This is a genomic window from Serratia sp. H402Y (assembly GCF_051172415.1).
GTDB lineage: Bacteria > Pseudomonadota > Gammaproteobacteria > Enterobacterales > Enterobacteriaceae > Serratia > Serratia ureilytica.
The window spans coordinates 230,687-342,626 of record NZ_JBPIYZ010000002.1 but is presented as its reverse complement, the minus strand read 5'-3'; the positions used below and the strand labels follow the sequence as shown (position 1 = coordinate 342,626).

107 protein-coding genes, 3 tRNA genes and 1 pseudogene (1 of these 111 only partly in view) are annotated in these 111,940 nt (G+C 62.5%); 70 read left to right on the top strand and 41 right to left on the bottom strand.

Annotated features, from left to right (window positions below):
- Positions 1-68: 68 nt before the first annotated feature.
- Positions 69-2,249 carry a carbon starvation CstA family protein gene (locus tag ACSBQS_RS15580; protein ID WP_046688159.1) on the bottom strand — a complete coding sequence of 727 codons (2,181 nt, stop codon included), beginning with the start codon at positions 2,247-2,249 and terminating at the stop codon, positions 69-71.
- A gap of 436 nt (positions 2,250-2,685) precedes the next feature.
- Here ACSBQS_RS15580 and sfnG point away from each other — a divergent pair, with 436 nt between their 5' ends.
- The gene (sfnG, locus tag ACSBQS_RS15575; protein ID WP_025305137.1) at positions 2,686-3,780 is read left to right on the top strand and encodes a dimethylsulfone monooxygenase SfnG; all 1,095 of its coding nucleotides are present in this window, start codon (positions 2,686-2,688) and stop codon (positions 3,778-3,780) included.
- 4 nt (positions 3,781-3,784) lie between these two features.
- Here the strand turns inward: sfnG and ACSBQS_RS15570 are convergent, their stop codons facing one another.
- The 9 genes from ACSBQS_RS15570 to ACSBQS_RS15530 all read right to left on the bottom strand — a co-directional run bounded on the left by ACSBQS_RS15570 (position 3,785) and on the right by ACSBQS_RS15530 (position 13,493).
- Entirely contained in the window at positions 3,785-4,669 is an 885-nt protein-coding gene (locus ACSBQS_RS15570; RefSeq protein WP_033641720.1) for a LysR family transcriptional regulator, read from the bottom strand.
- A gap of 27 nt (positions 4,670-4,696) precedes the next feature.
- Complete coding sequence (locus ACSBQS_RS15565; protein ID WP_019453282.1) at positions 4,697-5,389, bottom strand: MgtC/SapB family protein; 693 nt, start codon at positions 5,387-5,389, stop codon at positions 4,697-4,699.
- Between the two features lie 111 nt (positions 5,390-5,500).
- Positions 5,501-6,280: an ABC transporter ATP-binding protein gene (locus ACSBQS_RS15560; protein WP_033641721.1), complete on the bottom strand. Its 780-nt coding sequence runs from the start codon at positions 6,278-6,280 to the stop codon at positions 5,501-5,503.
- 572 nt (positions 6,281-6,852) lie between these two features.
- Positions 6,853-7,935 carry a porin gene (locus tag ACSBQS_RS15555; RefSeq protein WP_047025145.1) on the bottom strand — a complete coding sequence of 361 codons (1,083 nt, stop codon included), beginning with the start codon at positions 7,933-7,935 and terminating at the stop codon, positions 6,853-6,855.
- A gap of 30 nt (positions 7,936-7,965) precedes the next feature.
- Positions 7,966-8,757 (bottom strand): ABC transporter ATP-binding protein, encoded by a 792-nt coding sequence (locus ACSBQS_RS15550; RefSeq protein WP_033651402.1) that lies wholly within the window; start codon positions 8,755-8,757, stop codon positions 7,966-7,968.
- 15 nt (positions 8,758-8,772) lie between these two features.
- Positions 8,773-10,494, bottom strand: coding sequence for an ABC transporter permease (locus ACSBQS_RS15545; RefSeq protein WP_033641724.1), 1,722 nt, complete (start codon positions 10,492-10,494; stop codon positions 8,773-8,775).
- A gap of 482 nt (positions 10,495-10,976) precedes the next feature.
- Positions 10,977-11,666, bottom strand: coding sequence for a trehalose-6-phosphate synthase (locus ACSBQS_RS15540; RefSeq protein WP_197666619.1), 690 nt, complete (start codon positions 11,664-11,666; stop codon positions 10,977-10,979).
- A 13-nt stretch (positions 11,667-11,679) separates the two neighbouring features.
- Positions 11,680-12,090: a GNAT family N-acetyltransferase gene (locus tag ACSBQS_RS15535; RefSeq protein ID WP_033651400.1), complete on the bottom strand. Its 411-nt coding sequence runs from the start codon at positions 12,088-12,090 to the stop codon at positions 11,680-11,682.
- Positions 12,091-12,122: 32 nt separating this feature from the next.
- Positions 12,123-13,493, bottom strand: a complete 1,371-nt coding sequence (locus ACSBQS_RS15530; protein ID WP_122016555.1) for a glutamine synthetase family protein — start codon at positions 13,491-13,493, stop codon at positions 12,123-12,125.
- A 236-nt stretch (positions 13,494-13,729) separates the two neighbouring features.
- Here ACSBQS_RS15530 and ACSBQS_RS15525 point away from each other — a divergent pair, with 236 nt between their 5' ends.
- On the top strand, positions 13,730-14,029 hold the full coding sequence (locus ACSBQS_RS15525; RefSeq protein WP_033651399.1) for a hypothetical protein: 300 nt from the start codon (positions 13,730-13,732) through the stop codon (positions 14,027-14,029).
- Positions 14,030-14,044: 15 nt separating this feature from the next.
- On the opposite strand, the gene ACSBQS_RS15520 is transcribed toward ACSBQS_RS15525, so the two are convergent.
- Positions 14,045-14,446, bottom strand: a complete 402-nt coding sequence (locus ACSBQS_RS15520) for a putative T6SS immunity periplasmic lipoprotein (RefSeq protein WP_033651398.1) — start codon at positions 14,444-14,446, stop codon at positions 14,045-14,047.
- 151 nt (positions 14,447-14,597) lie between these two features.
- Positions 14,598-15,515 (bottom strand): LysR family transcriptional regulator, encoded by a 918-nt coding sequence (locus ACSBQS_RS15515; RefSeq protein ID WP_047572821.1) that lies wholly within the window; start codon positions 15,513-15,515, stop codon positions 14,598-14,600.
- A gap of 167 nt (positions 15,516-15,682) precedes the next feature.
- Here ACSBQS_RS15515 and ACSBQS_RS15510 point away from each other — a divergent pair, with 167 nt between their 5' ends.
- The 7 genes from ACSBQS_RS15510 (at position 15,683) to ACSBQS_RS15480 (ending at position 22,913) form a co-directional block, all read left to right on the top strand.
- Positions 15,683-16,381, top strand: coding sequence for a CoA transferase subunit A (locus ACSBQS_RS15510; RefSeq protein ID WP_004933280.1), 699 nt, complete (start codon positions 15,683-15,685; stop codon positions 16,379-16,381).
- 11 nt (positions 16,382-16,392) lie between these two features.
- Entirely contained in the window at positions 16,393-17,046 is a 654-nt protein-coding gene (locus ACSBQS_RS15505) for a CoA transferase subunit B (RefSeq protein WP_046688166.1), read from the top strand.
- 14 nt (positions 17,047-17,060) lie between these two features.
- Positions 17,061-18,245, top strand: coding sequence for an acetyl-CoA C-acetyltransferase (locus ACSBQS_RS15500; protein ID WP_197666618.1), 1,185 nt, complete (start codon positions 17,061-17,063; stop codon positions 18,243-18,245).
- An 18-nt stretch (positions 18,246-18,263) separates the two neighbouring features.
- Positions 18,264-19,187, top strand: coding sequence for a 3-hydroxyacyl-CoA dehydrogenase family protein (locus tag ACSBQS_RS15495; RefSeq protein ID WP_342163765.1), 924 nt, complete (start codon positions 18,264-18,266; stop codon positions 19,185-19,187).
- Between the two features lie 42 nt (positions 19,188-19,229).
- On the top strand, positions 19,230-20,624 hold the full coding sequence (locus tag ACSBQS_RS15490) for a GntP family permease (RefSeq protein WP_434991233.1): 1,395 nt from the start codon (positions 19,230-19,232) through the stop codon (positions 20,622-20,624).
- 12 nt (positions 20,625-20,636) lie between these two features.
- Entirely contained in the window at positions 20,637-21,407 is a 771-nt protein-coding gene (locus ACSBQS_RS15485; protein ID WP_047025151.1) for a 3-hydroxybutyrate dehydrogenase, read from the top strand.
- Between the two features lie 369 nt (positions 21,408-21,776).
- Entirely contained in the window at positions 21,777-22,913 is a 1,137-nt protein-coding gene (locus ACSBQS_RS15480; protein WP_046688171.1) for a porin, read from the top strand.
- 36 nt (positions 22,914-22,949) lie between these two features.
- Here ACSBQS_RS15480 and ACSBQS_RS15475 read toward each other — a convergent pair whose 3' ends face one another.
- A complete protein-coding gene (locus ACSBQS_RS15475) occupies positions 22,950-23,771 on the bottom strand; it encodes an AraC family transcriptional regulator (protein WP_046688172.1) in 822 nt (273 codons plus the stop codon).
- A 120-nt stretch (positions 23,772-23,891) separates the two neighbouring features.
- On the opposite strand from ACSBQS_RS15475, the gene ACSBQS_RS15470 reads away from it, so the two are divergent.
- The 3 genes and pseudogenes from ACSBQS_RS15470 to ACSBQS_RS15460 all read left to right on the top strand — a co-directional run.
- Entirely contained in the window at positions 23,892-24,269 is a 378-nt protein-coding gene (locus ACSBQS_RS15470; protein ID WP_103101794.1) for a hypothetical protein, read from the top strand.
- A 10-nt stretch (positions 24,270-24,279) separates the two neighbouring features.
- Positions 24,280-25,155 (top strand): helix-turn-helix domain-containing protein, encoded by an 876-nt coding sequence (locus ACSBQS_RS15465; RefSeq protein WP_033641740.1) that lies wholly within the window; start codon positions 24,280-24,282, stop codon positions 25,153-25,155.
- A 233-nt stretch (positions 25,156-25,388) separates the two neighbouring features.
- Positions 25,389-26,306: pseudogene (locus ACSBQS_RS15460) on the top strand (L,D-transpeptidase family protein); the annotation flags it as partial.
- Positions 26,307-26,481: 175 nt separating this feature from the next.
- Here the strand turns inward: ACSBQS_RS15460 and ACSBQS_RS15455 are convergent.
- Positions 26,482-26,784: a DUF5862 family protein gene (locus ACSBQS_RS15455; RefSeq protein WP_033651388.1), complete on the bottom strand. Its 303-nt coding sequence runs from the start codon at positions 26,782-26,784 to the stop codon at positions 26,482-26,484.
- A gap of 492 nt (positions 26,785-27,276) precedes the next feature.
- On the opposite strand from ACSBQS_RS15455, the gene ACSBQS_RS15450 reads away from it, so the two are divergent.
- Genes ACSBQS_RS15450 through ACSBQS_RS15430 form a run of 5 tightly spaced genes read left to right on the top strand, consistent with a single transcriptional unit; the run spans position 27,277 to position 32,655 of the window.
- Positions 27,277-27,684 (top strand): ExbD/TolR family protein, encoded by a 408-nt coding sequence (locus ACSBQS_RS15450; protein ID WP_021504179.1) that lies wholly within the window; start codon positions 27,277-27,279, stop codon positions 27,682-27,684.
- A 1-nt stretch (position 27,685) separates the two neighbouring features.
- The gene (locus ACSBQS_RS15445) at positions 27,686-28,432 is read left to right on the top strand and encodes an energy transducer TonB (protein WP_197666615.1); all 747 of its coding nucleotides are present in this window, start codon (positions 27,686-27,688) and stop codon (positions 28,430-28,432) included.
- Positions 28,433-28,471: 39 nt separating this feature from the next.
- A complete protein-coding gene (locus ACSBQS_RS15440) occupies positions 28,472-30,715 on the top strand; it encodes a TonB-dependent receptor family protein (RefSeq protein WP_033651386.1) in 2,244 nt (747 codons plus the stop codon).
- A gap of 46 nt (positions 30,716-30,761) precedes the next feature.
- On the top strand, positions 30,762-31,412 hold the full coding sequence (locus ACSBQS_RS15435) for a MotA/TolQ/ExbB proton channel family protein (protein ID WP_047025155.1): 651 nt from the start codon (positions 30,762-30,764) through the stop codon (positions 31,410-31,412).
- Positions 31,405-32,655, top strand: coding sequence for a phospholipase D-like domain-containing protein (locus tag ACSBQS_RS15430; protein WP_197666614.1), 1,251 nt, complete (start codon positions 31,405-31,407; stop codon positions 32,653-32,655). The genes ACSBQS_RS15435 and ACSBQS_RS15430 overlap by 8 nt, the downstream gene beginning before the upstream one ends.
- Before the next feature lie 34 nt (positions 32,656-32,689).
- Here ACSBQS_RS15430 and ACSBQS_RS15425 read toward each other — a convergent pair whose 3' ends face one another.
- The 4 genes from ACSBQS_RS15425 to ACSBQS_RS15410 all read right to left on the bottom strand — a co-directional run bounded on the left by ACSBQS_RS15425 (position 32,690) and on the right by ACSBQS_RS15410 (position 38,163).
- Positions 32,690-33,799: a P1 family peptidase gene (locus ACSBQS_RS15425; protein WP_047025158.1), complete on the bottom strand. Its 1,110-nt coding sequence runs from the start codon at positions 33,797-33,799 to the stop codon at positions 32,690-32,692.
- A gap of 2 nt (positions 33,800-33,801) precedes the next feature.
- Positions 33,802-35,178 carry an APC family permease gene (locus ACSBQS_RS15420; protein WP_047025159.1) on the bottom strand — a complete coding sequence of 459 codons (1,377 nt, stop codon included), beginning with the start codon at positions 35,176-35,178 and terminating at the stop codon, positions 33,802-33,804.
- A gap of 125 nt (positions 35,179-35,303) precedes the next feature.
- Positions 35,304-36,812, bottom strand: coding sequence for a CoA-acylating methylmalonate-semialdehyde dehydrogenase (locus ACSBQS_RS15415; protein ID WP_434991063.1), 1,509 nt, complete (start codon positions 36,810-36,812; stop codon positions 35,304-35,306).
- A 10-nt stretch (positions 36,813-36,822) separates the two neighbouring features.
- A complete protein-coding gene (locus ACSBQS_RS15410; RefSeq protein WP_033641748.1) occupies positions 36,823-38,163 on the bottom strand; it encodes an aspartate aminotransferase family protein in 1,341 nt (446 codons plus the stop codon).
- 135 nt (positions 38,164-38,298) lie between these two features.
- Between ACSBQS_RS15410 and ACSBQS_RS15405 the strand changes: the two genes are divergently transcribed.
- A complete protein-coding gene (locus ACSBQS_RS15405) occupies positions 38,299-39,228 on the top strand; it encodes a LysR family transcriptional regulator (protein ID WP_033651382.1) in 930 nt (309 codons plus the stop codon).
- 135 nt (positions 39,229-39,363) lie between these two features.
- Here the strand turns inward: ACSBQS_RS15405 and ACSBQS_RS15400 are convergent, their stop codons facing one another.
- A complete protein-coding gene (locus ACSBQS_RS15400) occupies positions 39,364-40,491 on the bottom strand; it encodes an iron-containing alcohol dehydrogenase (RefSeq protein ID WP_197666611.1) in 1,128 nt (375 codons plus the stop codon).
- A 229-nt stretch (positions 40,492-40,720) separates the two neighbouring features.
- Here ACSBQS_RS15400 and ACSBQS_RS15395 point away from each other — a divergent pair, with 229 nt between their 5' ends.
- From ACSBQS_RS15395 to ACSBQS_RS15385, 3 genes are all read left to right on the top strand, one after another.
- The gene (locus ACSBQS_RS15395; protein WP_147838156.1) at positions 40,721-41,479 is read left to right on the top strand and encodes a helix-turn-helix transcriptional regulator; all 759 of its coding nucleotides are present in this window, start codon (positions 40,721-40,723) and stop codon (positions 41,477-41,479) included.
- Between the two features lie 101 nt (positions 41,480-41,580).
- Positions 41,581-42,882 carry an NAD(P)/FAD-dependent oxidoreductase gene (locus ACSBQS_RS15390; RefSeq protein ID WP_033641752.1) on the top strand — a complete coding sequence of 434 codons (1,302 nt, stop codon included), beginning with the start codon at positions 41,581-41,583 and terminating at the stop codon, positions 42,880-42,882.
- Positions 42,883-42,900: 18 nt separating this feature from the next.
- On the top strand, positions 42,901-43,266 hold the full coding sequence (locus ACSBQS_RS15385; protein ID WP_015376517.1) for a cupin domain-containing protein: 366 nt from the start codon (positions 42,901-42,903) through the stop codon (positions 43,264-43,266).
- Between the two features lie 38 nt (positions 43,267-43,304).
- On the opposite strand, the gene ACSBQS_RS15380 is transcribed toward ACSBQS_RS15385, so the two are convergent.
- The 5 genes from ACSBQS_RS15380 to ACSBQS_RS15360 all read right to left on the bottom strand — a co-directional run bounded on the left by ACSBQS_RS15380 (position 43,305) and on the right by ACSBQS_RS15360 (position 47,816).
- Positions 43,305-44,111, bottom strand: a complete 807-nt coding sequence (locus ACSBQS_RS15380; protein WP_197666610.1) for an alpha/beta fold hydrolase — start codon at positions 44,109-44,111, stop codon at positions 43,305-43,307.
- Between the two features lie 95 nt (positions 44,112-44,206).
- Positions 44,207-45,319, bottom strand: coding sequence for a class II histone deacetylase (locus ACSBQS_RS15375; RefSeq protein ID WP_033641755.1), 1,113 nt, complete (start codon positions 45,317-45,319; stop codon positions 44,207-44,209).
- Entirely contained in the window at positions 45,316-46,503 is a 1,188-nt protein-coding gene (locus tag ACSBQS_RS15370; RefSeq protein ID WP_197666609.1) for an MFS transporter, read from the bottom strand. The genes ACSBQS_RS15375 and ACSBQS_RS15370 overlap by 4 nt, the downstream gene beginning before the upstream one ends.
- A gap of 139 nt (positions 46,504-46,642) precedes the next feature.
- Positions 46,643-47,290, bottom strand: coding sequence for a helix-turn-helix transcriptional regulator (locus ACSBQS_RS15365; RefSeq protein WP_033641757.1), 648 nt, complete (start codon positions 47,288-47,290; stop codon positions 46,643-46,645).
- Between the two features lie 361 nt (positions 47,291-47,651).
- Positions 47,652-47,816: a hypothetical protein gene (locus ACSBQS_RS15360; RefSeq protein ID WP_164106860.1), complete on the bottom strand. Its 165-nt coding sequence runs from the start codon at positions 47,814-47,816 to the stop codon at positions 47,652-47,654.
- Positions 47,817-47,912: 96 nt separating this feature from the next.
- Here ACSBQS_RS15360 and ACSBQS_RS15355 point away from each other — a divergent pair, with 96 nt between their 5' ends.
- The 5 genes from ACSBQS_RS15355 to ACSBQS_RS15335 are packed head-to-tail and all read left to right on the top strand — an operon-like array spanning position 47,913 to position 52,350.
- A complete protein-coding gene (locus ACSBQS_RS15355; RefSeq protein ID WP_047025164.1) occupies positions 47,913-49,406 on the top strand; it encodes an APC family permease in 1,494 nt (497 codons plus the stop codon).
- Positions 49,381-49,971: a DUF3156 family protein gene (locus tag ACSBQS_RS15350; RefSeq protein WP_033651372.1), complete on the top strand. Its 591-nt coding sequence runs from the start codon at positions 49,381-49,383 to the stop codon at positions 49,969-49,971. Before ACSBQS_RS15355 ends, ACSBQS_RS15350 begins: the two co-directional genes overlap by 26 nt.
- A complete protein-coding gene (locus tag ACSBQS_RS15345) occupies positions 49,964-50,746 on the top strand; it encodes an SDR family NAD(P)-dependent oxidoreductase (RefSeq protein ID WP_033641761.1) in 783 nt (260 codons plus the stop codon). The genes ACSBQS_RS15350 and ACSBQS_RS15345 overlap by 8 nt, the downstream gene beginning before the upstream one ends.
- A gap of 10 nt (positions 50,747-50,756) precedes the next feature.
- A complete protein-coding gene (locus ACSBQS_RS15340; protein ID WP_033651371.1) occupies positions 50,757-51,554 on the top strand; it encodes a molybdenum cofactor biosynthesis F family protein in 798 nt (265 codons plus the stop codon).
- A gap of 4 nt (positions 51,555-51,558) precedes the next feature.
- Positions 51,559-52,350 (top strand): SDR family oxidoreductase, encoded by a 792-nt coding sequence (locus tag ACSBQS_RS15335; protein WP_197666608.1) that lies wholly within the window; start codon positions 51,559-51,561, stop codon positions 52,348-52,350.
- Positions 52,351-52,454: 104 nt separating this feature from the next.
- Here the strand turns inward: ACSBQS_RS15335 and hpaR are convergent, their stop codons facing one another.
- The gene (hpaR, locus tag ACSBQS_RS15330) at positions 52,455-52,907 is read right to left on the bottom strand and encodes a homoprotocatechuate degradation operon regulator HpaR (protein WP_042783637.1); all 453 of its coding nucleotides are present in this window, start codon (positions 52,905-52,907) and stop codon (positions 52,455-52,457) included.
- Positions 52,908-53,235: 328 nt separating this feature from the next.
- On the opposite strand from hpaR, the gene ACSBQS_RS15325 reads away from it, so the two are divergent.
- The 11 genes from ACSBQS_RS15325 to hpaC all read left to right on the top strand — a co-directional run bounded on the left by ACSBQS_RS15325 (position 53,236) and on the right by hpaC (position 63,651).
- Entirely contained in the window at positions 53,236-53,868 is a 633-nt protein-coding gene (locus ACSBQS_RS15325) for a fumarylacetoacetate hydrolase family protein (RefSeq protein ID WP_033651368.1), read from the top strand.
- Entirely contained in the window at positions 53,865-54,629 is a 765-nt protein-coding gene (locus tag ACSBQS_RS15320) for a fumarylacetoacetate hydrolase family protein (RefSeq protein WP_016929192.1), read from the top strand. Before ACSBQS_RS15325 ends, ACSBQS_RS15320 begins: the two co-directional genes overlap by 4 nt.
- Entirely contained in the window at positions 54,626-56,080 is a 1,455-nt protein-coding gene (hpaE, locus tag ACSBQS_RS15315) for a 5-carboxymethyl-2-hydroxymuconate semialdehyde dehydrogenase (protein ID WP_033651367.1), read from the top strand. The genes ACSBQS_RS15320 and hpaE overlap by 4 nt, the downstream gene beginning before the upstream one ends.
- 50 nt (positions 56,081-56,130) lie before the next feature.
- Positions 56,131-56,988, top strand: coding sequence for a 3,4-dihydroxyphenylacetate 2,3-dioxygenase (gene hpaD / locus ACSBQS_RS15310; protein WP_197666607.1), 858 nt, complete (start codon positions 56,131-56,133; stop codon positions 56,986-56,988).
- Between the two features lie 9 nt (positions 56,989-56,997).
- The gene (locus tag ACSBQS_RS15305; protein ID WP_004933172.1) at positions 56,998-57,384 is read left to right on the top strand and encodes a 5-carboxymethyl-2-hydroxymuconate Delta-isomerase; all 387 of its coding nucleotides are present in this window, start codon (positions 56,998-57,000) and stop codon (positions 57,382-57,384) included.
- A gap of 14 nt (positions 57,385-57,398) precedes the next feature.
- Positions 57,399-58,202, top strand: a complete 804-nt coding sequence (gene hpaH, locus ACSBQS_RS15300; RefSeq protein WP_033641768.1) for a 2-oxo-hept-4-ene-1,7-dioate hydratase — start codon at positions 57,399-57,401, stop codon at positions 58,200-58,202.
- Between the two features lie 76 nt (positions 58,203-58,278).
- A complete protein-coding gene (hpaI, locus tag ACSBQS_RS15295; protein ID WP_033641769.1) occupies positions 58,279-59,073 on the top strand; it encodes a 4-hydroxy-2-oxoheptanedioate aldolase in 795 nt (264 codons plus the stop codon).
- A gap of 3 nt (positions 59,074-59,076) precedes the next feature.
- Positions 59,077-60,447, top strand: a complete 1,371-nt coding sequence (gene hpaX, locus ACSBQS_RS15290; protein ID WP_021505400.1) for a 4-hydroxyphenylacetate permease — start codon at positions 59,077-59,079, stop codon at positions 60,445-60,447.
- Positions 60,448-60,481: 34 nt separating this feature from the next.
- A complete protein-coding gene (gene hpaA, locus ACSBQS_RS15285) occupies positions 60,482-61,378 on the top strand; it encodes a 4-hydroxyphenylacetate catabolism regulatory protein HpaA (RefSeq protein WP_004933161.1) in 897 nt (298 codons plus the stop codon).
- Positions 61,379-61,556: 178 nt separating this feature from the next.
- Positions 61,557-63,119 (top strand): 4-hydroxyphenylacetate 3-monooxygenase, oxygenase component, encoded by a 1,563-nt coding sequence (gene hpaB, locus ACSBQS_RS15280; protein WP_004933158.1) that lies wholly within the window; start codon positions 61,557-61,559, stop codon positions 63,117-63,119.
- A gap of 16 nt (positions 63,120-63,135) precedes the next feature.
- Entirely contained in the window at positions 63,136-63,651 is a 516-nt protein-coding gene (gene hpaC, locus ACSBQS_RS15275) for a 4-hydroxyphenylacetate 3-monooxygenase, reductase component (protein WP_016929186.1), read from the top strand.
- Positions 63,652-63,684: 33 nt separating this feature from the next.
- Here hpaC and ampH read toward each other — a convergent pair whose 3' ends face one another.
- On the bottom strand, positions 63,685-64,827 hold the full coding sequence (ampH, locus tag ACSBQS_RS15270) for a D-alanyl-D-alanine-carboxypeptidase/endopeptidase AmpH (RefSeq protein WP_197758571.1): 1,143 nt from the start codon (positions 64,825-64,827) through the stop codon (positions 63,685-63,687).
- Between the two features lie 126 nt (positions 64,828-64,953).
- Complete coding sequence (locus tag ACSBQS_RS15265; protein WP_046688196.1) at positions 64,954-65,712, bottom strand: FadR/GntR family transcriptional regulator; 759 nt, start codon at positions 65,710-65,712, stop codon at positions 64,954-64,956.
- Between the two features lie 236 nt (positions 65,713-65,948).
- Between ACSBQS_RS15265 and ACSBQS_RS15260 the strand changes: the two genes are divergently transcribed.
- The 7 genes from ACSBQS_RS15260 to fucP are packed head-to-tail and all read left to right on the top strand — an operon-like array spanning position 65,949 to position 72,110.
- Entirely contained in the window at positions 65,949-66,689 is a 741-nt protein-coding gene (locus tag ACSBQS_RS15260; protein WP_033651365.1) for an SDR family oxidoreductase, read from the top strand.
- A gap of 25 nt (positions 66,690-66,714) precedes the next feature.
- Positions 66,715-67,560 (top strand): fumarylacetoacetate hydrolase family protein, encoded by an 846-nt coding sequence (locus ACSBQS_RS15255; RefSeq protein ID WP_047025170.1) that lies wholly within the window; start codon positions 66,715-66,717, stop codon positions 67,558-67,560.
- Between the two features lie 14 nt (positions 67,561-67,574).
- Entirely contained in the window at positions 67,575-68,852 is a 1,278-nt protein-coding gene (locus ACSBQS_RS15250; protein ID WP_197666605.1) for an L-fuconate dehydratase, read from the top strand.
- Positions 68,853-68,866: 14 nt separating this feature from the next.
- Positions 68,867-69,730, top strand: a complete 864-nt coding sequence (locus tag ACSBQS_RS15245; protein WP_434991043.1) for an amidohydrolase family protein — start codon at positions 68,867-68,869, stop codon at positions 69,728-69,730.
- Positions 69,708-70,484 carry an SDR family oxidoreductase gene (locus tag ACSBQS_RS15240; RefSeq protein ID WP_197666604.1) on the top strand — a complete coding sequence of 259 codons (777 nt, stop codon included), beginning with the start codon at positions 69,708-69,710 and terminating at the stop codon, positions 70,482-70,484. Before ACSBQS_RS15245 ends, ACSBQS_RS15240 begins: the two co-directional genes overlap by 23 nt.
- Complete coding sequence (locus ACSBQS_RS15235) at positions 70,481-70,840, top strand: L-rhamnose mutarotase (RefSeq protein WP_015376547.1); 360 nt, start codon at positions 70,481-70,483, stop codon at positions 70,838-70,840. Before ACSBQS_RS15240 ends, ACSBQS_RS15235 begins: the two co-directional genes overlap by 4 nt.
- 40 nt (positions 70,841-70,880) lie before the next feature.
- On the top strand, positions 70,881-72,110 hold the full coding sequence (gene fucP / locus ACSBQS_RS15230) for an L-fucose:H+ symporter permease (RefSeq protein WP_060659976.1): 1,230 nt from the start codon (positions 70,881-70,883) through the stop codon (positions 72,108-72,110).
- 1 nt (position 72,111) lies between these two features.
- Here the strand turns inward: fucP and ACSBQS_RS15225 are convergent, their stop codons facing one another.
- Entirely contained in the window at positions 72,112-73,314 is a 1,203-nt protein-coding gene (locus tag ACSBQS_RS15225) for an MFS transporter (protein ID WP_047025175.1), read from the bottom strand.
- Positions 73,315-73,422: 108 nt separating this feature from the next.
- Here ACSBQS_RS15225 and ACSBQS_RS15220 point away from each other — a divergent pair, with 108 nt between their 5' ends.
- Positions 73,423-74,334, top strand: coding sequence for a LysR family transcriptional regulator (locus ACSBQS_RS15220; RefSeq protein ID WP_047572736.1), 912 nt, complete (start codon positions 73,423-73,425; stop codon positions 74,332-74,334).
- Between the two features lie 10 nt (positions 74,335-74,344).
- On the opposite strand, the gene ACSBQS_RS15215 is transcribed toward ACSBQS_RS15220, so the two are convergent.
- Positions 74,345-75,541, bottom strand: a complete 1,197-nt coding sequence (locus tag ACSBQS_RS15215) for an MFS transporter (protein WP_060659973.1) — start codon at positions 75,539-75,541, stop codon at positions 74,345-74,347.
- A 136-nt stretch (positions 75,542-75,677) separates the two neighbouring features.
- Here ACSBQS_RS15215 and ACSBQS_RS15210 point away from each other — a divergent pair, with 136 nt between their 5' ends.
- On the top strand, positions 75,678-76,274 hold the full coding sequence (locus ACSBQS_RS15210) for a TetR/AcrR family transcriptional regulator (protein WP_033641781.1): 597 nt from the start codon (positions 75,678-75,680) through the stop codon (positions 76,272-76,274).
- 45 nt (positions 76,275-76,319) lie between these two features.
- On the opposite strand, the gene ACSBQS_RS15205 is transcribed toward ACSBQS_RS15210, so the two are convergent.
- Entirely contained in the window at positions 76,320-77,399 is a 1,080-nt protein-coding gene (locus tag ACSBQS_RS15205; RefSeq protein WP_434991231.1) for a GGDEF domain-containing protein, read from the bottom strand.
- A gap of 259 nt (positions 77,400-77,658) precedes the next feature.
- Here ACSBQS_RS15205 and ACSBQS_RS15200 point away from each other — a divergent pair, with 259 nt between their 5' ends.
- A complete protein-coding gene (locus ACSBQS_RS15200; RefSeq protein WP_197666603.1) occupies positions 77,659-77,943 on the top strand; it encodes a DUF1435 domain-containing protein in 285 nt (94 codons plus the stop codon).
- A gap of 89 nt (positions 77,944-78,032) precedes the next feature.
- Here ACSBQS_RS15200 and ACSBQS_RS15195 read toward each other — a convergent pair.
- From ACSBQS_RS15195 to ACSBQS_RS15180, 4 genes are all read right to left on the bottom strand, one after another.
- Positions 78,033-78,119 (bottom strand) — tRNA-Leu (locus ACSBQS_RS15195).
- 42 nt (positions 78,120-78,161) lie between these two features.
- Positions 78,162-78,248: transfer RNA gene (locus ACSBQS_RS15190), tRNA-Leu, on the bottom strand.
- Positions 78,249-78,284: 36 nt separating this feature from the next.
- Positions 78,285-78,371, bottom strand: a tRNA-Leu gene (locus ACSBQS_RS15185).
- Between the two features lie 72 nt (positions 78,372-78,443).
- The gene (locus ACSBQS_RS15180; protein ID WP_033651709.1) at positions 78,444-79,388 is read right to left on the bottom strand and encodes a LysR family transcriptional regulator; all 945 of its coding nucleotides are present in this window, start codon (positions 79,386-79,388) and stop codon (positions 78,444-78,446) included.
- A 118-nt stretch (positions 79,389-79,506) separates the two neighbouring features.
- Here ACSBQS_RS15180 and ACSBQS_RS15175 point away from each other — a divergent pair, with 118 nt between their 5' ends.
- A complete protein-coding gene (locus ACSBQS_RS15175) occupies positions 79,507-80,499 on the top strand; it encodes an aldo/keto reductase (protein ID WP_047025178.1) in 993 nt (330 codons plus the stop codon).
- Between the two features lie 51 nt (positions 80,500-80,550).
- Here ACSBQS_RS15175 and rsmC read toward each other — a convergent pair whose 3' ends face one another.
- Positions 80,551-81,591, bottom strand: a complete 1,041-nt coding sequence (rsmC, locus tag ACSBQS_RS15170; protein WP_033641786.1) for a 16S rRNA (guanine(1207)-N(2))-methyltransferase RsmC — start codon at positions 81,589-81,591, stop codon at positions 80,551-80,553.
- Between the two features lie 146 nt (positions 81,592-81,737).
- Here rsmC and ACSBQS_RS15165 point away from each other — a divergent pair, with 146 nt between their 5' ends.
- The 14 genes from ACSBQS_RS15165 to yjjJ all read left to right on the top strand — a co-directional run bounded on the left by ACSBQS_RS15165 (position 81,738) and on the right by yjjJ (position 95,719).
- Complete coding sequence (locus tag ACSBQS_RS15165; protein ID WP_033641787.1) at positions 81,738-82,175, top strand: DNA polymerase III subunit psi; 438 nt, start codon at positions 81,738-81,740, stop codon at positions 82,173-82,175.
- On the top strand, positions 82,120-82,563 hold the full coding sequence (gene rimI / locus ACSBQS_RS15160; RefSeq protein ID WP_197749985.1) for a ribosomal protein S18-alanine N-acetyltransferase: 444 nt from the start codon (positions 82,120-82,122) through the stop codon (positions 82,561-82,563). Before ACSBQS_RS15165 ends, rimI begins: the two co-directional genes overlap by 56 nt.
- A gap of 151 nt (positions 82,564-82,714) precedes the next feature.
- On the top strand, positions 82,715-84,304 hold the full coding sequence (gene prfC / locus ACSBQS_RS15155) for a peptide chain release factor 3 (RefSeq protein WP_033641789.1): 1,590 nt from the start codon (positions 82,715-82,717) through the stop codon (positions 84,302-84,304).
- A 516-nt stretch (positions 84,305-84,820) separates the two neighbouring features.
- A complete protein-coding gene (osmY, locus tag ACSBQS_RS15150) occupies positions 84,821-85,435 on the top strand; it encodes a molecular chaperone OsmY (protein WP_033641790.1) in 615 nt (204 codons plus the stop codon).
- Between the two features lie 161 nt (positions 85,436-85,596).
- Positions 85,597-85,758, top strand: coding sequence for a DUF1328 domain-containing protein (locus ACSBQS_RS15145; protein WP_004933089.1), 162 nt, complete (start codon positions 85,597-85,599; stop codon positions 85,756-85,758).
- A 68-nt stretch (positions 85,759-85,826) separates the two neighbouring features.
- Positions 85,827-86,012 carry a CsbD family protein gene (locus ACSBQS_RS15140; protein WP_004933086.1) on the top strand — a complete coding sequence of 62 codons (186 nt, stop codon included), beginning with the start codon at positions 85,827-85,829 and terminating at the stop codon, positions 86,010-86,012.
- A gap of 10 nt (positions 86,013-86,022) precedes the next feature.
- The gene (locus ACSBQS_RS15135) at positions 86,023-87,141 is read left to right on the top strand and encodes a patatin-like phospholipase family protein (RefSeq protein ID WP_033651706.1); all 1,119 of its coding nucleotides are present in this window, start codon (positions 86,023-86,025) and stop codon (positions 87,139-87,141) included.
- Positions 87,138-87,920 carry a TatD family hydrolase gene (locus ACSBQS_RS15130; protein ID WP_197749986.1) on the top strand — a complete coding sequence of 261 codons (783 nt, stop codon included), beginning with the start codon at positions 87,138-87,140 and terminating at the stop codon, positions 87,918-87,920. Before ACSBQS_RS15135 ends, ACSBQS_RS15130 begins: the two co-directional genes overlap by 4 nt.
- A gap of 184 nt (positions 87,921-88,104) precedes the next feature.
- A complete protein-coding gene (locus ACSBQS_RS15125) occupies positions 88,105-89,382 on the top strand; it encodes a NupC/NupG family nucleoside CNT transporter (RefSeq protein WP_004933076.1) in 1,278 nt (425 codons plus the stop codon).
- 370 nt (positions 89,383-89,752) lie between these two features.
- Entirely contained in the window at positions 89,753-90,532 is a 780-nt protein-coding gene (gene deoC / locus ACSBQS_RS15120) for a deoxyribose-phosphate aldolase (RefSeq protein ID WP_033641793.1), read from the top strand.
- Between the two features lie 66 nt (positions 90,533-90,598).
- Positions 90,599-91,924 (top strand): thymidine phosphorylase, encoded by a 1,326-nt coding sequence (deoA, locus tag ACSBQS_RS15115; protein ID WP_033641794.1) that lies wholly within the window; start codon positions 90,599-90,601, stop codon positions 91,922-91,924.
- Between the two features lie 192 nt (positions 91,925-92,116).
- Positions 92,117-93,340 carry a phosphopentomutase gene (gene deoB / locus ACSBQS_RS15110; RefSeq protein ID WP_033641795.1) on the top strand — a complete coding sequence of 408 codons (1,224 nt, stop codon included), beginning with the start codon at positions 92,117-92,119 and terminating at the stop codon, positions 93,338-93,340.
- 166 nt (positions 93,341-93,506) lie between these two features.
- Positions 93,507-94,238, top strand: a complete 732-nt coding sequence (deoD, locus tag ACSBQS_RS15105) for a purine-nucleoside phosphorylase (RefSeq protein WP_004933059.1) — start codon at positions 93,507-93,509, stop codon at positions 94,236-94,238.
- Positions 94,239-94,375: 137 nt separating this feature from the next.
- Positions 94,376-95,719 carry a type II toxin-antitoxin system HipA family toxin YjjJ gene (gene yjjJ, locus ACSBQS_RS15100; RefSeq protein ID WP_197666601.1) on the top strand — a complete coding sequence of 448 codons (1,344 nt, stop codon included), beginning with the start codon at positions 94,376-94,378 and terminating at the stop codon, positions 95,717-95,719.
- A gap of 1 nt (position 95,720) precedes the next feature.
- Here yjjJ and ACSBQS_RS15095 read toward each other — a convergent pair whose 3' ends face one another.
- Positions 95,721-96,404 (bottom strand): YtjB family periplasmic protein, encoded by a 684-nt coding sequence (locus ACSBQS_RS15095; RefSeq protein WP_122004213.1) that lies wholly within the window; start codon positions 96,402-96,404, stop codon positions 95,721-95,723.
- A 110-nt stretch (positions 96,405-96,514) separates the two neighbouring features.
- Here ACSBQS_RS15095 and serB point away from each other — a divergent pair, with 110 nt between their 5' ends.
- From serB to ACSBQS_RS15075, 4 genes are all read left to right on the top strand, one after another.
- The gene (gene serB / locus ACSBQS_RS15090; RefSeq protein WP_197666600.1) at positions 96,515-97,492 is read left to right on the top strand and encodes a phosphoserine phosphatase; all 978 of its coding nucleotides are present in this window, start codon (positions 96,515-96,517) and stop codon (positions 97,490-97,492) included.
- Between the two features lie 19 nt (positions 97,493-97,511).
- Complete coding sequence (radA, locus tag ACSBQS_RS15085; protein WP_434991030.1) at positions 97,512-98,897, top strand: DNA repair protein RadA; 1,386 nt, start codon at positions 97,512-97,514, stop codon at positions 98,895-98,897.
- A gap of 58 nt (positions 98,898-98,955) precedes the next feature.
- Entirely contained in the window at positions 98,956-100,230 is a 1,275-nt protein-coding gene (gene nadR / locus ACSBQS_RS15080; RefSeq protein WP_033641798.1) for a multifunctional transcriptional regulator/nicotinamide-nucleotide adenylyltransferase/ribosylnicotinamide kinase NadR, read from the top strand.
- A gap of 133 nt (positions 100,231-100,363) precedes the next feature.
- Complete coding sequence (locus ACSBQS_RS15075) at positions 100,364-101,797, top strand: glycosyltransferase family 39 protein (RefSeq protein WP_198774583.1); 1,434 nt, start codon at positions 100,364-100,366, stop codon at positions 101,795-101,797.
- A gap of 31 nt (positions 101,798-101,828) precedes the next feature.
- Here the strand turns inward: ACSBQS_RS15075 and ACSBQS_RS15070 are convergent, their stop codons facing one another.
- Positions 101,829-102,830: a zinc-binding alcohol dehydrogenase family protein gene (locus tag ACSBQS_RS15070; protein ID WP_072626700.1), complete on the bottom strand. Its 1,002-nt coding sequence runs from the start codon at positions 102,828-102,830 to the stop codon at positions 101,829-101,831.
- 97 nt (positions 102,831-102,927) lie between these two features.
- On the opposite strand from ACSBQS_RS15070, the gene ACSBQS_RS15065 reads away from it, so the two are divergent.
- Together ACSBQS_RS15065 and ACSBQS_RS15060 are read left to right on the top strand one after the other, a co-directional pair.
- The gene (locus ACSBQS_RS15065) at positions 102,928-103,839 is read left to right on the top strand and encodes a LysR family transcriptional regulator (RefSeq protein ID WP_033641801.1); all 912 of its coding nucleotides are present in this window, start codon (positions 102,928-102,930) and stop codon (positions 103,837-103,839) included.
- A 107-nt stretch (positions 103,840-103,946) separates the two neighbouring features.
- On the top strand, positions 103,947-104,852 hold the full coding sequence (locus ACSBQS_RS15060; RefSeq protein WP_033651700.1) for an AraC family transcriptional regulator: 906 nt from the start codon (positions 103,947-103,949) through the stop codon (positions 104,850-104,852).
- A gap of 30 nt (positions 104,853-104,882) precedes the next feature.
- On the opposite strand, the gene ettA is transcribed toward ACSBQS_RS15060, so the two are convergent.
- The 4 genes from ettA to ACSBQS_RS15040 all read right to left on the bottom strand — a co-directional run bounded on the left by ettA (position 104,883) and on the right by ACSBQS_RS15040 (position 109,084).
- Complete coding sequence (gene ettA, locus ACSBQS_RS15055) at positions 104,883-106,550, bottom strand: energy-dependent translational throttle protein EttA (protein ID WP_025159620.1); 1,668 nt, start codon at positions 106,548-106,550, stop codon at positions 104,883-104,885.
- Positions 106,551-106,692: 142 nt separating this feature from the next.
- Positions 106,693-107,190, bottom strand: coding sequence for an OmpA family protein (locus ACSBQS_RS15050; RefSeq protein WP_033641803.1), 498 nt, complete (start codon positions 107,188-107,190; stop codon positions 106,693-106,695).
- A 38-nt stretch (positions 107,191-107,228) separates the two neighbouring features.
- The gene (locus tag ACSBQS_RS15045; protein ID WP_033651699.1) at positions 107,229-108,476 is read right to left on the bottom strand and encodes a diguanylate cyclase domain-containing protein; all 1,248 of its coding nucleotides are present in this window, start codon (positions 108,474-108,476) and stop codon (positions 107,229-107,231) included.
- On the bottom strand, positions 108,473-109,084 hold the full coding sequence (locus ACSBQS_RS15040) for a YfiR family protein (protein ID WP_033641805.1): 612 nt from the start codon (positions 109,082-109,084) through the stop codon (positions 108,473-108,475). The genes ACSBQS_RS15045 and ACSBQS_RS15040 overlap by 4 nt, the downstream gene beginning before the upstream one ends.
- A 632-nt stretch (positions 109,085-109,716) precedes the next feature.
- Here ACSBQS_RS15040 and sltY point away from each other — a divergent pair.
- Together sltY and trpR are read left to right on the top strand one after the other, a co-directional pair.
- Positions 109,717-111,645: a murein transglycosylase gene (gene sltY / locus ACSBQS_RS15035; protein ID WP_434991022.1), complete on the top strand. Its 1,929-nt coding sequence runs from the start codon at positions 109,717-109,719 to the stop codon at positions 111,643-111,645.
- Between the two features lie 54 nt (positions 111,646-111,699).
- On the top strand, positions 111,700-111,940 hold the 5' portion of the coding sequence (gene trpR / locus ACSBQS_RS15030; RefSeq protein ID WP_016929152.1) for a trp operon repressor. Its footprint extends 89 nt past the window's final position; the window shows 241 of its 330 coding nt (coding positions 1-241); it begins with the start codon at positions 111,700-111,702; the stop codon falls past the right edge of the window.

Here is a 111,940-nt window from a genome sequence, read left to right as displayed (position 1 = left end):
CGATACGCAGGCCGTGCGGCTTTGGGTACTACTTAACGTTTATTATGCAGGGTATCCGTTAAATCACATCAATGCTGGGTCGAAACTTTGACCTCCCCCTCAGTTACGCCGTCGGCGGGCGCGGCCTGCGGCACCGGCACGTAAGGCGTTTCCTGGTCGGTGCGTTTCGGATTCTTGTGCGCCGCCATCGCGGTTTTCACCCCGTAGAAGATGATGCTGTACACCACCAGCAGGAACAGAATGCTCAGCCCGGCGTTGGTGTAGTTGTTCACCACGATGTGGTTCATGTTGGCGATCTGCTGGGCGCTCAGCTCGGCGCCGCCCTCGGCGATCTTGCGTTTGTATTCGCCGGCCAGGAAGAAGAAGCCTTCCAGCTGCGGGTTATCGCTGAACAGCTTCAGGCCCAGCGCATAGGTGGTGCAGATCAGCAGCCACACCGCCGGCAGCACGGTCACCCAGATGTATTGCGCGCGCTTCATCTTAATCAGCACCACGGTGCCCAGCACCAGCGCCACGGCGGCCAGCATCTGGTTGGAGATGCCAAACAGCGGCCACAGGCTCTTCACGCCGCCGAGCGGATCCACCACGCCCTGATACAGCAGGTAGCCCCACAGCCCGACGCAGCCGGCGGTGCCGATGATGCCGGCCACCAGCGAGTCGGTTTTCTTCAGGAACGGCACGAAGTTGCCGAGCAGATCCTGCAGCATAAAGCGGCCGGAGCGGGTGCCGGCGTCCAGTGCGGTCAGGATGAACAGCGCCTCGAACAGAATGCCGAAGTGATACCAGAAGCCCATGTTGGCGCCCGGAATGATCTGGTGGAACACGTGGGCGATGCCCACCGCCAGCGTTGGCGCGCCGCCGGCGCGGTTCAGCACCGAAGGTTCGCCGATGTCGGTGGCGGTCTGCAGGATCTGTTCCGGGCTGATGACGAAGCCCCAGGAGCTGACCGCCGCCGCCGCGTGCACGGTCACGTCCTTCAGCGAAGCCATGATCATCGGCGCGTCTTCGGTGCCCAGGCGGTGCAGATCCGGCATGGTGATGCCCAGCGCCGCCGGCGGGGTGTTCATGGCGAAGTACAGGCCCGGCTCGATGATGGAAGCCGCCACCAGCGCCATGATGGCGACGAAGGACTCCATCAGCATCGCGCCGTAGCCGATAAAGCGCGCGTCGGTCTCATTGGCCAGCAGCTTCGGCGTGGTGCCGGAAGCGATCAGCGCGTGGAAGCCGGAGACCGCGCCGCAGGCGATGGTGATGAACAGGAACGGGAACAAGGTGCCTTTCCACACCGGGCCGGTGCCGTCGACGAACTGGGTCACCGCCGGCATTTTCAGCTCGGGGTTGAGGATCACGATGCCGATCGCCAGCCCGACGATCACGCCGATTTTCAGGAAGGTGGCCAGGTAGTCGCGCGGCGCCAGGATCAGCCACACCGGCAGCAGAGCGGAGACGAACGCGTAGCCGATCAGCGTGAAGGTGATGGTGGTGTCTTTAAAGGTCAGCGCCGGGCCCCAGTACGGGTCGTGCGCCACCACGCCGCCGAACCAGATGGCGGCCACCAGCAGCACGATGCCGATGATTGACACTTCACCCACGCGGCCGGGGCGCAGGTAGCGCATGTAGATGCCCATAAACAGCGCGATCGGCACGGTGGAGCAGACGGTGAACACGCCCCACGGGCTTTCCGCCAGCGCTTTCACCACGATCAGCGCCAGCACCGCCAGGATGATGATCATGATCAGGAAGCAGCCGAACAGCGCGATGGTGCCCGGTATCGGCCCCATCTCTTTTTTGATGATCTCACCGAGCGAGGCGCCGTTGCGGCGCGAGGAGATGAACAGCACCATAAAGTCCTGCACCGCCCCCGCCAGCACTACGCCGCCCAGCAGCCACAGCGTGCCGGGCAGGTAGCCGACCTGCGCGGCCAGCACCGGCCCCACCAGCGGCCCGGCGCCGGCGATGGCGGCGAAGTGGTGGCCGAACAGCACGTTCTTGTTGGTCGGCACGTAGTTGAGGCCGTCGTTGTTGACCACCGCCGGGGTGGCACGGCCGGCGTCCAGCTTCATCACCCTGGTGGCGATGTACAGGCTGTAGTAGCGGTAGGCCACCAGATACACCGCCACCGAAGCGACGACGATCCACAGCGCGCTGATGTGTTCGCCGCGGCGCAGCGCCACCACGCCGAGGCAGGCTGCGCCGAGTATCCCCAGCAGCATCCACGGAATGTGCTTTAAAATCCCCTCTCGTTTCATGAGGTATCCTTAATTCCAGTCTGCAAAATATGAATGAACTCATCCGCTTGTAAGAGATGTCAGAGTGGCGCGGTGAGCCGTAGCGTCTTTCCCGAGGTAAGGCGGGTTTAGGAACAGCTCATCATCGCCGGGGGTTAGGGGGGAAGACAGGCGTATTTCGGTCAGCGGTCAGATCCGCCGGGTGAACGGTTGGATTGGCGGGGTGAGCGGTTTGTTGCATAACCAACAGCCGCCCGTCAGCCGCTGTTGCCAATGCAGCACCCGCCCGCACCCGTCGGCTTTAAACGCCCGGTTTTTCAGCCAGATGCCTTAACGTGGCGATTGGCACGCATCCTGCTATCGGTTTTATAACCAAAACAAGGTTTTCAATATTTGGAAATCAATAATGGTTATATGCGCGCCGCATAACGGCGCCGACGGTCAGAGGGAGAGAAGCATGTCAGCAGCAAACCACTCGCAGCAGCCGATTCAGTTCGCCTACTGGGTGCCGAACGTTTCCGGCGGCCTGGTGATCAGCAATATCCCGCAGCGCACCGGTTGGGACATCGGTTATAACCGCAAGCTGGCGCAGATCGCCGAGCGCGCCGGTTTCGACTACGCGCTTACCCAGATCCGCTTCACCGCCGGTTACGGCGCGGAGAACCAGCACGAGTCGGTGTCGTTCTCACAGGCCCTGCTGGACGCCACCGAAAAGCTGAAAGTGATCGCCGCACTGCTGCCGGGGCCGTGGAACCCCACGCTGGCGGCCAAACAGATCGCCACCATCAGCCATCTTTCCAACGCGCGCATCGCGGTGAACATTGTCAGCGGCTGGTTCCGCGGCGAGTTCAAGGCCATCGGCGAGCCGTGGCTGGATCATGAGGAGCGCTACCTGCGCTCGGAAGAGTTTATCCGCTGCCTGCGCGGCATCTGGACTGAGCCCAGTTTCACCTTCGCCGGCGATTTCTACCGTTTCCGCGACTACTCGCTGAAGCCGAAGCCGCTGGCGCCGTTGCCGGAAATTTTCCAGGGCGGCAGCTCACGTGCGGCGCGCGACATGGCGGCGCGGGTCTCGGACTGGTATTTCACCAACGGCAACAGCGTGGAGGGCATTCGCCGGCAGGTGGAGGACATCCAGAGCAAGGCGCAGGCCAATCACCATCGGGTGAAGGTGGGGGTGAACGGTTTTGTCATCGCCCGCGAGAGCGAACAGGCGGCGCAGGCGGTGCTGCAGGAGATCATCGATCACGCCAACCCGGAGGCGGTGCAGGGCTTCGGGCACGAGGTGAAAAACGCCGGGGCGGCCTCGCCCGAGGGCGAGGGCAACTGGGCCAAGTCCACCTTCGAAGATTTGGTGCAGTATAACGACGGCTTTAAAACCAACCTGATCGGCACGCCGCAGCAGATCGCCGAGCGCATCATCGCGTTGAAAGACGCCGGGGTGGATCTGCTGTTGCTGGCGTTTCTGCACTTCCAGGAAGAGGTGGAGTACTTCGGCCGCGAAGTGATCCCGCTGGTGCGCGAACTGGAGCGCCAGCGGGCGGCGGCCTGAGCGTTCAACCCGTTTGCAGGGTTTGCAGCAGGTGGATAAAGGCGGCGCTGAGCGGCGGCGTGGCCGGCTCATGGCGGGTAAAGACATAAAAGCGCGCGCTGATGTCGATCCCCTGCGTCGGGATTTTCTGCAGGTGCAGCTGCGGGGCGTAGTGCGCGACGACCCGATCGCTCAGCAGCGCGATATAGCCCTGCTGCCTGACCAGGCACCAGGTCGCCAGAAAGGAGTCGGTCTCGACGATCTGGCCGTGCGGCGTGTAACGCTCGGCGATCTCGCGGATGGCGGCGTGCCCCACCGAGCAGGAGCGCGGCACCACCCATTTGGCTTCGGCCGGCGGCTGCCCGGCGGCGGTCAGGTCGCCCCCTTGATAGAGCGAGAAGCGCTCGCTCTTCAGCGCCTGCATGGCCAGATCGGCGCCGCCCGCCGCGCCGTTCAGGCTGCTGACCGCCAAATCCAGCTCGCAGTTTCTCAGTCGGGCGAGCAGGCCTTCCGGGCCGTCTTCCACCACCGTCACCCGGGTATGCGGGTAGCGGCGGTTGAAGCCTTCGAGCACCTGGGGCAGGTAGCACAGCAGCGGATCGACGCTCATCCCCACCCGCAGGCGCTTCTCGCCGCCGGCGCTCATGCCGCGCAGCTCGTCAAACGCGCTGAGCAACTGATTGGTGGCGGCGTCTATCCGCCGGTAAAACAGCTCGCCGACCGCCGTCAGGCGCACGCCGCGGTTGCTGCGCTCCAGCAACCGCGCGCCGATGGACATTTCCAGCTCTTTGAGCACCCGGCTGAGCGTCGGTTGCGAGACGGCCAGTTTTTTCGCGGCATCGTGCAAACTTCCGCAGTGAACGATGTCTTTGAACATCGTCAGATGAGCCAGTTTCGGCATGGTTTTCATGGTGGATCTCCCTGGAAGTGAACGGCATTAGCCGGAGCCGGCGATGCGGCTGTAATAGGCCTGTTTCATCATGCTGTCGTTCAGCAGTTTATTGATGGTCTGGTCGAGCACCGGCGTGGTGACGGAGGCCGGCATCAGCGTGGCGGTGATCTCCACGTCGTCGTCGCCAAAGGGTTCGATATCCAGATGCGAGATAAAGCAGTTTTCTCCTTGCAGCACCTGTTTGAATTTGGCCAGCGCTTCACGCTGTTCATGCTCGAAGGCAATGACGCAAATCTGGTAGGTGGATTCGCCGTTAACGTCATTGAAGGGCTGTTTGTTGACCATATTGACCAGCGGGCGCAGCAGGGTGTTGGCGGCGAGCACGAACAGCGTGGCGGCCAGCGCATCGCCGTACAGGCCGCAGCCGGCGCAGGCGCCGACCGCCGCGGAGCCCCAGAGCGTGGCGGCGGTGTTCAGGCCGCGGATGTTCATCCCTTCTTTCATGATGGCCCCGGCGCCGAGAAAGCCGACGCCGGAGACCACGTAGGAGATGACGCGCACCGCGCCGCCGCTGCCGTCGATGGTCATGGCCAGGTGGACGAAGATCGCCGCGCTGGTGGCCACCAGCGTATTGGTACGCAGCCCGGCGGTACGCTGGCGGAATTGTCTTTCATAGCCGATGGCGGCGCCCAGGACGGACGCGGTCAGCAGCGTCAGCAGTGTATGAATGAAATGCATGATAATAACTCGATGTATTATCCGCTTATCATGAGCCACCCGTGGCGGGGTGACTCTTGATAAACGGGTAGTTAAGTTGGCGGGATCCGTCCCGCCAGGCCAGGGTGGCGCTCAGTGCGCGGCGGCGATCTGCCGGCTGAGCGTCTCGCTGATTTTGTCCGTCAGCGGCTGCATCCCCTCGCGGGTGCGCGTCTCGCGGCGCTGCGCGATGTGATAGCAGCCGTCGAGGGTGCCGGCGCCCAGCAGGAGGATGCGATCAGACATCATCACCGCTTCCTCTACGCTGTGGGTCACCAGCACGATGGAGCGGGTTTTGATCTGGCGCGTGCTCCAGATGCGCAGCAGATCGCTGCGCAGGTGTTCGCCGGTATAGACGTCCAGCGCGGAAAACGGCTCGTCCAGCAACAGCAGCATCGGTTCTACCGCCAGCGCGCGCGCAAAGCCGACTCGTTGGCGCATGCCGCCGGAAAGCTCGCGCGGGTAGGCGTCGCGGTAGGGCGCGAGCCCGACCAGATCGAGCATTTTCAGCGTCTGGGTTTCGACCACCTGCGGCGGCAGATCCTGCGCCTGCAGCCCGAAGGCGATATTTTGGTAGACGTTCAGCCACGGGAAAATGGCGAAGGTCTGGAACACCATGTTGATCTGCGGATTCGGCCCCGAGACTTTTTTATCCCCCAGCATCACGGTGCCCAGATCCGGTGCGATCAGGCCGGAAAGTATGCGCAGCAGGGTGGATTTGCCCGAGCCGGACTGCCCCAAAATGCTGACGACCTCGTTATCGTAGAGGCGCAGGTTGATTTCATTCAGCACCAGGCGTTTTTCTTTACCGGTAGGCTGAACGCTTTTGCTGACGTTATTAACCGTCAGCAGCGTGGTTTTTTTTACCATCATGATGTTTCTCCACTCAATTAAAAATATGAGCATGGAAAAATGGCCGATAGTTATCGCCGCGCAGGGGTAAAATAAATGCGAGCGCAAATAAGCCTGAGCGTTATCGGACTGTTAATAAGCGTATGCTGGAAGGATTAGCCGGAGCGGCGTGCGCGTAGGCCATGCGCTGAAGGGGTAAAGCGAAGGGATGTGGTAACTGACGCATATCCTGACACTTTCAGGATGCAATGGGATGGCTATTGCTCCTGTGACCTCAGCGATTCCAACAATAAAATAAACAACCAACTGTCGCCGTCCATATCATTTCCCCGTTATTTTTCGTGTGGCCATAATACGCGTGATATTGCCTGTGATTCAATGTGGTTAGGCGGAATTATCGCGGCAAAATGTAATTTAATATGAATGCGGGAAAGTTTTTCTTTATTTATTAAACGGGGCGTCAACGAAAATCATGAGAATGAATATAGGCGCTATTTTATGGAAATATAAACCTGAATTAAACGAGAGAATAACAGGGCGGACGCAAGACAAATAATGAACCGGCCGCAGCGCGCGCTGCGGCCGGTATCGGGTCAGAACTGATACATGATGCCGGTTTCGACAATGTCGTCGGCGCCGGCGCCGACGGCGTTCTGCCGTTGCAGCAGGTTGAGCTTGTACTCCACGTAGGTCGACATATTGGCGTTGAAGCTGTAGTTCAGCGCCAGATCCAGGTATTTGACCAGATCGGCGTCGCCGATGCCGGGCAGGTTACGGCCGCGCGTTTGCAGGTAGGCCACCGAGGGCGTGACGCCGGAATCGAAGTGATACTGCGCGACCGCCTCGACGGCGTCCGCGCGGGGGGCGAAGCCGGCGTAGCGATCGCCGTCGACATAGGTCATGTTTTCGGTGCGCGCATAGCTGGCCGCCAGGTAGAGGTTGTCCAGATCGTATTTCAGCCCCAGCGTCCAGGCCCGGGCGCGATCGCCGTCAGCCAGGCCGAAGCGCTGCTGCGCCAGGGTGCGCGCAGAGTTGGCGTAGGCGGCGCCAAAGTTTAGCCCTGCGCCGGTGTCGTAGGTGGCGGAAAAGGCGTAGCCATCGCCGTTTTGCGTCTGAATATCCTTCGCCCGCAGAGCGTCGTCCCCCCGATTCTTCCCCTGATATTGCAGGCCGAGATCCAGACCGTCCAACAGCCCGCCCAGGCTGCGGTTGTGGTAGGTCAGCAGGCCGTTGGCGCGGCCGGTCATAAAGTTGTCGGCCGCTTCGTAGCTGTCGTTGCCGAATTCGGGCAGCACGTCCGTCCAGCCGGCCACGTCATACAGCAGGCCGTAGTTGCGGCCGTAGTCCAGGCTGCCCCAGCGGCCGAACGCCAGCCCGGCGAAGCCCAGCCGGGTATAGCTATTGCCCGGCCCGGCGCTTTCCGGCTGATCGAGCCCCGCCTGATATTCCCATTGGCCATACCCTGTCAGCCCGTCGGCGATCTGCGTCTCGCCTTTGAAACCGAAACGGGTGTAGGAGCGATCGCCGTTATTGTCGGCATCGCTGCTGAAGTAATGCACCCCGTTCAGTTGACCGTACAGATCCAGTTTATTGCCGTCTTTATTGACGATTTCTGCCCCGGCGGCGGCCGCCGGCATCAGGATGACCAGCGCCATCAGTAAGCTTTTATGTTTCATTTCACTACCCTGAGTTAACGAAATGCGGCCTTATCCGGCCGGTTGCGCCCGCGCGATTTTTTTGTACAGGCAGCTGCGGATCCGATCGGTGAGGTGCCGCAGGCTGTCCCGGTTGCGCGCCGCGCGGGGAATATTGATGCTGAATTCGTCATCGATCCGTTTGCTGGTCGCGTCCAGGATCAGCACCCGATCGGACATCAGCACCGCCTCTTCGACGTCGTGCGTCACCATCACCATGGCGCGCGTGCGCAGCCGGTTGTCTCCCCACAGCGCCAGCAGATCGCTGCGCAGTTTTTGCGCGGTAAAGATATCGAGGGCGGAGAAGGGCTCGTCCAGCAGCAAGACATCGGGCTCTACCGCCAACGCCCGGGCGAAGCCCACCCGTTGGCGCATGCCGCCCGACAGCTCGCGCGGCCAGGCGTGCTCATAGCCGCTCAGCCCCACCAGGCGCAGCAGCGCCTCCAGCCGCTCGGCGATCGTCTGCGGCGGCAGCTTTTGCGCCAGCAGGCCGAAGGCGATGTTGTCGTACACCGTCAGCCAGGGGTAGAGCGCGTAGGATTGAAACACCATGCCGGCGTTGGCGCTCGGGCCGCAGACCGGTTTGCCCGCCAGGGTGAGCGTGCCGCTGTCCGGCGGGATCAGCCCGGCCAGCATGCGCAGCAGCGTGGACTTACCCGAACCGGATTGCCCCAGAATGGTGACGAACTCGCCGGCGTGCACGGTCAGCGACACGTCGCGCAGCACGGGGGTGGGGCGCTTGTTTTCGCCGATAAACGTCTTGTTCAACCGACGGGCGCTGATAATCACGTCTTGAGTCAGCATGTTGTTCCCCCTTGATCAGTCATATTTGAATTTGGTTTCCGCGATGCGATACAGCGGTTGCCAGACGAAGATGATGCACAGCGCCACCAGCGCGCACATCGCGGCGCAGCCCAGTGCGGACTCCGGGTTCTTGCCGGCGTCGGTGACGACGGAAATGAACGCGCCCAGCCCGGTGGCGCTGAGGGTGGTGCTGCCCCACTGGATCACTTCGGCGGCGATGGCGCTGTTCCAGGCGCCGCCGGCGGCGGAGATGATGCCGGTCACGATGTAGGGGAAGATCGCCGGCAGCATGTAGTAGCGCCACCAGCGGAAACGGCGCAGCCCGAAGGTTTCGCTGACCTCGGTGATCTGCGTCGGAATGGCGGAAACGCCGGCGATCACGTTGAACAACACGTACCACTGGGTGCCCAGCATGATCATCGGAATGGCCCACCAGCCGAGATCCTGATGATAAATGGCGATGAAGGCGGCGATCAGCGGGTAGAAAATGTTGGGCGGAATGGCCGCCAGGATCTGGATGATCGGCTGGAAGATCTTCACCAGGCGCGGATTCAGGCCGATCCACACCCCCAGCGGCGTGAAGATCGCCACGCTGAGCAGCATGGCCGCGGCCACGCGCGCGGTGGTGAGCAGCATCCACTCCGGCAGCATGGCGAAGTACTGTTTGGGGAAGTATTCCCACAGCCGGTAACCGAACCAGACGCAGGCCAGCACCACGCCGAGATACCACAGGCTGCGCCACAGCCAATTGCCTTTGGCGGCGAGGCGAAACAGGCGGTGCAGGCCGAGGGCGTACCACAGCCGCGGCAGCTTGAACAGCCACAGATCAGCCAGCGCGCGCAGCGTGCGGCCGAGCGCCGCGCCGACGTGCGAAAAGGCCAGACTGTTGTAGAACCACGGATTGCCGAGCGCCCGATTGGCGGTAACGTCTTCGTATTTGAAGCGGGCGGTGTAACGCACCAGCGGGCGGAAAACCAGCTGATCGAGCAGCACGATGTTGGCGGCCAGCGCGACGATCGCATACAGGATCGCCGGCACGTTCTGCTGCGCCAGCGCTTCGGCGATATAGGAGCCGACGCCGGGCAGTTCGACCGAGCGATCGCCGACCGGAATGGCTTCGGAGGCCACCAGGGCGAACCAGGCGGCGGATTGCGACACCATGGCGTTCCACAGCAGGCCCGGCACCGAATAGATGAATTCCAGCCGCCAGAAGCGTTGCCACGGGTTGTAATTGAAGCTGCGGGCGGCTTCGTCCAGCTCCTTGGGCACGATGCGCAGCGTCTGATACAGCGTCAGCATCATGTTCCAGGCCTGGCCGGTAAACACCGCGAAGATGGCGGTGCACTCCAGCCCCATCACGCTGTGTGGGTAGAGGTTGAGAAAGTACACGGTCGTGAAGGTCAGGAACCCCACCAGCGGCACCGACTCCATAAAGTTGACGAAGGGCAAGATCACCCGGCGCAGCGGCGCATAGCGCGCGGCCAGCACGGCGAACACCACAGAAAACAGCAGCGACCAGGCCATGCCGAGGAGAAAACGCATGCTGGTTCTGAGCGAATAATAAAGCAGGTTCCAGGCATCGAGACTAATGGCAGAGACGTTTTGTTCATTGAAGTCGCCGTGCATGTCGCCCCACGCGCGAATAAAAAAGGCAATGAAGAAAACGCCGATGGCGATAACGATAAAGTCATTTAAATAAGACTTTCTGAAAACAGATGTACCCCGGTTATTTTGCATAACGCAATACCTTATTTTTCCCATAAGAAATCCGTCGGCGCTCGGGTAATAGGCCCGGCGACATCAGATAAATACCGCCACAGCGGTTGAGACAAACGTTATTTTCGCAGCGAGGCGATGGGCGGGCAGGCAGAGCGGGAAAGGCCGTCAGAAGGGGAGCGGTTGCCGCATTCCGTATCTTTCAGAATGCAACGTGGATGGCATTACTGAAAGGTGCCCAATAGCATTAGCGTAAAACTAAAACTTTCATCGCCCATAGGGCCCTCCTCGGTTTAAATATGGCACGGAGAGGGTAATGTGTTTTGCTAATAAAAAGCAATTGGCGGCGCGCGGTTTTTACGGTTGATATGTAACAGGATGAATATTCATTTTTTAATCGCTATATTCAGAAAATAAAATAACCTATTTTGATGGCGGTAAATGCGGTGAAAATAAATCGCGGCGAAATAAAACGGCGCGCCTGAATACCGCGCGCCGTAACATTAATAAACCTGCCTGCCGTTGATGCCGGCGGGGAAAATGCCGGTGGCGAAGAGATGCCCGTTGGCCTGGATCTGGTCGTCGGGCAGCATCTCCAGCGGAAACTCGGCCGCCAGGCAGTTGAGAAAGGCGTTGCGATCGTCGGTGGTGGTAAAGCCGATCAGATCGTAGAACAGCAGCGAAGCGATCAGCTGGCGATATTCCGGGATGCGCCGCAGCAGCGCCGCCGACGGGAACGGCAGATGGAAAAAGAACGCGCAGTCGTTCAGCAGCCCCTGTTCCTTCAGCGCCTGGGCGCAGGGCAGCAGTTGGTAATCGTCGATGCAGACGATGTCGCCCGGGCACAGGTGTTCGCAGGCGATATCGGCGAAACGGCGATTCAGCTGCCGGTAGGCGCGGTAGTTTTCCGGCGTGAAGTGCGCCTTCTCCGGCTGGTTGTGGAACACCGGCCACAGGCCGTCGTGGTAGTAGCCCTGATAGTGGCGGCGGAACTCTTCGATCGACAGCGGGAAGGTCACCTGATCGTAACCGGCGTCTTGACGGCAGTGGATCGGGCGCTGCGCGAAATTCTGTACGTCGCCGTTCCAGCCGAGCCACAGCCCCGGTTCGGCGTCGGCCGCCAGCGTCCGGCCGGCGCAGGCCAGATCCTTGCCGTCGCACTGCTTGTTGGAAATCAGCACCAAACGAGACATGGGGGTCTCCTTATCAGTGAAGGGCGCGCGGGGCGTGCGCCGCGCAGTCGGCGCGCCAGGGCGCTTGCAGCGCGGGCAGCGTGACGCGCAGGCCGCGCAACGCGGGATGCGCCAGGCAGCAGCGCGCCAGCCAGCTTCCCAGCCCGACGCCGCGGTATTCGGCGCTGACGAACAGTTCGCTCACCGAGGCGAAGGTGGCGTAATCGGTCACCATGCGGGCGAAGCCGAGCTGGTGGCGTTTGCGATACAGGCCAAAGCACAGGCCGTGGCGCGCCAGGCGCTCCGCCGCCGCCCGATCCTGCAGGCTGAGAAAACGCTGGATCGCGTCGATATCCAACAACTGCCGGTCGGTGCTGATATGAAAAACGCCTTTGCGCCAGCAGAGCAGCGGCTGTGCGGGCGCCCGTTGCGGTTGCATATTCATGATTATCCTTAAGTTAACGAATCAGTGGGCGGTTACAGCATCCAGCCGAGTTCGGCGGCGGTGACCTGTTCCTCGAAGCGGCGCAGTTCGGCGCTTTTGCAGGTGAGCCACAGGGTGCAGAACGCCGGGCCGAGCAGTTCGCGCAGCGGATCGCTGTGGCGGAACAGCGCCAGCGCCTCCTGCTGGCCGAGCGGCAAGGGCGCGGCGTTGTCGCTCTCGCAGCCGTTGGCGGCGGGCGGCAGCGGCAGCGGGTGTTCCAGCCCGTGCAGCAGGCCGCCGAGCATTACCGCCAGCGCCAGATAGGGGTTGGCGTCGGCGCCGGCCAGGCGGTATTCGATGCGCTGGTTGGCGCTGTCGGCGCAGGGCAGGCGCAGCGCCACCGTGCGATTGTTGTGGCCCCAGGAGGCGCGCAGCGGCACGTGCATGCCGGGGCGGAAGCGGCGAAAGGCGTTGATGTTGGGCGCCAGGATCGCCATCGACGCCGGCATCAGCGCCAGCATGCCCGCCATCGCCTGCTGCATGTTGTCGCTCAGTTCGCCCGGCGCGCCGGTCAGCAGGTTCTCGCCGTGCTCGTTCTGCAGGCTGATGTGAAAATGCAGCCCGCTGCCGGCGGCATGGGCGCAGGGCTTGGCCATAAAGCAGGCGTGCTGGTGATGTTGCTCGGCAATCTGCCGCGTCAGGCGCTTCAGCGCCATGATCTGGTCGCAGGCTTCCAGCACGCGCCGGCTGTGATGCAGGTTCAGCTCGTACTGGCCGGAAGCGGCTTCGGCCACCACGCCGGTCAGCGGCAGGCTTTGCAGCCGCGCGTGCCGTTCGATGTCGCTCAGCAGCGCATGGTGGCGCTCGGGCGCATCCACCGCGAAGCTCTGCGTCGGGCAGGCTTCCGCCTCGGCGGGGCGCTGCGGATCCTGCAGGTAGAACTCCAGTTCGGCCGCCACCACCGGGAAGCAGTTGCGTTCGTGCAGGCGCTTCAGCACCCGTTGCAGCACCACACGCGGCTCCAGCTCGCAGGCGTCGCCGTCGGCGTTTTGCATCGTCAGCAGCAGCTGGGCGTGGCGTTCGGGATCGCGCGCGCAGGGGCGCAGCGTGCCGGGCACCGGCAGGCACAGCCGATCCGGCTCGCCCGCCCGTTGCCCCAGCCCGCTTTCTTCAATCACCCGGCCGTGCAGATCCAGGGCGTAGATCGACAGCGGGAAGTAGCAGCCTTTTTCCAGGCCAAAGGCTTCGGCGATCGGCAGGCGCTTGCCGCGCAGCTGGCCGTTCAGATCGTGCAGATAAATATCCAGCTGTTCGGTATCCGGATAGCGCTGCAGGTAGTGTTCCAGCTCTTTGCGGAAGGTGCGCGTCGGCGATGCGGGCAGCTCTGCCAGCAGAGGATTGAACCCGATAATATTAGAATGCATGGCGCGCTCCAGAACGAAGACCGGTCACGGCCAGAGGCAGGGATAAACGCATGAGACAACTCTCTTGTGAGGCCATAGCGGCGATGTGGAAAGGGTATCTGCGGCGGCAAAAACTGTCTGTAAAAACGCCGTAACGTTAACGGGGCGCGGAATAAAAATGCCGTAAAGAGCGCGGCGGGTTGGCCGGGGCGGCACGGTCTATACTGGCGAGACGGGCCGTAGAAGGAGAGATAACGATGAAGAGAATAGGGTTGCTTATCGCCGCGCTGGCCGCGTTCCACGCCACCGCGTCTTCCCCACAGGCGTGGGCCGAGAGCGAACGGGCGATGCGCGCCGCCTGCCTGAAAGCCAGCGGGCTAAAAAACGCCAGGGTGGAAGGGGAGATTATTCACTACGGTGATGACGTCGGCTATTCGGCGCTGTTTATCGGTGGGCGCTACCCGCAGCCGTTTATGAAAAACCAGCCGGGCAGGGAGCTGTGCTTATATCAGCGCGCCACGCAGAAGGCGGCGGTGCAGGCGGTGGAGGGGGAATAAATAATCCCAGTCTCCTTACTGTAGCTGTATTTCTCCCTTGGGATTAATTATTAAGTTGAATTCTTTCATGTATTTACGCCTTTCCGTGTCGTTATTCATCGAGACGCCGAGCAAGACCGAGTATTCTCCCGCAGCCCAGTTTACCTGCGGATAAGTGGCGCATTGTCCCGGTTTCAGGTCGGGCAACGGAGTGACTTCTGGTGAGGCCCAGACGATATGCCATTGCTGTTGTTCCTGTCGTGAGACGATCACCCCCCGGTTTTGCAGGCTGTCACCGCTGCGAACGCTGTTGATAGGCACGGCAAAGCAAGGTTGGTTGTCTTTGAGCGAGACATCCAACGGATGGTACCAGGGCTGAGTGGATTGGCAGCCGTTCAGTAGCAGTGCGCACAGTAAAGAGAGATAAAGTTTTGTCATAGCAAGGTGTTCCGGTTCTTTGGATTGTTCAGGAAAGCTCGCAATACCCATTCATAACGTTTTAATGCCGCTGTAGTTGGTGGCTACGTGGAAGCGATGGGCGGCACGCTGCGCCTGGACATTGAACTGCCGGGCGGCAAGCACGTCGGGTTTACGGTTTAAGCGCAGGCTGCCCGCCACTCCCCGCCATCTCCCGTTCGATTACCGTCGCCAGCGCCTGCGCGGCGGAAGAGAGTTGGTGCTGCGCCAGGCGGATCAGGCCCACGCGCCGTTCGATAATCGGGCCGATCAGCGGCACGCAGACCGCCCCCAGCTCATCCATCTGTTGCTCGCACAGCGCCGGCACCGCGCTGGCGCCGAGGCCGTTGGCCACCATGCGCCCGACCGTCACCAGCTGGTGGCTCTCAAACGCCACCTCCAGCGTTCGCCCGCTGCGGGCCAGTTCCTGCTCCAGCAGCAGCCGCACCGCCGATGGCCGCTGCAGGGTGATGAAATCCAGCGTCAGCAGCTCCTTCCAGCTCACCTGCGCCTTGCGCGCCAGCGCCGAATCCTTCGGCACCACCGCCAGAAAGCGATCGCGGCACAGCGGGGTGAAGTGCAGGGTGTCGCTCGGCTCCGGCTCGAAGGCGATGCCCATCTCTACCCGGCCTTCGCGGATCATTTCAAACACCTGTTCGTTGATGACGTCGTGCACCGCCACGTTGATGCCGGCATAGCGATCGCGAAACGCCTTAAGGATCGGCGGCAGCGGGTTGCCGGCGAACGACGGCATGGCGGCGATCGCCACCTTGCCCATCTGCAGGGTGAAGCGCTGACGCATCGCCTCTTCCGCGTTGTCCCAATCCGCCAGCAGCTGGCGCGCCATCGGGAAGAAGGTTTCTCCTTCCGGCGTCAGCGTCACCCGGCGGGTGGTGCGCAGCAGCAGCGGCCCGCCCAGCGCGTCTTCCAGCCCACGGATCGCCAGGCTGAGCGCCGGCTGAGAAATATTCAGCCGCTCGCTGGCCTGGGCGAAATTCAGAGTGTGAGCTACCGCTAAAAACGCGCGTAACTGTTTGATGCTCATTTTCATTTTGGTTGGTATTAACTCTTTGTTAATTGTCGGTTAACGAGTGATTAATAAAAATTCTAAATGAATGCGGCATAAAAACAAAATTAACAAATCATTTTTGTGACCTGAAGATGCCCTCACGCAAGCCAGGGCATTTCGCCCTGCGCCGAACATGCAGGGGCAACGATATGGCAGGGCTCGACAAACGCGTCGGCAGCTACCAGGAAGCGCTGGCAGGCCTGACGGACAACATGACGGTGCTGGCGGGCGGCTTTGGCCTGTGCGGCATCCCGGAGAATCTGATCGAAGAGATCCGCCGGCGCGGCGTGCGCGGGTTGACGGTGGTTTCCAACAACTGCGGCGTCGACGGGTTCGGCCTCGGGCGGCTGCTGGAAACCCATCAGATCCGCAAGGTGGTGGGATCTTACGTCGGTGAAAACGCGCTGTTCGAACAGCAGGCGCTCAGCGGCGAGCTGGAGGTGGATCTCACGCCGCAGGGCACGCTGGCGGAGAAGATCCGCGCCGGCGGCGCCGGCATCCCGGCATTCTTCACCGCCACCGGTTACGGCACGCCGATCGCCGAAGGCAAAGAGGTGCGCGAGTTCAACGGCCGCCCCTACATCATGGAAACCGCCATCACCGGCGATTTCGCCATCGTGAAAGGCTGGAAGGCCGATCACTTCGGCAACGTCATCTACCGCCACACCGCGCAGAACTTCAATCCGCTGATGGCGACCGCCGGGCGCATCACGGTGGTGGAAGTGGAAGAGATCGTCGCGCCGGGCGAGCTGGATCCGGCGGCGATCCACACCCCCGGCATCTATGTCGATCGGCTGATCCAGGGCACCTTCGAAAAGCGTATCGAACAACGCACCCTGCGGGCATAAGGAGAATTCGCATGCTTACCCGTGAACAAATGGCGCAGCGCGTGGCGCAAGAGCTGAGGGACGGTTACTACGTCAATCTGGGCATCGGCATCCCGACGTTGGTGGCCAACTACGTGCCGGCGGGCATGGACGTGATGCTGCAGTCGGAAAACGGCCTGCTGGGGATGGGCGAGTTCCCGACCGAGCAACAGCTGGACGCCGACATGATCAACGCCGGCAAGCAGACGGTCACCGCGCGCCTCGGCGCGTCGATCTTCGATTCGGCGCAGTCGTTCGCCATGATCCGCGGCGGCCATGTCGATCTGACCGTGCTGGGGGCGTTTGAAGTGGACGTCGAGGGCAACATCGCCTCGTGGATGATCCCCGGCAAGATGGTCAAGGGCATGGGCGGCGCGATGGATCTGGTGGCGGGGGCGGAGAACATCATCGTGGTGATGACCCACGCAGCGAAGGGCGGCGAGTCCAAGCTGCTGCCGCGCTGCACGCTGCCGCTGACCGGCGCCAACTGCATCCGCAAGGTATTGACCGATCTGGCCTATCTGGAAATTGAAGACGGCGCTTTCGTGCTGCGCGAACGCGCGCCGGGCGTCAGCGTGGCGGAGATTGTCGCCAAAACCGCCGGCCGGCTGATCGTGCCGGAGCATGTGCCGGAAATGCGTTTCTGAAACGGGAGGTGAATGTGCAACAACGTGAAGTGGTGATCGTGGCGGCGACGCGCACGCCGGTCGGCAGTTTTCATGGCGCGCTGGCGCCGCTGACGGCGGTGGAACTGGGCACGGCGGCGGTGCAGGGGCTGCTGGCGCAAAGCGGCGTGGCGCCGCAGCAGATCGATGAAGTGATCCTCGGCCAGGTGCTGACCGCCGGCTGCGGGCAGAATCCGGCGCGCCAGACCACGCTGAACGCCGGGCTGCCGTTTACGACGCCGGCGCTGACCATCAACAAGGTGTGCGGCTCCGGTTTGAAGGCGGTGCATCTGGCGGTGCAGGCGATCCGCAGCGGTGACGCCGACGCGGTGATCGCCGGCGGCCAGGAGAGCATGAGCCGGTCGCCTTACCTGATGGCCGGCGCGCGCGCCGGTCTGCGCCTCGGTCACGCGCAGATGGTGGACAGCGTGATCCACGATGGCCTGTGGGACGCGTTCAACGACTACCACATGGGCATCACCGCCGAGAACCTGGCGGAGAAATACGCCATCAGCAGAGAAGAACAAGACAGGTTCGCGCTGCGCTCGCAGCAGAAGGCGCAGGCGGCGCAGCAGGCCGGGCGTTTCGCGCAGGAGATCACGCCGGTGACGGTGCCGCAGCCGAAGGGCGAAGCGCTGCGGGTAGAGCGCGACGAACAGCCGCGCGACACCAGCCTGGAGGCGCTGGCGCGGCTGCGCCCGGCGTTTCGCAAAGAGGGCACGGTGACCGCCGGCAACGCCTCGTCGCTCAACGACGGCGCCGCCGTGGTGCTGCTGATGAGCGCGGAAAAAGCCGCCGCGCTGCGTTTGCCGGTGCTGGCGCGCATCGCCGGTTACGCCTCGTCGGGCGTCGATCCGGCGATCATGGGCATCGGCCCGGCGCCGGCCGCGCGCCGCTGCCTGGAAAAAGCCGGTTGGCGGCTGGAGGAGGTCGATCTGATCGAAGCCAACGAAGCCTTCGCCGCGCAGGCGCTGGCGGTGGGCAAAGAACTGGGCTGGGAGGCGGAGCGGGTGAACGTCAACGGCGGAGCAATCGCGCTGGGGCATCCGATCGGCGCGTCCGGCTGCCGCATTTTGGTGTCGCTGCTGTACGAAATGCAGCGCCGCGAGGTGAACAAGGGGCTGGCGATGCTGTGCATCGGCGGCGGGCAGGGCGTGGCGCTGGCGGTAGAGCGCCCGTAAACAACCGAGGAGGGCACGATGCAGTCATCTGACTATGCGGTACTGGGCGCCGGGTTGATGGGGGTGGGCATCGCCACCCACTTTATTCGCCACGGCCATGAGGTGCTGCTGTATGAACCGGATCCGCAGCGCCGGGCGGAAGCGCCGGCAGTGGCGAGCGGTATTCTGGCCGAGCTGAGCGACGTCGGGCAGTTTGATCGCGGCGAACGCGAAGCGGCGCTGGCGCGGCTGCGCGTGACCGGCGATCTGAACGCGGTAGCGCGCGCCCGGCTGCTTATCGAGGCGATCCCGGAACGGCTCGAGCTGAAGCACGCGCTGTATGAGCAGTTGGAAGGGCTGATCGCTGACGACGCGGTGATTGCCAGCAACACCAGCGGCTTGCCGCCGGACGAGCTGGCGGCGCGCATGACCCATCCGCAGCGGCTGCTGATCGCCCACTTTTGGCACCCGCCGCACCTGATCCCGCTGGTGGAGATCGTGCCCGGCAGCGCCACCGAGCCGCGCCATCTGGCGGCGGTGCAGGCGCTGCTCGGCGAGATGGCGCTGGAGGCGGTGCTGCTGGAACGCGCCGCGCCGGGGTTTGTCGGCAACCGGCTGCAGTTTGCGGTGCTGCGTGAGGCGCTGCACATCGTCCACAGCGGCATCGCCAGCGCCGAGGTGGTGGATCAGGTGATGCGCGCCTCGCTGGGGCGGCGCTACGCCATGGTCGGCCCGCTGGAGGCCGCCGACATGACCGGGCTCCCGACGGTGGCGGACATCGCCCGCCACCTGTTCCCGGAACTGGCGACCGGCGACGAGATGATGGCGCTGGTGGAACAGCGGCTGCAGCGCGGCGATACCGGCCAGCGCAGCGGCCGGGGATTTTATCTTTGGGATGAAGCGCGCAGGGAACGCATCCAACGGCGACGGGCGCATCAGCTGCGCTTTGCGCTGAAACCGTAATTTCGCACGCCGTACCTGACAATAACAACGATAGCGAGGTGCCTGATGAGCGTTTTGATTGCCCTGGCAGCACTGGGATTACTGATGCTGGCCGCCTACCGCGGCTACAGCGTGATTTTGTTCGCCACGATCGCCGCGCTGGGCGCGGTGCTGTTGACCGACCCCGGCGCGGTGGCGCCGACCTTCACCGGGCTGTTTATGGAGAAGATGGTTGGCTTCGTGAAGCTCTACTTCCCGGTGTTCCTGCTGGGGGCGGTGTTCGGCAAGCTGATCGAGCTGTCCGGCTTCTCCCGTTCGATCGTCGCGGCGGCGATCCGCATTCTCGGCCGACGCCACGCCATTCCGGTGATCGTGCTGGTGTGCGCGCTGTTGACCTACGGCGGGGTGTCGCTGTTCGTGGTGGCGTTCGCGGTTTATCCGTTCGCCGCCGAGCTGTTCCGCCAGAGCGGCATCCCCAAGCGGCTGATCCCGGCCACCGTGGCGCTCGGCGCCTTTTCCTTCACCATGGACGCCTTGCCCGGCACGCCGCAGATCCAAAACATCATCCCGACCAGCTTCTTCGGCACCAACGCCTGGGCCGCGCCTTGGCTGGGGCTGATCGGCTCGCTGTTCATCATCGCGGTCGGTTTGCTGTATCTTGAACGCCAGCGGCGCAAGGCGCAGCTGAAGGGGGAGGGGTACGGCACCGATCTGCTGAACGAGCCGGAAACCCCGGACGACATCAACCTGCCGAACCCGCTGATCGCCATCCTGCCGCTGATTTTGGTCGGGGTATTCAACCTTGGCTTCACCCATTGGATCCCGCAGTGGTACGGCGCCAGCCACGAGCTGACGCTGCCGGGGCTGGCCAAGCCCATCACCACCGATGTGGCGAAGATCACCGCCATTTGGGCGGTGGAAGCGGCGCTGGTGTCGGGTATTCTGCTGGTGGTGGCGTTCGGCTTTCGCAATATTCGCGGCCGCTTGGCGGAAGGCAGCAAGACGGCGGTCGGCGGCGCAATTCTGGCGGCGATGAACACCGCCTCCGAATACGGCTTCGGCGCGGTGATCGCCGCCCTGCCGGGCTTTTTGGTGCTGTCGCAGGCGCTGTCGGCGATCCCCAATCCGCTGCTGAACGAAGCGATCAGCGTCACCCTGCTGGCCGGCATCACCGGGTCGGCCTCCGGCGGCATGAGCATCGCGCTGGCGGCGATGGCCGATAACTTCGTGGCCGCCGCCCATGCGGCACACATTCCGCTGGAGGTGCTGCACCGGGTGGCCTCGATGGCCAGCGGCGGCATGGACACCTTGCCGCACAACGGCGCGGTGATCACCCTGCTGGCGATCACCGGCCTTAGCCACCGGCAGGCCTATGGCGGCATTTTCGCCATCACCCTGATCAAGAGCGCCGCGGTGCTGTTCGTGATCGGCGTGTTCTACCTGACCGGCATTGTTTAAAGGAGCGATACCATGAGTGTACAAGGTAAAACCGCGCTGGTGACCGGCTCGACCAGCGGCATCGGCCTCGGGATAGCGTCCGTGCTGGCCGCCGCCGGCGTGCGCGTGATCCTCAACGGCTTTGGCGATGTGGAAGCGGCGAAAGCGCAGGTTGCCCGGCTGGGCGCCGCGCCGGGGTATCACGGCGCCGATCTCGGCGATGCGGCCCAGATAGCGGACATGATGCACTATGCCGAGCGTGAGTTCGGCGGCGTGGATATTCTGGTGAACAACGCCGGCATTCAGCACGTGGCGCCGCTGGATCAGTTCCCGGTGGAGAAATGGAACGCGATCCTCGCCATCAACCTGTCGGCGGTGTTCCACACCTGCCGATTGGCGCTGCCGGGCATGCGCGAGCGCAACTGGGGGCGCATCATCAACGTGGCGTCGGTGCATGGGCTGGTGGCGTCGAAAGACAAGTCGGCCTATGTGGCGGCCAAGCACGGCGTGGTGGGGCTGACCAAGACGCTGGCGCTGGAAACCGCCCGCACGCCCGTGACCTGCAACGCCATCTGCCCCGGCTGGGTGCTGACGCCGCTGGTGCAACAGCAGATCGACAAGCGCATTGCCGCCGGCATCGATCCGCAGCGGGCGCGCGATGAGCTGCTGGCGGAGAAGCAGCCGTCGCAAGCGTTCGTCACGCCGGAGCAACTCGGCGAGCTGGCGCTGTTCCTGTGCAGCGATGCGGCGGCGCAGGTGCGCGGCGCCGCCTGGAACATGGACGGCGGCTGGTTGGCGCAGTAGTGAATTCTCTCTCGGAGCGCGCAACGCGCTCCGTCGTTATTTCCCGCCTTTAATTAATTCCCTCGCGTGACGGTTTACCTGCGGCAATAATATTTATTTGTTATTTGCTATCTTTATTCCCAGATAATCACGCCGGGTTATTTTGGGTAAAAAATGCGGATTGGTTTATTTCGTGCTGCGGTTATTACATTATTTTTCTCCGTGTTACAGGTGAACACGTTTCTGCTGAAAATAAGCCCAACCTGAAATAATGGCAGATTATGACGTGAATTTTTATATCTTGCGTGCGCTGTTGACATCGGGTAATTATTTCCGCGTGGCTTAAGACCACCGTGTTTATAACAATAATTTTTTCGGGCAGGGGTAATAATGAGAAAGAATACAACGCCAATATTCATTGGCGGCGTCTTGCTGTCGGCGTTATCCGCCGGCGCACAGGCCGAGATCACCATTCTGGATAAAAACCCGCAGAGCAATGTGTTGCTGGCGCCGCTCAGTTTAAAGGTGGGCGGCAGCATTCGCCCCGAGTGGATCTTCAATAACGGCCCGGAGCCGGGCTATGACAAAAACGGTCACGACGGCGGCACGCGTTTTCGCTTCAGCGGCGACTATGCGCTGACACAGGACACCTCGATCATCGGCTATTACGAGTGGGGCGTCGATCTGGCGCACGCGCTCAGCTGGGACGGGCACTACAATGAGGACGGCAAACGCGACTATCAGCGCCAGCTGTACGCCGGTTTCAAGGACGATCGTTACGGCACCCTGACCTATGGCCACCAGTACGGCATCTATTATTCCGTGGTCGGCATCAAAAGCGACGTCTGGGATAACGACGGCCACGCGGGCGGCACCGGCATCGGTATTTCCGGCGATTATGACGGCGGCAATAAACCGAAAAACAGCATCAAATACACCAATGATTTCGGGCCGGTAACGCTGTACGCCAACTATTTATTGCCGGAAGACGATCTGCACACCGCGGATAACCTGATTTACCGCCGCAAGGGCGGTGGCGGGCTGGGCTTCGATTATAAGGTGACGAAGGATTTCACCTTCAGCGCCGCCTACAGTTATACCGACGCGAAGATCAAAGATAATCTGTACAACGAAAAGGATTATCACCAGCAGCTGTCCGGCACTGCGTTGACCTGGCAGCCGAACAACTGGTACATCGTCGGCACCGCCAGCTATTACAAAGACTATGTGCCGAGCACCCGCCAGCGCACGCTGTCGCACTTCTTCGCCGGCGACGGCTACGGGCTGGAAGGCTTCGTCGGTTACACCTTCAATATCGACAAGCCGTTCCTCAAATCCGTTCAGCCTTACGTCGCGGCGGACTCGCTGCGGCTGAAAGGAGACGAGGCGTATCACGCCAACCACGTCTACCTCGGCGCGGGCACCACCATCGGCTACGGTCTGTCGGTGTATGTGGAGCGCACGCTGGCCAACAGCAGCGACAACGAGCCGGATTCCACCTGGATAACGGTGTTCTACGATTTCTGATCCGCCTCTTGCCAGGCCGGCGCGGGCGCCGGCCGTTCACATGCTGATCGCACCGCCCGGAGATTGCCCGGCGGCGTTGCGTTCCGCCAGGTAGCGCGCCGGCGGTTTGCCCACCGCCTTTCTGAACATGGTGACGAAGCCGCTGGCGCTCTCGTAACCCAGATCCAGCGCCACCGTCTGTACGCTCTCGCCCTGCGTCAAGCGCTGCAGCGCCAGCATCACATGCAGCTGACGCCGCCAGTGGCCGAAGCTCATGCCCATCTGCTGTTGCAGCGTGCGGCTGAGGGAGCGCTCGCTCATGCCGATGCGCTGCGCCCACTGGCCGAGGGTGGATTTGTCCGCCGGGCAGCTCAGCATGCCTTCGGTCAACTGCCGTATGCGCGCGTCGTCGGATACCGGCAGATGCAGATTCTCGATCGGTGCGGCCACCAGCTGATCCAGCAACACCGCCGTCAGGCGCCCTTCGGCGCCCTGTTCGTCGTAGAGCGGTTCGAAGGTGGTGGCCTGCAGCAGCAGTTCGCGCAGCAGCGGCGAGACCGACAGCGTGCAGCAACTCTGCGGCAAGCCGGCGACGACGTGTTGATCGACGAACAGGCAGTAAGCCTCGGTCGAGCCGGCGCCCTGGGCGTTGTGCAACACGTTGCCCGGCATCCACAGCGCGCACTGCGGCGGCACCAGCCACAGGCCGTTTTCCACTTCGCAGCGGATCATGCCGCGCACGGTATAGATCAGCTGCGCCTTTTGATGACGATGCGGCTCGACTTCCCAGTCCTGCTCGATGGTGGAACTCTGCACGGCGAACAGCGGGCGCGGCACCTGATCGATATCGATATTGCGGCGTGGGATCTGGACTTTCATGAGAATAATTCTCAACTTGGCGGAATTGAAAAGTATTATGTCCTGATTGCGCAATGTGGTCTAGCGCCGGTGCCGATAAAGTAAGCGCCAGTCCTAAACCCTTTCGCGAGGAAACTGATTATGTCACTCGATACCGCCGATTTTCCGCTGGTGTGGATGCGCCGAAACGGGCGCGATACCCAGGCCGAGCTGGCTGAATTCAGCGCGCTGCTGGCGCGCGCCGAGCCTTTCGTCCTGATGACCGATCGCAGCGTCGGCGATGAAGGTGAAGAGCACGATCGCGACGCCCGCACTCAGGTGGCGCTGTGGAAGCGCGATAACCGCGCGGCGCTGAAGCGGTGGGCGAAAGGCATGATCATGCTGGAACCGGACGACGCCAAACGCGCGGCGGCGGAAGCATTCGCCGAATACGGCGCCAAATTCTGGGGCTATCCGGTGCTGGTGGCCGCCGATGAAGCCGCAGGCCGGATGTTGGCGCTGACATTACTGAGCAAATAAGGGGAACACCATGCACCAGCAACAGGTGATTGAGCAGCTGCTGGCCTGGATCGAGCAGAGCCTGGATCAGCCGCTGACGCTGGACGACATCGCCGCCAGGTCCGGCTATTCCAAGTGGCATTTGCAGCGGATGTTCAAGCAGCACACCGGCCATATCCTTGGCACGTACGCCCGCCGCAGAAGGTTGACCGCCGCCGCGCGCGAACTGCGCCTGACCGGCACCAGCGTGGCCTGTATCGCCGATACGTACCAGTTCGATTCGCAGCAGACCTTCACCCGCTGCTTCCGCAAGCAGTTTGGTCTGCCGCCGGCCAGCTATCGTCGCAGCCAGGATTGGTCGAGCTACGGTCTGCAGCCGCCGCTGCGGCTGACCGAAGCGCCGCTGCCGCAGGCCGATATCGTGACGCTGCCCGCCATGCAGCTGGTGGGCAACACGCAACGCCGCAGCTTTACGCTGGGGCAGTTGGCGGCTTCCAAATGCGAGCTGCGTCGCCATGCCTGGCGGCAACTGCTGCGGCCGCAGACGCTGCCCGAAGTGATGTATGGCCTTACCAGCCTGGAGATCGACCGGCAGCGTCGGGGCTGCCCGCGCATGGCGTATACCGCCGCTTTGCCGGACGAAGGGGCGGTGGGGGAACGGGTGACCATCGAACAAGGGGAGTACGCCCGTTTCACCTATCAGGGGCAGGCGGAAGGGTTACAAAACTTTATTGTCCGGCTGTATGACACCGCCATGCCGCAGATGAACGCCATCCGCCGGCCAGGGCAGGATATCGAGCGGTTCTACCCGGCGCAGGAGGGCAGTTGCCCGCTTGGCGGCGCGGCGATCCGCTGTGAATATCTGATCCCCATTCGGCGGGCGGAGGCGCTGGCCGCCGCCAGTTAGGCGGCGGTTCTCGCAGAAAATCGCCTTCGTGGCGCGTCAGGTTACAAAAAATTGCGATATTACATCGGTAATGGTTCACACTTTGATTGATGTGCACATATAATGCGCATCCGGTCAAATCCCCCCTGGTTTTTCAGGCCGCAGCGCCGTTGGCTGCCGGCTGAAATTCAACGGGGCAAAGTGGCCGTAGAAACCAATACCCATAATCGCCAGTGGCCTTGACCAACACGAAGATGAAAATGAGCATTCGCGCGTTATTAACCCTGTTTACGGCACTGGTTGCATTCAGCCAGGCTGCCTTCGCCGTCGTCTACCCGCTGCCGCCAAAAGACAGCCGTTTGGTGGGCGAAAATATCCAAATCACCGTACCGGAAGACAGCAAACTGCCGCTGGAGAGCTTCGCCGCCCAGTATCAGATGGGGCTGAGCAACATGCTGGAGGCCAACCCGGGCGTGGATCCGTTCCTGCCGAAGGCCGGCAGCACCCTGACCATCCCGCAACAGCTGATCCTGCCGGACGCGCCGCGTGAAGGCATCATCATCAACAGCGCCGAAATGCGTCTGTACTACTACCCGAAAGGTTCCAACACCGTCGTGGTGTTGCCGATCGGTATCGGCCAGCTGGGTAAAGACACCCCGCTGAACTGGACCACCACCGTGCAGCGCAAGAAAGACGGCCCAACCTGGACGCCGACCGCCAAAATGCGCGCCGAATACGCGGCTGACGGCGAGATCCTGCCTGCGGTGTTCCCGGCCGGCCCGGATAACCCGATGGGGCTGTATGCGCTGTATGTTGGCCGCCTGTATGCCATTCACGGCACCAACGCCAACTTCGGCATCGGCCTGCGCGTGAGCCACGGCTGCGTGCGTCTGCGCGCCGACGACATCAAGTACCTGTTCCAGAACGTGCCGGTCGGCACCCGCGTGCAGTTCATCAACGAACCGATGAAGGCCACCGTCGAACCGGACGGCTCGCGCTACGTGGAAGTGCACAACCCGCTGTCGGCCAACGAAGAGCAGCTGCAATCCAAGGATCCGGTGCCGCTGACCATTTCCGCGCCGGTCGGCAAAGTGCTGATGGACGCCGGCGTCAACCAGAGCGAAGTGGATGCGGCGATCAAGGCCCGTTCCGGTATGCCGGTGAAAGTGAACTGATCGCCTCGGGCTTCAGTGACAATACCAAGAAGACGCCTGCGGGCGTCTTTTTTTTATGAACCGAAGTGCTGTCAGGATATTTGCGCCGGCGCGTCTCCGGGATTAACGGTTTTTTTATTCCCCGCGCGTCAAAAATAAAATAGCCGCCGCGCCGGCGGCCATTTTATTTCTATTACAGGCTGCCGCCGACCGAGGTCGAGGTGGAGCCGATCGTCTCGCGGAAATGTTTCGCGTAGTCGGCCACTTCCTGCTGCGTATGCGTCAGGCCATAAAGACCCAGCCCCACACCGCCTGCAACGCCGCCGATGAGGGTGCCGACCAATTGGCCGACCGCACCGGCAATAAAGCCGCCTGCGCCTGCGGATTTGCCTGCAATCAGCGCGCCGGTCATGGCGCCGTCCAACAGCCCATCCCAGGCCGCGTTCAGATCGCCACCGCTAACGTACTGTTCTTCATATTGACTAAGTACTTTCATATACAATCCTTATAAATAAAAGGGTGACTTAGTGGGTTTAATTAAATTCTAAAATAACGCCGTAGCGCTATTTCACTTTAAAAATATAACAGCTGATATTTGATTGGCAATATTCTATTCAATGAAGGGTATTATTTGGTTAAATATAGGCGCATTCATTTTTGGCGAGTGTTTTAAAGAGGGGGATTGGGAATGTTCTTGGGAAAAATAGCAGATATCGCTGGAAGGTGAGAGGCAAAGCCGCCGCCGGTTGGCGCAGCTTGTCACTATTTTCACATTTATTGTCTCGTCATCCGCACGGCGTTAGGCCCACATTGCAATTATTCCGATAAAAACTATCGCTAATTAATGGGTTATATAGCCCTTGCCGTCGTTAGCCATTGAAAAAATTCTCGCAAAAAATCCGCACTGTGAAAATAAGATCACACAAGCGTAACAAAAGGTAAACAAACCCCTCCTATATTGGCTGCTTCGCTTTTGTGAGGGAGTGTCATGCGTAACTGGAACGAACCGAAAAAGAACAAAGCGCACATCGAACTGATCCCGATGATCGACGTGATGATGTTTTTATTGGTGTTTTTCGTCTTGATCAGCCTGAACGTCATTCCGGCGCTCGGGTTGAAAACGCAGCTGCCGTCCGCCGGCAGCGCGCAACAGCTGAAACCGCAGAAGAAAGCGATTATCACGCTGGGGGCCGACGAGCAGCTGCAGCTGGATGGCCAGCCGATCGCGCTCGACGCGTTGGTCACGACGCTCAAGCAACAGCAGCAGGCCAACCAGACCACCACCATCATCGTCAACAGCGACAAAGGCGTGGCGGTCGAGCGGCTGGTGGCGGTCATGGATAACCTGCGCCAGGGCGGTTTCTTCTCCGTCTCTATCGCGACACGGAAGCTGTGACATGTATCTGCTCTATCGCTCACGTCATCTTTTCAGCTGGTTGCCGGCGCTGATTGTCGCCGGCTGCCTGCTGTTCGCCAGCCAGCAGGCGGCGCTGAAGATCCAGCCGCGCTACGACGAAACCGCCATCGAACTGGCGCTGGTGGAGCCTGAACCGGCGCCTGAACCTCAACCGCAAATGCCGCCGGACCCCCAGCCCGAACCGCCGCCGCCCGAGCCGGAGCCGATCCCCGAACCGGTGGTGCCGGCGCCGGAACCGATCGTGGAAGCCAAGCCGGTGCCGAAACCGCAACCGAAGCCCAAACCCAAGCCGGTGAAAGAGAAAGCCAAACCGGTGGAAAAGCCTAAACCGACGCCGGCGCCCGCCGCGCCGCGTGCGCTGGTCAGTAAACCGGCGGCGCAACCCGCACCGGCCGCCCCGGCGGCGCCGAAGGTGAATGCGCAGGCGATTGAAAACGGCTATCTGCTGGCCTTGCGCCGCGAACTGGAACAGCGCAAGCGCTACCCGACCGGCCGTCAGGCCTCCCTCGAGCGCCCGCAGGGCAACGTCGAGGTATGGCTGGAGGTCGATCGCAGCGGGCGGGTGGTCTCTTCCGGCATCGCCAACAAAGCCGCCAGCATGCTGCTGAATCGCGCGGCGATGAGCAGCCTGCAAAGTATCAGTTCAGTAAAGCCATTCCCGAGCGACGCGTTCGCCGGGCAAACAACCAAAAGATTTACCGCGACGTTCAATTATCAGGCGCCTTAGCGCAAGGGTTAATCGTTTGATTTTTAAGGGATGCACACCATGAAATCGTTCAATCGTTCTGGGATCTATCTGGCGGTGATGTCGGCGATGCTGCCGGGCGCCGCGCTGGCGGCCGACGGCACCGACGTCGGCACCATCAGCGTCAAGGGGCAGTCGCTCGGCGGCGGCATGATGGTGCAGGACGACAGCGCCAAGGCGCGCTCCACCGTCACCAAAGAGGCGATGGATAAAATGCCGTCGGCGGCCAACGCCATCGACAAGCTGAAGTTCACGCCGGGCCTCAACGTCAACAGCAATGACGCCAGCGGCCTGAGCGGCGTGGACTACACCATGCGCGGCATGAACTCGGATCAGATCGGCCTGTCGATGGACGGCATCCCGATCAACGACTCCGGCAACTACGCGGTATACCCGAACCTGCTGGGCGATGCGGAGAACCTGGAAGAGGTGTTCGTCACCCAGGGCTCTTCCGAAGCGGACGGCCCGCATATCGGCTCCAGCGGCGGCAACATCGGCCTGGTAACGCGCCGCCCGGCGAAAGACTTCGGCGGTTTCGTCAAGCAAACGCTGGGCAGCAACAGCCTGAGCAAAACCTTCGCCCGCCTGGACACCGGCGAGTACAACGGCTTCAGCAACTGGCTCTCCTATTCGCACACCGAGGCGAAGAAGTGGCGCGGCGAGGGGCGGCTGTACTCCGACAAGTTCGAGATGAACTCGCTGTACGAAGACGGCAACGGCAACAGCAGCAATCTGGTGATGAAGTACAACCGCCAGAACAACACCAACTACAACACCCTGAGCAAGGCGCAGTTCCAAAACGACGGCCGCGACACCGACTATGCCACCACGCCGGAGTACAACAGCCGCGGACAGTTGAACAAGTATTACAAGCTCGAGCGCAACCCGTTCGAGAACTTCACGCTGTCGTTCACCCAGAAGCTGCAGCTGCGCGACAACCTGTCGCTGACCCTGCAACCGTATTACTACTGGGGCAACGGCGGCAGCTTCAACGGTCAAACCGCGTCGGTATTGTCCAGCACGTCGGACAGGGCAGGGCAGTACGATCTCAGCAACCTGAAATCCAACACCTACTACCGCCCGTCGTGGACGCAGACCTGGCGGCCGGGCATCACCACCAAGCTGAAGTGGGACATCAACGATCAGCACAGTCTGGATATCGGTTACTGGTATGAGCGCGCGCGCCAGCTGCAGACCCAGCCGTTCATCAGCATCAAGGGCGACGGCAACCCGTCGCAGATTTGGGGGCCGCCGGGCGGTTCCGATCAGGTGAAGGACGCCAACGGCAACACCGTTCAGGGGCGCAACCAGTACACCATCACCCCGGCGCAGAAGGTGTGGCTGCAGGATACCTGGTTCGCCACGCCGGACTGGACTTTCGTCGGCGGCCTGGCCTATCAGTACGTGGAACGTAAAGGGGACAATCGCGGCAGCCTGTACAACGCGCCGGAGAAACGCAAAGCCACCTATCATGAATTCCTGCCGAACTTTAGCGCCAGCTATAAGGTGAATCAGGAAAACCAGGTGTTCTACAACCTGACGCGCAACATGCGCACGCCGCCGAACTATGTGCTGTACAACGTCGGCGATTCGCTCAGCACCAAGCCGGAGCTGAGCTGGAACCACGAGCTGGGCTGGCGCTTCCAACAGGAAGACATGCTGCTGAGCGCCACGCTGTTCTACATGCGCTACAGCGATCGCCAGATCTCCACCACCAACGCGGCCGGCGACTACGAGATGATGAACATCGGCAACGTGGAGAACAAAGGGCTGGAGCTGGAGTGGAGCGGCCAACTGCCGCATAACTTCAATTACTACACGTCCTACACCTATACCCAATCTAAGCAGAAGAGCGACATCGTCAGCAACGGCGGGTTGCCGCTGCCGACCTCCGGCAAAGAGGTGCCGAACGTGCCGAAAAACCTGCTGAACATGACGCTGGGTTATGACGACGGCCTGTACTACGGCAGCGTCAGCGGCAAGTACGTCAGCGCGTTCTATGGCGATCTGACCAACGACGAGAAGATCGGCGGGCGCACGGTGTTCGATCTGGCGGCGGGGGTGCATCTGCCGGTGGACAAGAAAATCGTCAAAAGCGCCGCGCTGCGTTTTGGCATCAGCAACCTGTTTGACAAGGAATACCTGACCTCGGTGCGCACCACCACCTTCAACGCGGCGCCCTACGGCGGCGTGAAGGCCAGCACCCCGTATTACAACGTCGGCGAAGAACGCACCTTCAGCGTCTCGCTGGAAGCCACCTTTTAACTGAATGCCCCGCCGTCTGCCCGGCGGCGGGGAAGAGGAACCCTGTATGGACGCCAATCTGTTGCACGACATTATTTTTTACGTGATGTACGCCGCGCTGGCGATCGCGCTGGTGATCATCATCGAACGCACGCTGTACTTCGCCTACACCCAGCGTCAGGCGCGCCGGCTGGAGCAGGCGCTGACGCCGGACGTGCGCCGCGCCGCCGATCTGCCGGACGTGCTGACCCAGCGTAACAGCCTGCCGATGGCGGTGATCGCGCCGGTGCTGGCGCAGAAACACCGCGCCGGCGACCGTGAGGCGATCGGCGATCTGATCGACGCCCAGTATCTGCTGAGCAAGCCGCCGATGGCGCGCGGCCTGTGGCTGCTGGAAACCGTGGTCACCGCCGCGCCGTTGCTGGGGCTGCTGGGCACGGTGATGGGGATCATCGAAACCTTCAAGGCGCTGGCCGCCTCGGGGGTGTCCGAGCCGAGTCTGGTGTCGGCCGGCATGGGCACCGCGCTGTACGCCACCGGGCTGGGCATCGCCATCGCGCTGCTGTGCCTGGTGGCCAACAATTTTCTGCAGAGCCGCATGGAGCGAATCAACGAACTGCTGAAGGTGCTGCTGATCCGCGCCGGTCAGCCGGCCAGCCGCCCGGAGAGCGGCAGCGGCGAACAATGGGTTGACAGCGGAGCGCCGCGCTATGCCTAATGGCCATCCAGCACGGCGGCCGAGAGGCCGCCTTTATACGGCATTGTGGAGCGGTTGTTTGTTGATGTTGAGCCAGAGCGCTGCGGCGCGTTTTGCTATTCCCGGTTACGAGCTGGTGTACACCGCGCCGGTGGAAACCGCGCTGCAGGCCGACGACCTGCGCAACACCGCCGAGGTATGGCGCGAGATGTTCGACGCGGCGAAAACCCGCATCGATCTGGGGCAGTTCTACGTGGCGAATCAGGACGGTTCGCTGCTGGATGGCGTGCTGCAGCACCTGAAGGCGGCCGGTGAGCGCGGGGTAAAAATCCGCTTTTTGCTGGAAGAGAAGGGCATTCGCCTCTCCACCGCCGAGACGCTGGAACGGCTGAAGGCGATCCCCAATCTGGAGCTGCGCATCATCCCATACCAGAAGCTGAGCGGCGGCATTCTGCATGCCAAGTATCTGCTGGTGGACGGCGAGCAGGCGTTCGTCGGCAGCCAGAACTTCGACTGGCGCGCGCTGGAACACATTCACGAAACCGGGCTGCGCATCAGCGACGCCAGAGTGGTAGGGCAGATCCAGGCGATCTTCGAACAGGACTGGCGGGCGCAGGCGCTGCTGGCGCAGGATAAGCCGGTGCCGACGCTGCCCGATTCGCCGCCGACGGCGCCCCCGCAGGGCAACTATCTGGTGGCCAGCCCGCGCGCCTACAACCCGGCGGGCGTGCTCGATTCGCAGGCCGAGCTGCCGCGCCTGCTGGCCGACGCCAAGCGGCGGGTGCGGGTGCAGGTAATGGATTACGCGCCGCTGTCGTTTGGCCCGGAGCGCAGTCGCCCCTTCTATGCGGTCATCGACAACGCGCTGCGCGGCGCGGCGGCGCGCGGCGTGCAGATCGAGTTGATGGTAGCCAACTGGAACACCAAAAAGCCGGATATCGCCTGGCTGAAGAGCCTGGCGCTGGTGCCGAACGTGCAGATCAAGGTGGTGACCATTCCGCCGGCCAGCAGCGGCTTCATCCCGTTTGCCCGGGTGATCCACAGCAAGCTGATGACCATCGACGATGAGATTGCCTGGGTGGGCACCAGCAACTGGACCGGCGGCTATCTGGACAACTCGCGCAATCTGGAGCTGGTGCTGCACAGCGCGGCGATGAGCGGGCGGTTGGACCAGCTGTACCAACAGCTGTGGGCCAGCGTCTACGCCGAGCCGTTGAAGCTGGATTACGATTACCCGACGCCCAAACCGGGCGGCGAATCCTGATAATCAGGGCGCATTAACCCGCGCCCCGCGTTGTTTACCGCCGCCAGCCGGCCTTCTCCAGCGCCGTCACCAGCTGTTCGGCGCTCAACCCTTCCGCCCGATGGCCGTTGCCGCTGACGGTATTGGCCGCCAGCAGCGCATTGACGATCGCCTCTTCCACCGCTTCCGCCGCCGCGGCGAACAGCGCCGAAATGTAGTCGTTGTTCACCATGCGCAGCGGCGTGGTGAAATCGCCTTTATTGGCGTAGTCGGCGGGCGGCAGGCCGTCGTTGCCGGTGGCGAAGGCGATAAAGATATCGCCGCTCGAATCCTCGGTGCCGCCGCCGGTGCGGGCGATGCCGATGCTGGCGCGCTGCGCCAGCCGTGCGCACTGGTGCGGCAGCAGCGGCGCGTCGGTCGCCAGCGCCACCACGATGGAGCCCATGCCGGGATGCGGCAACTGCGGCGTGAACGGCGAGGGGATATGCCCCAGGTGGCGGCCCACCGGGTAACCGCCGACCAGCAGCGACTCGCGCTTGCCGTGGTTGGCCTGCACGATGGCGCCCACCGTCCAGCCGCCTTGATCGGCGGGCAAGCGGCGCGATGCGGTGCCGCTGCCGCCCTTGAATTCATGACAGATCATGCCGCTGCCGCCGCCGACCGCGCCTTCCTGCGGCAAGCCGCCTCGGGCCGCCTGCTGCGCCTGGCGCACGTGCTCGGCCTTGACGTGAAAGCCGTTGATGTCGTTGAGCAGGCCATCGAAGGTTTCCATCACCACCGGCATATTCCAGTACACCGCGTTGTCGCTCGCGGGCAGCGTTTCACGCTCCAGCGCGATCAGCGCATCGCGCACTACCCCCACGCTGTGGGTGTTGGTGAAGGCGATCGGGCTGGTCAACAGGCCCGCTTCTCGCACCCATTCCAGGCCGGTGGCGTCGCCGTTGCCGTTCAGCACGTGTACGCCGGCGAAGCAGGGTGCGTGGCGAGCGGAGCCGGGGCGCGGTTCGATCACCGTCACGCCGGTGCGCACGCTGCGCCCGTCCGCCAAGTCGGCATGAAGGCTGGCATGGCCGACGCGCACGCCGGGCACATCGGTGATGGCGTTCAGCGGGCCGGGCGTGCCCTGGCCGATGGTGATGCCCAGATCCTGAGCGCGCTGCGTCATGGTTATTCTCCTTCTATTGAGGGGGCGGCGAGGGGCGCCGTCTGGCGGCCGCGCAAGTGGTTCAGCGCCAGCCCGAAGCCGATGATGCCGGCAATGATAATAAAGTCTTTCAGGCTGCTGGCGATCAAAATCGTCCACAGCACGTACAGGCAGCACAGCAGCGCCGCCGCCACCGGCAGCGGCCACAGCGGCATCAGGTACGGGTGATGGAAGTGGCGGCGACGGCGGCTGATCAGCGCCGCCACCGCCATGATGATGTACACCAGCAGCAGTAGGATCACGGTGAATGAGGTCAGCGATTCGAGGTCGGAGCAAAACGCCAGCAGCGCCGAGGGAACGCCGAACAGCAGGGTGGCGATCCAGGGGGTGCCGAAGCGCGGGTGGATGATTTTCAGCGCGCGGTTGAACGTCGGCAGCCAGAAGCCGTCGCGCCCGCTGGCGAACATCATGCGGCTGAACTGCGCCACGATGGCGATGATGGCGTTGAATACCGACAGATAGATCGCGCCGCTCACCACCCGCGCCAGCGTCGGGCCGCCGAGCTGGGTGACCACATAACCGACCGGATCGGCCTGTTTGGCCATCTCCGCCAGCGACGGCGAGCCGATCAGCAGGGCGGTGAACGGCACCAGTTCCACCAGCACCACGATGACCAGCGTCAGCATGATCGCGACCGCCATCGGTTTGCCCTGCTCGCGCATATCTTCCGCCATGTACACCGCCGCGCCGTAGCCGTTGTAGGAGAATAGCGCGACCCCGACCATGGCGACGATCAGCGGCAGCGAAACCGGCGCCAGGCTGCCCTGCGCGTCCAGCATCACCGGCGCGGTGAGGATCTCCGCGCTTTGATGCGGATGGCTGAAACCGAGCCAGGCGATCAGCGCCAGCACCGCCACTTCCACCACCAGAAAGGCGCCGGTCAGCAGGGCGTTGGCCTTGATGTTGAAAATGGCGCAGGCGCCGCCGATCAGCACGGTGATCATGCCGGCGGTGGAGGCGTCGAATGAGGTGCCCAGCGCGGTATTCAGATAGGGCACGGCGCCGGTGGCCAGCACCGCCGGCACGAACAGCGCGGCGCTGAGAATAAACAGATAGGTCTGCAACCCGCACAGGGTGCCGAACAGGCGTTTGATGATGCTGTATTCGCCGCCGGCGCTGGGGTGCGCGGCGCCGAGCTCGGCATAGCACAGCGCGATGGTGGCGGCGACGCAGGCGGCGATCAGAAACGACAGAAAGGCGCCGCTGCCGGCGCTGGCGATCGCCAGCGGCGCGATGACGAAGATCGAGCTGGCCGGCGTCACGCCGGAAGCGGTAATCATCACCACGTCGAGGACGCTGAGATTGCCTTTGAAAGTGTGTTCAGGGGCGGACTCTTTCATGGTTAACGACTCCATTAACGTGTGAGTGAGTAATTGTTTTGCTGCACAGGCTGTACGCAGAAATCAAATGGAGCGCGCTAAATGCCGGGGAGCGTTGCTCCCCGGAAGTTTATTGTTCTTATGTGTTACCCCTGCCCCGACGGGAAGCTGAAGCTGGCGCGGCGGGCATCGCCGGAGGCCGGCCAGCGCTGGGTAATGGTCTTGCGTTTGGTGTAGAACCTGACCGCATCCGGGCCGTAGGCGTGCAGATCGCCGAACAGCGAGCGCTTCCAGCCGCCGAACGAGTGGTAGGCCACCGGCACCGGCAGCGCCACGTTGATCCCCACCATGCCGACCTGAATGCTGCTGGAGAAGTGGCGCGCCGCTTCGCCGTCGCGGGTGAACAGGCAGGTGCCGTTGCCGTATTCATGGGCGTCGATCAAGGCCATCGCCTCCTGCAGCGACGCCGCGCGCACCACGCCGAGCACCGGGCCGAAGATCTCCTCCTGATAGATGCGCATGCCGGGCGTCACGCGGTCGAACAGCGTCGGGCCAAGGAAATACCCCTGGCTGGGGCGGCCGTCGGCGTCCGTCACGCGCAGTTCGCGGCCGTCCACCAGCAGCTCGGCGCCTTCGGCCACGCCCTGATCGATATAGCCTTTCACCTTCTGATAATGCTGTTGAGTCACCAGCGGCCCCATGTCGTTGTGGTTGTCGCTGCCGGGGCCGACGCGCATGGCGGCCATCTGTTGCCGCAGCCCGGCGATCAGCGCGTCGGCGGTGCCGTCGCCCACCGCGACCACCAGCGGGATGGCCATGCAGCGCTGGCCGCAGGAGCCGAACGCCGCGCCCATCAGTGCGCCGACCGCGCCGGGGATATCGGCGTCCGGCAGCACCACCGCGTGGTTTTTGGCGCCGCCCAGCGCCTGCACCCGTTTGTTTTGGCCGCAGCCGGTGTGATAGATGTGTTCCGCGACCGGCGTCGAACCGACGAAGCTTATCGCCTTCACGCGTCCGTCATGCAGCAGCGTCTCCACCGCTTCGCGATCGCCGTTGACCACGTTGAGCACCCCCTGCGGCAGCCCGGCCTCCGCCGCCAGCCGCGCGATATACAGCGCGGCGGAAGGGACGCGCTCGGAAGGCTTCAGCACGAAGGTATTGCCGCAGGCGACCGCCATCGGCCACATCCACAGCGGCACCATCGCCGGGAAGTTGAACGGGGTGATGCCCGCTACCACCCCGAGCGGTTGAAACTCGCTCCAGCTGTCGATGCCCGGGCCCGCCTCTTTGCTGTGTTCGCCTTTCAGCAGTTCCGGCACATAGCCGGCGTATTCGATATTCTCGATGCCGCGTTGCAGTTCGCCCAGGGCGTCGCTGAGCACTTTGCCGTGCTCGGCGGTGATCAATTGGCAGATGGCGTCGGCGTGCTGCTCCAGCAGATCCTTGAGCTTCATCATGATGCGCGCGCGCTTCAGCGGCGGCGTGTCGCGCCAGGCGGGGTAAGCCTGCTCGGCGGCGGCGATGGCGCGCTCCACCGTGGCGCGATCGGCCAGCAGCACCTCCTGCGCCGATTGGCCGGTGGCCGGGTCGTAAACCGGCTGGCTGCGTTCGCCGCCGGCGGCGGGTTCGCCGTTGATCCAATGGGTAATGGTCATGGTTCGCTCCTTATTCGGTGGCGTTGAGGGCATCGCCGACGGCGTTGATCAGCGCATCGATCTGCGCTTCGCTGCTGATGAACGGCGGCGCCAGTTGCAGGGTGTCGCCGCCGTAGCGCACGTAAAACCCGCTTTCCCAGCAGCGCATCGCCGCTTCGAAGGGCCGCCGCGCCGGTTCGCCGGGCCGCGCCGCCAGCGTGATGCCGGCCGCCAGGCCGATATTGCGAATGTCGGCGACGTGTTTGGCCCCCTGCAGGCTGTGCACCGCGCGCTCGAAGTAGGGCGCCAGCGCCTGTACGCGCTCCACCATTTGTTCGCGCTGCAGGATGTCCAGCGTCGCCAGCGCCACCGCGCAGCTGACCGGATGGGCGGAGTAGGTGTAACCGTGCGGGAATTCGAGCTGGTAGTCCGGCTCGCCGCCGTTCATGAAGGTTTGGTAGATCTCCGGCCGCACCACCACGGCGCCCATCGGCTGCGCGCCGTTGGTCACCTGTTTGGCGATGTTCATGATGTCCGGCGTGACGCCGAACGCCTCGGCGCCGGTCATCGCGCCGCAGCGGCCGAAGGCGGTGATCACTTCGTCGAAGATCAGCAGAATGTCATGCTGGGTACAGATCTCGCGCAGGCGCTGCAGATAGCCGACCGGCGGCACGATCACACCGGCGGAGCCGGAGAACGGTTCGACGATCACCGCGGCGATCGTCGAGGCGTCGCGCAGCGCGATGATGCGGTTGAGCTCTTCCGCCAGCTCCGCCCCCTGTTGCGGCATACCGCGCGAAAAGGCGTTGCCGGCCAGCAGGGTGTGCGGCAGATGGTCCGCCTCGGCGCCGGCGCCGAACGCCTTGCGGTTGCCGGCGATGCCGCCGACCGAGATGCCGCCGAAGTTAACGCCGTGATAGCCCTTTTCCCGGCCGATAAAGCAGGTTTTGCCCGCCTGGCCTTTGGCGCGCCAGTAAGCGCGCGCCATTTTCAGCGAGGTGTCCGCCGCTTCCGAGCCGGAGCCGGTGAAGAACACGTAATCCAGCCCCGCCGGCGTCAGCGCCTTGATTTTGTTGGCCAGCTCGAACGACAGCGGGTGGCCGAACTGAAACGCCGGCGAGTAATCCAGCGTCGCCAACTGGCGCTGGGCGGCGTCGGTGATTTCCTGCCGGCCGTGCCCCAATCCGCAGCACCACAATCCGGACAGGCCGTCGAAAATCTTTCTGCCGTCGTGGCTGGTGTAATACGCCCCTGCGGCCTGAGTAATGATGCGCGGCTGCGCTTTAAAATTGCGGTTGCCGGTAAAAGGCATCCAATGGGCTTCTAACCCTTCGGCATCGAGACGATTAAGCGAATAATTTTCAGCGGCCATGTTTTCCTCCGGGCAGGAAAATAAGTGCGATTAATTAAATAAAATGAGTTGTTAACGAATTGTTGTGCGAAATTGACTATGTACCGCTTGTTCTCTACTGTGAATAATCATATGTCGAAACTTACTTAAGGTTTTATGCAAGTAAAAAAGCGCGCGTTGCTGGGACAATTGTCGGATATGGATCTGCGTTTGCTGCGGGTATTCAAGGCCGTGGTCGACTGCGGCGGCATGAGCGCCGCCGAACTGGAGCTGAATATCAGCCTGTCGACCATCAGCAAGCACATCAAGGATCTGGAGCAGCGGCTGGGCCTGACGCTGTGCCAGCGCGGGCGCGAGGGCTTTGCGGTCACCGACGAGGGGCTGATTATCTACCAGGAAACCGTCAACCTGCTGGCGGCCACCGAGGCGTTCCGTCGCGGGGTGGACGAGGTGCACCAGCGCATGGGCGGGCAGCTGCACGTGGCGATATTCGACCATACGGTCAGCAATCCGCAGGCGCAGATCGGCCGGGCCATCGCGTTATTCAGCGAGCGCGCGCCGGAGGTTTCTTTGCAAATGTACGTGGAGCCGATTAATACCATTGAACGTGGCGTTATTGACGGGCAATTTCAGGTTGGCGTTATTCCCATGCACCGCAGCGCGGAAAGTTTATCTTATCATTCGTTATTCAGTGAGAGGATGTTCTTATATTGCGGCGCGCAGCATGAATTATTTTCCGCCCGCCATGAAACATTAAATTGGGATCTGCTGCACAATTATGCTTTCGCCGGATTGGGCTACCATTCGCCGAATATGGAACTGAGCCTGCAGCAACATTTGCATCGCAAGGCGACGGGGTTCGCGCAAGAGTCGATCGCCACGCTGATCCTGTCCGGCAAATACGTCGGCTTTTTGCCGGATCACTACGCGGCGTTTTTTGTGGCGCAGAACCTGATGCGGGCGATCAAACCGGCGCTGTTCCGCTATCACTGCGAGTACTCCAGCGTGCTGCGCCGCTCGCCGGTGCCGCAACGGGTGGTGAAGCTGTTCCATGAGTGCCTGCTGGCGGCCCACGGAACAGCGTGACGCTTACTGCTCTTTCTTCTTGCCGAAGATTCTGATCAGCGCGCCGACCAGGATGCCGACCGCGATGCCGGCGAAGATCCAGCCGATGATGCCCATTTCCTTAACTCCTGCTAGTGCGTTGATCTGATTATATAATCATTCGACGCGAAACGCCTCTTCGATCATCCGTTGCCGCTGCGCCGGCGCATAGTCGATCCAGGAATTCTTGCTGTTGGATTTCTCCAGCGCCACCGCCAGCTCCTGGCCGGAAATCGGCAAATCGTCCTGCCAGAACGGCGCGATGGCGTGGCGGGTGATGAAATCGGTCAGGTAGCTCTCCGGGCTGCCCTGCCAGTGCGGGTACAGTCTGGCGGCCAGCTCGGCCATCAGCGCGCGCTGCTGCGGCTGTTCGCTGCTTTCCAACAGGGCGAGGAACGGCAGCAGCAGGCGACCGCAGACCTGCCCGTGGTGGTAGTCGCGCAGCGCGCCGATCTCGCCGGCGATGCCGTGAATGACCCCCAGCCCGGCGGCGCTCAGCGTCAGCCCGCCGAGGTAGGAAGCCTGCATAATGGCTTCGCGCGCCGCGTCGCTGCGGTTAAGCGCCGGCCAGGCGGCGAGGAAGTGGCGGATGCCGCTCAGCGACATATCGCGCGTCATGGCGCCGGCGGTTTTCGACAGATAGGCCTCGAACAGGTGGGTGAAGGCGTCGATGGCGCAGTAGGCCAGCACCTTGTCCGGGGCGCCCGTCAGCAGCTGCGGGTCGAGAATGGCGGTGTGCGGCACGAAGTTGTTATGGCGCAGCGAGGCTTTCACCTTGCTGACCTGGGTATCGGTGATCACCGCGTTCTGGGTCACCTCGCTGCCGGTGCCGGCGGTGGTGGGAATGGCTATCAGCGGCAGGGTGGCGCCGCTGATTTTGCTGTCGCCCACCTTTTCCATATAGCGCAGCGTTGGCAGCGGGTGCTCAACCAGCGCGGAGAACGCTTTGGCGGCGTCCAGCACGCTGCCGCCGCCGATGGCCACCACGCGCCGCGCCTGGCCGCGCCAGCGCGCCACCCAGGCGTCGATTTCCTGCGGCGACGCCTCGTGGCTGACGATTTCGGTGCCGATGAGCAGCGGCGCCAGCGCTTCGCGCAGGCCGGCGTACACCGGGCCGTTGAGAAAAGAGCGGCAGCTGAACAGCAGCGTCGGCTGCGGGTCGGCAAGCAGCAGCGGCGGCAGCTGCTGGATGCTGCCGCGGCCGAACCAGGTCTGGCGGTTGGCGATGATGTGGCTGACGGACATGAGGTCTCCTTGACGGCGTTGCAGGTCGCGATGCCACAGCATAAGCCAGCGGGCGCGGAGCGGCCACCGCTTTCCCCGCCGCGGCAACCTGTGAGTTGTTTAACATGTAAACGATCGCGCTCTTGCATTTCGGCGCTGCGGATGCTTTTTTTAACAGTACCGGCCGTCGTGCGGCCAACCCCATCCGAAATCGGTAGATTGTTAATGTGTTAATAATGGCGAGGCGGGTATGGAAATTCAGGTTGAACGCTTGTCTGCGGTGATCGATGCGGTGGCCAGCCCACGCTTTTATCCCAGCCTGTTGAACTGGCTGGAAGGGTTTTTCGCCTTCGACAACGCCATCGTCTATGCCTTCGAACGCGGCCGGCCGCCGCGCTGCCTGATTAAAACCGAGCGCGAAAACAGCGACGCGGTCAATCAGCTCTACCAGCAGGGCGCCTACCTGCAGGATCCGTTTTACCGCGCGCTGAACGACGGCGGCGAAGGCGAGGTGCTCACGCTGCGCCAGCTGGCGCCCTGCGGGTTTTATCACAGCGACTATTACCGTAATTTTTATCGCAAGACCGGCTGGCACGACGAGGCCGGCGTGCTGCTGCAACTGACGCCGGAGCGCGGGCTGGGCGTCTTTTTCGGTTCGGCGCGCCGCACGGTGGCGGTGCGCTACCCGCAGCGGGCGGATCTGCGCAGCGCGCTGACGCTGGTGAAAAGCGTGGCGCGGCTGCACGGCGAAGTGGTGGTGGCGCCGGCCGAGGCCGCGACGGTGAACGATGACGGCGCCCAGGCGCGCTATCTGCTGACGCCGCGCGAGCGTGAGATTGTCGATCTGATCCTCGCCGGCTGCGGTTCGCAGCAGATTGCCGACCGGCTGTTCATCAGCCTCGGCACGGTAAAAAACCACCGCAAAAACATCTACGGCAAGCTGAACATTGGTTCGCAAGCCGAACTGTTCAGCCTGCTGCTGGCCGCCCCGCAGCGACGCAGCGCGTGAATGTTAATTTTTTGTAGCGAATGTCCCTAAGGGGACATAGCGGACGATCCCACTGCTCCCGATAATCCGATGTCATGGCATAGGCAATCGGGAGTGCGGCAGTGAACAACGAAATCGAGTCCTTAACCTACTACGCGGCGACCAAAAAATACGATCTGCGCTTCCCGACGCTGGAAGAGGATCTGGACGTTGACGTGGTGATCATCGGCGGCGGCTTCTCCGGCATCAACACCGCGCTGGAGCTGGCGGAGAAGGGCATCACCAACATCGCCATTCTCGAGGGCCGCTATCTGGGCTACGGCGGCACCGGGCGCAACGGCGGCCAGGTGATGGCCGGCATCGGCCACGATCTGGAGAAGATCAAACGCCACGTCGGCCCGTCCGGGCTGGAAACCATCTTCAAGATCAGCAACCTCGGCGCCGGCATTATCCGCGAGCGCATCAAGAAATATGACATCGACGCCGACTTCTGCTTCGGTTACGGCTACCTCGGCAGCAATGCGCGCCAGGAGAAGACCCTGCGCGGCTGGCTGAAGGAGTTCAGGGCGGTGGCGCCGCAGGAAGAGATCGAACTCTACACCGGCGCGGAAGTGAAGCAGGTGGTGGGCTCTGACGCCTACACCTGCGCGCTGAAACACATGGGCGGCGGCCACGTGCATTCGCTTAACCTGTTGCTGGGCGAGGCCAAGGCGCTGAGCGGCTACGGGGTGAAAATCTTCGAGAACAGCAGCGTGCTCGACGTGGAGTATGGCCCGCGCATCACGGTGCGCACCGCCATGGGCTCGGTGCGCGCCAACAAGATGCTGTGGGCCTGCAACGGCTTTCTCAACGGCATGGAGCCGCAGATCTACCGCAAGACTATCAATACCTACGCCTTCCAGCTGGCCACCGAGCCGCTGTCTGACGATCTGATCCGTCAGATCAGCCCGATCCGCGGCGCCTACAGCGACATCCGCCCGGTGATCGACTATTACCGGGTGACCAACGAGAATCGGCTGCTGTTCGGCAGCGCCACCCGCCTGATCGAATATTTCCCGTCGGATCTCAAGGCCTGGAACCGCAACCTGATGCTGAAGGTGTTCCCGTACCTGAAAGACGTGAAGATCGATCTGGCCTGGGGCGGCCCGCTGTGCTGCAGCGCCAACCTGTTCCCGCAGATCGGCACGCTGCCGGATCGCGACAACGTGTTTTACGTGCAGGGCTACTCCGGCTTCGGCGTGACGCCGAGCCACATCGTGTGCAAGGTGCTGGCGGAGGGCATGAGCGAAGGATCCGATCGTTACGATCTGATGAGCTCGATCCCGCACGTCAACATCTTCGGCAAAGACAAGCTGCGGCGGGTGATGACCACCGCCGGCAAGGTTTGGCACCAGACATCCGGCTACTGGAAAGGCCGCCGTTAACCCTCAGAGGAGAATCACATGAAACCGTTACTGCTTAAACAACCGCTGCCGGAACTGCTGGAGATCGGCAGCGTCAGCAACCTGGGCGCCACGGTGATCGCCGGCACGCCGAACGTCGGCGTGGCCAGCATCTTCGGCGAACCGACCGACAACCTGAACTGCGGCGTGTTCAGCTGCACCCGCGGCAGCTTCGTGATGGAGTACCCGTTCGCCGAGCACGCCACGGTGTGGGAAGGCAGCGCCACCCTGACCAACGAACGCACCGGCGAGTCGGTGCAGTATCAGGCCGGCGACTCCTGGTTCGTCGAGAAGGGCACCCCGGTGCGTTGGGACATCACCTCGGACCGCTTCGTCAAACACTACCTCGCCATCGTCGAGGGCTGACGCTTTTATGCCCCCTCAGCATGCTGAGGGGGAGCACCTTAGCCCAGCGCCCGCGCAATAAAATCGGTCACCCGCTTGAGGATCTGATCCTTATTGGTTTCGTTAAAGCTCTCGTGCCGCCCGCCTGCATTGATCAGCTGTTCGAAGTCGTCGCCCCGCAGACGGTCGAGCGCGGTTTGCGTTTCGCTCATCAGCACCAGCCGATCGTCGTCGCCGTGGATCCACAGCGTGGGCAGCGCGCCGAAGCCCGGCCCGGCGTTGATGGCGGCGAGCATCCGCTGCATGGCGCGCAGGGTGGGGCGCTTGAACGGCCCGTGCCACACCAGCGGATCCTCCTGATAGGCCGCGCCGACCGCCGGATCGCGCGCCAGGGTGGCGGTATCCAGCGGCGCGTCGGGGATCGTCGGCAGTTCGGCCAGATCGGAAATCGCCGTTCTGTCGCCGAGCAGCGGGCCGGACAGCACCAGCGCGCGCACCTCCTCGCCATGGCGCTGCACGTAGCGGGTGGCGATCATGCCGCCCATCGAGTGGCCGATCACCACCAGCGGCAAGGTGGGATATTGCTGCCGGAAATGGCTGACCACGCGCTGCACGTCGTCGACCACGGCGTCATAATCATCGATCAGCACGCGTTCGCCCTGCGACAGACCGTGGCCGAGATGGTCGGGGCCGAACACCCGCGCGCCCTGCGCCTGCAGCGTGCGCGCCACGTATTGATAGCGGCCGAGGTGCTCGCCGTAGCCGTGCACCAGCAACGCCAGATAGCGCGGCTTGTCGTTTCCCCAGTCGTGCACGGCGATATCGCCATGACGGCCTTTGATAAAGCTGACGGTTTGTTCGGACATGTTATTGTTCTCATGGTGGTAGGGTTGCCCTTCAGCGTAGCGGCTGGCGGCGAGGTTGTCAGGGGCGCCGGGTGCGGCGCCCGCAGAGAGGGGGATTACAGGCCGAACTGGCGCGCCAACGCGTCGAGCGCTTCACGCTGGAAGCGGTTGAACGCGTCGCGCGGCTGCTGTTGCTGGATGAACGCCAGCAGCGGATCCTGTACTTCCGTGCGCACGCCGCTCAGCTGTTCCATCACCGCCAGCCCGCAGAACGGCACGTAGGATTCGGCGTAGCCGCCTTCATGCACCATCACCAGTTTGCCGCCGCACAGCCGATCGGCGGCCTCCTGCACCAGCGCGGTCATGGCGCGGAAGCTGTCGCTGTGCAGCTGCATGCGCGCCAGCGGATCGAGCGCGTTGGCGTCGTAACCGCAGGCGACGATGATCATTTCCGGCTCGAATTTTTCCAGCGCCGGGATGATGATGCGCCGCATGGCGTGCAGGTAGCCGTCGTCGCCGGCGCCGGCCAGCATCGGCACGTTGACGTTGCAGCCCGCCCCGGCGCCTTCACCGCGATCCTGTTCGCCGGAATAGCCCGCCGGGAAGCAGCCGTCCTGATGCAGCGACAGCGTCAGCACGTCGCCGCGCCGCCAATAGATGTGCTGGGTGCCGTTGCCGTGGTGCACGTCCCAGTCGAGCACCGCCACTTTTCCGAGGCCGTAACGGGCCTTGGCGCGCTCGATGGCGATCGGGATATTGGCCAGGAAGCAGAAGCCCATCGATTGATCCGGCAGGCAGTGGTGGCCCGGCGGGCGCGACAGCGCATAGGCATTATCCAGCTCTCCCTGCAGCACCGCCTCCACCGCCGCACAGGCCAGCCCGGCGGAGAGTTTGGCGATTTCATAGCTGCCCGGCCCCAGCGGCGCCTCTTCCCCCAGCAGGCCGCCGCCGCTGTCGCTCACCTGTTTGAAGCGCTGCAGATAGTGGGCGGGGTGGATGCGCAGCAGGTCTTCTTCCGTCGCTGGTTCGGCGCTCAGCAGGGTGAGCTGGCGCGACAGGCCGGATACGTCCATCAGGTTCTTCATACGCCGTTTGGTTTCCGGCGACTCGGCGTGGCCGGCGCCCGAGGGCGGTTGTACCCAGCCGCCGACCGGCAGGGTGGTGGCGTGCAGGCCGGTGCTGTGCCAGAAACAGCGTTCATCAAACAAGAAACCGGTTGTTCTTTTCACCTTTCTCCTCCTGTTATACGGCGCGGTGCGCGCGGTGAAGCCAGCGAAATCAACAGCAGCGACAGCAGCGCGCAGCCCAGCGCGCCAAACAGCAAGGCGTTGAAACCGCCGGAAGATTCGATCAGAGAGCCGGCCAGCGTCGGACCGATGGCCATGCCGCCGCCGATCACCAGGTTGATGCCGTTCATCAGCTTGCCGTCGTTATCCAACCCGGCGACCCGCGCCAGAATGAACGGCAGCACGAAGGTCCAGGTGAATTTGAACAGCAGGGCCGCCAGGGCGAAGCGCAGCAGCAGGGGCTGGCCCGTCAGCAGCGCCACGCTGGCCAGCAGCAGGGCATATCCCAGCACGATCAGGCGTCCGCCGCCGAAGCGCGCGCCGATCAGCGCCGCGGCCCCCGCGCCGACGATGCCGAGCAAGGTGGCGACGGCCAGCACCTGGCCGCTGTGGGCCGGCGACAGCCCGGCGCCGGCGGCGATGCCGCCGATAAAGGTCCAGACCGCGCTCAGGCTGATGTAAAAGGTCAGCACCGCCAGCACGGCGCACAGCTTGCGCGCCAGCGAGGCGGCGGGGCCGCTGCGGGCGGTGCGGGCGGCGGTGAAACCGTTGGGGAACGCCGGGATGAGCGGCAGGCAGCACAGCATGATGGCGGCCAAAATCAGGTAGACCGCCATCAGGCCGAAGTGCGCAAACAGCGGTGGCAGCACCAGCAGCCCGACCGCACCCAGCACCAGCTGGCCGAGCACCCAGAAGGCATAGACGCGGCTGGGATTGGCGGTGCCGGCAGCGCAGGTGATGCACAGGATCATCAGGGTGCCGCCCGCCAGCGAGGCGATGAAGCGCAGCGGCAGCAGCAGGGTGAAATCCTGCACCAGCGCCGAAGCCAGGTTGCCGGCGATAAACACCAGCGCCGACAGCGTAGCGACCCGCCGCCAGTTGATGCGCCCGATCCACCACCACGCCGGCAGCGTGGCCAGGCTCATGGCGCCGAGTTCGGTGGAGAACAGATGGCCGATCTGCGCCGGGCCGAGCTGCCACTGAGTAGCGAGCTGGGCGGCCACGGCGGGGGCGGTCATCAGAATGCCCGGCGTGATGGCGGCGAAGACGATAATGGCGGTCAACAGCCGCGGCGGGCAGGGGAGCGCCGTGCCGACGGCGGGCGCGGAAACCGAATCACTGGACATAAACCTTTTCCCCGAGCGTTGAGTGACGATGAAATATCCCGCCCGGCCCGATTGCGGGCAGGGGGAGGCCGCGCCATAAATGGCGAATACGTTATGGCGTTATTTTCCGGCCGTCGGCAGCGGCGGCCGTTATCGGGCGTTAACCGTGGGCGAGAAAGCCGCTGGCGACCAGTTCGGTGCGGTTCACCACGTCGGTTTTGGCGAAAATGTTGCGCATATGGGTTTTCACCGTGGACAGCGAAATGCCCAGCTTCAGGGCGATGCGCTTATTGCTGGCGCCTTCGCGCACCAGGTTGACGATCTCTTGTTCCTTGGCGGTCAGCAGCTGCGCCTCGCTGTCGGGCAGCAGATCGCGCGTCGCCAGCTCAATCAGCGGCAGCACCGCGCGCAGGCGGCCGCGCTCCAATTCGGTAAACGGCGTATCGCGGATCAACGACACCCCGGCGACGATGCGTTTGCGTTGGCGAATGAAAATCTCCGTCATGTCGCGCATGTCGTTCGGCAGCATAAAGTCGTGGTAATAGCGGCGGTTGTCGGCGATCGCCGCCGGGCTCATGCCGACCATGGTGATGTCTTGCCGATGGAAGTTGGCCGGCTGCAGCGGGTCTATTTGCTGAAAGTGGTTCAGGTATTGCTGATGCGTTTTATCGGGCATGCCGTGCAGGATGTAGTGATCCGGCCGCAGGTCGCGATCGACCAGATAAAACACCCCGGCGGACACCGGGATCAGGTGCGTGATGGTCGCCAAACAACTGTTGATAAAGGCATCGGATGCTGTGCTGTGCATGATTCGTGTTCCTCCCTTTATCGTTCAATCTGGAGAATGTTGGCGGTCAATATATGAACGATACAAGCATAGTTGTAGCAATTTGGCAACACAATAAAAACATATTAACAACGTGAGGCCTATTGCAATAAAACACAGAAATAACAAGATGACACTGCAATGGTCAGGGGTTTTCAGGTCGGATTTTCTGCGGTTTTCATTAATAGGTTAATGAAATAATTCACCGCTTTTCCCGCTGAATTTACAGCGCTTTTCACTGCTTGCCTGGGCGAAGCCCTCGCCGCCCAGCGCGTGCTACAACCGGCGCGACCGTCGCCGTCCCTCGTTCTTAAGAACGATAGCCAGGCTTTTCCACCGCTTCCTACACTGCGAATTGAAGATAGCGCCAGGCGGCGCCAAACGTATAAGACGAAAAAATGATGACCTTGCTTGGGCTGAGCCGATCCGCTTCATGCTGAGCGAGCGCGCCGCCGTGAGCGCGGCCGCAGGTTGAAACCGTCTCGTCCTTAAGGACGATAGTCAGCATTTTCCTTTCCTCTCTATAGTGAGATGACCGCCGCTGGCGGTGAAAAACCTGCAAGCACCTGCATGCATCAGGCCAAAACTATAAGAGGAAATAACCATGAACCTGTCGTCGCGGTTGCACGCCCACCTGGCTCGAGGCAAGGTCGGCTTTCCCACCACCCTGGCCAGTTCGGTCGGGGTGATCATGGCCAGCCCGGTGATTCTGACGGTCACCAGCGGCTTCGGCATCGGCGGCGACACCTTCGCGCTGGCGATGCTGATCGCCTTCATCATGATGCAGGCGCAGCTCACCACCTTCTCCGAAGCGGCGGCGCTGTTGCCGACCTCCGGTTCGGTTTACGACTACATCTCCTGCGGCATGGGGCGCTTTTTCGCCATCACCGGCGCGCTGTCGGCCTACCTGATCGTGCACATCTTCGCCGGCACCGCCGAGACCATTCTCTCCGGCATCATGGCGCTGGTGAACTTCGAGCATCTCAACACCCTGATGGAAAGCCACAACGCCTCCTGGATGGTCGGCGTCGGGCTGGTCGTCGTGTTCGGCCTGCTCAACGCGTTCGGCATCGAGGCCTTCGGCAAGGCGGAGATCGTGCTGACCTTCGCCATGTGGAGCACGCTGGTGATTTTTGGCATCGTCGGGCTGCTGTCGCCGCATGCGGTGCCGCTCGAAGGCTGGTTCGGCAGCACGTTGAACCTGAACGATCCCTTCGCGGTATTCAGCCTGATCGGCATGGCGATGTTCATGTTCGTCGGCTGTGAGCTGGTGACGCCGATGGCGCCGGAGATCAAACGCTGCGATCGGGTGATCCCGCGCGCGATGGCGCTCGGGCTGTGCGGCGTGGCGGTGTGCATGGCGCTGTATGGCGCGGCGCTCAGCCACCAGGTGGAAAACGTGGTAATCGACGCCGCCAGCGGCACGCGCCTGCTGGAAACGCCGATGGCCATCCCGGCGTTCGCCGGCCAGGTGATGGGCCAGTTCGGCAAATACTGGCTGGGCGTCGGCCTGCTGCTGGCGGGCGCAGCAACCATTAACACGCTGATGGCGGCGGTGCCGCGCATTCTGTACGGCATGGCGCTGGACGGCGCGCTGCCGCGCATGTTCGCCTATCTGCACCCGCGCTTTAAAACGCCGGTGGTCGGCATTCTGGTGGCGGTGTTAATCCCCTGCGTACACGCCTTCGCCATTCAGGGCAACCTCGACAGGATCATTCCGCTGGTGCTGGCGGCGGTGTGCGCCTGGGGCGTGGCCTACCTGCTGGTGACCTGCTCGGTGGTGCTGCTGCGCCTGCGCCGCCCCGATCTGCCGCGCGCCTATAAATCGCCGTGGTTCCCGCTGCCGCAGATCGTCTCCAGCGTCGGCATCGTGCTGGCCATCGTCTACATCACGCCGCCGGGGATGAACCCGCGCGACGTCTACATTCCCTTCGGCTGGATGATCGGCCTGACCGCCGCCTATGCGCTGTTCTGGACGCTGTGCGTGCAGAAAGTGAATCCGTTCAAGCCGGTGCCGGTCGAGCAGGTGCTGGAGAACGCGTTCGCCAAGGGCGAAAACGAGGAGGCGCAGTTTGATCGGCTTACTTCCCTCACTTAATCGCGCCTGGCGGCGAGCGCCATCGGGCTATCGGCCGGGCGCCGCGCTGGATCGTCTGGCGCGCAACCTGGAACCCTACGCGTGCGAACGCCTGGCGCCGGGCCTGCTGCGGCTGACGCTGCCGCAGGGGCCGCAGATCGAGGTCAGCGAACAGGTGCAGGGGCTGTTTATGGCGCATATCGTCAGCCACCGCTTTCGGTTGCAGGGCACGTGCACAGCGCAGCCTCCGCTGACGCTGGACGTGGTGGCCGGCGGCTGGCTGCGGCGGCGCGGAGTGCGCTATCTGCTGCGCCAGCGCCATGCGGCCGCGCGGCGGCTGTTGGACGGTCTGCTGCGCTACCCGCAGATCGGCGAGACGCTGGCGCAGCTGGATTTTCGCCGCGTGCGGCTGACGGTGAGCGACGGGCGCTGGCAGGCGGATATCGAGCATTTCGCCGCCTCGGAGGTGGTCAGCCGCGTGCCGGCCGGCCGCCGCTATCTGCGGCTGGATGCCGAACAGCGGCGGTTGCTGTTGAGCAGCCTGCTGATGATCGGCCAACTGATGGAGAAGCTGAATCATGAATAGAGTGGTTGTGATTACCGGCGGCGGCACCGGCGTCGGCGCCGCCTGCGCCCGTTTGCTGGCGGCGCAGGGCGATCGGGTGTTCATCATCGGCCGCCGCCCGGAACCGTTGGCGGCGCTGGCGCAAGAGATCGGCGCGCAGGCGCTGGTGGGCGACGCCGCCAGCGGCGAGAGCTGGGCCCACACGCTGCTGCCGGCGATTCTGCGCGACGCCGGGCGCATCGACTGCCTGATCGGCAGCGCCGGCGGCATGGGCTTCAAGCGCATTACCGAGATGAGCGACGCGCAGTGGCAAGGGGCGATGGACAGCAACCTCAACAGCGCTTTCGCCAGCGCGCGCGCCTGCCTGCCGGAACTGATTAAAAGTGGCGGCAACCTGCTGTTCGTCGCGTCGATCGCCTCGCTGGCCGCCGGGCCGGAGGTCTGCGGCTACGTCACCGCCAAGCACGCGCTGATCGGCCTGATGCGTTCCATCGCCCGCGACTATGGCCCGCTGGGCGTGCGCGCCAACGCGGTGTGCCCGGGCTGGGTGACTACGCCGATGGCGGACGAAGAGATGCAGCTGTTGATGGACGCCCATCAGATTTCGCTGGAGCAGGCTTACCAGATGGTCTGCCGCGACGTGCCGCTGCGCCGGCCGGCCAGCGCCGAGGAGATCGCCCGCGTCTGCCGTTTCCTCTGTTCCAGCGAAGCCTCAATCATTACCGGCGCGGCGCTGGTGGCCGACGGCGGCTCCACCATTGTCGATGTGCCGACCCTGGCTTTCACTTCCCTATAAGGAGCATTCCATGAGTTCAGAAGCGGTATTCATTCAGGTTGGCGCGCTGGCGGAAGGCTTTGCGCCGCACAGCAATACGCTGGAACGCCAGCACGGCCTGGCGGGCACCACGCTGACGCTGCGTTTCAGCGACGGCGCGACGCAGCGCTGTCGGTTTACCGATGCGCAGACGCTGGAGTGGGGGGAGCGGCGCGGTATCGCCTATCGCGCCACCAGCATTCGCCCCGGCGTGCTGTTCATCGATTTTCTCGATCCCGCCCGCGCCAACGCCAGCATTACGCTGGTGTGCGACCGCAATCAGGGCAACTTCACTGCGGTATACGGCCAACTGCCGGACGAAGCGCAGGCGCGGCTCGACGCCTTCAGCCGGGTGGAGCAGGGGCTGCCGCTGACCGCGGTCGAGGCCGAATTCCGCTTCGGCACGCTGGATGACGCCGACGCGGCGCCGCCGGGCTTTACCGATGAGCTGATCGGCATGCGCAACATGTACACCTACAGCCCGACCGAACGGTACGAGCACATCTACCTGAACGACAACTTCTACGCCTGGCAGTGTCTGGACGGAGTGGAGAAGGGGCTGGCGGACGTCGATCGCTGCCACTACGTGAAGGTGGCGGAGCAGCTTTATCTGTTCGTCTGGCGCGAGAAGATCATTCCGACGCTGGGCGTGGTGATGATCGATCTGCAGGGCATGCGCACCGACGGCAAGATCCTCGGTTATCAGGGCAGCGATTTCAGCGCGCTGAGCAACTTTGCGGTCGGTGCCCACGCACAGGTGCTGAACACCACGCGCCACCCGCGAGGATAGGCCGATGAACGCAACCTATGCGGCCGACGCCTTCGCCGGGCAGGCGGTGCTGGTGACCGGCGGCGCTCAGGGCATTGGGCTGGCGATCGTCAGCGCCTTCGCCCGGCTGGGCGCCGAGGTGACGATCGCGGACGTGCAGCTGCCGCAGGCGCAGGCGGCGGCGCAAACGCTGCGGGGCGAAGGGTGGAAAGTGCAGGCGCTGGCCTGCGATCTGGCCGAGCCGGGGCAGATTGCCGAGTTGGTGGCGGCGGTGGGCGAGCGGCACCAACGGCTGGACGTGGTGATCCACAACGCCGCCTATTTTCCGCTGACGCCGTTCGCCGCCATCGACGCGGCCCTGTTGCAACGCACGCTGAGCGTCAATCTGATGGCGCCGTTCTTTCTGGCGCAGGCGGCGCTGCCGTGGATGCGCCGCGCCGGCGGCGGCAGCCTGCTGGTGACCTCGTCGGTGACCGGCCCGCGGGTGGCGTATCCGGGACTGGCGCATTACGCCGCCTCCAAGGCCGGGGTAAACGGCTTTATTCGCGCGGCGGCGCTGGAGTTGGCGGCGGAGAACATTCGCGTCAACGGCGTGGAGCCGGGGATGATCCGCACGCCGGCGATGGCCAACCTGGGCGACGCGCAGGTGAATCAGGCGATCGCCGCCGCGGTGCCGCTCGGGCGGCTGGGGGAACCGGAAGACATCGCCGCGGCGATGGTGTTTCTCGCCTCGCCGGCGGCGGCCTACATCACCGGCCAGACGCTGGTGGTGGACGGCGGCGCGCTGTTGCCGGAAACGAATGCTCTGCTTACTTGACGTAGCCACGCACCCCAGTCGCTTACTTGAGTAAGCGACTGGGGATTTACGCCTTGGCCGCCTGGCTGCAACGCCAATTAATGTGAGAATTCCGGTTGGTTAAATCACTTCTTGGCGGGATGCGCGGTGACGTTGGCGGGCAGGCTGTCGCCCAGGGTGATCAGCTCGTCCAGCAACGTCATCAGCTGGTCCATTTTTTGCCGCGAAAAGGCGGCTTCAATCTCGGCGTAGCCTTGCTCCACCTGATGGCGCGCCACTTCATACAGCTCCTGACCCTGCTGGGTCAGCGACACGTACAGCTTGCGCTGATCGTTAACCGGTTTAAGGCGGAAGATCAGCTTGTCGCGCTCCATGCGCGACAGAATGCCGGTCAGGCTGGGACGCAGGATGCAGGTTTCCGCCGCCAGTTCGTGGAATTCGATCGAACGGCTGTTGGCCAGCACGCGGATGATGCGCCACTGCTGCTCGGTGAGATTGTGGCTTTTCAGGATCGGGCGGAAGAACCCCATGGCGGTTTCACGCGCCTGCAGCAGGGCGATGGTTAACGATTCATGCATAAGTTTGGCCTTAGCTATCAAGGTGTTCGTTGTTACGGCGCTCGTTATGGGGGCGCCTGCCCCGCAAAGCCCGATTTTGTTAATAACTTAATAGTAGCCAAAGTTACCCGTAGGGATAAAGCAAAAATGCGAGGCGCAGCTAAAAATGGCGTGAAAAATGGTTAATGCATTGAATAATCACGCTAATGTTCGTAATTTGTGAATATTTTGTTATCACGATCACAAATCACTCCAAGCGCGTTGCGTAAAAGCTGCACAGCGTATAAAAGTAATCATTAATATATTAATGAATGCCGGTTGTCATGTTTTTGCCATTGGAGGAGTTCGCATGAAAGGCACCGTATTTTCCGTTGCGCTGAACCACCGCAGCCAACTGGACGCCTGGGATCAGGCGTTTCACCAGCCGCCGTATCAAACCCCGCCCAAAACCCCGGTGTGGTTTATCAAGCCGCGCAATACCCACCTCGCCAACGGCGGAGCGATCCCGTTTCCGGCCGGTGAAACCGTGCAGAGCGGCGGCACGCTGGCGGTGATCATCGGCGACACCGCGCGCAAGGTGCCGGCGGCGCAGGTGAGCCGTTATCTGGCCGGTTACGCGCTGGCCAACGACGTCAGCCTGCCGGAGAGCAGCTTCTATCGCCCGGCGATCAAGGCCAAATGCCGCGACGGCTTCTGCCCGCTGGGGGAGATGGGGCAGTTGGAGAACGCCGATCGGCTGGAGATCGTCACCGAGATCAACGGCGTGGAGCAGGATCGCTGGTCCACCGCCGATCTGGTGCGCTCGGTACCGGAGCTGATCGCCGCCATCAGCGATTTCATCACCCTGCAGCCGGGCGATGCGGTGCTGATCGGCACCCCGCACCAGCGGGTGGCGATCAAACCGGGGGATGAGGTGACGGTGCGCGCCGCCGGCCTGCCCACGTTGACCAACCGCGTCACTCAGGCAGGAGCCGCATCATGAAACATGCCCGTATTCGCCATCATGGCCAGATCGTCAACGTTCAGGTAGACGACCAGCTGCGCGTCACGCTGCCGAACGGCGAGGTGCTGCAGGAGCGTGAAGTGGAATGGCTGCCGCCGGCGCAGGGCACGGTGTTCGCCCTGGGGCTGAACTATGCCGACCACGCCAGCGAGCTGGAATTTAAAGCGCCGGAAGAGCCGCTGGTGTTCCTCAAGGCGCCGAACACCCTGACCGGCCACCGTCAGGTGTCGGTGCGTCCGGCCGGCGTGGAGTACATGCATTACGAAGCCGAGCTGGTGGCGGTGATCGGCAAGACCGCGCGCAACGTCAGCCGCGAGCGCGCCATGGAGTATGTGGCGGGTTACACCCTGTGCAACGACTACGCCATCCGCGACTACCTGGAGAACTACTACCGGCCGAATCTGCGGGTGAAGAGCCGCGACACCCTGACGCCGATCGGGCCGTATATCGTCGATCGCGACGACGTCGCCGATCCGCACCGCCTGGCGCTCAGCACCTACGTCAACGGTGAGCTGCGCCAGCGCGGCAGCACCGCCGACATGATTTTCGACATTCCGTTCCTGATCGCCTACCTGAGCGAATTCATGACGCTGCAGCCGGGCGACATGATCGCCACCGGCACGCCGAAAGGGCTGGCCGACGTGCAGCCGGGCGACGAAGTGGTGGTGGAGATCGAAGGCATCGGCCGTTTGGTTAACCACATTATCAGTGAAAAAGATTACGAGGAGAGCCTGCGATGAAAACCATCAACCACTGGATCAACGGCAAGAACGTCGCCAGCAAAGAGTATTTCACCACCACCAACCCGGCGAACGGCGAGGTGCTGGCGGAAGTGGCCTCCGGCGGCCAGCTGGAGATAGACCAGGCGGTGGCCGCAGCGAAAGAGGCGTTCCCCAAGTGGGCGAATACGCCGATGAAAGAGCGCGCGCGCCTGATGCGCCGTTTGGGTGAACTGATCGACCAGAACGTGCCGCAGATCGCCGAAATGGAAACCGCCGACACCGGGCTGCCTATCCATCAGACCAAAAACGTGCTGATCCCGCGCGCCTCGCACAACTTCGAATTTTTTGCCGAGGTGTGCCAGCAGATGAACGGCAAGACCTACCCGGTGGACGACAAGATGCTCAACTACACGCTGGTGCAGCCGGTGGGGGTATGCGCGCTGGTGTCGCCGTGGAACGTGCCGTTCATGACCGCCACCTGGAAAACCGCGCCTTGCCTGGCGCTGGGCAACACGGCGGTGCTGAAAATGTCCGAACTGTCGCCGCTGACTGCCGATCGCCTGGGCGAGCTGGCGCTGGAAGCCGGCATTCCGGCCGGGGTGCTGAACGTGGTGCAGGGCTACGGCGCCACCGCCGGCGACGCATTGGTGCGCCATAAAGATGTGCGCGCGGTCTCCTTCACCGGCGGCACCGCCACCGGCCGGCGCATCATCGAAAGCGCCGGGCTGAAGAAATTCTCCATGGAGCTCGGCGGTAAGTCGCCGGTGCTGATCTTTGAAGACGCCGACATCGAGCGGGCGCTCGACGCCGCGCTGTTCACCATCTTCTCGATCAACGGCGAACGCTGCACCGCCGGTTCACGCATCTTCATTCAGGAGAGCATCTACCCGGAATTCGTCAAACGTTTCGCCGAGCGCGCCAACCGTCTGCGCGTCGGCGATCCGCAAGATCCCAACACCCAGGTGGGCGCGTTGATCAGCCCGCAGCACTGGGAAAAAGTCTCCGGCTATATCCGCCTCGGGGTGGAGGAAGGGGCGACCCTGTTGGCCGGCGGCCCGGATAAACCGGCCGGCTTGAGCCACGGCAACTTCCTGCGCCCGACGGTGCTGGCGGATGTCGACAACCGGATGCGCGTGGCGCAGGAGGAGATCTTCGGGCCGGTGGCCTGCCTGCTGCCGTTCAAATCAGAAGAAGACGGCCTGCGCATGGCCAACGACGTGGAGTACGGCCTGGCGTCGTACATCTGGACGCAGGATGTGAGCAAGGTTCTGCGCCTGGCCCGCGGCATTGAAGCGGGCATGGTTTTCGTCAACACCCAAAACGTACGCGATCTGCGCCAACCGTTCGGCGGCGTGAAAGCCTCCGGCACCGGCCGCGAAGGCGGGGAATACAGCTTCGAAGTGTTCGCCGAGATGAAGAACGTGTGCATTTCCATGGGTGATCACCCGATCCCACGCTGGGGCGTTTAATCAGGCCCCGGCATCGTTCACGGAATCATTTTTGTTTCATGTGAGGACTTATGGGTAAGTTAGCGTTAGCCGCCAAGATTACACATGTGCCATCGATGTATCTGTCGGAAATCCCTGGGAAAAACTTTGGCTGCCGGCAGGCGGCCATCGACGGCCATAAAGAGATCGGCGCGCGTTGCCGCGAGATGGGCGTCGACACCATCGTGGTGTTCGACACCCACTGGCTGGTGAACAGCGCCTATCACATCAACTGCAGCGCGCATTTCTCCGGCGTGTACACCAGCAACGAGCTGCCGCATTTCATCCGCGACATGACTTACGACTACGACGGCAACCCGGCGCTGGGCCAACTGATCGCCGATGAGGCCTGCAAGCGGGGCGTACGCGCCAAGGCGCACGACATCCCGAGCCTGAAGCTGGAATACGGCACGCTGGTGCCGATGCGTTACATGAATGCCGACAAGCATTTCAAGGTGGTGTCGATCTCGGCGTTTTGCACCGTGCATGACTTCGCCGACAGCCGCCGGCTGGGCGAGGCGCTCAAAAGCGCCATCGAGAAATACGACGGCACCGTGGCGGTGCTGGCCAGCGGCTCGCTGTCGCACCGCTTTATCGACGATCAGCGCGCCGAAGAGGGCATGAACAGCTACACCCGTCAGTTCGACCAGCAAATGGACGAACGGGTGGTCAAGCTCTGGGAAGAGGGGCGCTTTCGCGAGTTCTGCGAAATGCTGCCGGAGTATGCCGATTATTGCTACGGCGAAGGCAACATGCACGACACCGTGATGCTGCTGGGCCTGCTCGGCTGGGACAAGTACGACGGCAAGGTGGAGTTCATCACCCCGCTGTTCGCCAGTTCCGGCACCGGGCAGGTCAACGCCGTGTTCCCTTTGCTCGCTGAAGCCTGAGGTGTGTGAATGCCCCATTTTTACGCTGAATGTACCGACAACATCCGCCGCGAGGCGGATTTGCCCACCCTGTTCGCCAAGGTCAACGAGGCGCTGGCGGCGACCGGCATCTTCCCGCTGGCCGGCGTGCGCAGCCGGGCCATCTGGCTCGATACCTGGCAGATGGCCGACGGCAAGCAGGATTACGCCTTCGTGCACATGACGTTGAAAATCGGCCACGGCCGCAGTCTGGAAAGCCGTCAGCAGGTGGGCGAGATGCTGTTTGCGCTGATCAAGGAACACTTCGCCGCGCTGATGGCGCAGCGTTACCTGGCGCTCTCTTTCACCATGGAAGAGCTGGATCCGGTGCTGAATTACAAACAGAACAATGTCCACGCGCTGTTCAATAAAGCGTGAATAAGGGGTCGTAAATGCTGGATAAAGAGCAGGTTAACCGCGCCGTGCAGCGCCTGCATCAGGCGGAAAAGAGTCGTGAGCAGATCCGCGCGCTGTCGCTCGATCATCCCGAGATCACCATCGAAGACGCCTACGCCATTCAGCGGCAGTGGGTGGCGCTGAAGATCGCCGAGGGGCGTGCGCTCAAAGGCCACAAGATCGGCCTGACGTCGCGCGCCATGCAGGTCAGCTCACAGATCACCGAACCGGACTACGGCGCGCTGCTGGACGACATGTTCTTCAACGACGGCAGCGATATTCCGATCGATCGCTTCATCGTGCCGCGGGTGGAGGTGGAGCTGGCGTTCGTGCTGGCCAAGCCGCTGCGCGGGCCGAACTGCACGCTGTTCGACGTCTACAACGCCACCGACTACGTCATTCCGGCGCTGGAGATCATCGACGCGCGCAGCCACAACGTCGATCCCGAGACGCAGCGGCCGCGCAAGGTGTTCGACACCATCTCCGACAACGCCGCCAACGCCGGGGTGGTGATGGGTGGGCGGCCGATCAAGCCGGATGCGCTGGATCTGCGTTGGATCTCTGCGCTGCTGTACCGCAACGGCGTGATTGAAGAGTCCGGCGTGGCGGCGGCGGTGCTCAATCATCCGGCCAACGGCGTGGCCTGGCTGGCCAACAAGCTGGCGCCGTATGAGGTGGAGCTGGAAGCGGGGCAGGTGATCCTCGGCGGCTCCTTCACCCGGCCGGTGCCGGCGCGGCGCGGCGATACTTTCCACGTCGATTACGGCCCGATGGGCTGCATCAGCTGCCGCTTCGTCTAATAAGCAGGCTCGGCGAACCGGGCCGCAATAACCGGGCGGGGGCCACGCGCCGCGCCCGCTTGTCAGGGAGAATGCGATGTTAACCAACCACTTCAAGCGAGCGCTGCAGGAAAAACGCCCGCAGATCGGGCTGTGGCTCGGGCTGTGCAGCAGCTACAGCGCCGAACTGTTGGCCGGCGCCGGTTTCGACTGGCTGCTGATCGACGGCGAACATGCGCCCAACAACGTGCAGACGGTGCTGGGGCAGCTGCAGGCGGTCGCCCCTTACCCGAGCCAGCCGGTGGTGCGTCCGCCGTGGAACGACGCGGTGATCATCAAGCAGTTGCTGGACGTCGGCGCGCAAACCTTATTGATCCCGATGATTCAGAACGCCGAACAGGCGCGCGACGCGGTGCGCGCCACGCGCTATCCGCCGCATGGCGTGCGCGGCGTCGGCAGCGCCCTGGCGCGCGCCTCGCGCTGGAACCGGGTGCCCGATTACCTGCAGCAGGCCGACGAGCAGATGTGCGTGCTGGTGCAGATTGAAACCCGCGAGGCGGTGAAAAACCTGGAGGCGATCCTGCAGGTGGAAGGGGTGGACGGCGTGTTTATCGGCCCGGCGGATCTCAGCGCCGACATGGGCTTCGCCGGCAATCCGCAGCATCCGGAGGTGCAGCGCACCATCGATGACGCCATTGCGCGCATCCGCGCCGCCGGCAAGGCGCCGGGCATTTTGATGGCCAACAAGGCGCTGGCGCAGCGCTATCTGGAAGCCGGCGCGCTGTTCGTCGCGGTAGGGGTGGATACCACCCTGCTGGCGCGGGCGGCGGAAGCCCTGGCGAACGAGTTCAAACAGGGCGGGGCGCAAGCGCCTTCATCGGGAGTCTACTGAACCATGAACCACGTCGATTCGCTGCCGCCGGCCAACCCGGCGCAGCAACATAAAGCGTTAACCGCCGCCGAGCAATCGGTGATTAAAAAGTTGTTTCGGCGCCTGATTATTTTCCTGTTCGTGTTGTTTGTTTTCTCTTTCCTCGACCGCATCAACATCGGCTTCGCCGGGCTGACGATGGGCAAGGATCTCGGCCTCAGCTCGACCATGTTCGGGCTGGCGGCGACGCTGTTCTACGCCACCTACGTGATCTTCGGCATTCCGAGCAACATGATGCTGAGCCGGGTCGGCGCGCGGCGCTGGATCGCCACCATCATGGTGCTGTGGGGCATCGCCTCCACCTGCACGATGTTCGCCACCGGGCCGACCAGCCTGTATGTGCTGCGCATGATCGTCGGCATCACCGAGGCCGGCTTCCTGCCGGGCATTCTGGTGTACCTCACCTACTGGTTCCCGGCGTTTTACCGCGCCCGGGCCAACGCCTTGTTCATGATCGCCATGCCGGTGACCATGGCGATCGGTTCGCTGGTCTCCGGCTATATTCTGGCGCTGGACGGGGTGATGAACCTGAAGGGCTGGCAGTGGCTGTTCCTGCTGGAAGGGATCCCGTCGGTGTTGCTGGGCGTGGTGGTGTGGTTCTACCTCGACGACACCCCGGCCAAGGCCAAGTGGCTGACCGACGAGGAAAAAGCCAGCCTGAAGGCGATGATGGAGGCCGACAAGCTGCAGCTGGTGCAACCCAACGGGCCGAGCAGCCACCGCGCGCTGCAGCAGCGCAGCCTGTGGCGCGAGATCTTCACGCCGATCGTGCTGATGTACACGCTGGCCTATTTCTGCCTGACCAACACCCTGAGCGCGATCAACATCTGGACGCCGCAGATCCTGCAGAGCTTCAACCAGGGCAGCAGCAACGTGACGATCGGCATTCTGGCGGCGATCCCGCAGATCTGCACCATCGCCGGCATGGTGTGGTGGAGCAAACGATCCGACAGGCTGCAGGAGCGTAAGCATCACACCGCGCTGCCGTATCTGTTCGCCGCCGCCGGCTGGCTATTGGCTTCCGCCACCGATCACAGCCTGATCCAACTGCTGGGGATCGTGATGGCGTCGGTCGGTTCCTTTACCGCCATGGCGATCTTCTGGACCACGCCGGATCAGTCGATCAGCCTGGAAGCGCGGGCGGTGGGGATCGCCGTGATCAACGCCACCGGCAATATCGGATCGGCGCTCAGCCCGCTGTTGATCGGCTGGTTCAAGGACATGACCGGCAGCTTCAACTCCGGGCTGTATTTCGTCTCGGCGCTGTTGATCGTCGGTGCCGTGCTGGTGTGGCGCATCCCGATGAAGGATTCGCGCCCGAGAGCGACGCCTTGATACGCAGATAGGCAGGATTGCAGGAGGTAATGAGGTGCGGAAAAGTACCGGTTTTATCGCCAACATCGATATTTGCAAAGAGTATGACGCGCGCTACGCCGCCGACGAGGTGCACTACGAAACCTTCGCCGGGCTGGCGGCGTTCTTCGGCCGCGACATGCAGGTGCACTGGCACGACTGCTTCTTCCAGGTGCATTTTCTGGAGACCGGCAAGATAGAGCTGCAGCTCGACGATCAGCACTATTCGGTGCAGGCGCCGCTGTTCATCCTCACGCCGCCGTCGGTGCCGCATGCGTTCTTCACCGAACCGGACAGCGACGGCCATGTGCTGACGGTGCGTCAGGAGCTGATTTGGCCGCTGCTGGAGCGCCTGTATCCCGGCAGCAATCTGGCGCTGGACATGCCGGGCATCTGCCTGTCGCTGGCCGATGCGCCGCAGGAGCTGACGGCGCTTAGCCATTATTGGGCGCTGATCCGCCGCGAGTTCGCGCAGAACCTGGCCGGGCGCGAACAGACGCTGGCGCTGTTGGCGCAGGCGGTGTTCACGTTGCTGCTGCGCAACACCGCGCTGGAAGACAGCGCCAACAGCGGCGTGCGCGGCGAACTGCAGCTGTTTCAACGCTTCAACAAGATGGTGGACGAGCGTTTCCGCGAGCATCTGCCGGTGCCGGAGTATGCGCAGGCGTTGGGCGTGACCGAATCGCGGCTCAACGACCTGTGTCGGCGCTTCGCCAACCGGCCGCCCAAGCGGCTGATCTTCGATCGATTGCTGCGCGAGGCCAAGCGCATGCTGCTGTTCAGCGCCTGCACGGTGCATGAAACCGCCTACAGCCTCGGCTTCAAGGATCCGGCCTATTTCGCCCGTTTTTTCAATCGGCTGGAAGGCTGTTCCCCTTCAACCTACCGCGCGGCGCAACACGCCCTTTCGTAACCGCGATCACAGTTTGCCGCGAAAGCGGCAAACTGACCTGAAAAGTACCGGCGATTGCCGCAAAAGTCTCTTCTCGAAACCGGCTTTGGCAGCTTCAATTAAGCAACCAAAAGAAAACATTATTTTAACAAATGGCCGGCTCCACGGCCTGAAAAATGCCGATTACGAGGAAGACCCGATGAAACCAGAAGACTTTCGTGCCGACAGCAAGCGTCCGTTCACCGGCGCCGAGTACCTGAAAAGTTTGCAGGACAGCCGCGAAATCTACATTTACGGCGAACGCGTAAAAGACGTCACCACCCACCCGGCGTTCCGCAATGCGGCGGCCTCGGTCGGCCAGCTGTACGACGCGCTGCACGATCCGGCCAGCCAGGATCGCCTGTGCTGGAATACCGACACCGGCAACGGCGGTTACACCCACAAGTTCTTCCGCTATGCCCGCAGCCCGGAGGAGATGCGCCAGCAGCGTGACGCCATCGCCGACTGGTCGCGCCAAAGTTACGGCTGGATGGGGCGCACGCCGGATTATAAGGCGGCCTTCGGCTGCGCGCTGGGCGCTTATCCGGAGTTCTACGGCCAGTTCGCCGACAACGCGCGCCACTGGTACAAACGCATTCAGGAAACCGGGCTCTATTTCAACCACGCTATCGTCAACCCGCCGATCGATCGTCATAAGCCGGTCAACGAGGTGAAGGACGTCTACATTCAGGTGGAGAAAGAAACCGACGCCGGCATCATCGTCAGCGGCGCCAAAGTGGTGGCTACCAACTCGGCGTTGACCCACTACAACTTCATCGGCTTCGGTTCGGCGCAGGTGATGGGCGATAATCCGGACTTTGCGCTGATGTTCGTGGCGCCGATGGACGCCGAAGGGGTGAAGCTGATTTCGCGCGCCTCCTACGAGCTGGTGGCCGGCGCGACCGGTTCGCCGTTCGACTACCCGCTGACCAGCCGCTTCGACGAGAACGACGCGATCCTGATCATGGATCATGTGCTGATCCCGTGGGAAAACGTGCTGATCTACCGCGATTTCGACCGCTGCCGCCGCTGGAGCACCCAGGGCGGTTTCGCCCGGCTGTTCCCGCTGCAGGCCTGCGTGCGTCTGGCGGTGAAGATGGATTTCATCACCGCGCTGCTGCAAAAGAGCCTCTCGTGCACCGGCGTGCTGGAGTTCCGTGGCGTGCAGGCCGATCTGGGCGAAGTGGTGGCCTGGCGCAACCTGTTCTGGTCGCTGAGCGACGCGATGTGCGCCGAAGCCACGCAATGGGAAAACGGCGCCTACCTGCCGGATTCCGCCGCGCTGCAAACCTATCGCGTGATGGCGCCGATGGCCTACACCAAGGTGAAACACATCATCGAAAAGAACGTCACCAGCGGCCTGATCTACCTGCCGTCCAGCGTGCGCGACATGAACAACCCGGAGATCGACAAGTACCTGGCGCGCTACGTGCGCGGATCGGACGGCATGGATCACGTCGAGCGCATCAAGATCCTCAAACTGATGTGGGATGCGATCGGCAGCGAGTTCGGCGGGCGCCACGAGCTGTATGAGATCAACTACGCCGGCAGCCAGGATGAGATCCGCCTGCAGTGCCTGCGCCACGCGCAGGGATCCGGCAACATGGATCGCATGATGCAGATGGTCGACAAGTGCCTGGCCGATTACGATCAGCACGGCTGGAAGGTGCCGCACCTGCGGAACAATGACGATATTAATCAGTTGGATAATCTGCTGAAGTAATTCAGGAGGAGGTTGTATGTCTCAGGAAAATGAACAGCGGCTGCGCTTTCGCGACGCCATGGCCAGCCTGTCGGCGGCGGTGAATATCGTCACCACCGACGGCCCGGCGGGGCGCTGCGGCATCACCGCCACGGCGGTGTGTTCGGTGACCGATACGCCGCCGACGCTGCTGGTGTGCATCAACCGCAACAGCGCGATGAACCCGGTGTTTCAGGAAAACCGCAGGCTGTGCGTCAACGTGCTTAACCACGAGCAGGAGCTGATGGCGCGCCACTTCGCCGGCATGACCGGCGTCAGCATGGAAGATCGTTTCCGGCTGGAAGAGTGGCAGCTCGGCGCGCTGGGGCAGCCGGTGCTGCGCAATACCCTGGCCAGCCTGGAAGGGGAGATCGAGCAGATCCAGAGCATCGGCACCCACCAGATGTACCTGGTGCAGATCAAGCAGATCGCGCTGAGCGAAGCGGGCAACGGCCTGATCTACTTCAAGCGTAACTTCCATCCGGTGATTCATCAGATGGCGGTGCCGGCCTGACGCCTGGGGGCGCAGCCAGCTGCGCCCCCCATCTCAACTCTTGTTGGCCGCCAGATCGCTCACCAGTCGGTTGACCGGATCGCTCATGTTGGTGAACTTGCTCAGCTCCGAACGGGTCACCACCACGAACACCCCGACGTTTTTCGCCGGGATCATCGCCATGTAGGTGATGAATCCGCCGCCGCCGCCGGTCTTCTGAATGATGCCCGGCAGCCCGTCCTTCGGCGCCATATACACCCAGCCCAATCCCAATGCATCCGCTTGTCCCGGCACGTCCATGCCCTTCAGCGACACCAGATCGTGGCGCTGGAAGTACATGGTTTGCTCGCTGGCGGCGGTGGCTTTGCGCGGGCCGCTGGCGCTGGAGGAGAGGAACTGCTGCATCCAGCGCTGCATGTCGCGCGGGGTGGAGTAGACGCCGCCGCTGCCGGCCGCGGCGGTGGTGTCGCGACAGGCGCTCGGGCCGGCCGCCGCCACCATCAGGCGCGAGCACTGTTCGGGGCTCGGCGTCAACGTGGTGTCGACCATGCCGAGCGGCGCGGTGATTTTCTCTTTCAGCAGCGCGCTGTAAGGCTTGCCCGCGGCGCGCGACAGCGCGTCGGCCAGCAGATCATACGCCAGGTTGGAGTAGGCGGCGTGCACGCCCGGCGGCGTCGTGATGTTGGCATGCGCCAGCCACTGCCAACGCTGGGCCTTGGTTGGCCAGGTGAACACCGGCGTTTTCGGCGGCTTCTTGCCCGGCTGCTCGCGCGGCAGCGCGCTGGTGTGGGTCGCCAGGTTCAATAAGGTGATCGGCTGGCCGGCGTTGTAAGACGGCACATAGGCGCCCTTGGGAGCGTACTTGCGCAGCGGGTCGGTCAGCTTGACCTGGCCTGCCGCCGCCATTTTCACCATCACTTCACTGGTCATCAGCTTGGTGATCGAGGCGATGCGGATCAGCGAATCCGGGCGCGGGCGCAGGTTGTTGCCGGGCTTGGTGTCGCCGAAGCTGCGGTTAACCACCTGATTGCCGTCGATCACCACCAGCGCCATGCCGGTGGCGCCGCTGTTGTAGAAAATATGTTCGGCATACTGGTCGACGATTTGCGAAGCCAGCTGCGGGGGCGCGGCCTGCACGGCCAGCGGCGCGGCGCACAGGCCCAGCGCCAGCAATAAAGCGGAGACAGAGTTCTTCAACGGTCGTTATCCATTTAACAATGCAGCGGGAAAGGGCGTTATTCGTCGCCCAGTGTAATGCGCCCGCCCCCCCGCTGCATGTAGAAAAAAGAGCGGTGGCGATAAAATTTTTTAACCGCCGGCGGCTTACTGCGCGCGGGCGAAAATGGCGATCACTTCGTCCAGGTGCGCCTTCATCGCCTTGCGGGCGCCGCGCACATCGCGCGCTTCGATCGCCGCCAGGATCGCCCGGTGTTCCAGCTCGGAGCGGTGCGGCATGTCGTCCGGCGTATAGTGGCGCTGCAGCACGCGGAACATGCTGCCGTAGCGGTGGCCGAGCAGATGGCCGATGATGAACGCGTAAGCCGGGTTGCCGCTGGCCTGGGCGATGCGGATGTGGAACAGCCGATCGCCGGGGTGGGTGGCGGAGCCGGCGCGGTTATCGCGGCAGTTCTGCTCATAGGCGGCGCGGATGCCCGCCAGCTCCTCGTCGGTGGCGTGGCGCGCGGCCAGCGCGGCGGTCTCCGGTTCGATCAGCAGGCGGGTTTGCAGCAGTGAAAACGGCGGCAGCTCGGCGTTGAAATCCAGCTCGATATTCAGTTCGTCGTCGATCTCCGCCCACTGGTTGCGGCCGGCCTGGACCATCACCGATTCCTGCGACGCCGGCGGCGGCGTTTGCGAACGCACGATCACCCCGTTGCCCACCTTGACGTCCACCAGGCCGATCACTTCCAACGCGATCAGCGCCTCGCGCACCGACGCGCGGCTGACCTGCAACTGCTGGGCAAGATCGCGCTCCGAGGGCAGGCGGCTGCCCGGCGGAAATTCGTTGTTCTCGATAAGACGTTTGAGCTGGTCAGCTATCTGTCTGTAAATCCTTGGGTTTTCCAGTCGGGTAATCGGCATTTTTGACCTTTGACGATTCGGCGTTCAGTGATTTGGCGCACAATTATGCGACAAGGCGCTTGAGTAATCGTTATTCAAGTGTAAAAAAAAGGTTAATCGAAATGCGGTTTCAAGGCTGTTTTTATTAACTTCTTCCCCCAACGATAACGCGTAAAGCGTCTTTTGTCATGTTAGAGGCCTGACCTTTAACCGCCTTTATTGGCCTGACCATTAGACCTTTAGGCCGAGGAGTCAAGATGGATTTAACCGGGAAACGCGTACTGATCACCGCCGCCGGGCAAGGGATCGGATTCACCACCGCCAGGCTGTTCGCCGCCGCCGGCGCCGACGTGATCGCCAGCGACATCAACCTCGAGCGCCTGCAGGGCTGCGCCGGGATCCGCGCGCTGGCGCTGAACGTCACCGATCCGGCCGCCATTGCGGCGGCGGCGGAAGCGATCGGCCCGATCGACGTGTTGTTCAACTGCGCCGGCGTGGTGCACAGCGGATCGATCCTCGATTGCAGCGAGGATCAGTGGGCGTTCGCGCTCGATCTCAACGTGACCGCGATGTTCCGCATGATCCGCGCCTTCCTGCCGGGCATGTTGGCGCGCGGCAAAGGCTCGATCATCAACATGTCCTCGGTGGCCTCGAGCGTGAAAGGGGTGCCTAACCGCTTCGCCTACGGCGCCAGCAAGGCGGCGGTGATTGGCCTGACGCGCTCGGTGGCGGCGGATTACGTCACCCAGGGCATCCGCTGCAACGCCATCTGCCCCGGCACGGTGGAATCGCCGTCGCTGCGCCAGCGCATCGCCGAGCAGGCGCGCGAGCAGGGGCGTAGCGAGCAAGAGGTGTATCAGGCGTTCGTTGCCCGCCAGCCGATCGGGCGCATCGGCACCACCGAGGAAATTGCCCAGTTGGCGCTGTATCTGGCCTCCGACGCCAGTTCGTACACCACCGGCACGGTGCAGATCATCGACGGCGGCTGGAGCAACTGAGCCGCCATTTTTGAGAGAGGAACGCATGAAACTTTTACGTTATGGGGAACCCGGGCAAGAGCGCCCCGGCATGTTGGATGCGCAGGGCCGCCTGCGCGATCTGTCGCAGCATATCGCCGACGTGGGCGGCGCCGCGTTATCGCCGGCGTCGCTCGCCAAACTGCGCGCGCTGGACAGCGCCGCGTTGCCGCTGGTCGAGGGGCAGCCGCGCCTCGGCGCCTGCGTCGGCGGCATCGGCAAGTTCATCTGCATCGGTCTGAACTACGCCGATCACGCGGCGGAAACCGGCGCGGCCATTCCTGAAGAACCGGTGGTGTTCAACAAATGGACCAGCGCGGTGGTCGGCCCCTACGACCGGGTGGAGATCCCGCGCGGCTCGCAGAAAACCGACTGGGAAGTGGAGCTGGGCGTGGTGATCGGCCAAGGCGGGCGCTACATCAGCGAAGCGGACGCGATGCGCCACGTCGCCGGCTACTGCGTGATCAACGACGTCTCCGAACGCGAGTATCAAATTGAGCGCGGCGGCACCTGGGACAAGGGCAAAGGCTGCGACACCTTCGGGCCGATCGGCCCCTGGCTGGTGACCGCCGACGAAATCGCCGATCCGCACAACCTGAACCTGTGGCTGGAGGTGGACGGCAAGCGCTATCAGGACGGCAACACCAGCACCATGATCTTCCGCATTCCGCAAATCGTCAGCTACCTCAGCCGCTTTATGAGCCTGCAGCCGGGCGACGTGATCTCCACCGGCACGCCGCCGGGCGTCGGCATGGGGCAGAAACCGCAGCCCGTCTATCTGCGGGCGGGCCAGACGATGCGTCTGGGCATCGAAGGGCTGGGCGAACAGCGCCAGCAAACCGTACAGGCTTAACCGGGAGCGCCGCCATGACCACCATTACCGCACTGCGGGTTGAAGACATTCGTTTCCCCACCTCGTTGGGGCTGGACGGATCCGACGCCATGAATCCGGATCCCGACTATTCCGCCGCCTACGTGATCCTGGAGACCGATCGCGCGGATCTCAGCGGCCACGGACTGACGTTCACCATCGGCCGCGGCAACGAGATCTGCTGCGCGGCGATCCGCGCGCTGGAGCATCAGATCGTCGGTGAGCGGCTGGAGACGATCGCCGCCGACATGGGCGCCTTCTGGCGGCGCTTCACCAGCGACAGCCAGCTGCGCTGGATCGGGCCGGACAAAGGCGCCATTCACCTGGCGACCGGCGCGGTGGTCAACGCGGTGTGGGATCTGTGGGCCAAATCGGTCGGCAAGCCGGTATGGCGGCTGGTGGCGGAGATGACGCCGGAGGAACTGGTGCGCTGCATCGACTTCCGTTACATCACCGACTGCATCACGCCGCAGGAAGCGCTGGCGCTGCTGAAACAGCGGGCCGAGGGCAAAGAACGGCGCCTGGAACGGCTGCTGCAGGAAGGGTACCCCTGTTACACCACCTCCGCCGGCTGGCTGGGTTACCCGGATGACAAGCTGCGCCGCCTGTGCCAGGAAGCGGTCGACGCCGGTTTCTCCTACCTGAAGCTGAAGGTCGGGCGCGATCTGGAAGACGACATTCGCCGGGTGCGCATCGCCCGTGAGGTGATCGGCCCGGATCGCCGGCTGATGATCGACGCCAACCAGGTGTGGGAGGTGGGCGAAGCCATTCCGTGGGTGAAACATCTGGCGTTCGCCAACCCCTGGTTTATCGAAGAGCCGACCAGCCCGGACGACGTGGAAGGGCATCGCCGCATCCGCGAAGGGGTGGCGCCGGTCAAGGTGGCCACCGGTGAGATGTGCCAGAACCGCATCATGTTCAAGCAGTTCATCATGCGCGGCGCGGTGGACGTGGTGCAGATCGACGCCTGCCGTCTCGGCGGCGTCAACGAAGTGCTGGCGGTGATGCTGATGGCGGCCAAATACCAGCTGCCGGTCTGCCCGCACGCCGGCGGCGTCGGGCTGTGCGAATACGTGCAGCACCTGTCGATGATCGACTACCTGTGCATCGCCGGCACCCACGAAGGCCGGGTGATCGAGTACGTCGATCATTTGCATGAACACTTTGTCGATCCCTGTGTGATCAAGGGCGCGGCCTACATGCCGCCGAGCCGTCCCGGTTACTCGATCGAGATGCATCCGTCGTCGATCGAGCAGTATCGGTTCCGCGGGTGAGGCGGGAGGATCGCATGCCGCGCATCGACGCTCACCAGCACTACTGGCGCTACCACCCGCAGCACTACCCGTGGATCGACGAGCGGATGCGCGTGCTGCGACAGGATTTCGATCCGCCCCGGCTGCGGCCGCTGTTGCAGGAACACGGCTTCGACGGCGCGCTGGCGGTGCAGGCGCGCCCCAGCGAGGACGAGACGCTGGCCCTGCTGGCGCTGGCTGAGCAGAGCGAGGGCGTATGCGGCGTGGTGGGCTGGTTGGATATCACCGCGCCGCAGCTGGCGCAGCGTCTGGAGGCCTGGTGGCCTTACAGCGCGCTGCGCGGGGTGCGCCATCAGGTGCAGGACGAAGCGGATCCGGCGGCCTGGCTGGCGCGGCCGGAGGTGGATCGCGGCATGCAAACGCTGCAGCGCGCCGGGTATGTGTACGAGATCTTGGTGACGCACCGGGATCTGGCGGCCGCGGCGGCGTTTGCCGGCCGCCACGACCAACACTGGCTGGTGCTGGATCACCTCGGCAAGCCGGACATCGCGCGCGGCGCGCGGCACTGGGCGCAGCAAATCCGGCCGTTGGCGGCGCTGCCGCACGTGGCCTGCAAGCTGTCGGGGCTGATCACCGAGGCGCCGGGTGGCCGGTGGCGGGCGGAGGAACTGCTGCCGTTCTTCGACGCCGCGCTGGAGGCGTTCGGCCCGCAGCGGCTGATGTTCGGCTCCGACTGGCCGGTGTGCCTGCTGGCCGGCGACTACCGCCAGGTGGTGCAACTGTGTGAACGGGCCCTCTCGACGCTGGGGGCCGCCGAGCAGGCGGCGATTTGGGGCGATACCGCCCGGCGAATTTACGGGTTAACGGAGTCTGGTTATGGATCTGTATCTGCAAGATAAGGTGGTGCTGGTCACCGGCGGCGGTGCCGGCATCGGCGCGGCGATTGCTCATGTGCTGGCCGAGGAAGGGGCGATCCCGGTGCTGGTCACCAACGCCGCGCCGGAGGCGGCGCTGCTGGCCGATTTACAGCGGCTGCAGCCGCGCACCGAGGTGATCCTCACCGAATTGTGCGACGAGGCGGCCTGCCGCCGGGCGGTCAGCCAGACGCTGGCGACCTTCGGCCGCATTGACGGGCTGGTGAACAACGCCGGAGTCAACGACGGCGTCGGGCTGGAGGCGGGGCGTGAAGCGTTCGTCGGCTCGCTGGAAAAGAACCTGGTGCACTACTACCTGATGGCGCACCTGTGCCAGGCGGCGCTGCGGGAAAGCCGGGGCACCATCGTCAACATCGCCTCCAAGACCGCGCTCAGCGGGCAGGGGGGCACCAGCGGCTACACCGCCGCCAAGGGCGCGGTGCTGGCGCTGACGCGCGAATGGGCGGTGTCGCTGCGCCATGATGGGGTGCGGGTGAACGCGGTGGTGCCGGCGGAGGTGATCACCCCGCAGTACCAGCGCTGGCTCAACACCTTCGCCGAGCCGCAGCGGCAGATGGAGAAGATCACCGCGCGCATTCCGCTCGGGCAGCGCATGACCACGCCGCAGGAGATCGCCGATACCGTGGCGTTTCTGCTGTCGTCGCGGTCATCGCACACCACCGGGCAGTGGCTGTCGGTGGACGGCGGCTACCTGCATCTCGATCGGGCGCTGACGTGAGCGGCGCGGCGGCAGGGCGGCGCCGTTTCTGCCAGGCGCTCGATCTGATTGACTCACCGGCGCTGATTGCGGAGTACCAGCAGCATCATCAGCGCATTTGGCCGGGCATCGCCGCGCATTTGCGCGAGCACGGCATTCTGGACATGGAGATTTACCGGTTGGGCACCCGGCTGTTCATGATCGTGGAGGTCAGCGCCGATTTCGACGCCGCGCGTTTTGACGCCGCCAGCCTGAACAACCCCGAAGTACAGCGATGGGAAGCGCTGATGTGGCACTACCAGGCCGCCACCCCCTGGACGCCGCAGGGCGAAAAATGGGTGGAAATGGCGCGGATTTTCTCTCTGCAACAGCAATAACGCCAACATCATCATCGCCAGACGATACGAGGGTATCACCATGCTTGCTGATAAAAGTGCGGCCTCCGCGCAGCCGGGCGTCCCCGTGACCGCCAATCTGCGCTGGGCCTTTATCCTGGTCACCAGCCTGTTCTTCATGTGGGGGCTGTCCTATGGCCTGCTGGACGTATTGAACAAACATTTTCAGGAGACGCTGCACGTCACCAAGGCGCAGTCGGGGCTGCTGCAGGCGGCGTACTTCGGCGCCTATTTCCTGGTGGCGCTGCCCGCCGGTTATTTCATGGATCGCAAGGGCTATAAGGCGGGCATTCTGGTCGGGCTGTGCCTGTACGCACTGGGCGCGCTGCTGTTCGTGCCGGCGGCGTCGGCCAACAGCTTCGGCGTCTTCCTGTTCGCGCTGTTCGTCATCGCCAGCGGCCTGGGCTGCCTGGAAACGGCGGCCAACCCGTACGCCACGGTGCTGGGCGACGCGCAGGGCGCCGAACGGCGGCTCAACCTGGCGCAGTCGTTCAACGGCCTCGGGCAGTTTATCGGCCCGCTGATCGGCGGCACGCTGTTCTTCTCCGCCGGCCAGTCCGTCGGCGGCGGCGATCAGAGCGCGGTGAAGATGACCTATGTGGCGATCGCCGCGCTGGTGCTGCTGATCGCGTTGTTGTTCAGCCGCACCCGGCTGCCGGCGATCCGCGAAGAGGAAAAACCGGTGCACGGCGTGATAGCGCAGGGGTTGTGGCAGCATCCGCATTTCGTCGGCGGGGTCATCACGCAGTTTTTCTACGTGGCGGCGCAGGTGGGCGTGGGGGCGTTCTTCATCAACTACGCCACCGAGCACTGGCGCGAGGTGTCTAACCAGAGCGCCTCTTACCTGCTGTCGATCGCCATGATCTGCTTTATGGTCGGACGTTTCTTCAGCACCTGGCTGATGGGACGGGTCAAACCGGCGACGCTGCTGGCGGTCTATGCGCTGATCAACATCGCGCTGTGCGGCGTGGTAATGCTGAGCGTAGACGGCGTATCGGTGGTGGCGCTGATCGCGGTGTTCTTCTTTATGTCGATCATGTTCCCGACCATTTTCGCCCTGGGGGTGAAAAATCTGGGCAAGCACACCAAGCGTGCCAGCTCGTTCATGATCATGGCGATCGTCGGCGGCGCCATCATGCCTTACTTTATGGGGGCGCTGGCCGACCGTTACAGCACCGCGCTCTCTTATCTGCTGCCGCTGCTGTGCTTCGCGGTGGTGCTGGTTTACGGCCTGCGGCAGCGCCGCGCCTGATTCACCCCGGCGGCGAATCGGCTTTCGCCGCCGTTTTCGGCATCTGCCGCCGGGTCCCCATCAGGATGGCCAACGCCAGCAGCAGCACCAGGCCGGACAGCGCGCCGTTTATCGTCAGGCCGCCGGCATCCACCACCAGCCCGCCCACCAGCGAACCGCAGGAGATCGCCAGGTTAAACAGCGCGATATACAGTGAAGAGGCGACCTCGGCCGCATCGGGCGCCGCCTTGAGCATCCACGCCATCAACGCAACGGAAACGCCGCCGTAGGCGATGCCCCACAGCAGCAGGAAGGCGCCGCCGCTCAGCGGCGTGTGGCCCAGCAGCGGCAGCAGCAGGACGGCGAGCGCCAGCCCGAGGGCGATCAGCGCCAGGGTGCGGCGCAGCCGTTTGGCGGCGGCCTGGCCGGCGATAAAATTCCCGACGAGGCCGGCGATGCCGTAGGCGAACAGCAGCGGCCCCACCCAGCGGCTCTCGATGCCGGAGACCGTCTGCAGCAGCGGACGGACAAAGGTGTAAGCCATAAAGTGACCGGCGACCAGCAGAAACGTCAGCAGCAGCCCGGTCAGCAGCCGGCGATTCGCGCGTTGCGCGGTGAACGACCGCCAGCCGATCGCCTGCGTGACCGGCAGCGGCGGCAGCACGCACACCAGCAGGAGCAGGGTCAGCGCCGCCAGAACGGCGACCGCCAGAAACGCCATGCGCCAGCCCAGCGCTTCGCCGAGGAATACCCCGAGCGGCACCCCGAACACCGAGGCCGCCGCTACGCCACCGAAGATGATGGACAGCGCCAATCCGACGGAGGCCGGCGGCACCAGGCGTTCCGCCAGCCCGCCGGCGATGGCCCAGATACCGCCGATGCAAAAACCCAGCAGGATGCGCGCAGCGAACAGCAGCGCCAGGGAGGTGGCGGCGGCGGCCAGCAGGTTAGCGGCGATCAGCAGCAGCAGAAAGCCCGCCAGCAGGTTGCGGCGGTCTGTGCGCCGGGCGCCCAGCACCACCAGCGGGGCGAACAGCGCGGCGAACAGGGCCGGCAGGGAAATCAGCAGCCCGGCGCGGCCGATCGACGCGTTCAGGGTGCTGACGATCGGGGTCAGCAGCCCGACGGGCAGCATTTCTGCGGTGACGACGGTAAAGGTGGACAGGCCGACCGCGAAGGTCGCCAGCCACGCTTTTGCGCCGCCGTCGGCGTGTAAGGCACTCATAATGACTCTCCCAACAGATGACGAACCCCAGTGTATCCGCGCCAAAATGGCTGATAAACTGGCCTGAATGCGCAACATTGGGGACAAAGCGTGGCTAATTTACCGTCTATGCCGTTGGATAACCTGACCGACCTGCTGGTATTCATTCGCGTCGCCGACGCCTGCAGCTTCACGCTGGCGGCCGAGAGACTGGGCATCTCCCGATCGGCGGCGGGCAAATGCGTGAACCGATTGGAGGCGCGATTGGCGACCCGGCTGCTGCAGCGCACCACGCGCAGCGTCAGCCTGACCGAAGACGGCGCGGTGTTTTACGAATATGCGCAGCGCATCCTGTCGCAGGCCGAAGAGGCGGAAACGGCGCTCAATACGCGGCGGCAAACCCCGCGCGGGCGGCTGCGGCTGGATGTGCCGGTCTCGTTGGGGCGGTTGCATATTTTGCCGATTCTGCGGGAATTTTTGGCGCAGTGGCCGGAGGTGGACGCCGACGTCAGCTTCTCCGACGATTACAGCGATTTGGTGCGCGACGGTATCGACGTGGCGATCCGCGTCGGCGGCAGCGACGACAGTCGGCTGGTGCGGCGGGTGCTCGCGCCGCACCGCCTGATCACCTGCGCGGCGCCGGACTATCTGGCGCGCTACGGCACGCCTGCGACACCGGAGGCGCTGGGCGATCACGAGACGCTGGTCTTCAGCCACCAGGGATTGCCGGCGCCCTGGCGCTATCGGGTTAACGGCCAACTGCACGAACAGCCGGTGCGCGGCCGGATGCGTTTCAACAACGTCGAGGCATTGCGGGATGCGGCCGTCGCCGGGGCAGGTCTGTGTCAGGTAGGGGCGTTTCTGGTCGGTGAACAGATGGCGGCCGGCACGCTGGTGCCGGTGCTGGAACGCTATTGTCGCCCGGGGCCGCCGATCTGCGCCGTCTATCCCAGCCGACGCCATCTCTCCCCCAAAGTGAAACTGTTTCTGGTGGCGATCGAACGGCGCTGGCAGGGCAAGGCGATTTGGGAAACCGTTTAGCGCAGGCGGTTCACGCCGCTTTCAAGGCCAGCGTTCGCCGCATTAGGCGATAGCCGCCGGCCGCCACCAGCAGTACGACCAGGCCGGCCGTGAGCGTGACGCCAAAGCCGGCCGTTATCCCCGCAGCGTCGATCGCCAGGCCCGCCAGGGCTGCGCCGAACGCCACGCCTATCCCCAGACCGGTGACCATCCAGGTCAATCCCTCCGTCAGCCTGGCGGGGGGCACGATGTTTTCAACCAGCCCCATGGCAATGATCATGGTCGGCGCGAAAAACAGTCCGGCGACAAACATCGCCGCCGCCAGCGTCAAGACATTGTGCACCCACAGCAGCGGCAGGGTAGTGAATGCGGTGGCGAACGCCGCGTATAAGAACAGGCGGGGCAAGGGGACGGGGATCTTCATTGCGCCGAAAATCAGCCCGGCGAGGCAGGAGCCAAACGCGTAAACCGACAGCACGATGCTGGCGGCGGCCGGCTGGCCTTGCTGCTCGGCGAAGGCCACGCTGATGACGTCCACGGTGCCGACAATGGTGCCCAGGGCGATCAGCGCCAGCACCAGAATTTGCATTGACGGCATAGCCAGGATGGCGCGCTGCCGCTCGCTGTTGCGGGTGTAAACCGGGGGCTGTGTGCTTTTTTGCAAGGCGAATGCCGTGACGCCCGCCACCAGAAGCAGCGCGGCCACCAGAGGGCCGGCTTCTGGGAAAAGTGAAACGCTGAGCCCCACGGCGATCGGCGGGCCGATGATAAAGGCGACTTCGTCCAACACCGACTCGAATGAAAATGCCGTGTGCAGCTGCGGCGTGCCGCGATAAATTTCGCTCCAGCGAGCTCTGACCATCGCGGAGATGCTGGGCATGCCGCCCGCGAGCGCGGCGAAGACGAACAGCGCCCAATCCGGTGCCTGGCAGCGAGTGCAAATCAGCAGCAGCAAGAGGGCGATCGCGCTGGTCCCGGTGGCATACGGCAGCACTCGGCGTTGGCCGAAGCGATCCGCTGCGCGCGCGATCTGCGGCGCGAGCAGCGCCATGGAAAAGGCGAACGTCGCCGCCACCGCGCCCGCTAACCAATAGGAGCCGCGTACCTGCGAGAGCATGGTAATGATGCCGATGCCGGTCATCGAGACCGGCAGGCGCGCGATTAGCCCGGCAGAGGAAAACGCCTTGCTGCCCGGGGCGGTGAACAGTTTGAAATAAGGATTTGCCATAAAATGGGCTCCGGAATGTTGCGGCTCGGTATTCGCTCAATGTCCATCATTGACATACGCCACGTATGTTACGTTAATTGACATACATGGCGTATGTCAATTATAACGTCATCAATAACGAGGCGGGAGTGAACCCATGGCACGTAAAGCGCGTACCGAAATGATTGAAGAAACCCGACAAAAGCTGGTGGCGGCGGCCCGCCTGCAATTCGGCAACGTGGGGTATGCCGAAACGGTGATGGATGATCTCACCGCCCAGGCCGGCCTGACGCGCGGCGCGCTCTATCACCATTTTGGCGATAAAAAGGGGCTGTTCCTGGCGGTGGTGCAGGCGATAGACGCGGAGATGGATGCGCATCTGGCTGAGATAACCGCGAGTACTGCGGATGACTGGGAGGCTTTTGCGGCGCGTTGCCGCAGTTATCTGATCATGATGACGGAGCCGCAAGCGCAACGCATTCTGTTGCGTGATTCACCTTCGGTGCTGGGAGCTGAATATCTGCGGGCCAGCAAGCTGGCGTGCATCAGCTGGATGACGGGCGCATTGGAGGTATTGATGGCGCAGCGGCGTATCGCTATCGCCGAGCCGGAAGCGCTGGCGCATTTAATCAACGGCGGCCTGATGGATGCCGCGCTGTGGGTCGCCCATCATCCGGAAAAAGACGTGGGGCTGGAACAAGCCTTGGCCAGTTTGAACCTGTTGCTGAACGGGCTGCGTTCCACCGCCGTATAGCCGTATAAGTGTTGATGTCAGCCGCCGCGCCGTTACCACGGCGGCTTAAGAGTGAACGGCAGCGGGCTGGACGTTTTGCGCCAGCTGAATATTGTTGCGGCCGCTGTGCTTCGCCAGATAGAGCGCGGCGTCGGCCGCGCCTATCGCCGATTCGATGTCCAGTTTTTCCAGCGCGGAGATGCCGGCGCTGAGCGTCAGCGTGCCGCTGTGCTGCGGACTGGCGCCGTGCGGGATGTTCAGCTCCGCCACCCGCTGGCGCACCCGTTCGGCCAGTTGCGCCGCGTAGCCTTCGTGCACGTTGGTCAGCAGCACCAAAAATTCTTCCCCGCCGTAACGCACCACGATGTCGCGCGAACGCACCGCATCGCGGATGGCGACCGCCACCTGCACCAATGCCCGATCGCCCATGGCGTGGCCGTAGCTGTCGTTATAGACCTTGAAGTGGTCGATATCCAGCAACAGCACGTAATGATGGCCGGTTTGCGGTTCCAGCAGCATCGTGATCTTATTCTCCAGCCCGCGCCGGTTATAAAGGCCGGTCAGAGGATCGATCATGCTCAAATTATTGAATTTATCGCGCTCGTTATACAGGTTGGCCACCAGCGCGTGAGTAAAGATTTCACTGCGTTTCAACATCAGGTGGTGGATGGAGAAAGCGATAATAGGTAATAGCGTGGTGAATAATATCCGCAGGGTATTATGCATGCCGTCTAAAGCCAGGATCACCATTGCGGAAGGCACGGCGTGTAAACAAAAGGCGGTAAAGTTGTCCGTCAGGGAAATAGCGCTGATAAAAAAGATGCTAAACAAACTAATTAATAAAAAATCTTGGTTATTCGGTAGGCAATATTGACTTTTAACGTAAATATGTGCGGCCCAGAGCAGGCCGATCACGCCGGCGAACAGGTTGAGTTTGCACAAGTATTTGCGTGGCGTTTGCAGGGACAATAGCGCGGCTACCAGACAAAATAGCGGTATACATAATAAAGGTAGGGTAAATGCGGGCGTATCCCTAAAAGGGAACAATAATGTAAATACGGAAGAGGCGGCATTCATTATCAGAAAAAGAAATAATGCCAGGCGCTGCTTGCTGTTCAGTAATTCCTGATAAGAACGGGCGTTCATACGGAGGTCACTCTTTGCAAAGTCGTTCTGTCGAATAATTAAGGTTGAGAAGCATTCCTTTGGCGCGAATATCCACTTGAATTGCATGGTTGAGGATTGTGATTATTATCATGCAAACAGGACTAGGAATTTTCTTATGTCAAATTATCATTTTTTCATGCTGGTGTCATCTGGGTTTGGTCAGCGCAGTGAAAATGATGCGGCGGCCAAAAAAGTGTTATATGATATTGGTTATCATTATCACTTGAAGGGGGTTGTCATGCTCACCGCCATGATTGCCGCGTGCGGGCTGTGGGGCATCAGTTGGTGCCTCGGGGATCGCCTGGCCAGCGCCTGGGGCGTTTTGCTGCCTTGTGCGCTGATGCCGCTGCTGGCCTTGATCGACCTGGATATGGTGCAGTTGCGCACCCTGATCGTGATAGCGATGTTGGCCACGCTGGTGATGCTGTTCAACAGCCGGCTGCGCCACTATCTGCTGCTGCCTTCCTGTATGGCGCTGGCGGGCGGCCTGGCGGCTGTCAGCCTAAACTTCAGCTTCGGGTGAAACGCCGGAAACGGCAAAACCACGCTTAAGCGTGTGATTCATCAATGCGTTGGGATTTTTTCGAGGATACTGCCGGGGAAATCATCAATTGGTGCGAAGAGAGGGACTTGAACCCTCACGTCCGTAAGGACACTAACACCTGAAGCTAGCGCGTCTACCAATTCCGCCACCTTCGCACAGTCGATGTTGTTGCTTTGATTTATATTACGTCGCCAGCGTGGTGCGAAGAGAGGGACTTGAACCCTCACGTCCGTAAGAACACTAACACCTGAAGCTAGCGCGTCTACCAATTCCGCCACCTTCGCATCGATGCTGAGTGCAATATAAATCATGTGGTTATTTGGTGCGAAGAGAGGGACTTGAACCCTCACGTCCGTAAGGACACTAACACCTGAAGCTAGCGCGTCTACCAATTCCGCCACCTTCGCGTACCAGAAACATTACCGGAGTAACGTTACCACGGAGGCGAATTCTAGAGATTTTGGCGGACACGTCAACAGTTATTTCCCCGCTTTGCGGGCGTTTGCTGGAAAAACAGCCATATCGCCGCTTTTCTGCTGGTCAAACAGCCAAATCAGCCAATCAATCAACACTCTGACCCGCGGCGCCAGGAAACGGCCGGGCGGATACATGATGTAAATCGGCATCGGCGGAGGCGGCGTTTCCGCCAGCACTTCCACCAGTTCGCCCTGTTCCAGCCAAGGGGCAAGCGAATAGCGCGCCGCCTGTATCAATCCCATGCCGGCGCGCGCGCCGGCGATATAGGCGTCGGCGCCGCTGACGCTCAGCCGGGCGGGCAGTTCGCGCAGTTCCAGCTTGCCGCCGCGGCAAAACTCCAGCGGGTAATCGCGGTTGCTGGCCAGCGAAAAATACCCCACCGCGCGGTGCGGCGTCAGGCTATCGATGTCGAGCGGCGTACCGTGGGCCTGCAGGTAAGCGGGGGAAGCGCAGGTGACCTGCGGCAACTGGGCGATGCGCCGCGCCACCAGGCTGTCGTCTTCGGTTTCCCAGGCGCGCAGCACGCAGTCCACGCCTTCGCGCAGCAGATCGACGTGGGTGTCGTTGGCGCCCAGCGCCAGCGTGATGTCGGGATAGCGCCGGTAGAAGTCGTCCAGCGCCGGAATGACGACCTCGCGCGCCAGCGAATGGGGCATATCGATGCGCACTTTGCCGGACGGCTGCAGCTTATGGTGGCTGAACAGCGTGTCCGCCTCCTCCAGCGCGCCCAGCAACTGCACGCAGCGTTGATAGTAGAGACTGCCTTCGCTGGTCACCTGCACCTGGCGGGTGGTGCGGATCAGCAGGCGCACGCCCAGCCGCTGTTCCAGCCGTTTCAGCGCGTTGCTGACCGTGGCGCGCGGCAGCTGCAGGCGTTCGGCCGCCCGGCTGAAGCTGCCCAGTTCGACGATGCGGGTAAAAATGCGCATGGCTTGAACCTGATCCATTACCACTCCGGATTGTTGGTGATTTTTGAACAGTGATGTGCAATCTGCATTATTTATCTTTGTCGCGTAAACAACCAGACTTTGCTGCGTTATCCATTCACCGCATGAGGGCAGCACAATGCAACAACGTAAACTCGGTTCCCACGGTCCCGTCGTCTCCGCCCTGGGGTTGGGATGCATGGGCATGAGCGACTTCTACTCCACCGGCGCCGATCGGCAGGAAGCCATCGCCACGCTGCACCGGGCGCTGGAGCTGGGCGTTACGCTGCTCGACACCGCCGACATGTATGGCCCGCACACCAACGAAGAGCTGGTGGGGGAAGCGATCAAAGGCAAGCGGCAACAGGTGTTCCTGGCCACCAAGTTCGGCATCCTGCGCGATCCGGCGGATCCTTCGGCGCGCGGCGTCAGCAGCCGGCCCGAGTATATCCGGCGCTCCGTCGAGGGCAGCCTGCGGCGCTTGGGCGTGGAGGAGATCGATCTTTATTATCAGCACCGGGTCGATCCGCAGGTGCCGATCGAGGACGTCGTGGGCACGATGGCGGATCTGATCCGGGAAGGCAAGATCCGCCACATCGGCCTGAGCGAGGCGTCGGTCGCCACGCTGGAGCGGGCGCACAAGGTGCATCCGATCACCGCGCTGCAGACCGAATATTCGCTGTGGACGCGCGACGCCGAGCAGGGCGTGCTGGCGGCCTGCGAGCGCCTGGGCATCGGCTTTGTGCCCTACAGCCCGCTAGGGCGCGGTTTCCTCACCGGCGCTATCCAGCGGCCGGAGGATCTGGCCGAGGACGACTTCCGCCGCAGCAACCCGCGCTTCCAGGGGGAAAACTTCAGCCGCAATCTGGCGCTGGTGGAGAAGGTGAGCGAGCTGGCGGCGCAGAAGGGCGTTAAACCTTCGCAGCTGGCGCTGGCCTGGGTGTTGGCGCAGGGGGAACACATCGTGCCGATCCCCGGCACCAAACGCCGTCGTTACCTGGAAGAGAACGTCGCGGCGGCGGAGATAACGCTGAGCGCGGCTGAGCTGGCGGCGATTGAAGCGGTGTTCCCGCTGAGTGCGGCGGCCGGCGATCGCTACGGCGCGGAGTCGATGACCTACATCAACGGTTAAAAAAAAGCGCGGCCTGCAGGCCGCGCTCTGTCGTTTTCCGCCAACGGCGAATTATTTCTTCTTCGGCGCGCGCGGCGGACGGCCGACGGTCGCCTGGTACACCTTGAAGCGGCCGTTCTGCGCCAGCACTTCGTGGCTGCCGAAGGTGGCGTCCAGAATGTCCGGGTATGGCAGGAAGGCGTTGGCGACAATGCGCAGTTGGCCGCCGATCGGCAGGTGCTTCACCGCGCCGCGGATCAGGGTTTCGGCGGCGGTCAGGCTGGTCTGCAGCCCGTCGTGGAACGGCGGGTTGGAGATGATCATGTCGAAACGGCCGGTGATGTCGGAGTAAACGTTGCTGACGATCACTTCCCCTTCGATGCCGTTGGCGGCCAGCGTCGCGCGGCTGGATTCCACCGCGGCGGCGTTGACGTCGCTGAGGGTCAATTTGACTTTCGGCGACAGCTTGGACATTACCGAGGCCATGACACCGGCGCCGCAGCCGATGTCCAGCACCTTGCCTTTCATGTGTTTTTCCAGCGTCGACAGCAGCAGCGAGCTGCCGACGTCCAGACCGTCGCGGCTGAACACGCCCGGCAGCGTTTTCACTTCCAGATCGTGCAGCTGATAGCTGTCCCACCAGTCGTTCAGGTCGAACTCGGTCTGCGCGTCCAGGCGGCCGTGATACAGGCCGCAGCGGCGCGCGCTGTCGATTTTCACCAGCGTGACGTGGCCTTCCAGCGTTGGCTCGGCGCTGCGCACGCCGCTGCGGTTTTCACCGACCACGAACACGTCCGCGCCCACCGGCAGCAGCGCCAGGATGTTGCACAGCTGGAATTGCGCTTCCTGCTTGCTCTTCGGCCAGTAGTAAACCAGCGTGTCGCAGTCGGCGACGAAAGCGGGATCGACGGTCAAACCGAACTGCACGTTATCGCCCATCGTCCGGTTCAGTAACTGCCAGTGATGGTATTGCTGAGTGTGGACGCGCACGTCCGCGGCCTCGAATTGGGCCGGCAGGCTGTCCTGCAGGTCGCCGGCAAACAGCACGCGGCGTTCGATAAATTCATCACTGTGGCGCAGCATGACTTCACTGGCGGGGGTTAATGCAGACATCAGATATTGGCTCCTGGAAATGAGACCGGGGATTATAGAGCTTTGTGGCGATATGTTCGACGGGTTTGTTGGCGCGGGCTGCGCGGGTTTGTTAGCATAGCGCGGCGCATGGCAGGCATGGCGCACCACAACGGGTAGGAATCGGCATGGCATCAAAACGCGACTGGCTGTTACAACAACTGGGTATTACGCAGTGGACATTGCGCCGCCCGGGCGTGTTGCAGGGCGAAGTGGCGGTCAGTCTGCCGCCCGAGACGCGCCTGCTGGTGGTGGCGCAGACGCAGCCGGCGCCCGACGATCCGCTGTTTTGCGACGTGCTGCGCAGCCTGGGGCTGACGCCGGCGCAAACCTACAGCCTGACGCCGGAACAGGTGGCGATGCTGCCTGAAGAGACCGCATGCAACAGTTGGCGGCTGGGCGTGACGGAACCGCTCGCGGTCGCCGGCGCGCAGCTACACAGCCCGGCGCTGGCCGAGCTTTCCCAAGACGCGGGGGCCAAACGCGCCCTCTGGCAGCAGATTTGTCATCATGAACACGATTTCTACCCTGACGGCGGCCGACCTGGCCACGGCCTTCAACATTGAGCAAGCCAGCCACGCTTTCCCCTGGACGGAAACCACCTTTGCCAGCAATCAGGGCGATCGCTACCTTAACCTGAAGCTGAGCGCCGATGGGGAGATGGCGGGGTTCGCCATCACGCAGATCGTGCTGGACGAAGCCACGCTGTTCAACATCGCCATTCATCCGCAGCACCAGCGCCGGGGCTTTGGCCGCCTGTTGCTCAACGCGTTGATCAAACAGCTGGAGAGCCGCGGCGTGGTTACGCTGTGGCTGGAAGTTCGTGCCTCCAACCAGGCGGCGATCGCGCTGTATGAAGATCTTGGTTTCAACGAAGTCACCGTGCGCCGCAATTATTACCCGAGCGCCCACGGCCGCGAAGACGCGATCGTGATGGCGCTGCCGCTGGGGTAATCAGCCCGGCCGGAAAAAGCATTGATTGTCACCGGTTGGCAAATCGGCGAAAATGCCCGGCTGTTATCTTTTATTCACCGCTTTGCCCGGCGCCGCGATCGGCGCGTTCTGATGATGTCGCAGGGCGGACTAACCGTAGAACCTGAAAACCATGTCTCCTAGTGAATTTGCCCGCGAAGTCTCCAAAAGAAGAACTTTCGCCATCATCTCGCACCCCGATGCCGGTAAAACCACCATTACCGAAAAAGTGCTGCTGTTCGGACAGGCGATCCAGACCGCCGGTACGGTAAAAGGCCGCGGCTCCAGCCAGCATGCCAAATCCGACTGGATGGAAATGGAAAAGCAGCGTGGGATCTCGATCACCACCTCGGTGATGCAGTTCCCGTATCGCGACAGCCTGGTCAACCTGCTGGATACCCCGGGGCACGAGGACTTCTCCGAAGATACGTATCGCACCCTGACCGCCGTGGACTGCTGTCTGATGGTGATCGACGCCGCCAAGGGCGTTGAGGATCGTACCCGCAAGCTGATGGAAGTCACCCGTCTGCGCGACACGCCGATCCTGACCTTCATGAACAAGCTGGACCGCGACATCCGCGATCCGATGGAAGTGATGGACGAAGTCGAGCGCGAACTGAAAATCGCCTGTTCGCCTATCACCTGGCCGATCGGCTGCGGCAAGCTGTTTAAAGGCGTTTACCACCTGTACAAGGATGAAACCTACCTGTACCAGACCGGTAAAGGCCACACCATTCAGGAAGTGCGCATCGTCAAAGGCCTGAACAACCCGGAGCTGGATGTCGCCGTAGGCGAAGATCTGGCGGCGCAGCTGCGCGATGAGCTGGAGCTGGTGCAGGGCGCTTCCCACGAGTTCGATCAGGCGGCGTTCCTGAGCGGCGAGCTGACCCCGGTGTTCTTCGGTACCGCACTCGGCAACTTCGGCGTGGATCATATGCTGGACGGCCTGGTGGCCTGGGCGCCGGCGCCGATGCCGCGCAAAACCGACACCCGTGAAGTGACGGCGGCGGAAGAGAAATTCACCGGCTTTGTGTTCAAGATCCAGGCCAACATGGATCCGAAGCACCGCGACCGCGTGGCCTTTATGCGCGTGGTGTCCGGCCGTTACGAGAAGGGCATGAAGCTGCGTCAGGTGCGCACCGGCAAAGACGTGGTGATCTCCGACGCGCTGACCTTTATGGCCGGCGACCGTTCGCACGTGGAAGAAGCCTATCCGGGCGACATCATCGGTCTGCACAACCATGGCACCATCCAGATCGGCGATACCTTCACTCAGGGTGAAGACATGAAGTTCACCGGCATCCCGAACTTCGCGCCGGAACTGTTCCGCCGCATTCGCCTGCGCGATCCGCTGAAGCAGAAACAGCTGCTGAAGGGGCTGGTGCAGCTGTCCGAAGAGGGCGCGGTGCAGGTGTTCCGCCCGATCGCCAACAACGATTTGATCGTCGGCGCGGTCGGTGTGCTGCAGTTCGACGTGGTCGTGGCGCGTTTGAAGAGCGAGTACAACGTGGAAGCGCTGTATGAGTCGGTCAACGTGTCGACGGCGCGCTGGGTCGAGTGCGACGACGTGAAGAAGTTCGAAGAGTTCAAGCGCAAGAACGAGATCAACCTGGCGCTGGACGGTGGGGACAACCTGTCCTACATCGCGCCGACCATGGTGAACCTCAACCTGACGCAGGAACGCTATCCTGACGTGACCTTCCGCAAGACCCGCGAACACTGATACATCGGCAGGGCGCCCGGTGCGCCCTGCCAATTCCCCGTATTCTCACTCCGCTAATTAATAAATCTTCCTCATATTTTATCCTGCGAATCGATGTCGCCCAGGCGAGACGCGATTGGCCTGCGTTTTCCGCCGCATGGTCTATCTTTAACGAGATGTCCGCACATTGCTTGAGAGTAAATCACTATAATACGCTGATTGTTTGGTGAGTTATTCTGATGTGTTGCCGATAGGAGACAGTCTGTTTCCTTAAATATCAATGAGATGACTGTTTTACCGTTTCGTGTCACTTAGTCTGTCGTCAATAGGCGACAGTTTTTTGATTAAAAATCCGACTCAACGCTTTTTTTGTTTGATTTTTAAGGCGTTTATGGAGTTGGCACGGCGGTTGCAATATTCCTGTCGTGAACGCTTAATCGTATAGCGATGATGAAGTATTTACCGAGAGGCCGCGTGAAGGCGGCTGAAGGGTTCCGGCGCTCTGGCGCTGGGGCCCCCAACAAAAGGAAGAGATCGATGAAAAAGACCAAATTTGCACACTCGCTGATGGCTGTTGTTTTGGGTTCTGCTTTGGTGAGCGGCACTGCGCTGGCCGAAGACAGTCTGCTCAACAAGGCGTCTAACGCCGCGGACAGTGCCGGTGCCAAAATCGATAGCTCCATGAAAAAAGTTGACGGTTACATGGATGACAGCGCGATAACGGCTAAAGTTAAAAGTGCATTGGTGGACGATAAGAGCATCAAAAGCACTGACATTTCGGTGAAAACCGAAAAAGGCACCGTGATCCTGAGCGGGTTTGTCGGCAGCCAGGCGCAGGCGGAGCATGCGGTTGCGGTTGCCGGCAAGGTGGAAGGCGTCAAAACCGTCAGCGACAAGCTGCACGTGAAAGATGAAGCCAACCAGTCGATCAAATCGTATGCCGGCGACACCGCCACCACCAGCGAGCTGAAAGCCAAGCTGCTGGCCGATGACATCGTGCCGTCGCGCAATGTGAAAGTGGAAACCACCGATGGCGTGGTGCAGCTTTCCGGTGAAGTGAAAACGCAGGCGCAGTCTGAGCGTGCCGAAAGCATCGCCAAGGCTATCGACGGCGTGAAAAGCGTGAAAAACGACCTGGTGGTCAAGCAGTAATCCCGCCAGGCGCCCGTAACAAGTAACAACAAGCCGCATCTGTCGGGCCGTCAAGGCGGCCCGACGTGTACCACCAAAAAAAGAAACTGATTTGCCGTCGATGTCCCGTTGTCGGGGCGGTAGACGGCAGCGAATTTTTTCACAATGGTAAGGAGAAGCTTATGTTTCGTTGGGGCATTATCTTTTTAGTCATCGCGCTTATCGCTGCGGCACTGGGGTTCGGTTCGCTGGCGGGCACCGCCGCCTGGGCCGCCAAAGTCGTGTTCGTTGTCGGCATCATCCTGTTCCTGGTCAGTCTGTTCACCGGCCGTCGGCGCCCTTAGCCGGCCGGCATTTTCCCGCAAACTGTAACAAAGCTTAATTCCTTTTCTCACGTCGGGGAGGGCCGGCCATGAACAGCGACATCATCGTCGGGCGCTGGAAACAGCTGAAAGGTCAGGTATGGCAGGCTTGGGCCGAATGGTCCGGCAGCGATGGTGCCTGGTTGGCCGGCAGCAATGATTTCCTCGTCGGCGTGCTGCAAGAGGATTACGGAAGAGAGCGAGACGCGGTATCCTCGGAGAAAACGTCTCACTGAGGATGCCAAGTTGGGATACAGAATACCCATCACGCTCGGCAATATAGAACCGCTGGCGTCTAAACCTTTTCGACCAGGAAAAATGGCGTTGGTCTGCGAAGGCGGCGGCCAGCGCGGCATTTTCACCGCCGGCGTGCTGGACGAGTTTCAGCGCGCGGGCTTTAACCCTTTCGATCTGCTGATCGGCACATCGGCCGGCGCTCAGAATCTGTCTGCCTATATCTGCGGGCAGATGGGCTACGCGCGTCGGGTGATCACCCGTTACACCACTTCGGCACAGTTCTTCAATCCGCTGCGCTTCGTGCGCGGCGGGCATCTGATCGATCTCGATTGGCTGGTTGATACGGCGGCGGCGCAGATGCCGCTGGCGATGGACGTGGCGGAACAGCATTTTACCGACGGGCGCGAATTCCTGCTGTGCGCCTGCCGCAGCGACGATTTCGAGCCGACCTATCTGCCGGCGCAGCGCGAACGCTGGCTGCCGGCCATCAAGGCGTCCAGCGCCATTCCCGGCTTCTACCGTCAGGGCGTGGAGTTGGACGGCGTCAGCTATCAGGACGGCGGCATCAGCGATGCGATCCCGGTGGAAGAGGCCTATCGCCGCGGCGCCGACACCATCGTGGTGATCCGCACCGTGCCTTCGCAAATGTACTACACCCCGCAGTGGATGAAGCGCATGGAGCATTGGCTGAGCGACAGCAGCCTGCAGCAGATGGTGCGCATCCTGCAGCATCACGAGCAAAGCTATCACCGCATCCAGCGCTTTATCGAAAAGCCGCCGGGCAAGCTGCGCATCTTCGAGATCTTCCCGCCGAAGCCGCTGGCCAGCAATGCGCTGGGCAGCCGATTGGGGGCGCTCAATCAGGATTATCACCTGGGGCGCCGCTGCGGCCGCTACTTCCTGGCCACCGTCGGCCAGTGGATGGCGCAGCAGGAGCCCGACGGCATGAAGGTGCGAAAAGCGTTGTCGCGCCGCCTGATCCAGCCGGAGAACGTCAGAATGCCTTCGCCGATCGTGACCGACATCGCCATGCCCACCGAGCGGGCGGCGCAGCCGGAGGCCGCGGTGGCGGCGCCGAAAATCATCCTGCCGGGCGATCTGCCGCCGGGTGAAGGGGGCGCGCTGTGAGTTACGCCTTTACCGACACCCACTGCCATTTCGATTTCCCGCCCTTTACCGGGCATGAGGCCGAGAGCCTGGCGCGGGCGGCAAGCGCCGGCGTAAAGCGCATCATCGTCCCGACGGTCACCGCCGATCGCTTCGCGCGGGTGTTGCGGCTGGCGCAGGAGCATGCGCCGCTGTTCGCCGCACTGGGGCTGCACCCGCTGTATATCGCGCAGCATCATGAGCCGCAGTTGGAACAGTTGGCGGCGCTGCTGGCCGAACGGCCGCACAAGCTGGTGGCGGTGGGGGAGATCGGGCTCGATCTGTATATGGATAACCCACAGTTCGAGCGGCAGCAAAGCGTGCTGCTGGCCCAACTGAAGCTGGCGAAACAGCATGACCTGCCGGTGATCCTGCATTCGCGCCGCACCCACGACCAGCTGGCCGCCGCGCTGCGGCGCATGCAGCTGCCGCGCCGCGGCGTGGTGCACGGCTTTGCCGGCAGCCTGTCGCAGGCGCAGGCGTTTATCCGCCTCGGCTATTACATCGGCGTGGGCGGCACCATCACCTATGAGCGGGCGCAGAAAACGCGCGCCGTGATGGCGCAGCTGCCGCTTGAGGCGCTGCTGCTGGAGACCGATGCGCCGGACATGCCGCTGGCTGGCTATCAGGGGCAGCCGAACCGCCCCGAGCGCGCCGCCGAGGTGTTTCACGCGCTGTGCAAACTGCGGCCGGAACCGGCCGATGAGATAGCCGCCCACCTGCAACGCAATACCCAAGCGCTGTTCGCCATGCCGAATTGAGGTCTGCATAACGTGACTTGCGTCACGTTATAAGATTTTCATTTGCGTCTCGTTGTATACATTTGTGACATAAATCGGTGCGAGGGTGACCTCGCTCAGTATAATCCCCCCCGAAACACTCCAATAGCAGACCTCTCTTCATGAGCAGGGATGTATTTTATTTTTTGCAACAGGGAAACTTTGCATGCAACTCATCATGAGTCTGGTCGGGATGGCGGTGCTGATCGCCATTGCGGTGCTGCTCTCCAGTAACCGTCGGGCCATCAAACTGCGCACCGTGGTGTGGGCGTTCATCATTCAGGTCGGTATCGGCGCGCTGGTGCTGTACGTGCCGCTGGGCCGCAGCATCCTCGGCAGTATGTCTAACGGCGTGGCAAACGTTATCGCTTACGGCAATCAGGGCATTTCGTTCATCTTCGGCGGGCTGGTGTCCGACAAGATGTTCGAAGTGTTCGGCGGCGGCGGCTTCGTGTTCGCGCTGCGCGTCCTGCCGGTGATCGTGTTCTTCTCCTCGCTGATTGCGGTGCTGTACTACCTCGGCATCATGCAGTTGGTGATCCGCGTGCTGGGCGGCGGCCTGCACAAGCTGCTGGGCACCTCGCGCACCGAATCGCTGTCGGCGACCGCCAACATTTTCGTCGGCCAGACCGAAGCGCCGCTGGTGGTGCGTCCGTATATCGCCACCATGAGCCAGTCAGAACTGTTCGCCGTGATGTGCGGTGGCCTGGCTTCGGTGGCCGGTTCGGTGCTGGCGGGATACGCGCAGATGGGCGTGCCGCTGGAATACCTGATCGCCGCGTCCTTCATGGCCGCGCCGGGCGGGCTGCTGTTTGCCAAGCTGATGGTGCCGGAAACCGAGCAGACCCACGATAAAGACGATGCGATGAAGCTGATCGCCGAAGAGGATCGTCCTGCCAACGTGATCGACGCGGCGGCTTCCGGCGCGGCTTCCGGCATGCAGCTGGCGCTGAACGTCGGCGCGATGCTGCTGGCGTTTATCGCGCTGATCGCCTTGCTCAACGGCATTCTCGGCGGCATCGGCGGCTGGTTCGATTACCCGCAGCTGTCGCTCGAGCTGATCCTCGGCTGGGTGTTCTCGCCGATCGCCTTCCTGATTGGCGTGCCGTGGAGTGAAGCGATGACCGCCGGTTCGTTTATCGGCCAGAAGATCATCGTCAATGAGTTTGTCGCCTATATGAACTTCGGCGCCTATCTGCGCCCGGACGATGTGGTGGCGGCGGAAGGCCTGCAGGTGCTGTCAACGCACACCAAGGCGATCATCTCCTTTGCGCTGTGCGGTTTTGCCAACCTCTCCTCGGTGGCGATCCTGCTGGGCGGTTTGGGCAGCATGGCACCCAACCGTCGCCATGACATCGCGCGTTTCGGTCTGAAGGCCGTGGCGGCGGGCACGCTGTCCAACCTGATGAGTGCCACCATCGCCGGCTTCTTCCTGGCGCTGTAAGCCCTCGCTGAGCCCGCGCCGGCGCGACCGATCGCGGGACTCCGCCTATACTCTAAGCAACGCGGGTGTTCGCCGCACCCGCGATCTTCAGCCGCTTCTTTAGCGAATTTGTGAACGATATCGCGTTATTTTGTGATGTTCTTCACATATAATTCCGGTCTGTTACAGTGCTATTTCATATAGTGTGACGATGAACGCGAATCACCCCCGGCATTCGTGTTCAAATAGCTATTACTGGCCGGCCGCAAGGCGGGTGGCCATGTGCGGTGAGAAGGATCTCAGTTGCCGCCGCGGGAACGCCGTTCCCCTGCGCTATCTTCATGGAACCAAGTCCGCTCGCCAACACCCAGGTACTCAGTTGGAGAGTTTTATGACCGAATTAACCGCAGCAGCGCAACGTGCGCTGAACTTGATGGATTTAACCACGCTGAACGATGATGACACCGACGAGAAAGTGATCGCCCTCTGTCGTCAGGCCAACAGCCCGGCCGGCCACACGGCGGCCATCTGCATCTACCCGCGTTTTATCCCGGTGGCGCGTAAGGCGCTGCGCGAGCAAGGCACGCCGGACATCCGTATCGCCACCGTGACCAACTTCCCGCATGGCAACGACGATATCGACATCGCGCTGGCGGAAACCCGCGCGGCCATCGCCTATGGGGCGGATGAAGTGGACGTGGTGTTCCCTTACCGCGCGCTGATCGCCGGCAACGAACAGGTCGGTTTCGAGCTGGTGAAACAGTGCAAACAGGCTTGCCAGGCGGCCAACGTGCTGCTGAAAGTGATCATCGAAACCGGTGAGCTGAAGCAGGCCGATCTGATCCGCAAGGCGTCCGAGATCGCCATCAAGGCCGGCGCCGACTTTATCAAGACCTCCACCGGCAAGGTGCCGGTCAACGCCACCCTGGAGAGCGCCGAGCTGATGATGTCAGTGATCCGCGATATGGGCGTGGCGAAGACGGTGGGCTTCAAGCCGGCCGGCGGCGTGCGCACCGCGGAAGACGCGCTGCATTATCTGCAACTTGCCGATCGTATTCTGGGCGAAGGGTGGGCCGACGCGCGGCATTTCCGCTTTGGCGCTTCCAGCCTGCTGGCCAGCTTGCTGGCCGCGCTGGGCCACCAAACCCAGACCGCCGGCGGCGGCTACTGATCGATATCGTTGGCGGGCGCCAGGCGCGCCCGTCTGCACCGACTCTCGGCGACACAGGGGGATGCCTTGTTCCTGGCTCAAGAAATTATTCGTAAAAAACGCGACGGCCAGCCGTTAAGCGAAGCGGAAATCCGCTTTTTCATCAACGGCATTCGCGACAATGTGGTGTCGGAAGGGCAGATCGCCGCGCTGGCGATGACCATTTATTTCCATGACATGAGCATGCCGGAGCGCGTGGCGCTCACCATGGCGATGCGCGATTCCGGCACCGTGCTGGACTGGAAGAGTTTGGCGCTGAACGGCCCGATCGTCGACAAGCACTCGACCGGCGGCGTGGGCGACGTGACTTCGCTGATGCTGGGCCCGATGGTGGCGGCCTGCGGCGGCTATGTGCCGATGATCTCCGGCCGCGGCCTGGGGCATACCGGCGGCACGCTGGACAAACTGGAAGCCATTCCGGGCTTCAATATTTTCCCGGACGATAACGCCTTCCGCAAAATCATTCAGGACGTCGGCGTGGCGATCATCGGCCAGACCAGCTCGCTGGCGCCGGCGGACAAGCGTTTTTACGCCACCCGCGATATCACCGCCACCGTGGATTCTATCCCGCTGATCACCGCCTCCATTCTGGCCAAGAAGCTGGCGGAAGGGTTGGATGCGCTGGTGATGGACGTGAAGGTCGGCTCCGGCGCCTTTATGCCGACCTATGCCCTGTCGCAAGATTTGGCGCAGGCGATCGTCGGCGTGGCCAACGGCGCGGGCTGCAAGACCACCGCGCTGCTGACCGACATGAATCAGGTGCTGGCTTCCAGCGCCGGCAACGCGGTGGAAGTGCGCGAAGCGGTGCGCTTCCTGACCGGCGAATACCGCAACCCGCGCCTGCTGGAAGTGACGCTGGCGCTGAGCGTAGAGATGCTGTTGTCCGGCGGCCTGGCGCAAGATGAGGCCGACGCGCGCGCCAAGCTGCAGGCGGTGCTGGATAACGGCAAGGCGGCGGAGGTGTTTGGCCGCATGGTGGCGGCGCAGCAGGGTCCGATAGACTTCGTCGAACGCTACGATAGCTATCTGCCGGCGGCAACGCTGAGCAAGCCGGTGTATGCTGAAAAGCCGGGCATCATCAGCGCCATGGATACCCGTGCGCTGGGCATGGCGGTAGTGTCGTTGGGCGGCGGCCGCCGTCGGGCGAGCGACGCCATCGATTACAGCGTCGGCCTGACCGAGATGGCGCGCCTGGGCGATACGGCGGATTCCCAGCAGCCGCTGGCGATGATCCACGCCAACGATGAAGAGAGCTGGCAGCAGGCGGCCGATGCGGTGCGCAGCGCAATGACGCTGAGCGATAAGGCGCCGGAAGCGACGCCGGTGGTGTATAAGCGCATCACTCAAGCGTGATGACCCTCGTCTTTCAAGCCGTAGCGTTGTTGGCTGCACGCGTGCACCCCAGTCACTTACTTGAGTAAGCTCCTGGGATACACGCGCTAGCCGCCTAGCTACAACTTGAAATCCATTGGGTATAAATTTAGAGAATAAGGGCGATTGCAGTTTTGCGGTCGCAATAGCGTGAGAACACGCAGGAGAGCACAGATGAAACGCACATTTATTATGGTATTGGACTCCTTCGGCATCGGCGCCAGCGAAGACGCCGAACGTTTTGGCGATCAGGGTTCCGACACCCTGGGCCACATCGCCGAGGTTTGCGCGCGCGGTGAGGCCAACGTGGGCCGTCAGGGCCCGCTGACGCTGCCTAACCTGAGCCGTCTGGGCCTCGGCAAAGCGGCGGAAGAGTCGACCGGCAACTTCCCGCAGGGGCTGGATCGCAACGCCGACATCATCGGCGCCTACGGCTACGCCAGCGAGCTCTCTTCCGGTAAAGACACGCCGTCTGGCCACTGGGAAATCGCCGGCGTGCCGGTGCTGTTCGACTGGGGCTACTTCAAGGACGAGCACAACAGCTTCCCGCAGGCGCTGCTGGATAAGCTGGTGGAGCGCGCCAATCTGCCGGGCTACCTGGGCAACTGCCACTCATCCGGCACCGTGATCCTCGATCAGTTGGGTGAAGAGCACATGAAAACCGGCAAGCCGATTTTCTACACCTCCGCCGACTCGGTATTCCAGATCGCCTGTCATGAAGAGACCTTCGGCCTGGAGCGCCTGTATGAGCTGTGCGAAATCGCGCGTGAAGAGCTGACCGAAGGCGGTTACAACATCGGCCGCGTGATCGCGCGTCCGTTCGTCGGCGACAAGCCGGGCCACTTCCAGCGCACCGGCAATCGCCACGATCTGGCGGTAGAGCCGCCGGCGCCGACCGTGCTGAAAAAGCTGGTGGACGAGAAGGGCGGCGAAGTGGTGTCGATCGGTAAAATCGCCGACATCTACGCCAACGTCGGCATCACCAAGAAGGTGAAGGCGACCGGCATCGACGCGCTGTTCGACGCGACCCTGATCGAAATGGAAAAGGCCGGCGACAACACCATCGTGTTCACCAACTTCGTGGACTTCGACTCCTCCTACGGTCACCGTCGCGACGTGGCGGGCTACGCCGCCGCGCTGGAGCTGTTCGACCGCCGCCTGCCGGAACTGCTGAAGCTGGTGAAAGACGAAGACATCATCATCTTCACCGCCGACCACGGCTGCGATCCGACCTGGAGCGGCACCGACCACACCCGCGAGCACATCCCGGTGCTGGTTTACGGCCCGAAAGTGAAACCGGGTTCGCTGGGCCACCGCGAGACCTTCGCCGACATCGGCCAGACCGTCGCCAATTACTTTGGCCTGTCGCCGATGGATTACGGTAAGACCCTGTTCTAAGCCCTGTCTTTCAAGCCGCAGCGTTGTTAGCTTCACGCGTGAACCCCAGTCGCTTACTCAAGTAAGCGACTGGGGATTCACCCGCCAGCTGCCTGGCTGCAACTCGAAATTCAAGGCTTGGACGTTTGACGTTTTTATTAAATAAGATTTCTAAAGGAAGAAAATTATGGCTACGCCGCACATTAATGCTGAGATGGGTGATTTCGCTGACGTAGTACTGATGCCGGGCGACCCGCTGCGCGCAAAATACATCGCCGAAACCTTCCTGGAAGGCGCGGTGGAAGTGAACAACGTGCGCGGCATGTTGGGCTTCACCGGCACCTACAAAGGCCGCCGCATCTCCGTAATGGGCCACGGCATGGGCATTCCGTCCTGCTCCATCTACGCGCGCGAGCTGATCGCCGAATTCGGCGTGAAGAAGATCATTCGCGTGGGGTCCTGCGGCGCGGTGCGTGACGATATCAAACTGCGCGACGTGGTGATCGGCATGGGCGCGTGCACCGACTCCAAGGTGAACCGTCTGCGCTTCAAGGACAACGACTACGCGGCGATCGCCGACTTCGACATGGTGCGCAACGCGGTCGACGCGGCGGCGGCGCAGGGCATACCGGCGCGCGTGGGCAACATCTTCTCCGCCGATCTGTTCTACACCCCGGATCCGGATATGTTCCAGGTGATGAAGAAGTACGGCATCCTGGGCGTGGAAATGGAAGCGGCCGGCATCTACGGCGTGGCGGCGGAGCTGTACGAAGAGTTCGGCTGTAAGGCGCTGACCATCTGCACCGTGTCCGACCACATCCTGCGTCACGAAGCGACCACGGCGGCGGAACGCCAGACCACCTTTAACGAAATGATCGTTATCGCGCTGGAATCCGTGCTGCTGGGCGACAAAGCGTAATACCGCGGCGGGCGTCGTCATGGCGCCCGCCCGTCAATCCATTCACTCCGCATGGCCGTTTTTGGCTAACGCTTTACCTTTCTGCCGTTTAACGCTATTACTTCCTCTATCAATCTATTCACCAATCTATTCATCCGATGCTCACCGTTGAACAAGTTTTGCGTCATGGGCCGGCCACGGCTCGTCAACTGACAGAAGCGTTGGGCATCAGCCAGCCGACGCTATCGCGCCGTATCCGCGAACTGGCGGGCGCTGTATTGATCCTCGGTAAAGGCAGAGCGACGCGCTATGCGTTGCGACGCGGGATCGGAGGGGAGAGGCAGTTTCCGCTGTATCGGGTTGATGAACGGGGCAAGGCGCACCTGTTTGCCACGCTGTGCCCGCTGTATCCTGCGGATAACTGTGCGGTGTGCGATGAGCGCAGCGGTGAGTGGCAGCTCTATGACGGCCTGCCATGGTATCTGAATGATCTGCGGCCGATTGGCTTTCTCGGGCGAGCCTGGGGCAAAGCGGCGGCACGCGAGTTGAATTTGCCGGAGGATGTGCGGCGATGGGATGAAGGCCAACGCCTGTTGGCGCTCTGCCGTTATGGCGAAGACATGACTGGCGATTTGCTGCCTGGCGCCGACAGCTATCAGCGTTGGTTGATGCGGGATACTGCCGTCGCTGTTGCGGCGGAAGATAAAATCGAGCATTACGCCGCATTGTCTGTCCAGGCGCTGGCCGGGGAGTTGGTGGGTTCCTCCGCCGGTGGCGAACAACCCAAATTTGCCGCCTATGCTGAGCTGACGCCTGGGCATCGTGCGCATGTTTTGGTGAAGTTCAGTCTGGCGCCGACGCATGTCGTTGCACAGCGCTGGAGCGATTTGCTGATCGCCGAGTCGCTGGCGTTGCAGACGATCGCCGCTGCGGGATTGCCTGCCGCAACGGCGCAAATTCTGTTCGGTGCCGATCGGCAATGCTTTTTAGAGGTAGAGCGCTTTGATCGCATCGGCGAAGAAGGGCGGGTGGCGATGGTGTCGCTGGAGGCGCTGGATGCCGAGTTCAGCGGCAGCGGCCATGCCAACTGGGTCGTGGCGGCTAATCGGCTATTGCAGCAAGGCGTGATCGATCACTCTGCCTGCCAACGGATTGCCCTGTATTGGGCCTTTGGCCGATTGATAGCCAATAGCGATATGCACCAGGGAAATCTGTCGTTCTTGCGGCCAACGCAGCGGCCGGTCACGTTGGCGCCTTTGTACGATATGCTGCCGATGGCTTTTGCCCCAGCAAGCAGCGGCAATCTGCGCCATGACGCGGTGGAGATCCGTTTGAGCAACGAGGTGAGCGGCGCTGTCTGGCGGCAAGCGGAGCTATTGGCTCTCGAGTTCTGGCGGCGAACGGCGCAACATGACGACATCAGCGAAGCCTTCCGCGCGATTGCCGAGCAAATGCTGGCGCAGCTGCAGAAGTTGCACGAACGCATTCAACGCCTGGCCTGAATTACCCCTGCTTAGGCGTTTCCTGTTTTTTCTCCGGCGCATCGTCTTCATCGTCTTCCACCGTATTGCCTTCTTCCAGTGGCGTGTTGGCGGTCAACAGGTAGGGCGACTGCTGCCAGCGGCTGCGGCGGTGTTGCAACAGGGTACGCGCCAGAATGATGCCGATCGCCAGCGCCAGCAGGATCATCAGGCGCAGCAGGTTGGTGGTGTTGTCCACCTGCTTGGATTCGGTCGCCAGCACGTGGGTGTCGAGGGTGATGCGGATAAAGCCGATCGGGCCGTCTTTGCCCTGAATGGATTCGACCAACTGGTGGTTGAAGTAGCTGCCGGCGCGTTTGCCGTCGAGCGACAGGCGATCGCGTATACTTATCTGTTCCCCGGCGTGGGAGACCAGCGTGCCGTCCAGCTGATACACGCTGACGTCGAGAATGCGGCTGTGATCGGTGAGCTGCTTGAGGATGGCGTCGATGCGCGGGTTGTTGCCGTCGTCGTCCAGCAGCGGCGCTAGGCTGTAGGCGACCTGTTTGGTCAGCGTCTGCGCCAACTCTTCCACCTGCTCGGATCGCGCCATTTGGTGACTCAGGCTAAAATAAGAGGCGCCCTGCATCAGCAGCACCAGCAAAGCCAGGCAAATCAGGATAATAGCGGTGCGGTGCAGGCGAAATTTCAGTTTAGCGCGAGCCATGCAGGTTCCTTGGGCATCGGGGACACTTTATGTTGCCAGAACCGCTGGCGATAGGATAGCTTGATGCGTCGTTTTATCATGCAGCGTTTTTGTCCATTCAGGAGTCAATGATGTCAAACAGTCTGACCTATTGCGATCTTCCGGCGGAGATCTCTCAATGGCCGGGTCTTCCCCTTTCGCTCAGCGGCGACGAAGTGATGCCGCTGGACTACCGGGCGGGCAATACCGGGTGGCTGTTATATGGCAGGGCGCTGGACAAGGCGCGCATTACCCAATTCCAACGCAAGCTGGGCGCGGCGATGGTGATCGTCACCGCCTGGGGCGTGGACGACTATCAGGTGGTGCGGCTGGCGGGCACCTTGACGCCGCGCGCCAAGCTGCTGGCGGCGGAGAGCGGGCTGGATGTGGCGCCGCTCGGCAAAATCCCGCACCTGCGCACGCCGGGGCTGCTGGTGATGGACATGGATTCAACGGCGATCGAGATCGAGTGCATCGATGAGATCGCCAAGCTGGCGGGCGTCGGGGAGCAGGTGGCGGAAGTGACCGAACGCGCGATGCGCGGCGAGCTGGACTTTACCGCCAGCCTGCGCCAGCGCGTCGGTACGCTGAAAGGGGCCGACGCCAACATCCTTAAGCAGGTGCGCGACGAGCTGCCGCTGATGCCGGGGCTGACCAGCCTGGTGGGCAAGCTGCAGGCGATGGGCTGGCATGTGGCGATCGCCTCCGGCGGTTTCACCTACTACGCCGAATACCTGCGCAACCGGCTGCGGCTGGTGGCGGCGGCGGCCAACGAGCTGGAGATCCGCGACGGCAAACTGACCGGCGAAGTGCTGGGGCCGGTGGTGGACGCGCAGTTCAAAGCCGATACGCTGCTGCGGCTGGCGGAGAAGCTGGAGATCCCGCTGGCGCAAACCGTGGCCATCGGCGATGGTGCCAACGATTTGAAAATGATGCAGGCGGCGGGGCTGGGCATCGCCTACCACGCCAAACCGAAAGTGTATGAAAAAGCGCAGGTATCGATCCGGCATGCGGATTTGATGGGCGTGCTGTGTATTCTCACCGGCAGCCTGAAACACGAAGTGCGATAACGAAAGATTGAGGTAAGACGTGGCAAAAGCGGAAAAACGGGCATTTGTGTGCAATGAGTGCGGGGCGGACTATCCGCGTTGGCAGGGGCAGTGCAGCGCCTGCCATGCCTGGAACACCATCACGGAAGTGCGTTTGGCCGCGTCGCCCACTGCGGCGCGCAACGATCGCCTCAGCGGCTATGCCGGCGACGCCGGTGTCAGCAAAGTGCAGAAGCTGTCGGAAATCAGCCTTGAGGCGCTGCCGCGCTTCACCACCGGCTTTCTCGAGTTCGATCGCGTGCTGGGCGGCGGTGTGGTGCCCGGCAGCGCGATTCTGATCGGCGGCAACCCCGGCGCCGGCAAGAGCACCCTGTTGCTGCAGGTGCTGTGCAAACTGTCCGAACAGATGAAAACCCTGTACGTCACCGGCGAGGAATCGCTGCAGCAGGTAGCGATGCGCGCCCACCGTCTGGGACTGCCGACCGGCGGCCTGAACATGCTGTCGGAAACCAGCATCGAGCAGATCTGCCTGATAGCTGAGCAGGAACAGCCGAAGCTGATGGTGATCGACTCGATTCAGGTGATGCACATGGCGGACATTCAGTCTTCCCCGGGCAGCGTGGCGCAGGTGCGGGAAACCGCCGCCTATCTGACGCGCTTCGCCAAGACGCGCGGCGTGGCGATCGTGATGGTCGGCCACGTCACCAAAGACGGCTCGCTGGCCGGGCCGAAAGTGCTGGAACACTGTATCGACTGTTCGGTGCTGCTGGATGGCGACGCCGATTCCCGCTTTCGCACCCTGCGCAGCCACAAGAACCGCTTCGGCGCGGTCAACGAGCTGGGGGTGTTCGCCATGACCGAACAGGGGCTGCGCGAAGTGAGCAACCCTTCGGCTATCTTCCTCAGCCGCGGCGACGAAGTTACCTCCGGCAGTTCGGTGATGGTGGTGTGGGAAGGCACCCGGCCGCTGCTGGTGGAGATCCAGGCGCTGGTGGATCATTCGATGATGTCCAACCCGCGCCGCGTGGCGGTGGGGCTGGAGCAGAACCGGTTGGCGATCCTGCTGGCGGTGCTGCACCGGCACGGCGGGCTGCAGATGTCGGATCAGGACGTGTTCGTCAACGTGGTCGGCGGGGTGAAGGTCAGCGAGACCAGCGCCGATCTGGCGCTGCTGATGTCGCTGGTCTCAAGCCTGCGCGATCGGCCGCTGCCGAACGATTTGGTGGTGTTCGGCGAAGTGGGGTTGGCGGGGGAGATCCGTCCGGTGCCGAGCGGCCAGGAGCGGATCGCCGAAGCGGCCAAGCACGGTTTCAAACGCGCCATCGTGCCGCACGGCAATATGCCGAAAAAGCCGCCGGCCAATATGCAGGTGTTCGGGGTCAAGAAGCTGGCGGACGCGCTGGACGTGCTGGAAGGGTTTTATTAATGTCGCCGACGGCGAGAAAGATATGCTATTTTGTTTAGCATACTAAACGGAGGTGGCCATGCCGCAATTTGATTACCTGAAGACGTCCATCAAGCAAAAGGGCTGCACGTTGCAGCAGGTGGCGGATGCCAGCGGCATGACCAAAGGCTATCTCAGCCAGCTGTTGAACGACAAGATCAAAAGCCCGAGCGCGCAAAAGCTCGAGGCGCTGCACCGTTTTCTCGGGCTGGAGTTCCCGCGTAAAGAGGTCAAAGTCGGCGTGGTGTTTGGTAAATTTTACCCGCTGCACACCGGCCACATCTATCTGATCCAGCGCGCCTGCAGCCAGGTGGATGAGCTGCACGTTATCTTGTGCCACGACGAGCCGCGCGACCGTGAGCTGTTCGAGAACAGTTCGATGTCGCAACAGCCGACGGTCAGCGATCGCCTGCGCTGGCTGCTGCAGACCTTCAAGTACCAGAAAAACATCCATATCCACTCGTTCGACGAGCAGGGCATCGAACCGTACCCGCACGGCTGGAACGTGTGGAGCGACGGCATGAAGGCCTTTATGGAACAGAAAGGCATCGTGCCGAGCTTCATCTATTCCAGCGAAGCGCAGGATGCACCGCGCTACCGCGAGCATCTGGGCATCGAAACCATTTTGGTCGACCCCGAACGGTCGTTCATGAACATCAGCGGCAATCAGATCCGTCAGGATCCGTTCCGTTATTGGGATTACATCCCGACCGAGGTGAAACCGTTCTTCGTGCGCACCGTGGCGATCCTCGGCGGCGAGTCGAGCGGCAAATCGACGCTGGTCAACAAGCTGGCCAACATCTTCAACACCACCAGCGCCTGGGAATATGGCCGCGATTACGTGTTCTCGCACCTGGGCGGCGACGAGATGGCGCTGCAGTACTCCGACTACGACAAAATTGCCCTCGGGCAGGCGCAATACGTGGATTTCGCGGTCAAGTACGCCAACAAGGTGGCGTTTATCGATACCGATTTCGTCACCACCCAGGCGTTTTGCAAAAAGTACGAAGGGCGTGAGCATCCCTTCGTGCAGGCGCTGATCGACGAATACCGCTTCGATCTGGTGATCCTGCTGGAAAACAACACGCCGTGGGTGGCGGACGGCCTGCGCAGTCTCGGCAGCACCGCCGATCGCCTGGCGTTCCAGCGCCTGCTGGAGGAGATGCTGCGCGCCAACAACATCGAGTACGTGCACGTTGAGTCCAGCGATTACGAAGAGCGCTTCCTGCGCTGTGTCGAGCTGGTGCAACAGCTGCTGGCGGCGGACGCCGGTCGGCTGGCGAATGCGCCCGCCCAGCGCCACGCCGCAGGCTGAGAAAAATTAGCGTAATGTGCGATCGCGCGGCAGAAACGGCCGCACGGACGCACATTTAAAGGCCTGTTTAAACATGGTTCATTCGGTAGCGACTACGTTAAGGTTTTCTTTACAATAACGCTCAGAAGAAGACATGTCTTATCGCTTACTCGCTCTCTGGTTGATCTGCTATGCCGCAGCCTGGACGCTGCTGACCGTTCATCTCGATCCTACCCTGCCTTACGACGCCGTCGAGGCGCTCAATTGGGGCCTCAACGGCGAGTGGGGCTCACCGAAAAATCCTTGGTTGGTCGGTGCGGCGATGCAGCCGGCGATCTGGCTGTCGTGGCTGCCGCTGAACGTTTACTGGTACGGCGGGCACTTCATCGCCATCGCCATCGGCATGTTGGGCGTCTGGCTGTTGGCGCGCCGCCTGAGCGGCAGCACTTCGCTGGCCTGGATGGCGCTGCTGACGCTCAACCTGTCCGGCATCATCAATTTCGACATCATTCCCTACAACGACAACTACCTGTTGGTGATGCTGTGGCCGTGGATGGCGCTGTTCTTCCACATGGCGATTTCCCGTTCGGCCAACTGGTGGCCGGCCTTCGCGTTGGCCGCCGGTCTGGCGATGATGGCGAAGTATTCGACCTTCGCCTTCGTCTATTTCGCGGCGCTGTCGACGCTGTTCGTGCCGCAGATCCGTCGCTGCTATCGCCAACCGCAGTTCTATCTGGCGGTGGCGATCTGGCTGGCGCTGGTGTTGCCGAACGTATTCTGGCTGTGGAACCACGACTTCGCCGCCTTTAAGTGGGTGGATTCGCAGATCAAGATGCAGCTCAATCTCGACATGCTGCAGTCGCTGCTACTGGTGTTCTATCCGTCGCTGGTGCTGTGGTGGATCCTGCGCCGCAGCGGGGCGGTGCTGGCCTGGCCGAAAGCCTTGCCGATGCGGGTGCTGCTGTGGATCTACCTGCTGCCGCTCGGCATCATCACCTTCTGGTTCTCCTTCAACGTCGGCGGCCGCTTGACCGAGTGGCTGCAGCCGTTCTTCATGCTGGCACCCGCGCTGCTGGTCGGCTGCGTGCGTCAGCCGCCGGTGCGTTCGCTGCGGGCGGCGACTATTGGGCTGATGTGCGCGGCGCTGGCGGTCTATCTGGGGTATGCCGCGGTGATGCTGGGCAACGTGCGCAATGCCGGTCAGAAGATGGTGGGCATCAAGGCGTTCAGCGCCGGGGTGGAACAGCTGTGGCAGGAGCGGTATGGCGTCAGTCTGCGTTACGTCGGCGGCGAATACCTGTCGCAGTGGATGACGGTGTATGCCGGTTCCCGGCCGCAGACCATTACGCGCTGGTCAAATCATACGCGGCCGAACATCTACAACGTCAACATCAGCTATCCGCAGATTGCGCAGCATGGCGTCGCCTTGTTCGGTCGGTTGGGTGAAGACTGCGCGCACAGCGACTTCGGCGGCGAACTGGCCCACTGGCCGAAGATGCGCCTCGACTGGCAGCAGACGCTGACCTTCCGCGCCGATCCGCAGGCCGATGAGCAAACGCTGTGCGTCGGTTTCGTTCGTCCGCAATAACGGCGGCGCAGAACGCCGCCGCGATGCGAACTCAGTAAGCGATAACCAGCTTGCCTTGCATATGGCCGCCGAGCAGCTGTTGGTGCGCGGCGGTCAGCGTGTCTACCGACAGCCCGTGCAGGGTTTCGCTCAGCGTGGTGCTCAGCTTACCGTCGTCCAGCAGTTGCGCCACCTGCTGCAGGATCCGGCCTTGCTGCGCGATGTCCGGGGTGGTGAACATGCTGCGGGTGAACATGAATTCCCAGTGCAGCGCGGCGCTTTTCAGTTTCAGCGCGTTTTGATCCAACGGCTGCGCGTTCTCGACGATGGTGCAGATATGGCCGAGCGGCGCGATCAGTTCGGCCATCGCCGGCCAGTGGCCGTCGGTATCGTTCAGACAGAGGATGTAATCCACCTGCTCGATGCCGTGTTGCGCCAGGTTGCCCTTCAAATCGCGGTAGTCCACCACCAGGTCGGCGCCCCGCTCGCGGCACCAGGCGGCGGATTCCGGCCTGGACGCGGTGGCGATCACTTTCACCTTGCTGCGCAGCGCGGCCAGCGGAATGGCCAGCGAGCCGACCCCGCCGGCGCCGCCGATGATCAGCAGTGTCTTGTGCTCGGGCGCATCCTGAATGTTCAGGTGCTCGAACAGCGCCTCCCAGGCGGTGAGGGCGGTGAGCGGCATGGCGGCGGACTCCGCCCAGTTCAGGCTGCGCGGTTTGTGCGCGGCGATGCGAGAGTCGATCAGTTGGTGGCTGCTGTTGCTGCCGGGCCGGGTGATGTCGCCGGCGTACCACACTTCATCGCCGGGCTTGAAGCCGCTGACGCCGCTGCCCACGTCCAGCACGATGCCGCTGGCGTCCCAGCCGAGGACGCGCGGCTGCTGCAGGCCGCTTTTCTGCAGACCGGCGTGTACTTTGGTATCCACCGGGTTGACCGAGGCCGCTTTCACTTCCACCAGCAGATCGTACTGGCCGGGCACCGGCATCTCCGGTGAGATTTCGATGAAACCGGCGGGGTTCTGCGGGTCTACGGCAATGGCTTTTATCGACATGATTGTGCTCCTTTCAAATGATGTCCCCAGTGTAGACCCGCAGCAGTGGGGTGATAAGATGGACAATATCTAACTGAGTGTTCGTCAGAGGTGAACAATGGAGTTCAAACAGCTGCAGGACATGGCGCTGTTCGCGCTGGTGGCGGAGTGCGGCAGTTTCACCGCCGCCGCGCAGCGTGTCGGGTTGCCGAAGTCCAGCGTCAGTCAGCGCATCAGCCAGCTCGAACAGACGCTGGGGCTGCGTTTGCTCAACCGCACCACGCGCCAGCTGAACCTGACCTTCGCCGGCGAGCGCTATCTGGAACACTGCCAGGCGATGATGTCCGCCGCCGAGCGGGCCGATCTGGCGCTGCAGCGGCTGCGCGACAACCCGAGCGGCCGCCTGCGCATCTCGACGCCGGCCGGGTTGGGGGCAACCCTGGTGGCGCGGCTGGCGGCGGATTTTCAGCGCCAGTACCCGGACGTATCGCTGGAGGTGTCGGTATCCGACGCCATGGTGGATCTGGTGCAGGAAGGCTTCGACGCCGCGCTGCGCACCGGCAAGCCGCAGGATTCTTCGCTGATCGGCCGCCGCCTCGGGTATGCGCCGCGCTATCTGCTGGCTGCGCCGTCCTATCTGGCGCAGCACTCGCCGATCGAGCACCCGCAGCAGCTGCAGCAACATCGCTGCATTGCCCACCGCGCCTGGACGGCCTGGAACCTGCGCTGCGGCGACGATTATTACCGCTGGCAGCTGCCGCTGGCGCACACCACCGACAATCTGCTGTATGCGCGCGAATGCGCTATCGCCGGCGCGGGGATCACGCTGCTGCCGGCGTTTCTCAGCCGCGAGGTGGTGGCGCAGAAGCTGTTGGTGGAGGTGTTGCCGGCCTGGCGCGCAGAAGGGAATGAACTGTATCTGGTCTACCCGAGCCGCAAGCTGAATTCCCCGGCGCTGGCCTGTTTCATCGATGTGGTATTGCAGCACCCGGCGTTTGACGACTACGCGCGCGAGCTGACGCGGGAGTAGGCCTGGCAGATGACGCCGACGCCTAATTTCTGTCGCCATCGTCCTAAAACCTTTGGCTGGAGCATGGCGCGGGCTATGCTCATGAAAGGGGCTTAGGGGGAGAGGGTATGGATCCGTTATCGGAAGTGCTTGCGCCATTGAACAGCCAGAATGCGTTTTTCGGCGGCCTGAAGGCCGGCGGCGACTGGGCCGTTCATTTTCCTGCGCCGCAGAGCGGGAAATTCAACGCGGTGGTGCGCGGCGGCTGTTGGCTGGCGGCGGAAGGGTTGGCCGAACCGCTGCGGCTGGCGGCCGGCGACTGCTTGCTGCTGACCCGCAGCCTGCCGGTCACTGTCGGCAGCGATCTGTCGCTGCCGGCGCTCGATGCTGACGTACTTTATCTGCAGGCGAAAAATGGTGTGGCGAGCTGCGGCGAGGCGGAGGATTGCCTGTTTATCGGCGGGAGTTTTACCTTCGGTGAGGAAGTGGAGCGGTTGTTGGGGAGTTTACCGGCGTTGATGGTGATCCGAGGCGGCACCGAAGAGGCCGCCGTGTTGCAATGGGCGTTGCAGCGGCTGGCGGACGAGCTGTTAAAGCCTTCGCCGGGTAGCGCGCTGATGACGCATCACCTGGGGCAAATCATGTTGACCCAGGCGCTGCGGATTTACCTGACGGGGGAGGAGGGCGCGGCCTCCGGCTGGCTGCCCGCCTTGTTCGATCCGCGCATCGGCGCCGCGATGCAGGCAGTACACGCCGATCCAGCCCGTCGCTGGACGGTGGCGTCATTGGCCGATGCGGCGAGCGTTTCCCGTTCGACGTTGGCGCTGCGCTTCAAGCAGAAGGCGGGAATGGCGCCGCTTGAGTATGTGTCGCGTTGGCGCATGTTGCTGGCTGCGCGGGCGCTGCGTACCGGTGTTGAACCGGTATCCATCATCGCGCAACGTTTGGGGTACGATTCCGACAGCGCGTTCAGCCATGCTTTCAAGCGCGTGATGGCGTGCTCACCGCGCGATTATCGCCGGACGCGGGCATAAAAAAAGGCGCCGCATGCGGCGCCTTGGGGATTACTTGGCGATCTTTTTGTACTTGATGCGGTGCGGCTCGAGCGCATCGGCGCCCAGCGTACGCTTCTTGTACTCTTCGTACTCGGTGAAGTTGCCTTCGAAGAATTCCACCTTGCCCTCGTCCTGGTAGTCCAGAATGTGGGTGGCGATACGGTCGAGGAACCAACGGTCGTGCGAGATCACCATGGCGCAGCCTGGGAATTCCAGCAGGGCGTTTTCCAGCGCGCGCAGGGTTTCGATATCCAGGTCGTTGGTCGGTTCATCGAGCAACAGCACGTTGCCGCCAACCTGCAGCAGCTTGGCCAGGTGCAGACGACCACGCTCACCGCCGGACAGCTCGCCCACGCGTTTGCCCTGATCGACGCCCTTGAAGTTGAAGCGGCCGACATAGGCGCGGCTCGGCATCTCGGTGTTGCCGATGCGCATGATGTCCTGCCCGCCGGAGACCTCTTCCCACACGGTTTTCGAACCGTCCATGCTGTCGCGGAACTGATCGACGGACGCCAGCTTGACGGTATCGCCCAGCACGATGCTGCCGGAATCAGGTTGCTCCTGACCGGACATCATGCGGAACAGCGTGGATTTACCCGCGCCGTTCGGGCCGATGATGCCGACGATCGCCCCTTTCGGCACCGAGAATGACAGGTCGTCGATCAGCAGGCGGTCGCCGTAAGACTTGCGCAGGTTGCTGACTTCGACCACTTTATCGCCCAGGCGCGCGCCAGGTGGAATGAACAGTTCGTTGGTTTCGTTACGTTTTTGGTATTCGGTGTTGTTCAGCTCTTCAAAGCGGGCCAGACGGGCCTTGCCTTTGGACTGGCGGCCTTTGGCGCCCTGGCGCACCCACTCCAGCTCTTTCTCGATCGACTTGCGACGAGCGGCTTCGGCGGACGCTTCCTGCGCCAGACGCGCGTCTTTCTGCTCCAGCCAGGACGAGTAGTTGCCTTCCCACGGAATGCCTTCGCCGCGGTCCAGTTCGAGGATCCAGCCGGCCACGTTATCCAGGAAGTAGCGGTCGTGGGTGATCGCCACGACGGTGCCTTCGAAGTCGTGCAGGAAGCGTTCCAGCCAGGCCACGGACTCGGCGTCCAGGTGGTTGGTCGGTTCGTCCAGCAGCAGCATGTCCGGCTTTTCGAGCAGCAGGCGGCACAGCGCGACGCGGCGGCGTTCACCCCCGGACAGATGGGCGATTTTGGCGTCCCAGTCCGGCAGGCGCAGCGCATCGGCAGCGCGTTCCAGCTGCGCGTTGAGGTTGTGACCGTCGTGCGCCTGAATGATCTCTTCCAGGCGGCCCTGTTCGGCGGCCAGCTTGTCGAAGTCTGCGCCTTCTTCCGCGTACAGCGCGTACACTTCGTCCAGGCGTTTTAGCGCGCCGACCACTTCCGCCAGCGCTTCTTCCACCGACTCACGCACGGTGTGTTCGAGGTTAAGTTGCGGCTCCTGCGGCAGATAACCGATCTTGATGCCCGGCTGCGGGCGCGCTTCCCCTTCGATATCGGTATCGATGCCGGCCATAATGCGCAGCAGGGTGGACTTACCGGCGCCGTTCAGGCCCAGTACGCCGATTTTTGCCCCAGGGAAGAAGCTCAGGGAGATGTTTTTCAAAATATGACGCTTCGGCGGTACCACTTTGCCGACGCGGTGCATGGTATAGACGTATTGAGCCACGTTGCTCTAAGCCTCTCTATATCAGTATTTATAGGATGTCTGGCGGCATGAGTGTAGCCCGTTTCGATCTTGGATCCCAGACATCGCTCAGCGATCGCTAAGTATAACCGTTTATGCGCCGATAAAGGCGCATATTGGTGGCTTATGGCGTGACGACGATCGCGACGCGGCGGTTTTCCGCGCGGCCGCTGGAGGTGCGGTTGTCGGCGACGGGATCGCGCTTGCCCATGCCGCGGGTTTCGATGTTGGCGCGCGGAATACCGACGCTGGCCAGCAGGTCGGCGACCGCATCGGCGCGGCGCAGGGAGAGCTGATCGTTATAGCTGTCTTCGCCGTAGTTGTCGGTATGGCCGTCCAGACGGAACTTGGTGATGCCGACGCTCAGCAGCGCGCGGCCCATCTTCTGCACCGTCTCGGTGCTTTCCGGGTTCAGCTTGCCGATGTTGTTGCCGAACAGCACTTTATCCGACAGGCCGAATTCCCAACCGTTGTCGGTCAGTTTGAAGCCCTGCGATTGCAGCAGCGCAACCTGCTCGGGCGTCAGGCCTTGCGGCTTGCTCTGGCAACCGGCGAGCGCCAGCAGGGCGACGAACGCCATCGTCAGCAGTGAAAAACGACCTTTAAACAGTTGCTGTATCATAGTCAAAATCCCTAGTTCAAGTGTTATAGCCGGGGCTCTTATTTATGTATAGCCAGCCGCCAGCCTCCGTTATAACGATGCTTTGCCTGATACATCGCATCGTCAGCTTCGTGCAAAAGACCCTGAGGCGTCGACGCGTGATCAGGGTACAGCGCAATGCCGATACTCAGAGAGGTAATGATCGTCTCGTCGTTCGGTAAAATAACCGGTTGCGTCATGCAATCGATGATGTTGTCGGCGATCTGCAAGACATCTTCCGTGCTGTGCACCGGCGCCAGCAGCACGGCGAATTCATCTCCTCCCAGGCGTGCGACCAGATCGGATTCGCGCAGCTGCGCGCGAATGCGTCCGGCAATGGTGGTCAGCACCGCATCGCCCGCGGCATGACCGTAACTGTCGTTCACTTCCTTGAAGCGATCGCCGTCGATAAACAGCACCGCCAATTTCGCCGGCGGCGCGATATCGCCCAGGGCGCGGCTCAGCCGGCCTTCGAAGAAGGCGCGGTTCGGCAAGCCGGTCAGGCTGTCGTGCGTCGCCCGGTGGGCCAGCGAGTCGTTTTCCTGCTTCAGATGGGCCTGCCAGGCCTCCAGTTCATCGAGCAAGCCATTGAAATCATTGCTGAGCTCATGCAGCTCGGCGATCGGCGCCGAGGGCACCCGCAGGCCGAAGGTGCGATCTCGCCGCACCGCATGCGCCACGTTGGCGATGTCGTCCAACGAACTGACGATGCCGACCAGCATGCGGCGCGACAACACCAGGGCGCACAGGGTACTGAGCACCATGCAGGCGATCATGCCGACCAGCCCGCGCAACAGGAAACGCAACAGGCTGCCGCCGTTGCCGCTCAGCCAGACCTGGCCGACCTGTTTGCCCTCGTGGGAGATAGGCAGGATGACCGGCTCGGGCAGTGCCCAGTGGGCGATAACCTGCTCCATGCCGTGCAGCGGGCCATCTTTGGGACGATGCCAACTGACCAGCACGTCACCGGCGTTGTTCAGAATTTTGGCCTCCGACACCTCTTCTTTGGCGGCGATCAGCACCATCGCCTCGCGAATGTAGGGGCGATCGCCAAACACGACTGCCGCTTCAACCGTATAGCTGATGGAGCGCGCGATCAGGTGCAGGTTGTGGTTGGCATAGGCGCGCAGCGCGAACAGCGCCACCAGCGTCAGAAAGATGCCGGCGGTGCCGACGGCGATCAACGCCAGCCCAAGATGCACCCGCTGCAGCACTCGGCCCAACGTCGGGCGCGCATTGCCGGAACGGTTTCTACGCAATAGCCTCATAGCGGCGGCGCCTGTTTGCGCGCCAGCTGCAGCACGTTGGGGTGAACGCGCACGCCGCTGCGCGCCAGGGCGTCCAGGTTGACCTTGAAGCCGGCCTGGTCGCCGTTGATCTGCAGGCAAAATGCGCTGCCGGCGGAGCATTCGCTATCGTTCTCGCTGATGCTGAGAATGGAGTTGCCGGAAATGCGCTGCATGAAATTTTGTCTCTGCGCGGCGTTGATGTTCCCTAAATAGATGACATCGCAGCCGGTACTCAGCGTCGGGCTGTCGAACGGCACGCGTTCGGTTTTAATCGGACGCGGCGCGCTGAGCAGGATCGGATCGAACAGCCCCTCGGCATACTGGGTGGGTGCGGTCACGCACAACCGGATCGGATTGGGTTCACGTGACCAGCGGGCGTAGCTGATGATGCCTACCACCACGGTCGTCACGGCGTGCGTGCGCTGTTGATAGGGATCATTGGCGGCGCGCGCAGGCCCGGGCAACGTCAGCAGCGCCAACAAAACGATCAGCAACAGGCGGCCGATATTCAGGCGTGCGGCAAGGAAGCCCGGCACGGGGCTTTTTGCGCAACGCATCGTTATCGCGGTATTACTCGCCATCTTCACCCGCCATTCCGGCCTGATCCACCGCCCGCAGGCCGTGGCCCGACAAGTAAAAATCCGGCCCGCTTGAAGGGACAATCGTTTTGCTGAAAGCTGTCAGTCGCACTGCCTAATGAACACTATCTACCCATAATTGGCGCGGATTGTATTATAAGATGTCTTCGTTGGGCGCTTTATGTGCTGTTTTCTCGGAATTATCCTACTTATTTTTGATAGTATAAAAATGCCCTCTCGGGTTTGCCACCGCTTTTCTGCAAAGTTGGCGCGTTTGGCCAGCTGTCAGGCGATTTGCGCAACGTCGGCGTTATCTCTTAAATGCAATAATGTGATAACTAATAATTAGAAAGTATTTTACTTTTCCAATAAATGCCGTTGCGGCTAATAAAAATCCGGCCGGCGATAATATCCCGCCGCCCTGATTTGTCAGCCAAAGTAAACGTTTTTTACCTGGCTCCGATCATGGCGATACACTTCTTCTTCTACAGTATTGAATGGATGAGCGATTGCGCTGTCTATGGTAGATATCTGCGTCCGGGCCGTGCGCCCGGTTTTATTTTGTTCTGCGGCGCCGTGGCGCGGCGGTCACCGGGGAGCTGGGCGGCTCCCGCGGCACAATCAGTGAGGAAAGAGCGAGGATGGTCAAGGTGGACAAGCGACGGCTGTTGGCGATGGGGCTGTGCCTGACGGCGTTTTCGGGCGCGGCGCTGGCGGATTCTCTGGATGCGCAACGTCAGCGCTACCAGCAGATCAAGCAGGCGTGGGACGGCAATCAGATGGACGTGGTGGCGCAGCTGATGCCGACGCTGCGCGATTACCCGCTTTATCCTTATCTGGAATACCGCGAGCTGACTCAGGATCTGAGTCAGGCGGGGTTCTCCGAAGTGAACGACTTTATCAAACGCAACCCGACGCTGCCGCCGGCGAAATCGCTGGCGCCTCGCTTCGTCAATGAACTGGCGCGGCGCGAAGATTGGCGCACCCTGCTGGCCTTCAGCCCGCAGCCGCCCAAACCGGTGGCGGCGCGCTGCAACTATTACTACGCCAAATGGGCCACCGGCGACCAGCAGACGGCCTGGAGCGGCGCCGACGAGCTGTGGTTGAATGGCAAAACGCTGCCGGGCGCCTGCGATCGGCTGTTCAGCGTCTGGCGCGGCGCAGGCAAGCAGACGCCGCTCGATATTCTGGCGCGCATGAAGCTGGCGCTGAAAGAGGGCAACAGCTCGCTGGTCAGCAACCTCTACAGCCAGTTGCCGGCCGATTACCAAACCATGGGCAACGCTCTGGTGCGCTTGCAAAACGATCCGACCACCGTGGAAGCCTTCGCCCGCAGCGTGGGGCCGACCGACTTTACCCGCGCGGCCACCGGCATCGCCTTTGAGCGCCTGGCGCGACAGGATGTGGAAAACGCGCGGGCGATGATTCCGACGCTCGCGCGTCTGCAGAAAATGAGCGACGAGGAGCGGCTGGGGCTGGAAGAGGCGGTGGCCTGGCGCCTGATGGGCAGCGACGCTACCTATGAACAGGCGCAGTGGCGCGATCAGGTGATTCTGCGCAGCCGTTCGCCTTCGCTGCTGGAGCGCCGGGTGCGCATGGCGCTGGGCAACGGCGATCGGCAGGGCGTCGCGACCTGGCTGGCTCGCTTGCCGGAAGAGTCGCGCAACAAGGATGAGTGGCGCTACTGGCGCGCCAGTCAGCTGATGGACGAAGGCAAACGCGCCGAAGGCGAGGAGATGTTGCGCAACCTGATGACCGAACGCGGCTTCTATCCGATGGTGGCGGCGCAGAAGCTGAACGCAACCTATCCGGTGATGGTGGCGGTGGCGGCCAAGCCGCGCGCGTCGCTGACCGACGGGCCGGAAGTGGCCCGAGTGCGCGAGCTGATGTACTGGAATATGGACAACCTGGCCCGCAGCGAGTGGGGTTCCTATGTCGCCAGCCGCAGCCGGCCTGAACAAGAGGCGCTGGCGCGTTACGCCTTTGAGCAAAAATGGGCCGATCTGAGCGTGCAGGCGACCATCGTCGGCAAGCTGTGGGATCATCTGGAAGAGCGTTTCCCGGTCGCCTGGCCGCAGGAGTTCCGCCGCGCCACCGATGACAAAGGGATCACCAGCAGCTATGCGATGGCGATCGCGCGTCAGGAGAGCGCCTGGAATCCGAAGGCGCAGTCGCCGGTCGGCGCCTCCGGCCTGATGCAGGTCATGCCGCGCACCGCGCAGCATACGGTGCAGATGTACAACATTCCCGGCTATGTCGGGCCGAGCCAATTGTTCGATCCGCAGACCAACATCACCATTGGCACCAGCTATCTGGAGTCGGTCTATCAGCAGTTCGGCCGCAACCGCATTCTGTCGAGCGCCGCTTATAACGCCGGCCCGTCGCGAGTGAACACCTGGTTGGGCAACAGCGCGGGGCGGATCGATCCGGTAGCGTTCATCGAAAGCATTCCGTTCTCGGAAACCCGCGGCTACGTCAAGAACGTGCTGGCTTACGATGCGTTTTACCGCTATCTGACGCACCGGCCGGCCAAGGTGCTGACCGACGCCGAGTGGCAGAGACGTTATTGATTTTGACGGCCCTATGGTATGCTGCTGTACTAGTTAAATAGTATGGTGGCTGCCATGACGCAATTATCGTTAAACGACCCCGCTCTTTCAGAACAAGGCAATGAGGATTGGCTGCGCTTCGTCGCGCTGCTGCAGAATTCGTTTGCGCAAGAACTGCATCAACCGCTGTTGCAATTGATGTTGACGCCGGACGAGCGCACCGCGCTGGGCACCCGGGTGCGGATCATTCAGGAACTGATGCGCGGCGAGATGAGCCAGCGCGAGCTGAAAAATGAACTGGGTGCGGGGATCGCCA

Excerpts from the sequence above, each read along its gene's own strand:
- rimI (WP_197749985.1), top strand. The coding sequence starts at position 82,120 with ATGAACACGATTTCTACCCTGACGGCGGCCGACCTGGCCACGGCCTTC.
- deoB (WP_033641795.1), top strand. The coding sequence starts at position 92,117 with ATGAAACGCACATTTATTATGGTATTGGACTCCTTCGGCATCGGCGCC.
- ACSBQS_RS15060 (WP_033651700.1), top strand. The coding sequence starts at position 103,947 with ATGGATCCGTTATCGGAAGTGCTTGCGCCATTGAACAGCCAGAATGCG.
- ACSBQS_RS15065 (WP_033641801.1), top strand. The coding sequence starts at position 102,928 with ATGGAGTTCAAACAGCTGCAGGACATGGCGCTGTTCGCGCTGGTGGCG.
- ACSBQS_RS15140 (WP_004933086.1), top strand. The coding sequence starts at position 85,827 with ATGAACAGCGACATCATCGTCGGGCGCTGGAAACAGCTGAAAGGTCAG.
- deoD (WP_004933059.1), top strand. The coding sequence starts at position 93,507 with ATGGCTACGCCGCACATTAATGCTGAGATGGGTGATTTCGCTGACGTA.
- ACSBQS_RS15175 (WP_047025178.1), top strand. The coding sequence starts at position 79,507 with ATGCAACAACGTAAACTCGGTTCCCACGGTCCCGTCGTCTCCGCCCTG.
- ACSBQS_RS15215 (WP_060659973.1), bottom strand. The coding sequence starts at position 75,541 with ATGGCAAATCCTTATTTCAAACTGTTCACCGCCCCGGGCAGCAAGGCG.
- ACSBQS_RS15555 (WP_047025145.1), bottom strand. The coding sequence starts at position 7,935 with ATGAAACATAAAAGCTTACTGATGGCGCTGGTCATCCTGATGCCGGCG.
- hpaX (WP_021505400.1), top strand. The coding sequence starts at position 59,077 with ATGAACCACGTCGATTCGCTGCCGCCGGCCAACCCGGCGCAGCAACAT.
- ACSBQS_RS15510 (WP_004933280.1), top strand. The coding sequence starts at position 15,683 with ATGGCAGGGCTCGACAAACGCGTCGGCAGCTACCAGGAAGCGCTGGCA.
- ACSBQS_RS15305 (WP_004933172.1), top strand. The coding sequence starts at position 56,998 with ATGCCCCATTTTTACGCTGAATGTACCGACAACATCCGCCGCGAGGCG.
- ACSBQS_RS15325 (WP_033651368.1), top strand. The coding sequence starts at position 53,236 with ATGAAAGGCACCGTATTTTCCGTTGCGCTGAACCACCGCAGCCAACTG.
- sltY (WP_434991022.1), top strand. The coding sequence starts at position 109,717 with ATGGTCAAGGTGGACAAGCGACGGCTGTTGGCGATGGGGCTGTGCCTG.
- hpaI (WP_033641769.1), top strand. The coding sequence starts at position 58,279 with ATGTTAACCAACCACTTCAAGCGAGCGCTGCAGGAAAAACGCCCGCAG.
- rsmC (WP_033641786.1), bottom strand. The coding sequence starts at position 81,591 with ATGTCTGCATTAACCCCCGCCAGTGAAGTCATGCTGCGCCACAGTGAT.
- ACSBQS_RS15050 (WP_033641803.1), bottom strand. The coding sequence starts at position 107,190 with ATGATACAGCAACTGTTTAAAGGTCGTTTTTCACTGCTGACGATGGCG.
- ACSBQS_RS15535 (WP_033651400.1), bottom strand. The coding sequence starts at position 12,090 with ATGAATATGCAACCGCAACGGGCGCCCGCACAGCCGCTGCTCTGCTGG.
- ACSBQS_RS15205 (WP_434991231.1), bottom strand. The coding sequence starts at position 77,399 with ATGAACGCCCGTTCTTATCAGGAATTACTGAACAGCAAGCAGCGCCTG.
- ACSBQS_RS15420 (WP_047025159.1), bottom strand. The coding sequence starts at position 35,178 with ATGAAAGAGTCCGCCCCTGAACACACTTTCAAAGGCAATCTCAGCGTC.
- ACSBQS_RS15345 (WP_033641761.1), top strand. The coding sequence starts at position 49,964 with ATGAATAGAGTGGTTGTGATTACCGGCGGCGGCACCGGCGTCGGCGCC.
- hpaR (WP_042783637.1), bottom strand. The coding sequence starts at position 52,907 with ATGCATGAATCGTTAACCATCGCCCTGCTGCAGGCGCGTGAAACCGCC.
- prfC (WP_033641789.1), top strand. The coding sequence starts at position 82,715 with ATGTCTCCTAGTGAATTTGCCCGCGAAGTCTCCAAAAGAAGAACTTTC.
- ACSBQS_RS15425 (WP_047025158.1), bottom strand. The coding sequence starts at position 33,799 with ATGACGCAGCGCGCTCAGGATCTGGGCATCACCATCGGCCAGGGCACG.
- ACSBQS_RS15070 (WP_072626700.1), bottom strand. The coding sequence starts at position 102,830 with ATGTCGATAAAAGCCATTGCCGTAGACCCGCAGAACCCCGCCGGTTTC.
- ACSBQS_RS15240 (WP_197666604.1), top strand. The coding sequence starts at position 69,708 with ATGGATCTGTATCTGCAAGATAAGGTGGTGCTGGTCACCGGCGGCGGT.
- ACSBQS_RS15260 (WP_033651365.1), top strand. The coding sequence starts at position 65,949 with ATGGATTTAACCGGGAAACGCGTACTGATCACCGCCGCCGGGCAAGGG.
- ACSBQS_RS15435 (WP_047025155.1), top strand. The coding sequence starts at position 30,762 with ATGGACGCCAATCTGTTGCACGACATTATTTTTTACGTGATGTACGCC.
- ACSBQS_RS15440 (WP_033651386.1), top strand. The coding sequence starts at position 28,472 with ATGAAATCGTTCAATCGTTCTGGGATCTATCTGGCGGTGATGTCGGCG.
- ACSBQS_RS15445 (WP_197666615.1), top strand. The coding sequence starts at position 27,686 with ATGTATCTGCTCTATCGCTCACGTCATCTTTTCAGCTGGTTGCCGGCG.
- osmY (WP_033641790.1), top strand. The coding sequence starts at position 84,821 with ATGAAAAAGACCAAATTTGCACACTCGCTGATGGCTGTTGTTTTGGGT.
- ACSBQS_RS15515 (WP_047572821.1), bottom strand. The coding sequence starts at position 15,515 with ATGAAAATGAGCATCAAACAGTTACGCGCGTTTTTAGCGGTAGCTCAC.
- ACSBQS_RS15580 (WP_046688159.1), bottom strand. The coding sequence starts at position 2,249 with ATGAAACGAGAGGGGATTTTAAAGCACATTCCGTGGATGCTGCTGGGG.
- ACSBQS_RS15565 (WP_019453282.1), bottom strand. The coding sequence starts at position 5,389 with ATGCATTTCATTCATACACTGCTGACGCTGCTGACCGCGTCCGTCCTG.
- ACSBQS_RS15465 (WP_033641740.1), top strand. The coding sequence starts at position 24,280 with ATGCACCAGCAACAGGTGATTGAGCAGCTGCTGGCCTGGATCGAGCAG.
- ACSBQS_RS15355 (WP_047025164.1), top strand. The coding sequence starts at position 47,913 with ATGAACCTGTCGTCGCGGTTGCACGCCCACCTGGCTCGAGGCAAGGTC.
- ACSBQS_RS15075 (WP_198774583.1), top strand. The coding sequence starts at position 100,364 with ATGTCTTATCGCTTACTCGCTCTCTGGTTGATCTGCTATGCCGCAGCC.
- ACSBQS_RS15455 (WP_033651388.1), bottom strand. The coding sequence starts at position 26,784 with ATGAAAGTACTTAGTCAATATGAAGAACAGTACGTTAGCGGTGGCGAT.
- ACSBQS_RS15480 (WP_046688171.1), top strand. The coding sequence starts at position 21,777 with ATGAGAAAGAATACAACGCCAATATTCATTGGCGGCGTCTTGCTGTCG.
- ACSBQS_RS15045 (WP_033651699.1), bottom strand. The coding sequence starts at position 108,476 with ATGAGGCTATTGCGTAGAAACCGTTCCGGCAATGCGCGCCCGACGTTG.
- ACSBQS_RS15400 (WP_197666611.1), bottom strand. The coding sequence starts at position 40,491 with ATGTCCGTCAGCCACATCATCGCCAACCGCCAGACCTGGTTCGGCCGC.
- ACSBQS_RS15165 (WP_033641787.1), top strand. The coding sequence starts at position 81,738 with ATGGCATCAAAACGCGACTGGCTGTTACAACAACTGGGTATTACGCAG.
- ACSBQS_RS15255 (WP_047025170.1), top strand. The coding sequence starts at position 66,715 with ATGAAACTTTTACGTTATGGGGAACCCGGGCAAGAGCGCCCCGGCATG.
- nadR (WP_033641798.1), top strand. The coding sequence starts at position 98,956 with ATGCCGCAATTTGATTACCTGAAGACGTCCATCAAGCAAAAGGGCTGC.
- ACSBQS_RS15225 (WP_047025175.1), bottom strand. The coding sequence starts at position 73,314 with ATGAGTGCCTTACACGCCGACGGCGGCGCAAAAGCGTGGCTGGCGACC.
- deoC (WP_033641793.1), top strand. The coding sequence starts at position 89,753 with ATGACCGAATTAACCGCAGCAGCGCAACGTGCGCTGAACTTGATGGAT.
- ACSBQS_RS15340 (WP_033651371.1), top strand. The coding sequence starts at position 50,757 with ATGAGTTCAGAAGCGGTATTCATTCAGGTTGGCGCGCTGGCGGAAGGC.
- ACSBQS_RS15430 (WP_197666614.1), top strand. The coding sequence starts at position 31,405 with ATGCCTAATGGCCATCCAGCACGGCGGCCGAGAGGCCGCCTTTATACG.
- ACSBQS_RS15395 (WP_147838156.1), top strand. The coding sequence starts at position 40,721 with ATGGAAATTCAGGTTGAACGCTTGTCTGCGGTGATCGATGCGGTGGCC.
- ACSBQS_RS15370 (WP_197666609.1), bottom strand. The coding sequence starts at position 46,503 with ATGTCCAGTGATTCGGTTTCCGCGCCCGCCGTCGGCACGGCGCTCCCC.
- ACSBQS_RS15550 (WP_033651402.1), bottom strand. The coding sequence starts at position 8,757 with ATGCTGACTCAAGACGTGATTATCAGCGCCCGTCGGTTGAACAAGACG.
- hpaC (WP_016929186.1), top strand. The coding sequence starts at position 63,136 with ATGTCTCAGGAAAATGAACAGCGGCTGCGCTTTCGCGACGCCATGGCC.
- ACSBQS_RS15545 (WP_033641724.1), bottom strand. The coding sequence starts at position 10,494 with ATGCAAAATAACCGGGGTACATCTGTTTTCAGAAAGTCTTATTTAAAT.
- ACSBQS_RS15245 (WP_434991043.1), top strand. The coding sequence starts at position 68,867 with ATGCCGCGCATCGACGCTCACCAGCACTACTGGCGCTACCACCCGCAG.
- hpaB (WP_004933158.1), top strand. The coding sequence starts at position 61,557 with ATGAAACCAGAAGACTTTCGTGCCGACAGCAAGCGTCCGTTCACCGGC.
- ACSBQS_RS15145 (WP_004933089.1), top strand. The coding sequence starts at position 85,597 with ATGTTTCGTTGGGGCATTATCTTTTTAGTCATCGCGCTTATCGCTGCG.
- ACSBQS_RS15560 (WP_033641721.1), bottom strand. The coding sequence starts at position 6,280 with ATGATGGTAAAAAAAACCACGCTGCTGACGGTTAATAACGTCAGCAAA.
- ACSBQS_RS15470 (WP_103101794.1), top strand. The coding sequence starts at position 23,892 with ATGTCACTCGATACCGCCGATTTTCCGCTGGTGTGGATGCGCCGAAAC.
- ACSBQS_RS15450 (WP_021504179.1), top strand. The coding sequence starts at position 27,277 with ATGCGTAACTGGAACGAACCGAAAAAGAACAAAGCGCACATCGAACTG.
- ACSBQS_RS15570 (WP_033641720.1), bottom strand. The coding sequence starts at position 4,669 with ATGAAAACCATGCCGAAACTGGCTCATCTGACGATGTTCAAAGACATC.
- serB (WP_197666600.1), top strand. The coding sequence starts at position 96,515 with ATGTCAAACAGTCTGACCTATTGCGATCTTCCGGCGGAGATCTCTCAA.
- hpaD (WP_197666607.1), top strand. The coding sequence starts at position 56,131 with ATGGGTAAGTTAGCGTTAGCCGCCAAGATTACACATGTGCCATCGATG.
- ACSBQS_RS15095 (WP_122004213.1), bottom strand. The coding sequence starts at position 96,404 with ATGGCTCGCGCTAAACTGAAATTTCGCCTGCACCGCACCGCTATTATC.
- ACSBQS_RS15405 (WP_033651382.1), top strand. The coding sequence starts at position 38,299 with ATGCAAGTAAAAAAGCGCGCGTTGCTGGGACAATTGTCGGATATGGAT.
- ACSBQS_RS15380 (WP_197666610.1), bottom strand. The coding sequence starts at position 44,111 with ATGTCCGAACAAACCGTCAGCTTTATCAAAGGCCGTCATGGCGATATC.
- hpaH (WP_033641768.1), top strand. The coding sequence starts at position 57,399 with ATGCTGGATAAAGAGCAGGTTAACCGCGCCGTGCAGCGCCTGCATCAG.
- ACSBQS_RS15540 (WP_197666619.1), bottom strand. The coding sequence starts at position 11,666 with ATGTCTCGTTTGGTGCTGATTTCCAACAAGCAGTGCGACGGCAAGGAT.
- ACSBQS_RS15505 (WP_046688166.1), top strand. The coding sequence starts at position 16,393 with ATGCTTACCCGTGAACAAATGGCGCAGCGCGTGGCGCAAGAGCTGAGG.
- ACSBQS_RS15180 (WP_033651709.1), bottom strand. The coding sequence starts at position 79,388 with ATGGATCAGGTTCAAGCCATGCGCATTTTTACCCGCATCGTCGAACTG.
- ACSBQS_RS15220 (WP_047572736.1), top strand. The coding sequence starts at position 73,423 with ATGCCGTTGGATAACCTGACCGACCTGCTGGTATTCATTCGCGTCGCC.
- ACSBQS_RS15415 (WP_434991063.1), bottom strand. The coding sequence starts at position 36,812 with ATGACCATTACCCATTGGATCAACGGCGAACCCGCCGCCGGCGGCGAA.
- ACSBQS_RS15125 (WP_004933076.1), top strand. The coding sequence starts at position 88,105 with ATGCAACTCATCATGAGTCTGGTCGGGATGGCGGTGCTGATCGCCATT.
- fucP (WP_060659976.1), top strand. The coding sequence starts at position 70,881 with ATGCTTGCTGATAAAAGTGCGGCCTCCGCGCAGCCGGGCGTCCCCGTG.
- ACSBQS_RS15520 (WP_033651398.1), bottom strand. The coding sequence starts at position 14,446 with ATGACAAAACTTTATCTCTCTTTACTGTGCGCACTGCTACTGAACGGC.
- ACSBQS_RS15475 (WP_046688172.1), bottom strand. The coding sequence starts at position 23,771 with ATGAAAGTCCAGATCCCACGCCGCAATATCGATATCGATCAGGTGCCG.
- ACSBQS_RS15200 (WP_197666603.1), top strand. The coding sequence starts at position 77,659 with ATGCTCACCGCCATGATTGCCGCGTGCGGGCTGTGGGGCATCAGTTGG.
- ACSBQS_RS15320 (WP_016929192.1), top strand. The coding sequence starts at position 53,865 with ATGAAACATGCCCGTATTCGCCATCATGGCCAGATCGTCAACGTTCAG.
- ACSBQS_RS15250 (WP_197666605.1), top strand. The coding sequence starts at position 67,575 with ATGACCACCATTACCGCACTGCGGGTTGAAGACATTCGTTTCCCCACC.
- sfnG (WP_025305137.1), top strand. The coding sequence starts at position 2,686 with ATGTCAGCAGCAAACCACTCGCAGCAGCCGATTCAGTTCGCCTACTGG.
- yjjJ (WP_197666601.1), top strand. The coding sequence starts at position 94,376 with ATGCTCACCGTTGAACAAGTTTTGCGTCATGGGCCGGCCACGGCTCGT.
- ACSBQS_RS15265 (WP_046688196.1), bottom strand. The coding sequence starts at position 65,712 with ATGCCGATTACCCGACTGGAAAACCCAAGGATTTACAGACAGATAGCT.
- ACSBQS_RS15410 (WP_033641748.1), bottom strand. The coding sequence starts at position 38,163 with ATGGCCGCTGAAAATTATTCGCTTAATCGTCTCGATGCCGAAGGGTTA.
- ACSBQS_RS15335 (WP_197666608.1), top strand. The coding sequence starts at position 51,559 with ATGAACGCAACCTATGCGGCCGACGCCTTCGCCGGGCAGGCGGTGCTG.
- ACSBQS_RS15385 (WP_015376517.1), top strand. The coding sequence starts at position 42,901 with ATGAAACCGTTACTGCTTAAACAACCGCTGCCGGAACTGCTGGAGATC.
- ACSBQS_RS15495 (WP_342163765.1), top strand. The coding sequence starts at position 18,264 with ATGCAGTCATCTGACTATGCGGTACTGGGCGCCGGGTTGATGGGGGTG.
- ACSBQS_RS15360 (WP_164106860.1), bottom strand. The coding sequence starts at position 47,816 with ATGCTGACTATCGTCCTTAAGGACGAGACGGTTTCAACCTGCGGCCGC.
- ACSBQS_RS15365 (WP_033641757.1), bottom strand. The coding sequence starts at position 47,290 with ATGCACAGCACAGCATCCGATGCCTTTATCAACAGTTGTTTGGCGACC.
- ACSBQS_RS15485 (WP_047025151.1), top strand. The coding sequence starts at position 20,637 with ATGAGTGTACAAGGTAAAACCGCGCTGGTGACCGGCTCGACCAGCGGC.
- ACSBQS_RS15525 (WP_033651399.1), top strand. The coding sequence starts at position 13,730 with ATGAAGAGAATAGGGTTGCTTATCGCCGCGCTGGCCGCGTTCCACGCC.
- ACSBQS_RS15530 (WP_122016555.1), bottom strand. The coding sequence starts at position 13,493 with ATGCATTCTAATATTATCGGGTTCAATCCTCTGCTGGCAGAGCTGCCC.
- ACSBQS_RS15210 (WP_033641781.1), top strand. The coding sequence starts at position 75,678 with ATGGCACGTAAAGCGCGTACCGAAATGATTGAAGAAACCCGACAAAAG.
- hpaE (WP_033651367.1), top strand. The coding sequence starts at position 54,626 with ATGAAAACCATCAACCACTGGATCAACGGCAAGAACGTCGCCAGCAAA.